The sequence below is a fragment of the Streptomyces sp. B15 genome, from assembly GCF_018070605.1.
GTDB classification, from domain to species: Bacteria; Actinomycetota; Actinomycetes; order Streptomycetales; family Streptomycetaceae; genus Streptomyces; species Streptomyces smyrnaeus.
Genome location: NZ_JAGPXJ010000018.1, coordinates 1 through 101,103, shown reverse-complemented (window position 1 = coordinate 101,103; position 101,103 = coordinate 1). Strand labels below are relative to the sequence as shown.

The window sequence follows — 101,103 nt, the reverse complement described above, 5'->3', positions numbered from 1 at the left end:
GGGCCGTACTGTTCGACCAGCCCGTGTGCGGCCAGGCCCAGCAGGTGCTTGAGCACGGTGCGCTCCTGGTAACCCACCTCGGCGGCCAACTCCTCGACCGCGGTCCCGGCCGCGCCCGCCGCTCGCACCCGCTCCCAGGTACGGCCCGCGCTCTGTCCGAGCCCTCCGTCGCGGGCGGGTGTCCGGAAGAGCTCACTCACCGCCTCCGGGGTGGACACTGCGGCCGGTGCGCTCTCCGGCGCCGCGGTTGACGCCCCAGTTGGCGGCGCGGTCTCGGTCTCGGTCTTGGGCGCGGGCGCGGGCGCGGGTGCCGGTCGAGGTGCGGGCGCGGTCTCGGGCGCGGGCGCCTCGGCGCGGGCAGCCGGTGCTCCGCCGGCTGCCGCGGGGTCCGTCGCCGTCGGGCCGGTTGCCGTCAGGCCGGACGCCGCGGGGCTGGTCACCGTCGCCCGGGTGGCCGTCGCCCGGGTGGCCCTCGCCGGTGCGGCGGAACCGACCGGGCGAGGGGTGCGGTTGACCGTGCGGTGCTTGCGTCCCTTCTGCCGCTTGCTCATCGCGCGCCCGCCTCTCCGTGGTGCTGCGGTGTCGCCAGGAACGGAAGGGGGTGTCGTTGTGCAGTGATCATGTGGGGGTTAACGAACGACCCGGCTCCGCGTCGATCCGCCGATCGGGGTCAGCCGGGACCGGCAGGCCGTCGGTGTCGGAGTTGGCGCCGCCGTCCGGGTTGTCGTCCGGGCCGCCGTCCGGGTCACGGCAGCAGGCCGTGCCGCCGGGCTGCCGCCACCGCGTGGTGGCGGCTGTGGACGCCCAGCTTGCGGGTGGCGCTGCGCAGATACGCCTTGACCGTCTCCGGCTCCAGGCCCAGGTACTGGGCGGCCTCCGCGTTGGTGCACCCGAGCGCGACGTACGAGAGGACGTCGAGCTCGCGCGGGGAGAGGCGCGGGCGGTCCTCGGTCCGGTCGGCGTGCGGGCCGGCGCCGGAGTCGCCCCCCTGCGGGCCGGTGTCGCCTCCGTCGCCCTCGATCCCGGCGCGCAGGAACCGGTCGCAGGCGTGCCGCAGCCTGTCCCGCAGCTTTGTGTCCTCGATCTGCTGGGCGATGCCGCGCAGTTCGGCGTGCAGGTCCCGCAGCGCGTCGAGGCCGGGCGCCGGGGGTTGGGCGGGCGGCGCCTCGACGGCGGTCTCCAGCAGCCGGACGCGCCGGTCGACCTCCTGGCGGACGGCGATCTCACCGGCCAGCCGCCGCGCGGCGTCCATCAGCGCGGCGGTGGCGCGGTCCCCCAGCGGCGTGGTGTCGCGGGTGGCGGCGTAGAGCACGCCCCGCACCCCGCCCTGCACGGTGACCGGTGCGGCCACGATCGCGCGTATGCCCTCCCGCCGCACGGGGCTGTCGTAGTCGTGGGTGATCGTCGTGGCCGGTACGTAGTCGTTGACCGCGTAGGGGCGCTGATGTGCGAGGACGTAGCCGCCCAGCCCTCGGCCGGGCACCACGCGCAGACCGCGCATGGAGTCGGTGAGGGTGCCGGTGAACTCCGTCAGCCGCAGGGCACCGTCGGCCACCTCGCCGCCGAAGACCGTACGCACACCTGTGCGTTGCCGCGCCAGTCGCAGGGCGTGGCGGAACGCGTCGGCATCGTCGGGCCGCAGCGGGGACCGGGGGAAGGGCACCGGGCCGCCCGGGGAGTGGGAACGGGTACGGGAACGGTCGGGTGAAGGCAACCTCGACTCCTCCGCTGCACAACAGTGGTCAGTTCGACGGGGTGGCCGGGCGCGGGCCGGGCCCGGAACCGGGCGCGGCCCGATCGGCCACGGACTCGGTCCTGGTCCCGGTTCCGGGGTCGGACGCGGCTCCGGTGGGTGTCGTCAGGCCCAGCAGTTCGATCGACTTCTCACGGATCTCGACCTTGCGCACCTTGCCGGTGACGGTCATCGGGAACGCGTCGACCGTGTGCACATAGCGCGGGATCTTGTAATGGGCGAGCTTGCCCCTGCAGAACTCGCGCACGCCGTCCGCCGTGAGTGGTGCCGCACCCTCCCGCATCCGTATCCACGCCATCAGTTCCTCACCGTAGCGCTCGTCGGGCACCCCGACGACCTGCGCGTCGAGGATGTGGGGGTGGGTGTACAGGAACTCCTCGATCTCCCTCGGATAGATGTTCTCCCCGCCCCGGATGACCACATCCTTGATCCGGCCGGTGACCTTGACGTACCCGTCGTCGTCCATCACCGCCAGGTCCCCCGTGTGCATCCAGCGCGCCGCGTCGATGGCCTGGGCGGTGGCCTCGGGCTGTTCCCAGTAGCCGAGCATCACCGAGTAGCCGCGGGTGCACAGCTCGCCGGGCTCCCCGCGCGGCAGGCACCGGCCGGTGGCCGGGTCGACGACCTTGACCTCCAGGTGCGGCCCGACCCGGCCCACGGTCGAGACCCGCCGCTCGATCGTGTCGTCGGCGCGGGTCTGGGTGGAGACGGGCGAGGTCTCCGTCATGCCGTAGCAGATCGACACCTCGGCCATCCCCATCCGCTCGATGACCTGCTTCATCACCTCGACCGGGCACGGGGATCCGGCCATGATGCCGGTCCGCAGGCTGGTGAGGTCGTAGGAGTCGAAGTCGGGTTCGGCCAGCTCGGCGATGAACATCGTCGGCACCCCGTACAGCGAGGTGCAGCGCTCCTCCTGCACCGCGCGCAGCGCCGCCTGCGGCTCGAAGGCGGGGGAGGGGATGACCATGCAGGCGCCGTGGCTGGTGGCCGCCAGGTTGCCCATTACCATGCCGAAGCAGTGGTAGAAGGGCACCGGCAGGCAGATGCGGTCCGCCTCCGTGTAGCGGCACAGCTCACCGACGAAGAAGCCGTTGTTGAGGATGTTGTGGTGCGAGAGGGTGGCGCCTTTGGGGAAACCCGTGGTGCCGGACGTGTACTGCAGGTTGACGGGGTCGTCGGCGGAGAGCGTGGCGGCGATACCGTCCAGCACGGCGCGGGCCCGCGCGGGGTCCTGCGCCCGGCCCGACTCCAGCAGCCTGTCCCACTCCTCCTCCGGCCCCCGCGGGGAGGTCTCCCCGGTTCCCCCCGCGCCGATCAGCACCACCTCGGACAGCGCCGGGCACTCGCCGCGCATCTGCCGGATCATCGCCGCGTAGTCGGAGCCCTTGTGGCTGCGGGCGGCCACCAGCATGCGGACGCCCGCCTGGCCGAGGACGTACGCCAGTTCGTGTGCCCGGTAGGCGGGGTTGATGTTGACCAGGATCGCGCCCAGCTTCGCGGTCGCGTACTGGACCAGCGTCCACTCGGGGCAGTTGGGAGCCCAGATGCCCACCCGGTCGCCTTTGCGGATGCCCCGCGCGTGCAGACCCACGGCGACGGCTTCGACGTCGGCGGCGAACTCCCGGTAGCTCCAGCGTCGCCCGGCCTCCACGTCGACCAGGGCGTCCCGGTCACCGTGGACGGCGACGGTCCGGTCCAGGTTCTCCCCGATGGTGTCGCCCAGCAGCGGGGTCGTCGAAACCCCTGAGGCGTAGCTGCGCTCGGCGGTGTGCGCACCGCGCGGTGCGGATGCGGACATGAGCGACCTCCACAGGCTCCGTCGGGTGTCGTGCGTCACACATACCTGCCGTACGGACCGGCCCGCTACCCCTTGTCGGGGGTAGCGGTCACCCGCCGGGAGCGTGCCGGGCGCCGGCAGGGTCCGCCGCCGTGACGCCGGGCGGCGCGCAACAGTTGGCACAGCCATGAAGATCGTGGTGACCACCCCCACCGGCCATGTCGGCTCACGCGTCGTCCACCTGCTGCTCCAGGCCGGAGTGCGCCCCACCCTGCTGGCTCGCGATCCGGCCCGGCTGGCGGCGGAGGTGCGCGAGCGTGCCGATGTCGTCCGCTGCGACCAGGGCGACGGGGACGCGGTCGTACGGGCCACTCGGGGCGCCGAGGCGCTGTTCTGGGTCGACCCGCCGACCGCCGACGACGATCCGGTGGCGGGGTACGCCAGGATGGGTGCGAACGCGGCGCGGGCCGTGCGCGAGAACGGCATCGGGCGCACCGTCTTCCTCAGCAGTACCGGCGCCGAGCTGCGGTCGGGGGCGGGGGAGATCGACGGGCTCGGCCGTACGGAGGAGTTGCTGGAGGCGACCGGAGCGGCGGTGCTCCATCTGCGCTGCGGCTTCTTCTACAGCAACCTGTGGAGCGAGGTGGACGCGCTGCGCCACGAGGGCTTGCTGCGTACGACCCTGCCGCTGGACCATCCGATGCCCTGGGTCGATCCGCGCGACATCGGCGATGTGGCCGCCGCCCGGCTGCTGTCGGACGCCTGGACGGGGCAGCGGGTGCAGGCCGTGCACGGTCCCGAGGATCTGACCTACGCGCAGGCGGCCGCGATTCTCACTGATGCGCTCGGCCGCCCGGTGCGGGCCGAGCGCATCAGCGACGACGAACTGCGCGCGACGCTGCGGGCGGCGGGGCTGTCGGACAAGCAGGTGGAGGGCTTCGTGGGGATGTCGGTGTGGATGCGGGACGGCTTCCGGCCCGCGGACGCCCGGACGCTGCTGACCACCACGCCCACCACGCTGGGCTCCTGGGCCTGGGAGCGGCTGCGCCCCCTGCTGTGACCGGGGCGGCTCGCACGCCGATCGGGTGAATCCCGGCCCCCGCCCCTGGCAGTCCGGGGACCGGGAGCGCCGCTGCTGTCCTTTGCCGCCATCCCGTCCGGTCGCATCGTGCGGAAATATCGGCAAATGGGAGAATCACCACGACAGGGCGTCGGCTCTGGGTAGGCGTCGGACGGATACGGACGAGGAGAGCTGGGTGGGCGGCCCCGCGGATGGACTGGGCAGAGTGCCGTACGTGGCGCCGCCACTGCTGCTGCTCTCGGGTGTGGCTGCGGGCGTGTTCTCCCCGAAGCCGTACTACGGGCTGCCGTTGCTGGCCTGTACCTCGATGGTGGCGGGCATGAGCTACTCCTTCCGGTCCACCGCGCTGTTCGCCTTCGTGGCGAGCGTGGCGGCGGGCGCGGCCGGGTACGCGGGGCGCGAGGGGGCGGCGCTGCTGATCGATGTCATCGCGGTGCTGGTCGTCAGCCTGGTGGGGCTGTGGATCAAATGGCTCGTCGACCGGCAGGGCCGCAATCTGGCCGTCGCGCTGACCGTCGCGGAGGCGGCGCAGCGTGCCGTCCTGCCCGCGCCGCCCACCGACATCGGGCCGCTGAAGGTCGCGGACCGCTATGTGGCGGCGCAGATCGGAGCCGCGATCGGCGGCGATCTGTACGCGCTCCAGGAGTCGCCGTTCGGCATCCGCGCGATGATCGGCGATGTGCGCGGCAAGGGGCTGCCCGCCGTCTCGGCCGTCTCGGTCGCCGTCGGTGCCTTCCGGGAGGCGGCCGAACACGCGCCGTCCCTGCACGACCTGGCCGACCGGCTCGATCGCGCGCTCGACCGGGAGGGTGAGCGGCGCAGGGACACGGCGGACGACATCGAGGGGTTCGTCACCGCGCTGCTCGTCCAGATCCCGGTCGCCGGCGACACGGTCACCGTGCTCAACCGGGGCCATCCGCCGCCCTATCTCCTGCACGAGGGCAACGTCGTCTGCCTGGAGCCGACCCACCCCGAACTGCCGCTGTCGACCGGGCTCGGCTCCCCGAACGGAGAGCCGGTCGAGGAGATCTTCCCGTTCGCGCCGGACGACTCGCTGGTCCTGGTCACCGACGGGGTCACCGAGGCCCGCAACGCCGAGGGCACCTTCTTCGACGTGGAGCGCGGGCTCGGCGGGTTGGCGTGCGGCCCGGGTGCGCTGGCGGACGCGCTGGTGGAGGCCGTCACCGAGTGGACGGGGGGCCAGCGGCAGGACGACATGGCGGTGCTCGTGCTCACCCGGGGCCGCTGAGCGGTTCCGCGGTGGGCCGTCCGCCGGGTGAGGGCCGGTCAGCCGTCGATGATGTCCGATGTCTTGACCGTGGACAGACAGTGGTTAAAGTCTAGACCAATCGGATGACCCCCCACCGGGACCGGCCCCGGCGTGCGCTCCGGCGTGCCGGTCCTGCCGCCGAAGGAGTTGACATGCACAAAAAGAGGAAGCTGGCCGCGCTCATCGGTGCCGGACTCTCCCCCTTGCTCGTCCTCGGCCTGTCGGTGACCCCCGCCAGTGCCCACGGCTACATCAGCGACCCGGCCAGCCGGCAGGCCCAGTGCGCCGCCGGAGTCGTCGAATGCGGTTCGATCAAGTACGAGCCGCAGAGCGTCGAAGGCCCCAAGGGCCTCCAGGACTGCGCCGGCGGCCACGACGAGTGGGCCGAGCTGCGCGACGACAACCACGGCTGGAACGTGGCGAACGTCGGCAAGTCGGCGACCTTCAACTGGACGCTGACGGCCGCACACCGCACCACCACCTGGCAGTACTACATCGACGGCCAGAAGATCGCCGAGTTCGACCAGGGCGGGCAGCAGCCGCCGTCGCAGCTGTCGCACGACGTCGACTTCGGCGACTTCTCCGGACGGCAGACCGTGCTGGCGGTGTGGAACGTCGCGGACACCGCCAACGCGTTCTACGCGTGCGTCGATGTGAACATCGGCTGACCCCGCCCTGCACAGGCCACCCCCTCACCGCCGCACGGCGGTGAGGGGGTGGCCTGTGCCGAGCGGCCGCCGCGGGCGTGGCACCGCCGCGCGCGTACATCGGCCCTAGAGCCCGTACAGCCGCCTGGCCGTGCCGCCCGCGATCATCTCTGTCACCCTGTCCGCGTCGCCGCGGGACCACTCGCCCCGCTCCACCCACTGCCGCGTCAGGCCGGTGATCGCCTCGCGGAAGAGGCGGGCACCGACCAGATAGAGCTCCGGGACGCCGTAGGCGTCGGTGGAGAAGAGGAGTTTGCCGAACGGGGTGAGTTCCAGCAGTTCCGCCAGCACTAGGCCGGCACGGGCCCCGGTGTGGGTCAGGGTGAGGCCGAAGTCGGCGTACACATGGGGGAAGACGGCGGCCAGATAGCCCGCGCCGCGGTGGTAGGGATAGCAGTGCAGCAGGATCAGCGGAGCTCCGTAGGGGGCCGTCGCGCGGATGAAGTCGGTCAGCAGCAGCGGGTCGCAGCGATCCAGGCGCAGGTCCGGGTCGCCGAAGCCGGTGTGCAGCTGCAGCGGCAGCCCCGTGCGTACGGCCGACCACAGCAGATGCCGCTCCAGTACCGGGTCGGAGAGCTTGCCGCCCTGCACCCGGGAGGCCAGCCAGCGGTCGGCCGCCGCGTAGATCGCCGAGGTGCCGGGCGGTACGGGGTCCAGGTCCAGGCCGCAGCGGTAGGCGACCACCGACTTGAAACCGCGCGCTGTACGGGCCGCTTCGCGTACGGCGTCGGAGAGCTCGGCCAGGAAGGTGTGGGTGTCCCGTGCGGTGTCGGCCGCCCGTTCGGCCAGCCGTTCGAGGCGGACGATCTCGTGCGCTTCGGCGGCTGCCGTCTCGGCCAGTTCGCCGGGGGTGAGCAGCGGGCCGGGCAGCCCGGTGTCCACGAGGAAGGCGGAGATGCCCGCGGAGCGCAGCAGCCTGCCCGTCACCTCGGCGGTGCCCAGCTGGGCGCGCCGCTCCAGATAGTCGCCCGGCGCACAGTGCGGCTCCAGGCCGAGCACGGGGGCACACCATCGCCGTACGGCGAACCCCAGCTGGGTGTCGAAGTAGCTGAACGCGGGGCCGGTGTCCCCGGGAGCGGAGCCCGGCGAGGGAGCGGGGCGCTGCGGCACATGGGCCTCGGTCAGATACCCCTCGAACGCGACCGGGTCGGGTCCGGCCCTGAGCACTCCATGGCAGTGCTGGTCGACCAGTGGCGGGAATGTCGGTGTGGATGCGGGCATTCAGTACCTCCCCCGGGTCGCGGCAGCGATCTCCCGATCGCTCGCCCCCTCGAACAGCTCGATCTCACCCGCCCGCACCGCGCGGATCGCATCGAACAGCGGTTCGCCCAGGGCCGCGCGCAGCACCGGGGAAGCCTCGAACCGTGCCAGCGCGTGGGCGAGCGAGCCGGGCAGCGGATCGGGCCCGGGGTCGCTGTGCGCCGGATCGCCCGCGACGGGCGCGGGCAACCGGGCACCGGCCCCCTCGGTGCCGGCCGGCTCACCGAGGCCGGCCAGCCCCGCCGCGATGACGCCACCCACCAGCAGATACGGATTGGCCGCCGAGTCCACACACTTGACCTCGGCGTTCGCGCCGTCGGCGGTGGCGCCGCGGCCCGCCGCGATGAAGCGGAGCGCCGCCTCCCGGTTCTCCAGCCCCCAGCAGTGGAAGGCACCTGCCCAACGGGAGGGCCGCAGCCGCAGATAGCTGGCGGGGGAGGGGGCGCCCAGCGCGAGCAGCGCGGGCAGTTCCCGCAGCACCCCGGCCAGGAACGCCTCGCACTCCGGCGTCATACCGAACGGCCCCTCGCCGCCCGCGCACAGGTTGCGTCCCTCCCGCCACAGGCTCAGATGCAGATGCCCTCCGCTGCCCACCCCGCCCGGGTCGACCACCGGCGCGAACGAGGCCGTCAGCCCATGCCGCAGCGAGACCGCGCGCACGGTCTCCCGTACCAGTACCGCCAGGTCGGCCGCGCCCACCGGGTCGGACGGCGCGACCGACACCTCGAACTGCCCGGCCGCGTACTCGGGGTGGATCTGCAGCACCTCGACGCCCTGCGCGGTCAGCGCCGCGAGGATGTCGCGCAGATAGTCCGAGGTCTCCACCAGCCGGGTCATGCCGTACGCCGGACCGGACGTCGGGTACTCCGGCGCGTCGGTGTCCCCGACGGCCGACAGCGGGCCGCGTGCGGCCACCCATTCGGTCTCGAACCCCATCCGCAGCTCGACACCGTGCTCGGCCCGCGCCCGCTCGACCATCCGCCGTGCGAAACCGCGCTGGCAGGCGGCGTACGCGGTGCCGTCCTGCTCGTAGCGGTCCACCGGTGCCCACGCCCAGCCGGGCTGTGCCGCCAGCGCCGTCAGCCGGTCCAGGTCCGGCACCAGCCGCAGATCCCCGTCCGGGCCGCCGATGTACTCACCGGCGGTCATCGAGTCGTCGACGAGATAGACGTCGAAGCACGGGGACATACCGACCCCCGAGCCGACGGCCTGCGGCAGCCGGTCGACCGGTACGGCCTTTACACGGGTGAGCCCCGCGTTGTCCACCCAGGTGAGCGCGGTACCGTGCACCCCGGCGTGGGCCAGTCGCGCCGCCGCCGCACGGGCCCGCTCCTGGTCGGGTCCGGGTTCCCGCTCCGGCCGGTGCCCGTGGTGCTCCGTCGTCTGCGCTGTCGTCCGCGTCGCGGGGCCCGCCCCGGATGCCGGCGTCCGCCGTGTGGTTCCCATGCACGAGGCGTTTACTCCCCCTTCGCGATCAGGGCAAGGCGGCGTGCGACGGGGTGACCGATCCGGTACGGAAACCGTCCCGGTCCGCCGCCGGGACCGCCCCGATCGGCCCCGTGGTGCGCCGCGGGATGTGCCAACGGCAAGAAGCCTGGGTACGACGTGCCTGACTGCGGGGCTAGTTGGGCAGGTACCCCAATGAGGCCACATCGGAGCGGGGAGGGAAACTTGGAAGGTGGCGAGACCAATGCGGCTACGGTACGGGAGCAGCGGTATGCGCATCACTGACGTCACTGGCGGTGAACCGGCCGCCAGAGACGCTGTGCAGAACGGTTCGATGGATGGAGGTGGTGCGTCTCCGGCCGTGCCCCGGATGGTGCTGGGGATCCGGCTGCGGAGGCTGCGCGAGGCGCAGTACATATCCCGCCGGGAGGCCGCGGAGGCCATCCGGGTCACCCATCAGCGGATCCGGGACCTGGAGCAGGGCCGCACCGGCTGCGCCCTGCGGGACGTCGCGGACCTGCTCACCATCTACGGCGTCACGGACGAGAGCGAACGCGCGGTACTGACCGCGCTGGCCGAGCAGGCCAACACGCCCGGCTGGTGGCAGTCCTTCCAAGGCGCCGTCCCCCGCTGGCTGCACACCTATCTGGGCCTGGAGCAGGCGGCCAGCGTCATCCGCACCTACGAGGTGCAGTTCGTCCCCGGCCTCCTGCAGACCGGGGAGTACGCGCGCGCCGTGATCGAACTGCTCCACGACGAGGAGCCCGAGGCGGGCATCCAGCGGCGGGTGGACCTGCGGATGCGGCGCCAGCAGATCCTCTACGGGCCGCGCGCCCCGCACGTATGGGCCGTCATCGACGAGGCCGCGCTGCGCCGCCCCGTCGGCGGGGCGGCCACCATGCGGGCCCAGCTGCGGCATCTGAGCGCGATGAGTGAACTGCCGCATGTGACGGTGCAGATCATGCCCTTCAGCGCGGGCGGGCACGCGGCAGCGGGCGGCCCCGTCACGCTGCTGCGGCTGCCGGAGAGCGAGCTGCCCGACATCGTGTATCTGGAGCAGCTGCACAGCGCCACCTACCTCGAGGACGACGCCGACATCGAGGCGTACCGCCGCGTCACCGACCGGTTGGTGACCCGTTCGATGCCGCCGTCCCAGACCCGGGAGATGCTCCGGCAGATCGCCGACGAGCTGCCCGACGCCGAGGCCGCCGAGCCCGCCGAGGCCGCTGAGCCCGCCGAGCCGCTGGCGGGGCGCTTCTCCCGCTCCTAGCCGCCCGGGTTCCCGGCCCGCACGTGCAAGGCCCGGATTCCGCGGCCCGGCTTCCGGCAGGAGGCCCGCCCCGCCCTGCGGATCAGCCCGCGTCGGGTACGCGTTCGAAGACGGCAGCCAGCCCCTGGCCGCCGCCGATGCACATCGTCTCCAGGCCGAAGCGGGCGCCACCGCGCCGCATCTCGTGGGCCAGCGTGGCCAGGATGCGCGCGCCCGTCGCGCCCACCGGGTGGCCCAGCGAGATGCCGGAGCCGTTGACGTTGATCCGCTGCTCGTGGTCCCGCTCGGTCAGGCCGAGGGCCCGGGTGCAGGCGAGGACCTGCGCGGCGAACGCCTCGTTCAGCTCGATGAGGTCCAGGTCCGCCAGTTCGAGCCCGGCCTTGGCGAGGGCGTCCCGGGTCGCCTGCACCGGGCCGAGGCCCATCGTCCGTGCGGGTACGCCCGCCCGGGCGAAGGAGACCAGCCGCACCAGCGGTCGCAGCCCCAGCCGCTCGGCGGTCGCTGCGCTGGTGACCAGGCAGCCGGCGGCCGCGTCGTTCTGGCCGCTGGCGTTGCCGGCGGTCACGGTGGCCTCCGGGTCCTCCTTGAGCCGGACGGGGCGCAGCCCGGCGAGCTGTTCGGCGGTGGTCTCCGGACGGGGGTGCTCGTCCGTGTCGACCCGCGTGTCGCCCTTGCGGCTCCGTACGGTCACCGCGACCGTCTCCGCCTCGAACCTGCCCTCGGCCAGCGCCCGTGCGGCCCGCTGCTGGGAGCGGAGCGCCAGCGCGTCCTGGTCCGCGCGGCTGACGGAGAACTCCCGGCGCAGGTTCTCGGCGGTCTCGATCATCCCGCCGGGTACCGGATGGTTCTCGCCGCCCGCGGTGACTCGGCCGCGGGCCAGGGAGTCGTGCAGCGTCAGGCCGGGTCCCTTGATGCCCCAGCGGCCCTCGTGGGTGTAGTACGGAGCAGCGCTCATCACCTCGGCGCCGCCCGCGATGACGACCTCGCTGAACCCGGCCCGTATCTGCATCGCGGCATCCAGCACCGCCTGCAGGCCGGAACCGCAGCGCCGGTCGATCTGGGTGCCCGTCACCGACTCGGGCAATCCCGCGTCCAGGGCGGCCACCCGTCCCAGGGCGGGCGCCTCCGAGGTGGGGTAGGCGTGGCCGAGGATCACCTCGTCCACCCGTGCCGGGTCGATGCCCGTACGTGACACGATCTCGGAGATCACCAGCGCGGCCAGCGCCTGCGGGCGCTGCCCGGCCAGCGCGCCGCCGAACCGGCCGATAGGAGTGCGCACGGGTGCGCAGATGACGATGTCGGCGCTGCCGGGGCTGTCGGACATGGGAAGCCTTCCTGGTTCTCCGGGACGGGACGGGCTGCCGGTCACTCGGTCCCCCCTCGGGGGTCCGGCGCCGGGGGTGAGGGGGCGGGCAGCACCTCCCGCGCCACGTCCAGCACGCTGCGCAGCGCGGCCGACGGGTTGTCCGCGCGCCATGCGAGTGCCGAACGCAGCACCACGGGCGGCCCGGCCAACGGGCGGTAGACCAGGCCCGTCTGCTGGATGTGGGTGCAGGAGGTGAGCGTGAGGGTGACGCCGACACCCATCGCCACCAGCGCCAGGATGGTGTACGAGTCCGGTGCCTCCTGTACGACACGGGGGATGTGCCCGGCGCGCTCGCAGGTCCTGAAGGTCACATCGCGCAGGCTGGAGCCGGCGTCGGCGGGGAAGCTGACGAACGGCTCGCCCGCCAGGTCCGCGACGTCCACCCGCTCCTGGCGGGCCAGCGGATGATCGGAGGCGAGCGCGCAGATCAGCTCCTCCTCGGCGATCACGCGGGTCTCCACTCCCGGCCGGGTCACCGGCAGCCGTACGAAGCCGAGATCGAGGGAGCCCTCGGCGACCCGGGCGAGGGCCCGGTTGGCGTAGTTCTGGCCCTGCATCACCAGCTCGATGCCGGGGTGTGCGGTGCGGACCGCACGCGTCAGCAGGGGCAGTGAGGTGTGGCTGGAGGCCCCCGCGAAGCCCACGCTGACCCGCCCGAACTCGCCCCGCCCCGCGGCCTTGGCGACCCGGGTGGCGGCGTCCAGGTCGGCCAGCACCTTGCGGACCGGGGCCAGGAAGGACTCGCCCGCGCCGGTGAGCCGCACCGAACGGGTGCTGCGCTCGAACAGCTGCACCCCCAGCTCCTTCTCCAGTTGGCGGATCTGCTGGCTGAGCGGCGGCTGGGCCATGTGCAGCCGCTTGGCGGCCCGGCCGAAGTGCAGTTCCTCCGCCACGGCGACGAACGCGGCGAGGTAGCGCAGCTCCACGGTGGGCTCACTTCCGAGAGGGGCGGCCCGAGAAGGCCACTGATCTGTTGCTCGTCTCAAAAAGACTCTAATTTGGTATTGGACGCAGATCAATGGTCGCTGACAGCGTGGAACCGCGCGGACTTGAGGAGAGGGAGCCCTACATGCGGATCAGGGTGGTCGGAGCCGGCACCATGGGCCGTGGCATCGCTCAGTGGGCCGTCACGGCCGGGCACACGGTGGAACTCGCCGACGCACGGCCCGAGGCGGTGGCCGAAGCGGTCTCCTTCGTACGCGCCATGCTGGAGCGGGCGGTGGAGAAGGGCAGGACGAGCCGCGCCGAGGCCGACCGCGCGACGGCCGCCCTGCTGGCACTCGACTCGCCGTACGCCACCGCCGGGGACGGGGCGGCCCCCGAGTTGGTGATCGAGGCGGTGCTGGAGGACCTGGAGGTCAAGGCCGAGCTGTTCACCGGCCTGGAGCGGGTGCTGCCCGCCTCGACCGCCTTCGCGACCAACACCTCCTCGCTGTCCGTCACCCGGATCGGCGCCCGGCTCGCCGATCCCGGACGGCTGGCCGGGCTGCACTTCTTCAACCCCGTCCCCCTGATGCGGCTCGTCGAGGTGGTGCCCGGCGCCGCCACCCGCGAGAGTCTGGTCGAACTGCTGGTCGCCCTGGTGGCGGACTCGGGACACCGCCCGGTCACGGTGGCCGACACCCCCGGCTTCCTCGTCAACCACGCCGGGCGCGGACTGGTGACCGAGGCGTTCGCCCTGCTGGAGGAGTCCGTCGCGGGGCACCCGGCGATCGACCGCATCGCCCGCGACGTGCTCGGGCTCCGGATGGGCCCGTTCGAACTGATGGACCTGACGGGGCTCGATGTGACGGCCTCCGTGATGGACACCGTCTGGGACGGCTTCCGGCACGCGGACCGGCTGCGCCCCTCCTATCTGCCGGCCAACCGGGTCGCGGCCGGGCTGTACGGACGCAAGTCCCGACGGGGTTTCTACGCGTACGGCGACGGCGAGGCGGGGCCCTCGCTGCCCGAACCCCGCATCGAGGGCGGGGACGCCGAGCGGGCCGTCCGGGTCACCGGCAGCGAACTGGCCGGCCTCGCCACATCCGGTGCCACGCCGGACGACGCCCTGGTCCTGGTACCGACCTGGGGCACCTCGGTCGCCGCCGCGGTGGCCGACGAAGGGCTGCCCGCTGAGCGCACCCTGGGGGTAGACCCGCTGTCGTTGGGCACCCCGCGCCGGGTGCTGGCGGTGACCCCGGCCACGCGTGACGACGCCGTACGCGACGCCGTCGCCGTTCTCGCCCGGGACGGCCACCCGGTCACCGTCGTCCGGGACACCGCCGGCTCGGTCGCGCAGCGGCTGCTGGCCTCCGTGGTGAACGTCGCCACCGGGATCGCCGAGCGCGGTATCGCCGCGCCCGACGACATCGACACCGCCGTCACCCTGGGCCTGGGCTATCCGCGAGGCCCGCTGGCCTGGGCGGACACCGTGGGCTCCGCCCGGATCCTCGCCCTGCTGCGGGCCCTCGCCCAGGAGACCGGCGACTCCCGCTACCGCCCCACCCCCTGGCTCACCCATCGAGCCGGTCTGGGCCTCCCGCTGAGCACGCCCATGGCGAGCCTGCCGGAATGAGACCCGGCCCCCCTTTCTTCCGCCCCCTCAGGAGAGTTGGAGCCACATGGATCACCGGGACTTCGGGCTGAGCGAGACGCAGCGGGACATGCGCGGCATGGCGCGCGACTTCGTGGAGCGGGAGGTGATACCGCACGCCAGGGAGTGGGACCGCGAGGAGGCGGTGGACCCCGCGATCCCCAGGCGGCTGGGGGAACTGGGCTTCCTCGGCCTGACCCTGCCGGAGGAGTACGGCGGGGTACCGGTCGACATGCTGTCCTACGCGGTGGTCACCGAAGAGCTCGGCCGTGGCGACTCGTCGGTGCGCGGCATCGTCTCCGTCTCACTCGGCCTCGTGGCCAAGACGATCGCCGCGCACGGCACCGGGGAACAGAAGCAGCAATGGCTGCCACGGCTCGCCGCCGGTACGGCCCTCGGCTGCTTCGGGCTGACCGAGCCGGAGACCGGCTCCGACGCGGGCTCGCTGCGCACCCGCGCCCGCCGGGACGGCGGGGCGGAGTCCGGGGACTGGATCATCGACGGCGCCAAGATGTTCATCACCAACGGCACCGTCGCCGACGTGGCCCTCACCTTCGCCCGCACCGGCGAGGACGGCATCACCGCCTTCCTCGTACCGACCGACACACCGGGCTTCACCGCGACGGAGATCCACGGCAAGCTCGGCCTGCGCGGTCAGGCCACCGCCGAACTCACCTACGACGGCGTGCGGGTGCCCGACTCCGCACGCCTCGGTGAGGTCGGCAAGGGGCTCGGCATCGCGCTGGGTGCGCTCTCCCGGGGCCGGATCTCGGTGGCGGCCGGTTCGGTGGGGCTCGCGCAGGGCGCGCTGGACGCGGCCGTGCGCCACGCCACCGAGCGCGAGCAGTTCGGCAAGCCCGTCGCCTCCTTCCAACTGGTGCAGGAGCTGCTGGCCGAGTCGGAGGTGGACATCCGCGCCGCCCGGCTGCTCACCTACCAGGTCGCGCGGATGGCGGACGCGGGCGCCACGCCGAGGCAGTACGCCACCGAGGCCTCGATCGCCAAGTACCACGCCAGTGAGACGGCCGTGAAGGTCAGCAACAACTGCCTGCAGACCTTCGGCGGCTACGGCTTCATCGACGAGTACCCGGCGGGCAAGTACCTGCGCGACGCCCGTGTGCTCACGCTCTACGAGGGCACGAGCCAGGTGCAGAAGCTGATCATCGGCAGGGCGCTGACCGGGGTCGACGCCCTGACGTGACCGCAGGGGGCGGGCCGTTCACCGGTTGGGCGGCGACTCGTCGGCGAAGATACGGGTGACGAGCTCGCCGTCCCGGGTGAGATGGCCGGTCAGCATGCCCTCGCTGCTGTGCGGTGCGTCGAAGGTGCCGTCGCGGTCCAGCGCGATGACGCCGCCGTCGCCGCCCAGCTTCGGCAGCCGCCGGATCAGCACCTCGTACGCGGCCGAAGCGACGTCCTTGCGCTCGAACTCCATCAGGGCGGAGATCGTCGCGGTGGCGGCCCCGCGGATGAACACCTCCCCCTGCCCGGTGGCGCTGGCGGCGACCGTGCTGTTCTTCGCGTACGTCCCGGCCCCGATCACGGGCGAGTCACCGACGCGCCCCGCCATCTTGTCGGTGAGCCCGCCGGTGGAGGTGGCGGCGGCCAGGTTCCGCTTCTTGTCCCTGGCCACCGCGCCCACCGTGCCCTTGGTGACGTCCTTCACGGACTTGTCGCCCTTGGCCTCCATCAGCTGGTCCCAGCGCCGCTGGGTCCAGAAGTAGTCCTGCGTCACCGGCTTGAGGCCCTGCTGGGCGGCGAAGTCGTCGGCGCCCTGCCCCGCGAGCAGCACATGCCGGGTCTCCTTCATGACCAGCCGGGCCGCGGTGACCGGGTTGCGTACGTGCTTCACGCCGGCGACCGCACCGGCCTTCATGTCCGAGCCGCGCATGATCGAGGCGTCCAACTCGTGGCCGGCGTCGGCGGTGAAGACCGCGCCCTTGCCCGCGTTGAACAGCGGGTCGTCCTCCAGGACGCGTACCGCCTTCTCCACGGCCTCGGTGCTGCTGCCACCCGCGTCCAGCACCCGGCCTCCGGCGCGCAGCGCGCGCCGGAGGCCGTCCCGGTACGCCTTCTCCTTCTGCGGACTCGTCTCCTCCCGCTTCAGCGCGGTCCCGGCGCCACCGTGCACGGCGAGCACCACGTCGCGCGCGTCCGGCTTCGCCCTCCCGGCGGGCGCGGGCGCGGCGGCTGCCGCGGGGGAGCCGGCGGAGGCGTCACCAGGGCCACTCGGCGATCCGCCACCGTCCCGGGGCACGGCGACGAGTACCGCCGCGAGCGTGGTCGCCCCCACCAGCGCCGCGAACACCCGTGCTCCGCGGCGAGGGAGTGGACCCGAGCGCGGACGTGGACTTGAGCGTGTACGTGAACCTGAGCGTGGACGTAGCCGTATCCGAGCACGCATGCCCATCCCTTCCTCGGTCCGTGACCTGGGAACGCGCGCACCCTACTGCTCGGCACCCCGTTCGCTGTAGAGGGCCTCGATCTCGTCCGCGTACGCCTCGGCCACGGCCTGGCGCTTCACCTTCAGCGAGGGGGTCAGCAGCCCGTTGTCCTCGGTGAACTCACCGTCGACGATGCGGAACCGGCGGATGGACTCGGCACTGGAGACGGCTTCGTTCGCATGGTCGACGGCCCGCTGCACACAGGCGACCATCCCGGGGTCCTCGCGCAGCTCGGCGAGCGGGGTGCCGAGGGGCCGCTTGCGCACCTGGAGCCAGTGCGCCACCGCCTCCGGATCCAGGGTGATGAGAGCCGCCACGTAGCGGCGGCCGTCGCCGACGACCATGCACTGCGCGACCGGTGGACGGCTGCGCAGCCGGTCCTCCAGCGGCGCCGGGGAGACGTTCTTGCCGCCGCTGGTGATGAGGATGTCCTTCTTGCGGCCGACGATGGTCAGATACCCGTCCTCGTCCAGCGTCCCGAGGTCTCCGGTGGCGAACCAGCCGTCGGTCAGCACCTCGGCACTCTCCTGAGGCCGGTTCCAGTACGAGCCGAAGACGATGCCGCCCTTGATCAGGACCTCGCCGTCGTCCGCGATGCGCACGGCCGTGCCGGGTATCGGGCGGCCGACGGTGCCGGGGCGCGGGTCGAGCGGTGGGGTGACCGTGGCGGCGGCCGATGTCTCGGTGAGCCCGTAGCCCTCGTAGATGACCACGCCGGCCGCGTGGAAGAACAGGCTGAGGCGGCGGTCGAGCGGTGAGCCGCCGCTGATGGCGTAGCGCAGCCTGCCGCCCAGCTCCTTGCGGACGCGGCGGTAGACCAGCAGGTCGTACAGGCCCCAGGCCAGATACAGGCCCGGCGAGGGGCCCTTGCCGGTGCCGAGGAACTTGTGCAGATACGCCTCACCGAAGCGCACCGCGATCCGGTCGGCGCGGTCGAAGGAGGAGCCGCGCCCCAGCTTCTCCGCCGTCTCCCGGCCGGTGTCGTGGATCTTCTCGAAGAGATAGGGCACACCGACGACGAACGTCGGCCGGTAGGAGCGCAGTTCGGGCCGCAGCTCGGCCGGTTTGATGCTGGGGCAGTGCCCGAACTCGATCCGGGCGAACAGACAGGCGATCTGGATGGTGCGGCCGAGGATGTGCGCGAGAGGCAGGAAGAGCAGGGTGGACGCCGTCTGACCGGTGACCTCTTTGAAGACCGGGTGCAGCAACTCCACGGTGTTGGCGGCCTCGGCGTGCAGATTGCCGTGGCTGAGCACACAGCCCTTGGGCTTTCCGGTGGTGCCGGAGGTGTAGCAGAGGGTGGCGACGGTGTCGGGGCCGAGGGCCGAACGGCGCTCGGTGATCTCCTCGTTGGATATCCGCCGCCCCTCCTCGGCGAGTTGGTCCAGCGCGGGACGACTGCCGGTGGACGGGTCGATCTGCCACAGCCGTGGCCGCCTCGGCTGCGCCGCCAGCGCGGGCTCGGCCGTGGCGGCGTGCTCGGCCGTCTCCACGAACAGGAAGGCGGCCTGCGAGTCGCGCAGGATCCACTCGACCTGTTCGGTGGAGGAGGTGGCATAGATGGGCACCGTCTGGCCGCCGGCCGCCCAGACGGCGAAGTCCAGCACGCACCACTCGTAGCGCGTACGACACATCAGCCCGACCCTGGCCCCGGGCTCCAGCCCGGCCGCGACCAGCCCCTTCGCGGTTTGGCCGACCTCCCGGGCGAAGCCGGCGGCGGACACCGGAATCCACTCGTTGCCGACCTTGCGGCGCACGACGATCGCCTCGGGTGCTTCGGTGGCGTTGGTGAAGGGAAGATCGGCGAGGCTTCCGGAGGTGGCGGGCGGGACCAGCGGGTCGGCACGGGCCTCGCGTACCGTGCCGCCCTCCTTGACCACCTTCACCGGGCCGCGGCTCGCCGACTCGCCACGGCGTTTCGCTGTCCTGAGGTCCTTCCAGACGCCCATCTTTCGGCTCCTGTTCGCGGGTGCGGGTGTGGTGCCTGGGGTGGTGCGCTTGGTGACGGGAGAGTCAACTTACTCACGCGTAAGGAGAAATCAATGCCCCCGACGCAAACCGCCCCGCGAACCGCCGCCGACGACGCGGACCGGCGCGGGACGACAGTGGCGGTGCGGCCGCCGCTGGTTGACGCGTGCGGACGCGGACCGATGCGGGCCGACAGGGCGGATGTGTGCCGGTCGGGGCCGCGGCGCCAGCCGACGCGGCGGATGTGTACGGACACGGCCGAGGCGTGCCGACGCCGACGGATGTGCCGACGCAAGCCGAGCGGGACGGCGCGAGCGGTGCGGTCGCCACCGTTGGTGCGGGGCGACGCGGCCGTACGGCCGCCGCGGCTGCTCAGCGGTCGATGAAGAACTCCCTCGCATTGCGCGGGCACAGACAAGAATTGCCGTCCATTTCGGCGGCTGCGAAGAAATCAAGAAATGGCTGTTGCAAGACCGGTTACCCGCCCGTAGCGTTCGTTTTCACCGGGGCGCCGCCATTCCGTCGGCGTCATGGCTCGCGAGTCATATCCCTGGCCGCTTTCCGCGGCCCAGACCCCGTGGCCCGGCCCGTGTCGGCCACGGGGTCCGCTCATGCGCGTAAGTGCGTTCCTCGACATTCAGGAGTTGATATGAGACGCACGCTGTCCGCATCCCCGCGCTCCAAAGCCGCGCGCCGCGCCGGTGTGGCCGTCGCCGCCGCGCTCGGCTGTGTGGCCCCCGCCCTGGCCGCCGGTACCGCGCACGCGGAATCCGGTGCCGCCGCACCCGTCCAGCTCGACTACCCGCTCAGCGGCACCACCCACCTCTCCGGCACCGACAGCGATCTGACGCTGGGCCCCGGGACCCTGAAGACCTCGACCGACATGACCACCGGCGCTCTGACCGCGCGTACCCAACTCCCGGACGCACCGGGCTCGTTCAGGGCGCTCGGCATCCCCGTCACGGTCACCACGGAGTTCATCGAGGAGGAGCCGACCACCGGGACCCTCGACGTGCGAACCGGCGCCGTCAGCACCACCTCGCATCTGACGCTGCGGCTGAAGAATCTCAAGATCGGCGGTATCCCCACCCCGGTCGGGCCGTACTGCAAGACGAAGACTCCGGCCGTCATCGACCTCGACTCCGAGCCCGGCTTCAACGTCTTCAAGGGCGGCAAGCTGAGCGGGACCTACACCATCCCGAAGTTCGAGCACTGTCTGCTGGCCACCCCGGTCATCAACAGCATGGTGCCGGGGGAGGGCAACACCCTCACCCTCACGCTCGGCCAGGCGGCCCCGCCCGCGGAGCCGGCCGACTCCTGAGGCGGACGGCCGATCCCGGCGGCCCGTCAGTCCCCCTCGTGCCCCCTGGGCAGCTCAGGCTCCCGGCCCTTCGTATGCGCGCCGGCCGGGGGCCGCACGCCCGCCCGGCCCCGCAGATGCAGTGCCCGCAGTGCCAGCTCGGTGGCGAACCGCTGGTCGGGATCGCCGAGTTGGGCACCCAGTACGCGCTTGAGCGCCCGCATCCGGTAGCGCACCGTCTGCGGGTGCAGATGCAGCACCTGTGCCATCTGGGCCGCCGTCCCCCGGGTCGTCAGCCAGGTACGTAACGTGTCGACCAGCCGCTCCCGCTGCCCCGGTGTCAGTCCGGACAGCGGGGCCAGCTGCCGTACGGCCAGCCGCTCGGCCAGCGCGGGATCACCCGTCAGCCATAAGGTGACCAGGTGCTCCTCGCAGCGGGTGAGCGGCGCTTCGGGAAGGACGCCCGACTCCACGAGGGAGAGCGTCTGCCGGGCCCAGCGCAGCGAGTCGGCGGCGCTGCCCAGCCCGACCGTCACGCCGAGCACCGCGCGGCGGCCGTCCAGCGCGGACTCCAGCCGGGCGGCCCGCGGCTCGTCCACCTCGCCCGGTACCAGCAGGTGCGGCCGCTGGTCGCCCAGGTCGGTCAGGATGTCCTCGTCGAGCCGGCCCGGTAGCCGTAACCCGTTCCGGCCGGCGTCCGGGGCCAGCGCCACCAGGGTCACCTGCTCCGGAATCCGCCAGCCGACGCGCCCGGCCAACTCGGTGAGCGGCGAAGGGGGCGAGGGCTCGGGACCCGGCGATGTGCCGGCCCGGTTCGCCGCGCCCCGGACGCGGTCCGCGGTGACCACGTCGCTCACTCCGGCCAGGATCAGCCGCAGCAGCCGGCCCCGCTGCGACTCCCATGCGTCGTCACCGCCGCCCCTGGCCGCCACATAGCCCTCGCGGCACAGCGACTCGATCACGTCCGTGTAGGCGAACACCGCGTCCGCGAAGGCGACGATCAAGGAGGCGGGCAGGTTGTAGCGGGTGCCGACGGTGGTCGCGCGGCGCAGCCCCACCCGGGCGCCGACGCGCAGCGCCGACTGGAGGCAGTGCAGCCCCCGGCCCTCGTGGGCCTCGAACTGGCCGAGCCTGCGGCACAGTTGGTCGCGCTCTGCCGTGGGAGCGGCGGGGTCGGCGACCAGCTCGACGAAGCTGGTGAGGTTCTGGCGCACACAGTGCAGCAGAACCGTCCGGTAGGAGCCTTCGAGCAGCGGCCGGTACTCGGGTACCGCGTGTCCGATCTCGTGCACCATCTCCTCTGCCACTGCGGGGAGTTCGGGCCACATCACGGCCGCCAGTTCCTGGGGGAGCGGCCCCGGCGGCTGGGTTCTGGCCCGGGAAGCTGCTGCTGTCTGCACCATGGACGTACCTTCCGCTGTCGGCCTCGGAGCAGGGCGAAAGCCAACCGGCCAAGGTGGGGGACGAGTCCGGTGTGCGCGCGGCCGGTGCGGCCGGGCGGGCTCCGACGGAACGCGTACTGCCTTCCTCAGCCGCGCGGGGCGTCACCCGGGCCGGCGGGGGGTACGGCATCGGCGCTCGCGCACCGCAGACCATAGACCAGCCGACGCGTGGGCGCAGCCCCTGCGGAACGCGGAAGGTTGGGGGGTGCACGCGGGAGTCACCACGCTGCCACCGTGCTGTGCGCACGTCATCCCGTGCGGTAGGGGACGCGCACCCGGTGATGAACCAGGCCCCCGCAACAGCGCTCCGATGCTCTCTTGTTGACAAGAAAAGCACCCGAGCGGAAACGCCGAACCGCATCTTGAACCGGGGTATTGCACCGCCGCGTTACCAGTGCGTAACGTCCGTTCTGCCAGCTGCTCGACAAGGGCATACGGAAATGGCGGGCGCAGCGTCACGTGCGATGAGCAACGGCTGTGCCGAGAATGTCGCCCCGGTGCGGAGTACAGCTCTTCAGGATCCCAAATCCAACGGAGGGAATGTCACGTGCGCAAATTCACCAGACGAGCCGCGGTTGCGGCCGTCGCCGCAACCGCCGCTCTCGGCTTCTCGGCCGCGTCCGCCACCGCCACGTCCGCCGCGACGTGGACGGTGACCCCCGGCGGGTCGTTCTCGGCGAACGCCGCCAACCCCACCCTGTCCGTGCCCAACGCCGACCTCTTCTGCGACTCGTCCGACGCCTCGGGCACCCTGAAGACAGGCTCCGGCAACGCGGGCGCCGGACTCGGCACCATCAACACCCTGACGTTCTCGGGCTGCTCCCTCGCGGGTATCAGCTTCGACGTCACCGTCTCCAGCCCGCTGAGCATCAACGCCGAATCCGTCGACCCCGCCAACCCCGACCGGGTCGTCGGCTCCATCTCCGGCATCACCGCAACCATCTCCGACCCCGACGGACTGTGCACGGCTTCCTTCGCCGGGCCCGGCGGTGGCGACGCCACGGTGACCGGCTACTTCGACAACACGACGCACCAGCTGGTGATCAACGGCGGCAACCTCGAAGCCACCGAGGCCAACTGTCTCGGCCTGATCAACACGGGCGACGCCGCGACCTTCAACGCCGCCTACGACACCGACCCGGCCCAGACCATCACCGCCGACTGACGACACCGGCCGCTCGCCGCACCCGTCCCGCCGACGCGTTCCCCCCCGGCGGGCGGGTGCGGCCCCCCTCTGAGGAGCACAGTGAAACCCAGCGCGACAACCCGCCGGCGCACCGCGCGGGGCTCCGCCGTGGGCGTGCTCGCACTGGTGGCCGGAGTACTGCCCGGTGCCGGGTCCCAGGCGCAGGAACAGCAGGCCCGGCTCGCCGTCGCCTACGACTGCGCGTCCCCCTCCGGCACACGGTCGGGAACGTGGCGGCTGGAGGCCGAGGTGTCCGGCAGGTTCCCCAGGGCCGCCGCCTCGGGCGAGCCCGTCAGGATCGGCCGGGTCTCCGCCGAGGTCGACATCCCGCACCAGCAGCTGGCCGAACTGCTCCCCGAGCGCACCGAGTCCGTCACCTCCGAGGCCGCGCTCACGGTGCGGGTCGCGCAGGCGAACAGCCGGGCCGACGCACGCTGGGACGGGTTGGAGTCTCCCGCCACACCGGTGCCCGGGAGCGGAGACCTCTCCCTCTCCCATCGCGGCGAGGTACCGCCCGTCACGGTCGCCGACGACGGGGAGCTCACCTTCACGGCCGGCCCGCTCGCGCTCGACCTCACCCCCGAGGTCCCGCCCGCCGAGGAGCCCGCCACGCTGCCCGCTCCGGCCCCCGTCGCCGTCGAGTGCCGGCCCGCCGACGGGCAGGATCTGCGACTGGCCACGGTGCGGATCAGTGGCGCGGACGACGGACCCGGTGCCTCGGAGTCGGCGACACCCTCCCAGTCGCCCGGCCCGGCGAAGTCCGGTGAGCGGTCCGACGAGGAGGAGGGGGCCGCCCGGCGGGACGCGGACATCGACGTCGGTGCCGCCGAGCTGCCGCCCGCGAAGCCGTGCAACAAGGAGCGGCCCACGAGCGAGCTGGACCGCTCGAAGCTGCCGGAGCCGCCACCCGGCATTCCCGTGCGGGTGAGTCCGATCGGAGGAATCCATTGGTGTGCCGTACCGGTGGCTGTCTCCAATGTGCTCAAGCTCAAGGGCGGCATGGTCATCAACGACCCACGGGACGGCGCCACCACGGCGAATCTGCTCATCCAGAAGGAGTGGGCGGTGGGCCCCGGCTACAACCAGCTGCGCCATCTGGGCGAGCTGGATCTGCCGGACGCCACCGCGACCTTCCTCGATTTCGACTTCATGCCGGTCACCGCCAAGGTCGAGTTCATCAGTTCACCGATGACCATCGTCACCGTGCAGCGCGGATCCTCCGCGCCGAACTACGCGACCATCTATATGGACCAGACCCTGCGGATGCACGAGGTGACGGTCAACGGCGTACCGCTGGACGTCGGTCCCGACTGCCGCACCTCCCGGCCCATCGAGCTCGTGTTCAAGGGCGTGCAGCCGGAGTACGAGGTGCTCAAGGGCGGCATCCTGCGGGCGAAGTACGCCATCCCGCCCTTCACCGGCTGCGGAACCGGCGGCGAGGACCTCGACCCGCTCTTCACCGCGAGCATCTCCGGCGGCGGCAACTACCTCAAGCTCGTCCAGGGAGCGCCTTGCTTGATGCGGCCCAACAACCTGGGGTGCATCGCCCCGCCCAAGGTTCCGGAGCTGCCGAAGTGACGCCGCGGACAACAGGGCACCGGGAGGAGGGGGCACCCGCATGGGTATCGAAGTAGCGGTCAGCGGGCTCACCAAGTCCTTCGGCAGCAAGAACATCTGGCAGGACATCACGCTCACGCTGCCCGCCGGTGAGGTCAGCGTCATGCTGGGCCCTTCCGGCACCGGCAAGACCGTCTTCCTCAAGTCGCTGATCGGGCTGGTCAAACCCGAGCGGGGCAGCGTGCTGGTGGACGGCGTCGACATGGTGCGCAGCCGCGAGCGCGACATCTACGAGGCGCGTAAGACCTTCGGGCTGATGTTCCAGGACGGTGCGCTGTTCGGCTCCATGAACCTCTTCGACAACATCGCCTTCCCGCTGCGCGAGCACACCAGGAAGAAGGAATCCGAGATCCGCCGGATCGTCATGGAGCGACTGGAGATGGTGGGGCTGGTCGGCGACGAGGAGAAGCTGCCCGGCGAGATATCCGGCGGCATGCGCAAGCGTGCCGGACTCGCCAGGGCCCTGGTGCTCGACCCGCAGATCATCCTGTGCGACGAGCCGGACTCCGGCCTCGACCCGGTCCGTACCGCCTACACCTCGCAGCTGCTGATCGACCTGAACGCGCAGATCGACGCGACGATGCTGATCGTCACCCACAATCTCGACATCGCCGCGACCGTCCCCGACAACATGGGGATGCTCTTCCGCCGCCACCTGGTCACCTTCGGGCCCCGGGAGGTGCTGCTCACCAGCGAGGAACCCGTCGTCGCCCAGTTCCTCAGCGGTAGCCGCACCGGACCGATCGGGATGTCCGAGGAGAAGGACGCCGCCACCCTCGCCCGGGAGGCCGACTCGGCGGCGCTCGGCCCGCTCAACGCCGTGACCCGCCGGCTGGTCCCGCAGCTCGAACCCACCCCCGGACTGCCCGAGCGCCAGGCCGTCCGGCGCCGTAGGGAGCGGGTCGTGAACATGCTCGACGAGCTGCCGCCCGCGGCGCGCCGCGCCATCGAGGCCAATCTCCCGCAGAACCTCGCACCCCTGCCCCAGCGCACCAGCACCGCTCGGCAGCGCACCCAGGAGCGGCCATGACAGCGACCGAGCACACTCCGCCACCCGCGGACGGCAGACCCGAGGAGCCGGCTCAGCCGGCTGAGCCCACCCCCAGGACGCCCCTGCCGGGCCTGGGCCTTCTGCGGGAGCCCGGCAAGCTGTTCATCCTGGCGCTCACCGTGCTGCGCGCCACCTTCCGGCGGCCGTTCCAGTTCCGGGAGTTCGTCGAGCAGTTCTGGTTCATCGCCAGCGTCACCATTCTGCCCGCCGCGCTGGTCTCCATCCCGTTCGGTGCCGTCATCGCCCTCCAGGTCGGCTCACTGGCCAGCCAGATCAGCGCCCAGTCCTTCACCGGCGCCGCCAGTGTGCTCGTCAACATCCAGCAGGCCAGCCCGCTGATCGTCGCCCTGCTGATCTCCGGCGCCGCAGGCTCCGCGATCTGCGCGGACCTGGGGTCGCGCACCATCCGCGAAGAGCTGGACGCCATGGAGGTCATGGGGGTCTCACCCATCCAGCGGCTGGTGGTGCCCCGGGTACTGGCAACCGTGTGTGTGGCCGTCCTCCTCAACGGCATGGTCTCGGTCGTCGGCACCCTGGGCGGCTATTTCTTCAACGTCGTCCTCCAGGACGGCACTCCGGGCGCCTACCTCGCCAGCTTCTCCGCGCTCGCGCAACTGCCCGACCTCTACATCAGTGAGATCAAGGCGCTCATCTTCGGCTTCATCGCCGGGATCGTCGCCTCCTACCGGGGGCTCAACCCGCGCGGCGGCCCCAAGGGCGTCGGGGACGCCGTCAACCAGTCCGTGGTCATCACCTTCCTCCTGCTGTTCTTCGTCAACATGGTCCTCACCGGCATCTACCTCCAGCTCGTACCGCCGAAGGGGGCCTGAGCCATGGCCCGCCTCCCCGCCGCCGACCGCCTCCTGGGCTGGCTCGACAAACCCGGCGACCAACTGCTCTTCTACGTCCGCGCGCTGCTGTGGACGCCCAAGACCCTGCTGCGGTATCTGCGCGAGGTCCAGCGGCTGCTCGCCCAGGTGGCGTTCGGCAGCGGCGGGCTGGGTGTCATCGGCGGCACCGTCGGCGTCATGACCGCGATGACCCTCTTCACCGGCACCGTCGTCGGCCTCCAGGGGTACGCCGCGCTCAACCAGATCGGCACCGAGGCCTTCACCGGCTTCATCTCCGCCTACTTCAACACCCGCGAGATCGCTCCGCTGGTCGCGGGCCTCGCGCTGTCCGCCACCCTGGGGGCCGGTTTCACCGCGCAGCTGGGCGCCATGCGCATCAACGAGGAGATCGACGCGCTCGACAGCATGGGCATCCGCTCCATGCCCTACCTCGTCACCACCCGGATCATCGCCGGTGTCATCGGCATCATCCCCCTCTACGGCATCGGACTGCTCAGCTCGTACCTGTCCTCCCGGTTCATCACCGTCTTCTACAACGACCAGTCGGCAGGCACCTACGACCACTACTTCGCGCTGTTCCTGTCACCCACCGACGTCCTGCTGTCCTTCCTCAAGGTCTTCGTCTTCAGCGTCATGGTGATCCTCACCCACTGCTACTACGGCTACCGCGCCACCGGCGGGCCCGCGGGCGTCGGCATCGCCGTGGGCCGCTCGGTACGGAACGCGATCGTGCTCATCAGCGTCACCGACTTCTTCCTCAGCCTCGCCCTGTGGGGTGCCACCACCACCGTGAAGGTGGCCGGATGAGCGCCGCGATGCGCCGCAGACCGGCAGGGGTCGTCCTGCTGCTCGTACCGGCGCTGCTGATCTGGCTGTCGGTCGCCGTCTACGACAAGCAGTTCACCGACGCGGCCGAGATCACCGTGCGGACCTCCCAGGCCGGCCACGAGATGCACGTCAACACCGATGTGAAGCTGCGCGGCGTCGTCGTCGGCCAGGTACGCGAGATCACCTCGGACGGCAAGGGCGCCCGGCTGCGGGTCGCGCTCCAGCCCGACAAGCTCGCACACATCCCCGCCGACGTACGTGCCCAGATGCTGCCCACCACCGTCTTCGGGCAGCGCTATGTCGCTCTGGTCCCGCCCAAGAACCCCGCAGCACGGCCGATCCGGGCCGGTGCCACCATCCCGCAGGACCGCAGCCGCAACGCCATCGAACTGGAGCAGGTACTGGACCACCTGCTGCCCACCCTCACCGCCGTACAGCCGCAGAAGCTCTCGGCCACCCTCACCGCCGTCGCCCAGGCCCTGGAGGGCCGCGGGGCGAAGCTCGGTGACAACCTCGCCGCACTCGACGCCTATCTGGCCAAGCTCAACCCCCGGTTGCCGGCCCTCAACCGGGACATCAAGGAACTGGTGAAGGTCAGCCACCTGTACGCCGACACCGCGCCCGATGTGCTGACCGCGCTCTCCGACTTCGCCACCACCAGCAGCACCCTCGCCGAGAAGGCCGACGATCTTGCCACCGCCTACGACACGGCCACCGGCACGGCCCGCGAGGTGACCGGGTTCCTGCGGCAGAACCGCCAGAACATCATCCGGCTGGCCGGCGCCGCCCGGCCCACCCTGCGCGTGATGGCCGCCCAGTCCCCGTCCTTCCCCTGCACCCTGCGCACCCTGGCCACCTTCGTCCCCGTCATGGACAAGGCGCTCGGCAAGGGCACCGACCAGCCGGGACTCCATGTCGATCTGAAGGTCACCCGCTCCCGCGGCGCCTATCTGCCGGGCAAGGACACCCCCGCCTACGGCGGCGGGCCCAGGGGTCCGCGCTGCTACTCCGTCCCCTATCTCGGCCCCGCCGGTGGCACGGCGGCCGAGAAGGGCGCCAAGGGGGTCGCAGCCGAGGGCGCCACCATCGCCGATGCCCGGGGCGGCACCGGGATGCCCAACTCGCCGCAGGAGAACCAGCTGATCAACGAATTGCTCGCACCGACGACGAAGCGGTCCGAGAAGCTGCCCGACTGGAGCAGCGTCCTGGTCGGGCCGACCCTGCGCGGCACGGAGGTGAGACTCAAGTGAAACGCGCCTCCCTCGCCGGGCCGCTCGTCAAGTCGCTGATCTTCATCGTGGCGACCTCCCTGGCCACCGCAGTGCTCGCGTTGAGCATCTCCAACACCGGGGTCGGCGGGACCGACGGCTACCGGGCCCGGTTCACCGATGTGACGGGCCTGGTGGAGGGCGACAGCGTACGGATCGCCGGAGTGCGGGTCGGCAAGGTCGAGGAGATCGATGTCGTCGACCGGCGCGTCGCCGAGGTGCGGTTCTCCGTCGAGAAGGGCCGCGCCCTGCCCGCGTCCACCCACGCCTCGGTGAAGTACCTCAACATGGTCGGCCAGCGATATGTGGAACTCAGACGCGGCAGCGGGCCCGTCGGGCGCCCCCTGTCCGTCGGCGGCACCATCCCGCTCGGCCGCACCACCCCGGCGCTCGATCTCACCCAGCTCTTCAACGGCTTCAAGCCGCTCTTCCAGGGCCTCTCGCCCAAGGACACCAACCAGCTCGCCGGGGAGATCATCAGCGTCCTGCAGGGCGAGGGCGGCACCGTCACCTCGCTGGTGGGCCACATCAGCTCCCTGACCAGCACCCTCGCCGGCAAGGACAAGGTCATCGGCTCGCTGATCAAGAACCTCAACTCCGTGCTGGAGACGGTCAACGCCAGGGAGGAGGGCTTCAACGAGCTCATCACCAGCCTGCGCGACCTGGTCTCCGGTTTCGCCGACGACCGCAAACCACTGGGCGAGGCCGTCACCGCCATGGGCGGGCTGGCCACCACCACCGCGGGGTTGCTGGAGGACGGCCGGGCACCGCTCAAGAAGGACATCCACGAGCTGGGCAGGCTCTCCCGCCAACTCGACAAGGGCACGCCCCAGTTCGAGAAGTTCCTGCGTACCTCGCCGGAGAAGATGCGGACGCTGGGCCGGCTCGCCTCCTACGGCTCCTGGTTCAACACCTATCTGTGCGAGGCCAGGACGAGCGGGCTGACCATGTCGGACGGCAGCGAACCGCCCACCGGTATCGCCATCACCCAGCCGAGGTGCCGGTCATGAGCGGGCGCACAGGACTCCGGTTGCCGCGCCCGAAGCCGATGGCGGAGCGCAACCCGATCGCCGTCTGCCTGGTCGGGGTGGTGCTCCTCGCGCTGTTGGGCACGGCCGTCTACCGCGCCGACGACCTGCCGCTCATCGGTGGCGGCACCACCTACACCGCCGAGTTCACCGAGGCGGCCGGGCTGCGCGAGGGCAACGAGGTGCGGGTCGCGGGCGTCAAGGTCGGCGAGGTGTCCGAGGTGGCGCTCGACGGCGCCAAGGTCGAGGTGGCCTTCAAGGTCAAGGACACCTGGGTCGGCAACGCCAGCCGTGCCGCCATCAGCATCCGCACCCTGCTCGGCGAGAAGTTCCTCGCCCTCGATCCGCTCGGCACCGGCCCCCAGAACCCCGACCGTCATATCCCCACCAGCCGCACCACCTCCCCGTACGACGTGACCCAGGCGTTCACCGGGCTGGGCCGCACCTTCGAGGAGATCGACTCCGAGAAGCTGGCCAAGAGTTTCCAGGCCGTCTCCGACACCTTCCGCAACACCCCCGCCGATGTGCGCGGCGCTGCCAAGGGGCTCTCCGCGCTCTCCCGCACGATCTCCTCCCGCGACACCGAACTGGCCCGACTGCTGCGCGGCAGCAAGAAGCTCACCCGCACCCTCAAGGAACGGCGCACGGACATCACCGCGCTGCTGCGCGAGGGCAATCTGCTGCTCGCCGAGGTCCGCGCCCGCCGCGGCGCCATCCACCGGCTGTTCACCGGCACCCGCGATCTGGGCAGGGAACTGACCGGTCTGGTGGACGACAACAACGAGCAGCTCGGCCCCACTTTGCACGCCCTGGACCGGGTCACCGACGTGCTGCTGAAGAACCGTGCACGGCTCGACGCCGCGCTGCAGGTCGCGGGCCCCTACTACCGGCTCATCGGCAACACCCTCGGCAACGGCCGCTGGTTCGACAGCTATCTGTGCGGTCTGGTGCCCAAGCGGTATCTGCCGCCCGGCACCCCGCCCGAGGACGACTGCCGACCGCCGGAACCGGGAGGGAAGAGCCGATGAAAGCAGCCACCACCGGCGCCCGCGCCCCCTTCCGCGGACGCCCTCCCTTCCGCCGGCGCACCCTCGTCCTGGGCATGGTGCTCACGCTGCTGATCGGAGCCGGCGCCGGGGGAGCGGCCGTACTCGACGGCTCGGACGGCACCCGCGTCACCGCCTGGTTCGACCGGGCCGTCGGCGTCTACGAGGGTTCCGATCTGCGGGTGCTGGGCGTGCGCGTCGGCCGGGTCGAGGCCGTCGAGCCGCACGGGAAGAAGGTGGAGGTCACCCTCCTCGTCGACGCGGGCGTCAAGGTTCCGGCCGACGCCCGCGCCGTCGTCATCGCCCCCAGCCTCGTCTCCGACCGCTATGTCCAGCTCACCCCCGCCTATACCAAGGGTCCCCGGCTCGCCGACTCCGCCGTCCTGCCCTCCGGCCGCAACTCCGTACCGATGGAGGTCGACCAGCTGTACGCGAGCATCACCGAACTCAGCGACGCGCTCGGCCCCGAGGGCGCCAACTCCCAAGGGGCGCTCTCCGACCTCCTGGACGTCGGGGCGGCCAACCTGGACGGCAACGGCAAGGCGCTCGGCAAGTCCGTCGAGGAGTTCGGCAAGGCGGCCAAGACCCTCGACGGCAACAGCGGCGACCTCTTCACGACCGTCGGTCAGCTGCGCTCCTTCACCGCCATGCTCAAACGCAACGACAAACGGGTCCGCACGGCGGAACGGCAGCTGAGCGACGTCACCACCTTCCTCGCCGAGGACAAGGAGAACCTCGCCAAGGCGCTCTCCCAACTGGGCACCGCACTCGGCAAGGTGAAGAAGTTCATCGAGGACAACCGCGGCGCCCTCAAGAAGAACGTCAAGAAACTCGCCCCGATCACCCGGACCCTCGTCGACCAGCGCGCCTCCCTCGCCGAGGCCCTGGACACCGCACCGCTGGCCGCCGACAACTTCCTGCGGGCCTACAACCCGGGCCAGGGCACCCTGGACAACCGCGGCAACATCAACGAGCTCAGCATGGGCGGCCCCCTCACCCCCGCACCGGGCGCCGCCTCCGCGGGCACGGCCGGACTGGTGCCCGTCACACCCCGGGAGCGCAAGGCGCTGCCCGCCGTGCCGCTACCGCCGGTCGGCACCGTCTACGGCACCCCCGAGGGCACCGGCGGCGGGCGGCCGGACGCCCCCGGGAAGGAGGCGGACCGATGAGCCCGCTGGGCAGGCCCCGCTCCCGGGCCGCGCGGATCGGCACCGGCGTCACGGCGGCAGGCGTCACCGTCGCGCTCGGCCTCGCCCTGCTGGGCGGCGGCGTCGACCTGCCGCGGTTCACCGGTCTCCAGGACCTGCCGCTGCCCGGCGGCGCCGACCTGGGAGAGAATCCCTACGAGGTGACCGCCGAGTTCGGCGACGTGCTGAGCCTCGTCCCGCAGTCCGCCGTGAAGGTCAACGACGTCACCGTCGGCAAGATCACCAAGATCTCCCTCACCAGGAAGGGCTGGACGGCCAAGGTCACCATGCGGGTCAACGGCGAGGTGCGGCTCCCCGAGCGGCCCTACGCCCGGATCGAGCAGTCCAGCCTGCTGGGCGAGAAGTATGTGCAGATCCTCGCCCCACCGAAGGGCAAGGCCACCGGGCGGGTACGGCAGGCAGCGCACCGGCCGGGGCGCGACACCCACATCCCGCTCTCCCGCACCAACCGCAACCCGGAGGTCGAAGAAGTCCTCGGCGCGCTGTCGATGCTGCTCAACGGCGGCGGTGTCAGCCAGCTCAAGACCATCACCACCGAGCTGAACAAGGCCCTCGACGGGAACGAGGAGGAGGTCAGGTCGGTGCTCGGCCGAGTCGAGAAGCTGGTCGGCAGCCTCGACCGGCACAAGGGCGACATCACCCGGGCGCTCGACGGCGTCAACCGGCTCTCGGCGACCCTCGCAGCCCGCAAGAAGAGCATCAGCACCGTCCTCACCGACGTGAGCCCGGGACTCACCACGCTGGAGGACCAGCGGGGCCGGCTGATGACGATGCTCCGCGCCCTCGACACGCTCTCCGGGGTGGCGGTCGACACCGTCGACCGCAGCAAGGAGGACATCGTGGCCGACCTCAAGGCCCTCGCCCCCACGCTGCGGGCCCTCGCCGACTCCGGCCAGGACCTGCCCGACTCGATCCAGGTGCTGTTCACCTACCCGTTCACCGACGAGGTACTGCGCGGCGTCAAGGGCGACTACCTCAACCTCTATCTGGACGTGGCGGCCCCGCCCGGCACCACACTCACCCCGCCGCTGCGGGAGGAGCCGATCCCCGAGGACCCCGGCGCCTCCGGCACCGGCGGCACCGCGGCCCTTCCGCTGCCCGCGGTCACCTCCACGCCCGGCGCCGGGGGTGAGCGCTGATGCTGACCCGCGCGGTCGTCCTCAAGAACATCGCCTTCCTGGCCCTCGCCGCCGTCGTCCTCGGTGTCATCGGAGTGCGGTACGCCGACGTCGGCCGCTATGTCGGCATCCGCGACTACTACACCGTCCGCGTCGAACTCGCCCGCACCGGCGGCCTGTACGAGCACGCCAACGTCACCTACCGAGGAGTGTCCGTCGGCCGTGTCGGCGCCCTGGACCTGACCGACAGCGGGGTGTCCGCCGAGCTGAAGATCAAGAAATCGGCGCCGCGCATCCCCAGCGACCTCAAGGCCCATGTCGCCAACCTCTCCGCCGTCGGGGAGCAGTACATCGACCTGCGGCCCGACACCGGCCGGGGCCCCTTCCTCCACCAGGGCTCCGTCATCCGGCAGTTGGACACCGATCTGCCCGCGCCGCCCACCGAGGTGCTGGCCAGCGTGGACAACCTGGTCGCCAGTCTGCCGCGCGGCTCCCTGCGCACCGTCGTCGACGAACTGGGCGCCACCTTCGAAGGGCGCGGCGACGATCTGGAGGTGCTGCTCGACACCGGCAGCGAGTTCCTGGACGCCGCCGACGCCGCGGCGCCCGAGACCACCGGGCTCATCGTCGACGCGCAGACCGTACTGCGCACCCAGCGCGAGGAGGGCCAGGCGCTGCGGGACTTCGCCAAGGGCACCAAGGAACTGCTGGGGCAGCTCAAGAAGTCCGACCCCGACCTGCGCCGCCTCATCGCCAACACGCCCGGCGCCGCCACCCAGGTCACCGGGCTGCTGCGCGACCTCGACCCCGGCCTCAGCGTGCTGCTCGCCAACCTCACCACCACCTCCGAGCTGGCCGTCACCCGGGTACGCGGCGTCGAGGAACTTCTCGTCAAGCTGCCCCGCGTGGCCGCCGCCGGCTCCACGGCCATCACCCGCAAGGGCGCCACCCTCGGTATGGCACTCACCTTCTTCGACCCGCTGCCCTGCACGGACGGATACGGCGCAACCCGCTACCGCGGCGGACTGGAGACCGGAGAGCCACCGTCCTTCAACGACCGCGCACGCTGCGCGTCGCCGCCCTCCAGCGGCAAGAACGTCCGCGGCTCCGCCAACGCACCCGGTGGCGGACCGCTGCCGCCGCCCGCCCGCCCCGGAGCGTTCGGCACCGGCGCGACCGCGGCCTCCGCACCACCCGGCGGACCGGACGAGGCGGGTCCGCACAGCATGGCCGGACTGCTCGGGCTCAAGGAGGGCCGATGACCACCGAGGTCGACGGACAGGAGACCGCCGCGCCCGCACACAGCGAGACGGACGCCGACGAGGAAGCGGCCCGCCCGGCCGCGCCCACCGCCGGCGGCAGGGTCTGGCTCGCCGCGCTGCTGGCGGCGGCGCTGCTGTTCTGCGGGTTCTCCGGCTGGCTGTACTGGACGGCGTACTCCGACGACGACCTGGCCTACTCCCGTGCCCGCGACGAGGCTCTGGCGGCGGGCCGTGCACACCTGGCCACCCTCAACTCCATCGACGCCGCACACATCCCCGCCGGGCTGCGCGAGTGGCGTGCGACCGCCACCGGACCGCTGAGCGACGAACTGCGCCGTACGGAGAAGAAGAGCGCGAAGACCCTGCGCGAGCGGGGCAGCAGCGCCCGCGCGAAAGTCACCGACGCGGCACTCACCAGCCTGGACGACACAGCGGGCACCGCCACTCTGATCGCCACCTTGCGGATCGAGACCACCACCCGCGCCGGCGCCCCGGCCACGGACCGCAAACGCATGGAGGCCGGGCTGGAGCGGACGGACGACGGCTGGAAGCTCACCTCGCTCGCGCCGGTACCGGTGGGGAAGGAGGGCTGAGATGCGAGGGCCACGCGCAATGCTGGAGCGGCGACGCGCGGGACGGAGACCGCCCTTGCCGTCCGTCGCCGCGCGGCTGTCGGCCGCGCTGGAGGGGCGGCGCGCCCGCTGGTGCGCGGTGACGGTCCTGGTGCTGGCACTCGCGGCCGGAAGCGGATTCCTGGTGCGCGCCGGGCAGTTGACCGGCAGTTCGGCGGCCGGGAACGCGGCCCTCACCGACCGGGCGGCGACCAGCAGGGTCTCCGGTGAGGTGCAGGACGCGCTCGCCCGGATCTTCTCGTACACACCCGAGGGGCTCGCCGGGACCGAACAGGCCGCCGACGAACTGCTGGCGGGCAAGGCGGAACGGCAGTACGAGGCGCTCTTCGGGCAGGTCGAAGAGCGGGCGCGGAAGCAGAAACTGACGCTCGCCACCCGCGTGGTCGGCGTGGGGGTGACCCGGCTGCACGAAGACCGCGCCCACCTGCTGGCCTTCCTCGACCAGACCACCTACCGGGCGGGCCGCGAACCGGCGAGCGCCGCCGCCCAGCTCTCCGTCACCGCCCGACGGCAGAACGGCGACTGGCGGATCGTCGCCCTCACCGCACGGTGAGACGGCGCGGAGCGGCGCGGCAGCGGAAGAGCGAAGAAGAAGACGGGAGAGGCGAGACGTGGGAGAGGCGACACGGACGAAGAGCCGGCGGACGCGGTGGTCCCCGGCGGGTGGCCCGGTACGGGCGGTGGCCGTGGCCCTGGCGGTGGTGGCGCTGTGCTGCGCGGCCTGGGCCGGCTTCTCCTGGTACGGCGCCGCACACGACGACACGCTCGGCTACGCCGCGACCCGGGACGAGGTACGTGCGGCGGGGGAGCAGGCGGTGCAGAACCTCAACACCCTCGACCACCGCGAGCTGGACAGTGGACTGGACTCCTGGGAGGAGTCGACGACCGGCGACCTGCGCGGCCAACTGCGGAAGGGCAGGGCGCAGTTCGAGAAGCAGATCCGCCGGGCCAGGACCGTCACCTCGGCCCGCATCCTCTCCAGCGCCGTGGCGGAGCTGGACGAACGCGCCGGCCGGGCCGGAATGCTGATCGCCGTGCGGACCACGGTGAAGGCCCCGAAGGAGAAGCCGGCGACCAAGCAGACCCGGATGCGCGGTGAACTCACCCGCACCGGCGAGGGGTGGAAGCTCAGCGCCCTCGAACAGGTGCCGGTGGGCTACACCGCCACCGAGCCGGACGAGCGCGACTGACCGGAGAGCCGGAGGAACCCATGTCGACCACCCGCCACCTCGTCAACCGCCGACGCCGCCTCGCCGCTCGACCCGCTCCCGGAACGGCGCGCTCCACTGCCGCGACCCCCGTACGGACCGGCACCATCGCGACCGGGCCCGACCGCAAGGCGGCCCCGAAGCCCGACCGCAAGGCCGCTCCGAAGCCCGGCTCGAAGCCCGGCTCGAAGCCCGGCTCGAAGCCCGACCGGAAGTCTCCCTCCAGGGCCGTCGGGCGACTCGGCCGGCTCGGCCGGCTGATCCGGCTGCCGCGTCGGCTGCCGGCCCTCTGCGCCGTCCTCACCCTCGCCTGCGGCGGCTTCACCGGCTGGGCGGCGACCGAGGCCCAGTCGCTGCGGGACACCGCGTCGGCGCGCAACACCGCGCTCGCCGACGCGGCCCGCACCAGCGAGGTCAAGGGCGAGGTCACCAGTGCGGTCAACGCGCTGTTCTCCTACGACCACGCCGATCCGGAGAAGAACGAACGCGCGGCGCGCCGGCTGCTGACCGGGCGCGCTGTCGAACAGCACCGCGCGCTCCTCGCCCGAGTACGCGCGCAGGACAGCGAAAAGAAACTCGTACTGACGACGACGGTCACCGACAGCGCGGTCACAACGCTGGAGGGCGACCGGGCCCGGGTGCTCCTCTTCGCCGACCAGCACAGCGCCCGCACCGCGGCGAACGCCAAGGGCGGGGACGGCGCCAAGGACAAGAGCGGAACCAAGGACAAGAGCGGCGCCAAGGACAAGGGCGGCGGGGGCGAGCAGGCCAAGGACGACAACGCCACTTACGCGGGCGCCATGCTCGCCGTCAACGCCGTGCGCAAGGACGGCGCCTGGCGGATCGCCGCCATCGACACCCTCAGCTGAGACGACCCGCGCTCGGGCCCACAGCCGTCCGCCGTCCGCCGTGGGCCGGGTACGACCGGGAGGAGAAGCAGATGACGCAGCAGGAAGGGACAGGCGCCCGCCGACGCGGCGGCCACACCGCTGCCGGTGCCCGGCGCGGCCCCGCGCGCCCCGCCGGCACCATGCGGGTCCGGCTGCGCCGGCGCGCCGCGGGCACCGCGCTCGCCGCGCTGGCCGTCGCCGCGCTGACCGCCTCCCAGGCTCCCGGCGCGGTCGGCCCCAAGGACGCCCGCAAGCCGTGGAATCCGGCCCGCACCGGTCCTCCGTACCCGGCCGGTGCCGACGACGGCTCGTACCACGTCGAACTCCCGCCCCTCGACGGCGTCGACGGCACCGGGCCCGCCCGTGCCGCGAGCGCCCGGGCCAAGGCCCAGTCCGGCATCCCCGCCACCGTGCTGCGCGCCTACCGGAACGCCGAGCGGGCGGTGCGGGCCACCGACCCCGGCTGCGGGCTGCGCTGGGAACTGCTGGCCGCGCTGGGCAAGGTGGAGTCGGGGCAGGCGCGCGGCGGCGACGTACGGGCGGACGGCACCACGCGCCGCCCGATCCTGGGCCCGGTCCTGGACGGCAACGGATTCGCCCGTATCGAGGACTCCGACGGCGGCGCCTGGGACGGGGACAGCGAGTTCGACCGGGCGGTCGGCCCCATGCAGTTCATCCCCACGACCTGGCGCGGCTGGGGTGCCGACGGCAACGGCGACGGCCGCGAGGACCCGCACAACATCCACGACGCCGCGCTCGCCGCCGGCCGCTATCTGTGCGCCGGGGACCGGGATCTGACCAGCGCCGCCCAGCTGCGCGCGGCGATCCTCAGCTACAACCGCTCGACCGCCTATGTGCGCACCGTCCTGGCGTGGTTCGCCTTCTACCGCGAGGGCACCCACGCCGTTCCGGACGGTGAGGGAGTGCTGCCCAGCAGCGCGGGCGCCGCCAGCAAGGGGAACAAGGGCAACGAGGCGAACAACGGGAACAAGGCGAACAAGGAGGGGAAGGGCGGCAAGGACGACAGGGCCGGGGACGGTCGGGGCGGGCCCGGCCCCGGCTCCCCGGGCACGGGCAACAGCGGTGGCACATCGGGCCCGGAACGGCCGAGTCCCCGCCCCACCGGCCCCGGCTCCCCGGACGAGGACGGCTCCGGTGGTCCGGGCGGCCCCAGCGCTCCCCCCGACTGCCCGGACGACACCGGCTCGCCGTCCCCCGGTCCGACCGGCGCCGAGTCGCCGACGCCCACGCCGAGCCCCACCGGAAGCGACGGCCCGTGCGAGCGGGACACGGACCTGAGGTGAGGGCACCCGGGCTCTCGTCGCCGCTGCCGGGAGCGGACACGGGAGCCGGGCCGCTGATGCCGCCCGCGGACCCCCCACAGGCCGCGGGCGGCTGCCCAGCGGTGGCGCAGGCCCGGACGCCTGACGGGGAGACGCCCGGGGACTGCCTTCAGAGTGCCCCACCCCGGCCCCGCCCAGCAGGGCCGAACGGCCCCTCTGCCCGCTTCCGGTGCGGCAAGGCGTCGGCGGTGGCGTCAGTGCTCGTGCGGTCCGTCGTGGTGCACCGGGCCGTGCGAGGTACGGCAGTGGCCCGCCGAGACGCTGGTGAGCGCGTGGGCACCGGCCGGCATGGGCGGCAACCGGTCCGCGTGGTCGATCTGGAGGGTGGTGTGGGTCAGGCCGTGCCGCTCGGCCAGCATGCGGTCCAGATCGCGCCGCACCCGGTGGCAGTCGCCGCCCGGCTCCACCAGTACGTGAGCCGACAGTGCGGGCTCGCCCGAGGTGATCGTCCAGATGTGCAGATCGTGGACCTCGGTCACGGACTCGGCGGCGGCCAGCTCGTCGCCCACCTCGTCCGGGTCGAGCCCGACCGGCGCCGCCTCCAGGAAGATGCGGCCCGAGTCGCGCAGCAGGCCGTATCCCGCCTTCAGCATCAGGCCCACGACGACCAGTGTGGCGATGGCGTCGGCCCGGGCGTAGCCGGTGACCAGGACGACGAAGCCGGCCACCGCGGTCCCGATGAAGGCGAAGAGATCGTTGAGGATGTGCTGGTAGGCGCCCTCCACATTGAGCGAGGAGCGGTTCGCCCGCGACAGGCACCAGGTGGCCAGGAGGTTCACCACGATGCCCACCAGGGCCGTGGCCACCACCATCCAGCCGGTGACCTCGGGTGGGTCGAGCAGTCTGCGTACGGCCTCGTAGCCGAGCCAGCCGGCGGCCAGGATCAGGGTGAGTCCGTTCGCGTGCGCCGAGAGGATCTCGGCGCGCTTGAGGCCGAAGGTGTAGCCGCCGCGTGCGGGCCGCGCCGACAGCCGCATCGCGACCAGCGCCAGGACGATCGAGATGGCGTCGGTGAGCATGTGCGCCGCGTCGGACAGCAGCGCGAGGGAGCCCGCCAGCACCGCGATGGCCGTTTCGACGACGATGAACACGCTGATCAGCGCGAGTGCCATCGACAGCCAGCGGCGGTCGGCTCCGGCCGAGACCCCGTGCGTGTGTCCGGCGTGGCCGTGTCCGTGTGCGTCTGACGCGCTCATCCGGTCCTCCCCATCGGTGACCCTCGGCGACCGGCGGCCGCCGCCCCCTCGGTGTCGGGCTGAGTGCAGTGAAACCCACCGCACCCCGGGGGTGCAAAGGCTGCATCGGTGACCGTTGTCAAAACCGATAACACCGCGCTGACCTGCGGGTTCTTCATGATTTCCGTTGTCGGTCCGGTAGGCGGTGCCCAACTTCGCGCGCCGGGCGGCCGCGGCTGTGCGGCGCTCCTGCATCGTGACGACTTCGTCCGCTTTCCCAGGGTGGTGGTGCGCCGGATCTGAGAAGCTGGCCGCAACCAGTGATCGACATGAGCGATATGAGCGGTGAGAGTCGGATATGGACCGTAGCTCCCAGGAAGCCGCCGTCGAGGCCGCGCTCGCCGAGCTGGACCTCCCGGCGAAGGCGGCGCTGCTCGGGGGCACGGACATGTGGTCGGTCGGCCCCGAGGGCGCCCGCTCGGCGGCCGGTTTCGGCAGGCTCGTCCTCTCGGACGGCCCGGCCGGGGTGCGCGGCGAGAACTGGTCGCCCGAGGACCCCAGTCTCGCGCTGCCGTCCCCCACCGCGATCGGCGCCACCTGGGATGTGACGGCGGCCCGCACCGCCGGACTGCTGCTCGCCCAGGAGGCCCGCCGCAAGGGTGCGCACGCCGTGCTGGCCCCCACCGTCAACCTGCACCGCACCCCCTACAGCGGGCGGCACTTCGAGGCGTACTCCGAGGACCCGCAGCTGACCGGGGTCCTGGGCGCCGCCCTGGTCGCGGCCCTCCAGCAGGGCGGCGTGGCCGCGACCCCCAAGCACTATGTGGCCAACGACGCGGAGACCGATCGCTACACCGTGGACGTACGCGCCGACGGCCGCACCTTGCGCGAGCTGTACCTCGAACCCTTCGAACGCATCGTGCGCACCGCGGGCCCCTGGCTGCTGATGGCCGCCTACAACAGCGTGAACGGTGTGACGATGAGCGAGCACGACGTGCTCAACAACGGAGTGCTGCGCGGCGAATGGGGGTTCGACGGAGCGCTGGTCTCCGACTGGACGGGCGCCCGCTCCACCCTCGGCTGCGTACGCGGCGGCCTCGATCTGGCCATGCCGGGACCGGACACCGTCTACGGAGAGCACCTGGTCGCGGCCGTCCGCGAGGGCCGGGTGGCCGCGGAGACGGTGGATGTGCAGGCCCGCCGGGTACTGCTGCTCGCCGCCCGCGTCGGCGTCCTGGACGGTGCGCCGCCCACCGTGCCCGCCGGCGCGCTTCCCGCCCCGCTCGACGGGGCCGCCGCCGTACGCGACCTGGCCACCCGCTCCTTCGTCCTGCTGCGCAACGAGTACGCGGGCAGCCCCGTGCTCCCGCTCGACGTCGGGGGCGGCGCGGAGCCCTCCGGCGACGCCGTACGCCGGATCGCCGTCAGCGGACTGCACGCCTGCGCACCGCGGTTCGGCGGCGGAGGCAGCTCGCAGGTCTTCCCCGAACGGGTCGGCACCCCGCTGGACGCTCTGCGGGCCGCGCTTCCGCCCGGCACCGAGGTGTCCTACGAGCCGGGTCCCGACCCACGCTCCCGGCTGGCGCCCGCCGCGGAAGCCGCCGGCTTCCGGCTGACCGCCGTCCTGCACGGCCTGGACGACGCCGAGCTCGCCCGTGCCGAGCAGCGGGACGGCAGCGTGCGGTGGATGGGCACGCTGCCCGGCGGCGTCTCCTTCGCCGATCTGGGCCGCGTCGAGCTGGTCGGCGAGTTCACCCCGGGCGAGAGCGGCACCCACCGGCTCGCGGTCCGCGGAGTGGGGCACTTCCGGCTGGAGGCGGGCGACCGGGTGCTGTACGACGCGGAACTGCAGGCCGACAGCGACGACCCGGCCGTCGCGTTCCTCAACCCGCCCCAGCGCACCTTCCTGCTCGACGCGGAGGCGGACGAGCCGCTCCCCGTCCGGCTGCTGCACTCCGTCCCCGCCCACGGCGTCGGTGGCCTGTTCGGGCTGGTCTCCTTCGAACTCGGCCACGGCGCGCCTGCCGTGGCCGAACAGGAGCTGACCGAGCGGGCGGTGCGCGCGGCTGCCGAGGCGGACTGCGCGGTGGTGTTCGTCGGGACCACCGACGAGTCCGAGAGCGAAGGCGTCGACCGGGAGAGCCTGGCCCTGCCGGGAAGCCAGGACGAACTGGTGGCACGCGTCGCCCGGGCCAATCCCCGCACCGTGGTCGTGGTCAACGCGGGCGCGCCCGTGCTGATGCCCTGGCACCAGGAGGTGGCCGCCGTCCTGCTGTGCTGGTTCCCGGGCGAGGCCGGTGGCGAAGCCCTCGCCGATGTGCTGCTGGGCGCCGCCGAGCCGGGCGGGCGGCTGCCGACGACCTGGCCGTCCGCCGAGGACGACCTGCCGGTGCGCCAGGTCGTCCCCGACGGTGACGGCCGGCTCCCGTACGTCGAAGGCCCCTACATCGGCTACCGCGCCTGGCGGCGGGCGGCGGGCCCCGAGCCCGCCTACTGGTTCGGGCACGGACTCGGCTACACCCGGTGGGAGTACGAGTCCTTGAGCATCACCGCGCTGGACGGCGCCGGCGGCGACGACCCGTACGGGCCGGTCGCCCAGGTCACCGTCCGCGTCCGCAACAGCGGTCCCCGCGCCGGCCGCGAGGTCGTCCAGCTCTACCTCGGCCCCGAGGGACCGGACTGCCGGCTGGCGGCCTTCGCCGTGGTGCGGGCCGCGGCCGGGGACCTGGCCGAAGCCAGCCTCGAAGTCCCGCTGCGCGCCGTCCAGACCTGGGACGACACCCATCTGGTCTGGCGCCGCTGCCCGGGCCCGCACCGGTTCGCCGTGGGGCGCAGCGCCGCCGACATCCGGCTGACCGCCGAGCTGCCGCTGTGGGAGTGACCGGAGGCGCCCCGCTTCAGCCGCGGACGGAGGCGCGGAACGCACCCGGCGTGGTGCCCGACCGCTGATGGAAGAACTTGGCGAAGTTGGTGGCGTCGGCGAAGCCGAGCGCCGTGGCGATCCGGGCCGCGGAGCGGTCGGTGTGCGCCAGCAGCCGCTTGGCCTCCAGAACGACGCGGCGGTCCACGAACTCCTTGGCGCCCAGCCCGACCGCCGCGCGGGTGGCCCGGGAGAGGGTGCGGGGCGAGTAGCCGAGGGCGTGGGCGTAGTCGGCGACGCGGCGGGTGCGCGTGAAGTCCTTCTCCACGGCGGCGCGGAACCGGCGGAAGGTGTCCGAGCCGGTGGCCGCCTCCGCGTCCTGACCGTCCGCCCCCGTCAGCCGTACGAGCCGTAGCAGCAGGACCGCCAGCAGATGCCGCAGCACTTCCGTGTGCGCGCCCGGCGCCTGGTCGCGGCGGTCGGCGGCGAACTCGAAGCGCAGATGGTCCAGGGCGATCCGGACGGCGCGGGCGTTCTCGTCGTACGGGTGGCGGGTCACCGCGCCGGACGCCTCGTCCAGGCCGACGGCCGCGGCCGTCGCCGGGTCGGGGAAGGTGGGCTGGAAGAGGACCAGCGTGCCCTCGGTGTCGCCGAGGTCGTCGTACTGCTGCACCTGACCGGGCCGCACCCACAGCCATCCGCCGGGCGGGGTGGTGTGCGCGGTGAAGTCGACGGACTGGCGCAGCCGTCCCGACTCGACGGCGAACAGCTGGTGGAAGCCGGGCCGCTGCGGGTCCGCGAGCCGCTGGCCGCTGCGGGCCGCGCGGTCGCGCAACTCGGACAGCGTCATCACCTCCAGCCCCGTGGTCGCGACGCCCGGCGGCGGGGCGTACGGCAGTTCCGGGATGGCGGCGGACGCGGATGCGGCAGAGTGTCCGGTTCTCACCATGGCTGGTCGTGACCTTACCTCGCGGGGCGGTCGCTGCCCGGTTACGTTCGAGGTGTCGTCCTTCCGGCAGGAGGAACCGGCGGGATCCGTGGCCGAAGTTGCCACCCGTTCGGCGTCCATCTCCCACCCTCGTCCGCACCACGCAACAGGAGTACCACCATGGCGAACATCGCCGTTTTCGGGGCCAACGGCAACATCGGCAGCAGGATCGTCCGCGAGGCGCTGGACCGCGGCCATCAGGTGGTCGCGGTGGTGCGGGACACCGGCAGGTTCGTGGCCTCGCGCGAGGCCGTCACGGTCACCACCGGCGACGTGCTCTCCCCGGAGTCCGTCGCGGCCGTCGCCGGGAACGCGGGCGTCGTCGTCAGCGCGGTCGGGGCCAAGGACGGCCCTGGGCATCTGGCCACCATCAAGCCCGCCGCCGAGTCGCTGGTCACCGGGTTGCGGGCGCTCGGGGCCGGAGCGCCGTCCCTGGTCTTCGTGGGCGGTGCCGGGTCGCTGCGCAGGCCGGACGGCTCCCGGGTGTGGGACACCGAGGGGCTGCCCGACGCGATCCTGCAGATCATGCACGCGCACGGTCAGGCCCTCGACCACCTGCGCGGTGTCGAGGACGTGCGCTGGACCAACATCAGCCCCGCGGCCACGATCGAGCCCGGTGAGCGTACGGGGACGTACCGGGTGGGCAAGGACGACCTCGTGGTGGCGGAGAACGGCGAGAGCCACATCTCCATGGAGGACTACGCCGTAGCCGTGCTGGACGAGATCGAGAATCCACGGCACGTCCGGGAGCGGTTCACCGTGGGCTACTGAGCCCGCAGGGTGGGTGCCGACGCCTCGGGTGCCCCTTGCGCGCCGGGACCTGCGCCCCGTCAGGGGCGTGGGGAACTGCTCCCCTGGGGGTACCTCCCGGCCGGAGGCCGGGGGACTCCGGCCGGGAGGTGCCCCCACCAGCCACAAGGACCCGCAGCCGCCGACTCCCGCTCAAGGGGCACTCACGTCCGGCTCACGGCAACCGCCGGTCCATCGCGGCCCGGCCTTCCGCTGCCAGGCGTTCGCGGGCCCACTGCAGATTCTCCTCCGACAGATCGCGGCCGGAGGCGAGGACCAGGTCCTCGGGGGTGGGCTCGCTCGCCGGGGCGGAGTGCAGGATCTCGTCCGGCGACGTCCCCTCGTAGCGTTGGCGGAACTTGGCGATCTGGCCTTCGGAGTCCACGACTCGGGCCTTTCCGGTGTAGAACGGGTGACTCTCGGAGGAGATCTCCACATCGACGACCGGATATGTCCGTCCGTCGTCCCATTCGATCGTGGTGTCGCTGGTGGCCGTCGAACGCGTCAGAAACGCGTAACCGGCCGCCCGGTCACGGAAGACCACCTCGCGGTAGTCGGGGTGAGTATCAGACTTCACAAGTCGCTCCTTCCCCCGCGTACAGGGCGCCCCATCCAGGCTACGTCCGCACTCCCGGCACGGCATCCCGCCCGGTGGCCGCCCTGCCCGCGGGCCACCGGGCGGGGGCTTCGGCCCCGGCAGCGGCTCCGACGTGCGGGGCCCGGGGTTGGGCGAGATGCTGGAGGGTGCGGTCGTCGTCCCCTTCCGGAACGAGGTACGGATGCGCACCAACGACCTGACCAACGAGGTCCTCGCCAATCTGCGGAAGCCGCGCCCCTACCCGGCGGTCACCTTGGTGCTGCCCACCCACCGCACCAAGCCGGACAAGCTGCAGGACCCGGTGCGGCTGCGCAATCTGATCGCCGAGACCGGGCGGCGGCTCGCCGAGGACCCGCAGGTCCCGGCAGCGGTACGGGCCGATGTGATCGAGCAGCTGGAGCAGGCCGAGAACGAGCTGGACCTGATGTACGCGCTGGACACCCTGGTCGTCTTCGCCGCCCGGGGCGAGCGCCAGTCCTGGCAGCTGACCCGGCGCGTGGACACCGAACGCATCGTCATCGACGACACCTTCCTCACCCGCAACCTGGTCGCCGCGCGGGCCCAGAACCGCCCTTACTGGGTGCTGACCTTCGACGAGGAGAAGGCCAGACTGTGGAGCGGCGCGGGGGAGCAGCTCGTCGAAGAGCACCGCTACGGTTTCCCGATCGAACACGAACCCAATGTCTCCGAGCGTGAGCGCGCCTCCCGTACCGGCGTCTACGACACCGGCTACCGGGACGAGGCGGAGCTGCAGCATCTGCGGGATGTGGACGCCGGCCTGTCCAAGGTGCTGGAGGCGGAGCCCCGTCCGCTGCTCGTCGCGGGGCTCAAGCACGGGCTGACCGCGCTGGCCGACGTGGGGACGCGCGCGGCCCGCAACGCGCTGGCCACCGTACCCAAGGGCGGGCTGGCCAACGCGCGGCCCTCCGTCGTCCTCGAGGCCGTCGCACCGGCGCGCGCCGAGCTGTTGCGGGGCCGGGCCGAGGAAGCGCTCCGCCGGCTCGGCGAGGCGATCGGCCGCACGGAGTTCGTCGCGGGGATCGACGAGGTGTGGCGGGCCGCCCAGGAAGGCAGGCTGGCGCTGCTGGTCGTCGAGGAGCCGTACCGGCAGAAGGTGCGGCTGACCGGCGGTCACCTGGCGCCCGCCGGCGACGAGGCGGTGAGCGACGAGTCGGGCGAGGTGCGCGACGACATCGTGGACGAGACGGTGGAGGCGGCGCTGGCCACCGATGCGGAGGTGGTCTTCGTGGCCGACGGCGCGCTGGCCGAGCACGGCAGGATCGCGGGCGTGGTCCGCTACACGTGGGCGGGGTAGGGGCCCGTGGGCGGTGGGGGAGTGCGTGTCCGGGGGCGCGGCCGTGAGACCGCACGGCGCTGAGCACGGCAGCGAGGCCCGGCGTGGTGGCCTGCTGTGGTACGCGGCGGCGGCCTTCGTCTTCGCCGTCGGTATGGCGGGCACCACGCTGCCGACCCCGCTCTACGGCCTCTACCGGCAGGAACTGGGCTTCGGCGAGCTGATGGTGACGGTCGTCTTCGCCGTCTACGCGGTCGGCGGTGATTGTCGCCTTGCTGGTGGCCGGGGACTTCTCCGACAAGCTGGGGCGGCGGCCGGAGCTGTTCGCCGCCCTCGCCCTCTCGGCGGCCAGCGCCGGGTGCTTTCTGCTGGAGGGCGGGCTGCCGCTGCTGTTCTCCGGGCGGCTGCTGTCCGGATTCGCGGCCGGACTCTTCAGCGGGGCGGCGACCGCGGTCGTGCTGGAGCTGGCGCCCCGCGGCAGCCGGGGCTTCGCCGCGACGGCCGCGAACATGGGCGGGCTCGGCTGCGGACCGCTGCTGGCGGGCCTGCTCGCGCAGTACGCGCCCCGTCCGCTGATCCTGCCCTTCGCCGCCCATCTGGTGCTGCTGGCCGTCGCGTTCGCCCTGACCCTCGCCATGCCGGAGACGGTACGCCCGCCCCGGCCACGCCCCGCACTGCGGCCGCGCGGGATGGAGGTGCCGCGCGAGGTGCGGCCGGTGTTCGTCCCCGCCGGGCTGGCGTGCTTCACCGGCTTCGCCGTCTTCGGCCTGTTCACCGCGGTCTCGCCCGGCTTCGTGGCCGGAACCCTGCACATCGGCAATCTGGCGGTCTCGGGTGCGATCGTCTTCTCGGTCTTCTGCGCCTCGCTGGTCGGACAGTCGCTGACGGGCCGGTTCGGTGCACCGGTGGCACTGCCCCTGGGATGCCTGGGGTTGGTCGTCGGTATGGCGCAGGTGGGGCTGTCACTGCTGCTGAGCTCGCTGGTGATGTTGGTGACGGGTGCGGTCACCGGCGGCATCGGGCAGGGGCTCGCGTTCCGCTCGGCACTGACGGCGGTCAGCGCGCGGGCGCCCGAGGAGCGCCGGGGCGGCACCATCTCGGCGCTGTTCGTCGTGGCCTATCTGGGTATCTCGCTGCCGGTCGTCGGGGTGGGCGCGCTCAGCACCGGGCTCGGGCTGCGCAACGCGGGGCTGGTCTTCTCCGGCTGCGTGGTGGTGCTCGCTTCCGCGGTGGGCGCCCAGCTGTGGCGCACCCGGAAGGCCGAGGCGGCGGCGCTCGCCACAGCGGGCTGAGGGCGCCCGCGCGGACCCGGGGAGCGGCCGGGCCCGACCCCTTGTCCCCCTCCGCAGGGCGCGTGTAGCGTCCCGCCACGATAGGACATCCCATGTCCTACCTCTGATCTTTTCCGGTGGCCGAGGGGGGCTCCGCGATGGCGAGACTGACGAGACGCGACGGCAAGACGCTCTTCGCCGCCTGGCTCGGATATCTGATGGACGGCTTCGACTTCGTCCTGATCACCCTGGTGCTGACCGAAGTCGCCGACACCTTCGACCTGTCGACCGTCACGGCGGCCACACTGGTGTCCGCCGCCTTCATCTCCCGCTGGTTCGGCGGCCTGGCCATCGGCGCGGTAGGGGACCGGTACGGCCGCAAACCCGCGATGATCCTCAGCATCGTCCTGTACTCCGTCGGCTCGCTGGCCTGCGGCCTCTCCTGGGGCTACTGGTCGATGTTCGCCGCACGGCTGGTGCTCGGCCTCGGTATGGCGGGGGAGTACTCGGCCAGCGCCACCTATGTGATCGAGAGCTGGCCCGCCGCGGCCCGCAACCGTGCCAGCGCGCTGCTCATCTCCGGGTACGCGGTAGGCGCCGTCATCGCCGGGCAGCTCTACCGCTTCGTGGTGCCGGCCTGGGGCTGGCGGGCGATGTTCTTCCTCGGCGTCGTCCCCATCGCACTGGCCCTGTGGATGCGGCGCGGACTGAAGGAGTCCCACGACTGGGAACGGGCCCGGGCGACCGCGAGCGAAGCGGCCGACGGGCACGGAGCGCAGCGGGACTTCGTCACCGTCCTCTACCGCGGCCGCCACGCCCCGCTGAACTACGCCGTCACCGCCGCCGTGTCACTGAGCCTGTTCTTGCTGTTCACCGAGCGCGCCGGGGGTTTCACCTGGCCGCTCGCCCTGCTCGCCGCCGCCGGATTCGTACTGTTCGCCGCGCAGTTCGCCGGCGGGCGTACGCCGATGATGGTGACGCTGATGGTCACCGTCTTCTGCGCGTTCCTCTACTCCTGGCCCATCCAGGCCCTGTTGCCCACCTATCTCAAGACGGACCTGGACTTCTCGCCCGGGACCGTCAGCGACATGCTGTTCTTCGCCGGGTTCGGCAACGTGGCCGGCTGTGTGCTGGTCGGCTTCCTCGGCGACCGGTGGGGCACTCAGCGCACCTATGTGGCCTCGCTGTGCGTGTCGATGCTCTTCGTGCTGCCGGTCTTCGCCATGGACAGCGGCCAGACGGTGTGGCTCGCGCTGCTGCTGTTCTTCCAGCAGATGTTCGCGCAGGGCATCTCCGGCCTGCTGCCGAAGCTGATCGGCGGCTACTTCCGCACCCCGGAACGCGCGGCCGGCCTCGGCTTCACCTACAACGTCGGCTCCCTCGGCGGCGCGGTGGCGCCCGTGCTGGGCGCCTCACTGGCGGGCGGACACAGCCTCGGCTCCTCCCTCGCCTGGCTGACGTTCTCCCTCACACTGGTGGTGATCGTGCTGATCGCCGTCAACGCGCCGCTGCGTGTCCAGCGGCTGCTCGGCGCCCGAGGGGCCGCGCCCGAGGTCGATCTGACCGAGGACCTCGCCGCCGACCCGTCCCAGCCCCTGCCCCGTACCGCGCCCCGGCACCACTAGGAGACACTGACGCGATGACCGGCCATCCGACATCCGGATCCGCCCTCCCGGACCGTACGGCACCGGGTGGGGTGATCCCGCCGCTGTGCACACCGCTGACCGAGGACCGCGAGCTGGACACCGCCTCCCTGGAGCGGCTGTGCGGCTTCCTGCTCGACGCCGGGGTCGACGGCCTCTTCGTCAACGGGTCGACCGGCGAACTCGCCTACCACACCGACGAGGTGCGGCTGGCGGCGCTGCGCGTCGTCAGCCGGGTGGCCGGCGGGTCCGTTCCCGTCCTCGCGGGCGCTGTCGACCTGACCACCAACCGGGTCGTCGCGCAGGCGCGTGCGGCGCGGGAGGCGGGCGCCGACGCCGTGGTGGCCACCGTGCCCTTCTACTCGCCCACCCACCCGGGGGAGATGGCCGACCACTTCCGCGCGGTGCGGGAAGCGGTCGATGTGCCGCTGTGGGCCTACGACATCCCCGGCAACGTACAGCGCAAGCTCCCCGCCCAGGTCGCTGCCGAACTCGCCGCCGACGGGGTGCTCGCCGGTCTCAAGGACAGCAGCGGCGACCTCGACGAGATGCGCACCCTCCTCTCGCTCACCGAGGCCAACGGCGCACGCGGCCGCGGCTTCACGGTGCTCACCGGCTCCGAGACGATGGCCGACACCGCACTCGTACTGGGCGCCGACGGCATCGTGCCCGGTCTCGGCAACATCGACCCGCACGGCTATCTGGCCCTCCACCGGGCAGTGCGGCGCGGTGACACCAAGGAGGCCGCCGCCGAACAGCTGCGGCTGCGGCGGCTGTTCGCTCTCACCCGGGTGGGCGACCCCGCCCGGCTGGGCACCTACTCGGCGGCCATCGGCGCCTTCAAGGAGGCCCTGCGCCACCGCGGCCTCATCGACTCGGCCACCACGCCGCTGCCGATGCGCCCCCTTGACGACGCGGAGCGCGCCGAGGTGGCCCGCCACCTCGCGCAGGCGGGTCTGGGTCCGGTGTGAGAACCGGCGGGTGGGCTACTGGGCCGCGTAGCCGCCGTCCACCAGGTGGTAGCTGCCCTGCACGAAGGAGGCGCGGTCCGAGAGGAGGAACGCCGTGACCTCCGCGACCTCGTCGGCGGTGCCCAGCCGGCCTTGCGGATGCAGTGAGACGAGCCGTTCGCGCATCGGGCTGTCCGTCTCGCGCAGCAGCGGGGTGTCGATGAAGCCGGGGCCGACGGCGTTGATCCGTACGCCTTTGTCGGCGTATTCGAGCGCCGCCGTCTTGGTCAGCCCGACGATGCCGTGTTTGGCGGCCACATAGGCGGGGCTGCCCGCGAAGCCGTTGGTGCCCAGGATGGAGGCCATGTTGACGATCGCGCCCCGGCCCGCCGCCGACATGACGGGAAGCTGGTACCGAAGCCCGTAGAAGACGCCGCTGAGGTTGGTGGCGATGATCCGGTCCCAGGCGGTGACCTCGTACTCGCCGGTGGGCATCGACGGCCCGTTCACCCCCGCGTTGTTCACCGCCAGGTCCAACGAGCCGAAGGTCTCGGTGGTGAACCGCACGGCTTCCCGTGCCGAGTCCGGCTCGGTCACATCGACGACCAGCGCCTCGGCACGCGCCCCCGCGGTCTCCAGTTCGCCTGCCGCGAGCTGGGCGCCGTCCTCGTCCCAGTCCGCGACGACCACACTGGCGCCCGCCCGGGCGAGCCGGCGGGCCACGGCCAGTCCGATACCGGAGGCGGCACCGGTGACCAGTGCGGCCCTGCCGTCGAACTCGCCGCTCATCCGTTGGACCTTCCGCTCGGTGTCCGCTCCCGGCCACTCTTCCCCCCGGCGCGGCGGGCCGCACCGCCACCGGTGTCATCCGGGTGAGTGCCGCGGCCGGGCTGCGGCCGTGCGCCGTACGGAGGGTTCCGGGTTGCGGGACGCCCGTGGTACGCGTGACATGGCGGTGACGGCACTGTCGCCGCCTCCCGACCGTCCGCCCGCCCGCCGCATCCGAGGACCCCGTATGACACCTCTGCAACTGCTCTCCCGACCGATGATCGGCGCCTTCTTCGTCAACGCGGGGGTGGGCACGCTGAGCAACCCCGAGCCCCCGGCCGGGATGGCGGCGCCGTTCCTGGACAAGCTGCGCGAGAAGGTCCCGCTGCCGGGCGACGATGTGACCCTCGTACGCGTGAACGCCGCGGTGCAGGTGGTGGCCGGAGCGCTGCTCACCACCGGGCGGGCCCCGCGGACCGCCGCGCTGGCGCTGGCCGCCTCGCTGCTGCCCACCACCTTGGCCGGGCACCCGTTCTGGGAGCAGGAGGACCCCGGCCAGCGCGCCGCCCAGCGCATTCAGTTCGGTAAGAACGCCGCCATCATGGGCGGGCTGCTGGCAGTCGTCAGCGACGCCAACCACCAGACGCGGGCCCATATGCTGCGGTCCCGCGCCAAGCGCCGCAAGGGCGGTCACTGCCCACTGCCCGTCCGGCATGCCGCCGGCGGCCGCAAGAAGGCCGACGCCCTGCGCGGGGCCTTCCCCAAGTAGCGCGCGCTCGGTGCTGCCGGCCCCCGGCCCCGGCCCGCTGCTGTGCCGGGGAGGAGGTCACGCCCTCGGCTGCCCGGCCGCCTCCAGCAGGCGCCGGGCGGCGTGGACCGAGTCGACCAGCGGGTGGAGGGCCAGCGCGCGCAGCGCCGCCTCGCGGGAGTGTTCGGCAGCGGCCTCGATGGTGCTGCGCTCGACGGCCTTGAGCTGCAGCATCAGGCCCAGCTGGTCCGGGGCGACCGGACCGGTCGCCAGCGGGCGGGCACCGCCCGCGTCGACCAGGCACGGCACCTCCACCACGGCGTCGGCGTCGATGCCGGGTACGGCTTGCCGGTTGCGGACGTTGAGGATCAGTGTGGTGCGCTCGTTGCGTGCGATGGCCCGCATCAGGGCCAGCGCCACCCGGTCGTAGCCGCCGCCGTCCAGGTCGCAGCTGTCGCGCTGCCAGCCGCCGGACGCCTCGCGGCTCTCGGCCATGTAGGTCTCCTCGCGCTCGCGGCGGGTGGCGTCCCACGCCTGGAAGGCGCTGCCCGTGCCCGCGCCGTCCGCCAGCTTGGCGTAGAAGCCCTCCTGCTGCCTGGCGAGGAACTCCCCGCGGGTGGCGTCCGCCTCGCGGATCGCGCTGAGCGCCTCGCGGTGGTGGTAGTAGTAGTGCAGATATTCGTTGGGCAGGGCGCCCAGGGCCCGCAGCCACTCGGCGCCGAAGAGCTTGCCCTCCTCGAACGACTCCAGCGCCGCCGCGTCGTCCAGCAGCGCGGGCATTCGGTCGGTGCCGTCCACCACGATGCGGCGCAGCCAGCCGAGATGGTTGAGGCCCACGTAGTCGTAGTCGGCGCGGTCGGGGTCGGCGCCGACGGCCCGCGCGGCGCGGCGGCACAGCCCGACGGGGGAGTCGCAGATGCCGATGACGCGGTCGCCCAGCACGCGGCTCATGGCCTCGGTGACCATGCCGGCCGGGTTGGTGAAGTTGATGACCCACGCCTGCGGGGCGAGCGCGGCGACCCGCTCGGCGATATGGGTGGCCACCGGCACGGTGCGCAGCCCGTAGAGCACCCCGCCGGCGCCGACGGTCTCCTGGCCGAGCAGCCCCTCGGCCAGCGGGAGTTGCTCGTCCCGCACCCGTCCCGCCAGGCCGCCGACGCGGATGGCGCTGAAGACGAAGTCGGTACCGGCCAGCGCCTCGTCCAGGTCGGTGGTGGTGCGTACGGCGGGGGCCGGGCCGGGGCGCCGGGCCGCCTGCTCGGCGAGCACGGCGCTGATGGCGGCCAGCCGGCCGGGGTCGGTGTCGTGGAGGACGAGTTCGGTGCGGCGCCCGGTGGAGCCGGGGTCCTGGGCGTCGTCCAGCAGCGCACGGTGGACCAGGGGGACGCGGAAGCCGCCACCGCCGAGCACGGTGAGCCGCATGCCGTCGGCGCCGGTCGTACCGGTGGCGCCCGTCATTCCCGTCATAGCTGTACTACCTCCACATCGGCCTCGCGGAACGTGGCGAGGGTGGCCGGGTCGGACTCCTGGCCGGTGATCAGCATGTCGATGTCGGTGGCCTGGCAGACGCGGGCGCTGCCGGTGCCGGGGAACTTGCGCGCGGTGGCCAGCAGCACCGCCTGGCGGGCCGAGTTCAGCATGGCGCGTTTGACCGGCACCTCCACCTCGGTGGTGTCCAGCACCCGACCGTCGGCCAGCACTCCGCTGGTGCCCAGGAAGACCCGGTCGGCGTAGATCTCGGCCAGCGCCGCCCGGGTCAGCTGGCCGACCAGAGAGCGGTAGTTGCGCCGTACTTCGCCGCCGAGCAGTACGAGCGTCACCTCGGAGTCGGCGCGCAGCTCCTCGTAGACGGCGAGGTTGGAGGTGACAACGGTGATCTTGCGGCCGTGCAGCAGCCGCGCCAGCTGCAGGGTGGTGGTGCCGATGTCCAGCAGCACCGTCTCGCCGTTCCGGATCAGCTCGGCGGCACCGGCGGCGACGGCCTCCTTGGCCGGAAGGTCGTCCACCTCCTCCTCCGCGAAGGGGCGTTCGACCGGCTCGCGTGCGATGGCGCCGCCGTAGACCCTGCGCAGCCGTCCGGCCCCGGAGAGGTCGGACACGTCGCGCCGTGCGGTGGCCTCGCTGACCTGGAGCCGCCGGGCGATCTCGACGACCGGCAGCACTCCCTCCTCGCCGAGGATCCGCAGCAGCTTCTCGTGCCGGGTTTCACGCAACATGACCGGCAGCCTAGCGCGCTTGAGCGTCTTTGCGCGACTGTGACCGACCTCTTGCAATCCTGCCCGAGGAGGGTGCAAGGTATCGCTCAAATCAGTCACCGAATAGCTAAGTTCTGGCCATAGCTGAGAGGGGCGACGGCCTTGAGTACCACTGGGAGCGCCCTCCCCCAGGTCCCCGACTCCGCTCGCACAGGTGGGACCCCCACCGCGTCGAGAGGACACTGGATGGACCCGCTGGCCGCCCGCCGCTCGGACGGCGGCCCCGAGACCGATGTGTTCCTCACCGGGACCGTCTTCCTCGACATCGTCTTCACCGGCCTCGACCACGCCCCCGTGCGGGGCACCGAGACCTGGGCCCGCGGCATGGGGTCCAGCCCCGGCGGAGTGGCCAACATGGCGACCGCGTTGCGCAGGCTCGGGCTGCGCACCTCGCTCGCCGCCGCCTTCGGCGACGACATGTACGGCGACTACTGCTGGGAGGCGCTCTCCGGCAGCGAGGGCATCGACCTGGCACCCTCGCACCGGGCGAAGGGCTGGCACTCACCGGTCACCGTCTCCATGGCGTACGACGGCGAGCGCACCATGGTCAGCCACGGCCACGAGGCCCCCAAACCGTGCGTCAGCGTCGCCTCCCGGCCGCGCTCCCGGGCCTGCGTCACCTCGCTGTCCCCCGGCCGGGTGGGGGAGTGGGTACGGCAGGCGCACTCCGAAGGCAGCCTGATCTTCGCGGACACCGGCTGGGACGAGACCGGCGCCTGGGACCCGGAGACCCTGGCCGATCTCTCGCTGTGCCACGCCTTCCTGCCGAACGCCACCGAGGCCCTGCACTACACCCGTACCGACACCCCGGAGGCCGCCGTGCGGGCGCTGGCCGAACTGGTGCCCGTCGCGGTCGTGACCAAGGGGCCCGGCGGAGCGGTCGCCGTAGACGCCACCACCGGCGAGCACGCCGACGTGCCCGCGCTGGAGGTCGACGCGCTCGACCCCACCGGCGCCGGGGACGTGTTCATGGCCGGTTTCACCACCGGGACACTGGCCGGCTGGCCGCTCGCCGACCGGCTGGCCTTCGCCAACCTGACCGCGGCCCTGTCCGTACAGCACTTCGGCGGCTCCCTGTCGGCACCGGGGTGGAGCGAGGTGGCCGCCTGGTGGCAGTACGCGCGGCGGATCGGCGGTCAGAGCCGGGAAGTGATGCGCCGCTACGGCTTTCTGGACGATCTGCTTCCCGGTGCCGCCGGCGACTGGCCACTGCTGCGTGCCACCCCCACCATCGGTTTCCGCTCGTGAGGGCGCGTGCGCCCCGCAGGGGCGCGGGGCTGTGCTCGTTCATGCGGCTCCGCCGCGTGGGCGCGCCGAGCAGAAACGGACCCGCAGCCTGCGACGTGCAGCCAGGGGCAGCCCCTTCCCAGCATCAAGGAGGCGTACGACCATGAAAGCGCACCGGCACCACAAGAGAGGGCGCTCGTGCATCGTGCTGGGCGCTCTGCTGCTGGCGGCAGCCTGCGTACCCGGGACGGACGGTTCGGGCGCCGCGGGCGCGGGCGGCGCCGCGGTGACCGGGGTACCGGACCCCGGCAAGGCCGGCAAGGTCACCCTCACGGTGTGGGACCAGCAGACCCGCGGTGGCGCCAACGCCCAGGTCGAGCGCCTCAACAAGGAGTTCGAGAAGAAGTACCCGAACGTCACCGTCAAGCGCGTGGCGCGCAGCTTCAACGACCTGAAGAAGACCCTCAAACTGGCCCTGAGCGGCGACAACCCGCCGGATGTCGTCCAGGCCAACCAGGGCTACTCCGACATGGTGGCCTTCGCCCGCGCCGGGATGCTCACCCCGCTGGACAGCTATGCGGGCCTGTACGAGTGGAACACCCGCTTCCCGCAGACCCTGCTCAACCTCAACCGGGTCTCCGCCGACGGCAAGCGGTTCGGCACCGGCCGGCTCTACGGGATCTCGCAGGAAGGGGAGTACATCGGCGTCTACTACAACAAGAAGGTCCTGCGGAAGGCCGGTGTCGAGCCCCCGAAGACCTGGCAGGACCTGACCGGCGCACTGCCCAAGCTGAAGAAGGCCGGACAGCTGCCCGTGCAGTTCGGCAATCTCGACAAGTACCCCGCCATCCATACCTTCGGTGTGCTCCAGGGCCAGGCGGCGGGCAGCGCCGAGCCGGTCCGCGAGACGGTCTTCGGCCGCGGCAAGGGCTTCGACACCGACGCCACCCGCGAGGCGGCCCGCACCCTCGCCGACTGGGCGAAGAAGGGCTACTTCCCCAAGGGTGCCAACGGCAAGGGCTACGACGACGCCGCCAAGCAGTTCGCCGACGGCAAGGGGGCCTTCCTGATCACCGGCACCTGGCAACTCGCCGACCTGCGCAAGCCGATGGGAGACGACCTCGGCTTCATGCCACCACCCCCGGCAGCCGGGCAGCAGCCCGTCACCACCGGCGGCGAGGGGCTGCCCTGGTCCATCACCTCGAAGTCCGACCACCCCGAAGTCGCCGCCGCCTACCTGGACTTCCTCACCGACGCACACGCCTCGAAGGTGATGACCGAGGAGGGGGTGCTGCCCGTCGTGCCCGGGGAGGCCGCCCGCGAGCTCGACCCGGACACCGCAGGCGGCCAGATGTTCGCCGGCTGGCAGAAGCTCAACGCCGCCGACGGACTGGTGCCCTACCTCGACTACACCACCCCGACCTTCTACGACACGCTCTCCGCCGACCTCCAGGGCGTCCTCAGCGGCGACCTGGACCCCGACGGCCTCGCCGAGCGGATGCAGAAGGAGTACGCGAAGTTCCGCGCCCAGCAGCGTGCCGAGAACGAGGACGCGAAATGAGCACGGGTGCGGCCACCGGAACGGACCCGGGTGCGACCGCGGAGGCGGAGGCGAGCGCCCGGCGCGGACCCACCGCACTGCGCCGGTTCACCGCCCGCTACCGGCGGCAGGCGCCCGGCGAGCCCCGCGCCGTGGGCTATCTGTACGTCCTGCCCGCACTGGCCGTCTTCGGGGTGTTCCTGCTGTGGCCGCTGGGCCAGACGGCCTGGCTGTCGCTGCTGCACTGGGACGGGCTGACCCGTGCCACCTGGGCCGGCACCGACAACTACCGGGACCTGCTCACCGACCCCGAGCTGCGCGCCCCCTTCGCACACGCCGCGGTGCTGCTGCTCTTCTACGCCGTACTGCCGGTGGCCATCGGGCTGCTGCTCACCGCGGCGCTGACCCGCTTCCGCATCCGCGGCATGACCTTCTTCCGCACCGTGCTGTTCCTGCCGCAGGTGCTGGCCATGGTCGTCGTGGGCGTCGCCTGGCGTGCGGTGCTCGCCCCCGACGGGCTGCTGAACGACACCCTGCGCACCCTGGGGATGGGCGGGCTGACCCGGTCCTGGCTGGGCGACCACACCTGGGCGCTGCCCGCCGTGGGCTCCATCGGCACCTGGGTCGAGACGGGCCTGTGCCTGGTGCTCTTCCTGGCCGGCGCGCAGCGCATCCCACGGGAGTTGTACGAGGCGGCCCGCATCGACGGAGCGGGCCCGGTACGGGAGTTCTTCACCGTCACCCTTCCGGGACTGCGTGCCGAGATCGCCGTCGCGCTCACGCTCACCCTGGTGGCCGCGCTGCGCAACTTCGACCTGATCTACATCACCACCAGCGGCGGCCCGGGCAACGCCACCTCCGTACCCGCCTACGAGGTCTACCGCCGCGCCTTCGAGACCGGTGAGGTCGGCTCGGCCTCGGCCATGGGCATCACCCTCACCGCCGTCATCTTCGCGCTGACCATGGTGGTCACCAGGCTCGTGGAGGGCCGGAGACGATGAACACAACCCGCACCGAACGCGGCGTCACCTACGGCATCCTCTGCCTGTTCGCACTGATCGCCCTGACCCCCGTCGCCGGAATCCTGTCCACCGCGCTGGCCGACCAGGACTCGCTGGACACCGGGTTCGCCCTGCCCAAGAGCCTCAACTGGGGCAACTTCGCCGACGCCTGGACCCGCGGCCACTTCGGTACCTATCTGGTCAGCTCCGTGCTGGTGGCCGTCGCCGTGGTGGCCGCCACCACGGTGCTGGCCACACTGGCCGCCTACGCCTTCGGCACCATGCGCTTCCCCGGCTCCAACTGGCTGTTCTATCTGTTCGTCCTGGGGCTCACCCTGCCGCAGGAAGCGGTGATCGTCCCCCTCTACTTCGACCTGCGGCACTGGGGCCTCACCAACACCTACTGGGGGCTGATCCTCCCGCAGACCGCGCAATCCCTCGCCTTCGGCGTCTTCTGGATGCGGACGTACTTCCGCAACACCCCGCGCTCCCTGCTGGAGGCCGCCCGTATCGACGGCGCCACCCACTTCTCGACGCTCACCCGCATCCTGCTGCCCATGGGGCGGCCCGCCTTCTCCACCCTGACCGTCATCGTGTTCATGTGGACGTGGAACGAGTTCCTGATGGCGCTGGTGATGGTGAGCGACGAGGCACACCGTACGGTGCCGCTCGGCCTCGCCTTCTTCCAAGGACAGCACTCCTCGGACACCGCGCTGCTGGCCGCGGCCGCGACACTGATCGCGCTGCCCGTCGTCCTCGTCTATCTGCTGCTGCAACGCCGCTTCATCCAGGGCATGCTGACGGGCTCCGCGAAGGAGTGAACCGGTGAGGGGGTGCCCCTGTCGGTAGTTCGCGGGCTGCTGCGCCGCTGTGGCTGGTCGCGCAGCTCCCCGCGCCCCTGAAGGGGCACCCTCTTGCGCTCGGCGCGGGGTACGGAAGCGGTCCCGGACGAGGCTAGTCCGCCTGGGGTTCGAGGACGAGACGGTGCGCGGTCTCCTGCTCCACACGGGAGCGGGAGTAGACGAGAGGGAAGGCGCCGTCGGCGGCCCACGCCTCGTAGAGGTCGGCGTAGTGCGGGGAGCGGGGGTCGCCGGACTGGCCGGGGGAGTTCATCGCGAGGGAGTTGTCCCAGGCGCCGACGTCCACCACCATCCGGAAGCTCGCCCCGGCGTTCTGCCGGAAGTCCGGCAGATAAGCGGCGGCCCCCACGGTGTCGCCGCTGCCGCCGCGTGGCAGCGGTGCGAGGGCACACCAGTCGGGCGCCTCCGACACGCCCTGGTGGGCCAGGAGCGGGGCCACCGGGTGGCGCGGGTCGGCCCGGTGCAGGGCACCCCAGGACCAGGAGTCCGGGTCCGCGCCGAGCAGTTCCTCGACCGCGGCCACCGCCGCACCGAGGCTCCTCAGCAGCAACCCACGGCGCTCGCCGTCCCGATCGGGGGCGGACAGCAGCCGCAACTCCACCCGCGGGTCGCCCGAGTCGCTCTCCATGGGCAGCACCCGTGCCAGTGCCTCCTCCAGCCGCGCCGCCGGCACCGGCCCGCGCAGCGCCCGCCGCAGCAGTGCGGGGCGCAGGTGCCGCCGGAACCACACCTCGAACAGGGCGGCCGCGGCCGAGTCGGCGCGCAGGGTGCCGTCCCAGCCGCGCAGCAGCCCGAGCCCGGTACGTTCGCGGGGGTCGGTGCTCTCCAGCTCTGCGAGGAGCGGCAGGACCTGTCGCGCGGGCAGGCTGACGTAGTCGGTCTGCAGCCGGACACAGTCCTGGGCGCTCCAGTCGTCCCGGGCCGCGAGGGCCTGGGCACACCGGCGGTGGCGGAAGGGCGCGTACCAGTCGTGGGTGACGGGCCGCTCGGCGTGCGGGTAGTCCGGCGGCAGATTGAGCTGGTTGGCGGTGGCGAACCAGCCCTCCGCCGGGTCGCGTACGCTCGGCAGCTCGTCGGCCGTCAGGAAGCCGTCCCACTCGTAGCGTCCGTCGCCGGGCACCGGAAGGGTGCCGTCCCAGCCGCGCCGCCGTGGTACGCGCCCGGCCGGAAGCCAGCCGATGGTGCCGTCGGGCGCCGCGTAGACCTGGTTCTCACCCGGCGCGCCCCAGCGGCGCATCGCCGCGGTGAACGCGTCCGGGCTCTCGGCGCCCATATAGCTCGCGCTGCCCAGATACGGTGCCATCCCGGGCCCCAGCCAGGCGGCACGCACCGCGAACGCGGCCTGCTTGTCCGGGCATTCGCGGATCACGGGCCCGTGCCGGGTGTACCGCAGCCGGGTCCGTACCGGCTCGGCGTCCTTGACCGGGATCTCCTCGGTCACGCACGTCATCGGCTCCCAGCCGTCCCGGTAGGCGTAGCGGTGCGGGTCCCGGGGGCAGGTGCGGTAGACGTACAGGTCCTCCTGGTCGATCGGGAAAATGGTCAGCCCGAAGGCGATACGGCCGTTGTGCCCGATGGAGATGCCCGGCAGCGCCGGTTCACCGGCGCCGATCACATCCAGTCCCGGAGCGGACAGGTGGGCGAGATAGCGCAGCGCGGGCAGGGTGATGGCCCGGTGCGGGTCGTTGGCCAGCAACGGCCGGCCGGTGGCGGTGCGGGAGGGCGCCAGCACCCAGTTGTTGCTGCCGTCCAGCCCCTGCCGGGGCGGGGCCTGGAGCGCCCAGGGCGCAGTGGTGGCCAGGTCGTAGACGCGGAGCACATCGTCCGGGATGACGTCCAGGTCCAGGCCCTCCGGGACGCGGAGTTCGTGGCCCTCCGGCCCGCGGGCCTTCCGCAGCTCCTCGACCTCGGGGCCGAAGTCGCGGAGCGTGCGGGCGCGGGCCACCTCGTCGCGGAGGTTGTAGAAGAGGCCGTGGGTGCGGATGCGGGCCAGATCGCTGTGGTGCCAGTAGGCGGGCGCATGGCCGAGGGCCGTGAACTCGGGCGGGAGAAGGCCCGCCCCGCTCCCGGCGTCGTCGCGCGCCAGCGCCACATAGGCGTTGATCCCCGCGACGAAGGAGCGCGCCATCTCCTCCGTTCCCGGACCGTAGGCCGCCCACTCCTCGGCCATGTCGCCCCGGTAGAGGAACAGCCGGGCCGCCCGGTCGTGCTCGACGTACCGCTCGCCGAACACCTCCGACAGCAGCCCCAGCCCCCGCCGCCGCCACAGATCGAGCTGGAAGAGCCGCTCACGGGCCGCGTTGAAGCCCTGGGCGAGGAAGAGGTCGGTGCGGGAGGCGGCGTACAGGTGGGGCACGCCCCAGCGGTCCACCAGGATCTCCACGGGCTCCGCCAGCCCGGGGACCTCGAAACGGGTCATGGTCACACCGACTCCTCCTCGGGGTTTCACACGGGTTCCTGCTGGTGGCTCACACCGATTCCCCCGCCGGGGACGGACTCCGCCGCGCGGCTGCCGGTGCCGGGCCGGGGGCGGGCGGCCGGGCGTAGGTGACGGCGGCGGCCACCAGCAGATTGGCCGCCAGCCCCAGGAGTCCGCCGTTGACCCCGTGCCACGGGTCGTTGTCCGTCCACCACAGCAGCAGTACCACCCCGAGCCCCACCAGCATGCCGGCGACTCCCGCCGCGGCGGTCAGCCGGCGCCAGAACAGCGAGAGCAGGGCGAGCGGCACGAGCTGCGCCAGTCCCTCGTAGGAGAGGACGGACAGCTGCACCAGGGTGTTGGGGTAGAAGAGGCTGCCCAGCAGCGCGACGAGCCCGGCCAGGAAGCACACCAGTTGGGAGAGCCGCTTGATGCGCACGTCCGCGGTACTCCCCGGCTCGCCTTCGGGCTCGCCGGCCGCGCGGGCCCGGTGGAGGCGGCTGCGCGGGTCGGAGCCGTTGCCGCCGCCGAGCAGGGTACGGCCGCACAGTGTGCCGATCGCCAGCATGAACACGCTCATCGGCACGATGGCCGACAGCGCGCCCGCCACACCGATCACCGCGACGAGAGGCGCCGGCAGCGAGTCGGTCACCAGCCGGAACAGCGCCAGATCCGGGTTGCCCAGCGTGGGCAGCGCGAACAGCGCGACCGCGCCGACCATCATCGGGATGAACAGCAGCAGTTGGTACCAGGGCAGCAGCAGGGCGTTGCGGCGCAGCGCGTTCGGGCTCTTGGCGCTGAGGTAACCGGCGACGGTGGTGGGGAAGATGGAGATGGTCACGGCGTTGAGCAGCAGTGTGGAGACGAACCAGGTGCCGTTCAGCCCGCCCGACTCATGGCCCGGGAAGGTCAGCCACTCCGGCTTCTCCTGCACCATCCGCGTCATGAAGTCCCCGTACCCGTCGAGGTAGTGCAGCGGCACCCACACCGCGAGGAAGACCACCGCCACGATGACCAGCACGTCCTTGAGCACGCTCACCCATGCCGAGCCGCGCAGCCCGGAGACGAGGATGAACGCCTCCGCGACGACGAAGGAGATCACGGCGGCGACATGCAGATCGACGTTGCCGTACGTCATCGCGTTCACCACCACCCCCATGCCCTGGATCTGCACCTGCACGTAGGGAACGATGAAAACGGTCGCCGTGACCGCCACCAATATGCCCACCGGGCGGGAGCGGAAGCGGTGTTCGGCCATATCGGCTATGGACAGCAACCGGTGGCGGCTCGCATACGTCCACAGCGCGGGGCCGACCACGTAGGCCACCGCGAAGCCGGTCGTCAGATAGGCGACGAGGTAGAGGATCGGCACGCCGTAGGAGTACGACCAGCCGGCCGTTCCGAGGAACGAGAAGCTGGTGTAGGTCTCACCCGCCATCAGCAGCCAGATGAACAGCACGCCCAGGCCCCGGCTGGAGACCGACCACTCGGCCATGCCCTTGTCCCGCCCGCGGGCGCTGAGCACGCCGATGAGCAGGGTCGCCACCATCGCGAGACCGAAGATCGTCGTGGCGATCGCCGCCGATCCACTCATCGCGGGCCTCCAGTGGTGGGCTCGTCGACCGGCAGCGGCTCCACGGCTCCGTCCCGGAAGGCCGGGTCGAGCCTGGAGACCAGCCAGATCACCAGCGGGCTGACGACGGTCGCTGCGACGATCCAGAACAGCAGGAAGGGCAGGCCGAGAACGCGGGGTTCGATACGGTTGGCGACCAGCGGGGCCGCACAGTAGAGGACGGCGGGGACGAGGAGGAGCCACAGCGCCGGGCGCTTGGCTCGCACGCGGGGGAGCCCGTCGAGGGGGCCCTCTCCCTGTTGGTGCTGCGGGGACATCGTGGGGTGCTCCTTGGGGTGGGGGAGAGGCGGTTAACACGCGGGGGTCACACGGCCGGGTCGTAGCGCCCGTCGACGGCTGTCCAGCCGCCGTCGACGGTCAGCACGCTGCCGGTCACGAAGGTGGAGGCGTCGGAGAGCAGATAGACGACGGCACCCGCGATCTCGTCGGCACGGGCCCACCGCCGCAGCGCGGACGCCTGCGCGTAGGCGTCGTACCACTCCGCGTCCGCGGCGATCTGGTCGGTCAGCGGTGTACGCACCACGCCGGGCGCCACGGCGTTGAACCGCACCCCCTGCGGCCCCCACTCGGCGGCGGCGGTCCGCAGCAGCTGGACGAGGCCCGCCTTGGAGGCGGCGTAGACGCCCTGGCCCGGCTCCACCTGGAAGGCGCGCATGGAGGCGAGGGAGACGACCGAGCCCCGCCCGCGTTCGGCCATGGCCCCGGCGCAGGCCCGGATCAGCGAGAAGTGCGCCCGCAGGTTGAGTGCCACCACCCGCTCGAACTCCGCCACGGTGTAGTCCGCGATCCGCTTGCGTACGTTGACGCCGACCGTCACCGCGAGCCCGTCCAGCGGGCCCCACTCGGCGGCGGCGCGGGTCACCGCCTCCTCGTCCAGCACGTCGAGCGGGTACGGGCGGGCGCCGGGGCCCGCCAGCCGTGCGGTCTCCCGGGCGCCGGCCTCGTCCCGGTCGGCCACCATGACCTGTGCGCCGTGCGCCACCAGTGCGCGTACCGCCTCCCGGCCGATGCCGCTCGCGCCGCCGACCACGGCCACCCGTCGCCCGTCGAGCCGGAAGAGCCGGCCGTAGTCCATCTCGCCGCCGCCTCCGGGTTGCTCGCTCACGGCTTGATCACCGCCATCTTCGTCACCGTCAACTCCTCGATCGCGAACCGCGGGCCCTCCCGGCCGATGCCGGAGTCCTTGACGCCGCCGTAGGGGGCGATGTCGCAGCGGTAGCCGGGCACTTCGTTGATCACCACGCCGCCGACCTCCAACTCCTCCAGCGCGCGGAACGCGACGTCGAGGCGGTGGGTGAAGACCGCCGCGTGCAGCCCGTAGCGGCTCGCGTTCACCGCGGCGAAGGCGGCGTCCAGATCGGGCACCGACCGCAGACACACGACGGGCCCGAAGACTTCCTCGTCCCAGGCGGGCTGACCGTCCGGCACCTCGGCCAGCAGCGCCGGTGTCAGACAGCGGCCCACCCGTTCGCCGCCCGCGACCAGCCGGGCGCCCGCCGCGCGGGCCCGCGTGAGCCATTCCAGCACCCGCTCGGTGGCCGCCTCGTCGATGAGCGCCGCCACACGGGTGCTCTCCACCCGCGGGTCGCCCACCGGCACCGACGCCAGCCGGGCGGCGATCCGCCGCTCCAGTTCGGCGGCGACCGGCTGCTCGGCGACGACCCGCTGGACGGCGATGCACGCCTGCCCCGAGGCGTAGTAGCCGCCGCGCACCACCGCGTCGGCTGCGGCGTCGAGATCGGCGTCGGCCGCGACGACCAGCGCGGCGTTGGAACCCAGCTCCAGCACCACCTTGCGGGGCGCCGCGTCCTTGGCGATGCGGTGGCCGACAGCGGCCGAGCCGGTGAACGAGACCGCGGCGACCGCCTCGTGCGTGGTGAGCGTACGGCCCACCTCCACATCGCCGGTCACCAGCTGGACCGCGCCCGCCGGGGCACCCCGGGCGACGAGCTGTTCGCGCACCAGAGCGACCAGCCACAGCGTCGCCAGCGGGGTCGCGGGCGCCGGTTTGACGATGACCGGGCAGCCGGCCGCGAGGGCGGGTGCGATCTTGTGGGTGGCCAGCATCATCGGATAGTTGAATCCGGCGATCCCGACGACCACCCCGACCGGCCGCCGCGTCCAGAAGCCGGTCATGCCGTCGCCGGACGGCAGCCCGTCCAGCGGGACCGTCTCACCGTGGATGTGCGCCACCTCGTCGGCCGCGGCCCGCCAGGTGGCGACCGCGCGCACCACCTCCGTACGGCAGTCGACGCGCGGCTTTCCCGTCTCCAGGACGAGCAGTTCCTCCATCCGGGCCGCCACGCTCTCCAGCGCGTCGGCCACGCCGGCCAGTACGGCGCGCCGGGTACGGGTGGGCAGCGCCCCGACCGTGCGGCGCAGTGCCGCGGCGTGCTCGACGGCCCGCCGGGCGAGCTCCGGGTCACCGACCGGAGCCCGTGCCACGGGACTTCCGTCGTACGGGAAGGTCACGAGCTGGTGCTCCGGTGCCGCCGGCCAGCTCTCGCCGACCGGAAGCCCCTCGGGGAACTCCTCGCTCCGCCACAGGTTCACGCCGCCCCGCCTTTCCGGCCCGCGGTGAGGAAGTGGTGGGCTGCCGCCGCGTACACGCGTGCGTACTCGCCGATCTCGCGCACCTCCACGTACTCGTCCTTCTGGTGTGCGATCCACTTGCCGCCCGGGCCGTAGACGACGGTGGGCAGTCCGGCGTCCCGGGTGAGGATCGTGCCGTCCGTGGTGCCGGGCACCGCGCCGAACGCGGGTGCGCTGCCGTGCACCTGGGTGTGCGCGGCGACCAGCCCCCGCACGACCGGGTGGTCCTCGGGCATCTCGATGGCGGGCCGGTCGTCGACCACGGTGAGGTCCACGGTCACGCCGAAGGCGTCCGCGGCCCGCTCGGCCGTCGTCCGCACCCGCTCGGTCAGCTCGGCGTGGTCGGTACCGGGGATCGTCCGTACGTCGATACCGACGACTCCGTGCGCGGGGATGACATTGAGCTGGTCGGGGTCGCCGCCCAGCAGCACGGTCGGGGTGACCGTCACCGAACCGGCATGCGGATGGCTGCCGAACCGCGCGGTGGCCCACTCCTGCACCTCGTCCAGGGCCTCCACGATCCTGGCTCCCGCCGCGATCGGGCTGCGCCCCTCCTGGGGCATCGCCCCGTGCGCCATCACCCCCGTCAGATCGAGGCGCAGCCGGATGCCGCCGCGCGCCGAGGTGCACACCTCGTACCCCTCCGGCTCGCAGACGATGACACCGTCCACCTCCCCCGCCAGCGGGGAGGCCGCGAACGCCTTGGCGCCCAGCATCATGCCTTCCTCGTCGGCCATGACGCCGAGCACCACCCGGCCCGGGAAGGGGCCCGCCTGCTGGAGCGCCCGCACCCCGTGGATCATCGCCGCCACGCCGGACTTCATGTCGGCGGTGCCGCGGCCCCACATCCTGCCGTCGCGGATCTCGGCGCCGTACGGGTCCACGCTCCAGTCCGCGGGATCGCCTTCGGTCACCACGTCGGTATGGCCCTCGAACATCAGCGTGGGCCCCGGGCCCCCACCGCCCTCGACGACCGCGACCACGTTCGGGCGGCCCGGGGCCACTTCCGTGACGGTGTGCTCCCAGCCGAAGCGGATGAACAGGTCCGAGACCAGCTCGGCGGCCGGCCTCTCCACCGCTTCGGCGCCCTCGGAGTTGACGGTGCGCAGCCGCACCAGTTGCTGGGTGAAGGCGATGGCCGCCTCGGTGTCGAGCAGGGAATCCCACGGCTGTGCGCCGGGACCGGAATGCATGGAACCTCCAAGTCCCTGTCCCAGCCGCCGGGCGATCGGTTCGGGCCAGGCGACTGGTCAGACCAGTTGATCGTCCGTACTCTGCTGGGGGGCTGCCGCCCCGGTCAAGGGGTCAGCACAGGATCACCACACCAGAAAGGGTGCCGATGTCGGCCGAGTCTGCTGGTCAGATCGGATTCCAGCCGGTACGCCCGGTGCGCGCCTACCAGCGTGTCGCCGAGCAGATCGAGGAGCGCATCCTGGGCGGCCAGTTGCCGCCCGGCTCCCGGCTGCCCGCCGAGCGGGAACTGGTGCGCCAGTTCGACGTGGGCCGCTCGACCATCCGCGAGGCCCTGCGGGTCCTGCAGTCCTCCGGACTCATCCGCTCCCGGCCCGGCGACCCGCTGGGCGCCGAGGTGCTGGGTGTCTCGCCCGACACCCTCAGCCACGCACTCGGCCGCCTCGCCCGCTCCCATCTGTCCTCGCTGTCCGAACTGATCCAGTTCCGGATGGTCCTGGACGCGGAGAGCTACCGGCTGGCCGCCCGGCTGCACACCGAGGAGGACCTGCGTCGGCTGACGGAGCTGGCCGACCGGATGGAGGAGTACCTCCCGCACGACCCGCACGCCTTCAGCGAGGCGGACGCCCAGTTCCACCGCGTCGTCGCCGAGGCCAGCGGCAACGCGCTGCTCGCACTGTGCGCGCGGGCGGTCCATGACGCGGTCGTGGACGCCATCGAGGGCAAGCTGGTCCGCGCGAAGCGGGCCGGTGACGCGAGTGACTGGATGCGGCGCTCGGTCACCCACCACCGCGACGTCCTCGCCGCTCTGCGGGATGCGGACGGTGCTCGTGCGGCGCGGCTGGGGCGGGAGGCACTGTTCGAGCACTACGCCCCGCACGTCCCGGCGCCGGACCGGGAGCGGCTCCGGGCGGCGCTGGACTGATCCGCGACCGCCTCCGGGGAGGGGCTGCCCCTTGCTGTGCGTTGCAGGCTGCGGGTGTGTTGTGGTTGTGGGGGCACCTCCCGGACGGAGTCTGGGGGAGCGGTTCCCCGCGCCCCTGACGGGGCACGTCTCCTGCTGCGCTTGCCCGTTGTTACGCGGTGAGCTCGCGGAGGTCCTCCAGCGTGCCCGCGCTCGCGTCGGCCAGCCAGGGGGCCGGGGTCGGCCCTCCCGTGTAGCCGAGCACCGGCATGTGCGCGGCGCGGGCGGCCCGGACGCCTGCCGGACTGTCCTCGATCACCAGACACTCCCCGGGCGGCACACCGCAGGCGGCGGCCGCGTGCAGGAACAGATCGGGCGCCGGCTTGCCCCGGTGCACATCGTCCGCGCTGAAGACGCGGCCCGCGAAGCGCTCCCACAGGCCGGTGGCGGTCAGCGAGTGGCGGATGCGCGGATGGCTGCCGCTGCTGGCGACGCAGTACGGGAGGGAGCGGGCGTCCAGCGCGTCCAGCAGTTCGACGACGCCCGGCATGGTGCGCGGGGCCGCGTCGAACGCGGCGGCGACCCGGGAGCGGTACTCCACGAGCCAGCTGTCGGGCACCGGCGCCGTGGCGTGTGCCCGCACCTGTGCCAGCAGATACGGTTCGGAGGTGCCCAGGAACTTCTCCAGCACCTCGGCCGGGGTCAGCGGCCACCCCGCCTCGGTCGCCATCTCGGCGACGACCTTCGGCCCGATCCGCTCCGTGTCGACCAGCACCCCGTCGCAGTCGAAGACGACCAGCCGCGCTGCCGCGAGAGCCCGGGCGGCGGGGGAGAGGTGGGGCGCAGTGTCCATACGCCCCACCCCATCACGCCCTTGCGGCCGGGCTCAGCCCGGGTCGGCGAGCCGGTCGGTGACCCAGGTGTGGAAGTCCCCGATGTGGTGCTCGCTGGGCACCAGGACCCCGCCCTCCCGGTAGGCGCGGGAGGCCATGGCCGGCTGGGTGCGTTCGCAGGCGTCGAAGTCCTGCACGTTGACCCGGTGGAAGAGCTCCACCGAGTGCGAGACATCCGCACCCGCCGCGATCACCTCCGGCGCGTACAGCCAGTCGCACTCGACCACCGTGCGGTCGGCGGCCAGGGGGAACATCCGGTGCACGATCACATGGTCCGGCACCAGGTTCACGAACACCTGCGGCCGGATGGTGATGGCGTAGTAGCGGCGGTCGTGGGTGTCAGGGACGCCCGGCAGTCGGTCGAAGCCCGCGCTGCCGTCCACCGTGAACCCCTCGGCCTCGGCGGCGAACTGCGGCCCGTGCCCCACGTAGTACTGGGCGGCGAACCCGTCCGCGAACTCCGGGAGCACCTCGGTCAGTTCGGGGTGGATGGTGGCGCAGTGGTAGCACTCCATGAAGTTCTCGATGATGAGCTTCCAGTTGGCCGCCACGTCGTAGGTGTGCCGTCGGCCCAGCGCCAGCGACTCGATCGCGTAGTGCCCGATCACGTCGTTGCCACCCAGCCGTTCGGCGACGTCCCCCATCACCGACTCCTCGAACGAGGGCGGTTCGGCGGACAGGCACACCCACGCGTAGCCCAGCCACTCGCGCAGCCGCACCGTGTGGAGCCCGTACGCGGCGCGGTCCACGTCCGGCATCCGGGTCAGATTGGGGGCGGCCGTCAGCTTGCCGTCCAGGTCGTAGGTCCACGCGTGGTACGGGCACTGCAGGCTGCGCCGCACCTCGCCCGCCTGCTCGGTGCACAGCCGGGCGCCCCGGTGCCGGCACACGTTGAGGAAGGCCCGCAGCTCGCCGCGCCGGTTGCGGGTGACCAGCACGCTCTCCCGGCCCACTTGAACGGTGCGGTAGGCACCGGGCTTGTCGAGGTCGGCCGAGCGGACCGCGCAGAACCACTCGGCCTCGAAGATGCGCTCCTGCTCGCGCCGGAAGTTCTCCGGATCGGTGTAGCGGTCTCCTGGCAGGGTCGCCAGCAGACTGCCGACAGCGGTCGTCATGTCGTGATGTCTCCCTCGAAAGTGGCGAACTGGCTGTGTGGGGCCTTACATACAGGTGACGGCCCTGCGGGGGTGTGACATTGCGGGCCTCCTGCGTGGCCCCTGCCCCCGCCCACCCGCCCCCTGGGACGGGGAGCGGGCGGGCAGGAGGGGACGATGGCCGGAGGGGTTCGGGACGTGCGCCCCCAGGGCCAGGGAAAGGGGGTGGGGGATCAGCGGCGGATCCGGGCCATCTCCGGGTCGAACAGGGGCTCCGCCGCGACCGTCGCCGCGATCTTCTCACCGAAGTACTCGACGGCGACCGAGGTACCCGGCGTGGCGGCTCCGGCCGGCACCCATGCGTAGGCGACGCACCGCCCCACGCTGTAGCCGTACGAAGCGCTGGTCACATAGCCGGCGACGACCCCGTCGACGTGGACGGGCTCGCTGCCCATGACGACCGCCGCGGGATCGTCGAGGGTCAGGCACACCAGCTTCCGCGTGGGAGCGGCGCGCGCGGCCAGCGCGTCCCGCCCGACGAAGTCGCCCTTGGCGGGGCGGACGGCGAAGCCGACACCGGCCTCCTCGGGGGTGTGCTCGGTCGTCATGTCGGCGCCCCAGGCGCGGTACCCCTTCTCCAGCCGGAGGCTGTTGAAGGCGCTGCGGCCCGCGGCGATGACGCCGAGCCGCTGCCCGGCCTCCCAGAGGGTGTCCCACAGCCGCAGCCCGACGTCGGCGTCGGTGTACAGCTCCCAGCCCAGCTCGCCGACGTAGCTGACCCGCAGCGCGGTGACCGGCACATGGCCCACGTACGTCTCGCGTGCCTTGAAGTAGCCGAACGCCTCGTGCGAGAAGTCGGCGGGGGTGAGCGGCTGCACCAGCTCCCGGGCCAGCGGGCCCCACACCCCGATGCAGCAGGTGCCGGAGGTGATGTCCCGCACCTGGACGCCCTCGGGCGCGTGCCGGGCGAGCCAGTCCAGGTCGGCGGGGGAGTTAGCGCCCAGCTGCCAGCGGTCGGGGCCCAGCCGGGCCGCGGTCAGGTCGCTGCGGATGCCGCCGTCCTCGTTCAGCAGCAGCGTGTAGGTGACCGACCCCGTCCTCTTCTTGAGGTTGTTGCTCGTCATCCGCTGGAGGAAGTCGAGCGAGCCGGGACCGGTGACCTCCAGCCGCCGCAGCGGCGTCATGTCGTACAGCGCGACCTTCTCGCGCGTCAGCTTCGCCTCCGCGGCGGCGATCGGCGACCAGTACCGGGCCGACCAGCTGTCGCGCTCGGGCAGCTGAAGGCCGAGCCGTTCCACGAGCGGCGCGTTCGCCTCGTACCAGTGGGGCCGCTCCCAGCCGCCCGACTCCAGGAAGCAGGCGCCCAGCTCCTGCTGCCGGGGGTGGAACGGGCTGGTGCGCAGGGGGCGGCCGGTGCCGGGCGGCTGGAGCGGGTGGATCACGTCGTACACCTCGACGAAGCTGCGTTCGCCCCGCTCGTGGACGTACGCGGGGGAGCGCTGGGACTTCTCGAAGCGGTGCGGATCGCACTCGTGGACGTCGACCGTGGTGCGGCCGTCGGTCATCAGCTCGGCCACGGCCCGGGCGGCACCCGCCGAGTGCGTGACCCAGACGGCCTCGGCGAGCCAGAAGCCGCGCACCCGGTCCGACTCCCCCAGCAGCGGCATCCCGTCGGGGGTGAAGGAGAAGACACCGTTGAAGCCCTCCTCGACACGGGAGTCGGCCAGAGCGGGCAGCAGCCGCCCGGTCTCCGCCCAGCTGGGCGCGAAGTCGTCCTCGGTGAAGGGCAGCGAGGAGGGCATCTCGGGGGCCTGGTCGTAGGGCAGGACCGCGTACGGGTCGACGGGCAGCGGGCGGTGTGCGTAGGTGCCGATACCGATCCTCCCCCAGCCTTCGGCCGGGAGGTGCCCCCGGGGGCCGTCCGCCGGGTCGAGGTGTTCGCGGTAGTACAGGTCGTGGTCCTGGTGGCGGAGGAGCGGACGTACGGCCTCGGCACCGGGGTCCCCGGACCCCTCGCCGGCCAGTCGCGGCAGCGGGGCCGTCCGGGCGTACTGGTGGGCGAGCGGCAGCAGCGGAACGTCCACCCCGGCCATGGCGCCGACGACCGGCCCCCAGAACCCGGCGGCGGAGACCACGTGGTCGGCCGGGAAGGTGCCCCGGTCGGTGACGACACCGGTGACCCTGCCGCCCGCACGTTCGATGCCGGTGACCGTGTGCCGGTCCAAGAAGCGCGCCCCGCGCCGCGAGGCACGCTCGATCTGCGCCTGACAGGCGTCGACGGCCCGGGCCAGCCCGTCACCGGGGGTGTGGAATCCGCCGAGCACGGCGTCCGGGTCGAGCATCGGGAAGAGCTCGGCACACCGCGTGGGGCCGACGAGTTCGCCCTCGACGCCCCAGGCGGCCGCGAGCCCGGCCTTGCGGTGCAGATCCAGCCACCGCGCCTCGGTCGTGGCCACCTCCAGCCCGCCCACCGGCAGGAAGCACGGGCGTCCGGCCCAGCGCAGCGAGCTGAACTTCTCGACGGTGTAGCGCGCGTACTCGGTCAGCGTCCTGGAGGGGCTGGTACGGAAGACGAGGCCGGGCGCGTGCGAGGTGGAGCCGCCGGGGGATGCCAGCGGCCCCTGTTCGAGGACGGTGACGTCGCGCCAGCCGCGCGCTGTCAGTTCGTCGGCCAGCGAGCAGCCGACGATCCCGGCACCGACGATGACGACGCGCTCGCTCCGCGACTCGGCCGGCGCGGGAGGGGGAGCGTCCACCGTGTCGTTTGGTTCGCTTCTCCGTTCGCGCGGCTGTGGTGCGGGTTGGTTGTTGGTCTGCGGCCCGGCTGCCGCGCGCACGTCGCTCACAGGACCACCACCGATCGCAGCACCTTGCCGCGCTGCATCCGCTCGAAGGCGGCCTCGACCTCGTCCAGCGCTATCGTCTCGGTGACGAAGGCGCCCAGGTCGAGCTTGCCGCTGAGATAGAGGTCGATCAGCACGGGGAAGTCCCTGCTGGGCAGGCAGTCCCCGTACCAGGACGACTTGAGGGCGCCGCCCCGGGAGAAGAGCTCCTGGAACGGGAGCTCGATGGTCACATCCGGTGCCGGGACCCCGGCCTGGACGAGCACGCCCGCCAGGTCCCGCATGGCGAAGCCCTGAAGATAGGTCTCCGGACGGCCGACGGCCTCGATGACGACGTCCGCGCCGTGGCCGTCGGTCAGTCGGCGCACGGCCTCGACCGGGTCGGTGCCGCGCGAGTTGACGCTGTGGGTGGCACCGAACTGGGTGGCCACGTCCAGCTTGTTGTCGTCGATGTCGACGGCGACGACCCGGCGGGCCCCGGCCAGCGAGGCCGCCGCGATGGCCGCGTTGCCGACACCGCCGCAGCCGATGACGGCGACGGTGTCCCCGTAGGAGACCCCTCCGGTGTGCACGGCCGCACCCCAGCCGGCCATCACGCCGCAGCCGATGAGTCCGGCCGCCTCGGGACGCGCGGCCGGGTCGACCTTGACGGCCTGGCCCGCGTCCACCAGCGTCTTGTCGGCGAAGGCGCCGATGCCGAGGGCTGGGGTCAGCGGGGTTCCGTCCAGCAGCGTCATCGGCTGCCGGGCGTTGCGCGAGTCGAAGCAGTACCAGGGCCGCCCCTTATGGCAGGAGCGGCAGCTTCCGCACGGTGCGCGCCAGGCGAGTACGACGAAGTCGCCGGGGCGCAGATCGGTGACGCCGGGGCCCGTCTGTTCGACGATGCCCGCGGCCTCGTGGCCCAGCAGGAAGGGGAAGCCGTCGACGCTGCCGCTGACGGCGCCTTCCCGGTAGTGCAGATCGGTGTGGCAGACACCGCATGCCTGGATGGAGACGAGGACCTCGCCCGGCCCGGGGTCCGGTACCAGGATCGTCTGCACCTCGGCCGGGGCATCCTTCTTCATCGCGATGACAGCGCGGACCTCGTGTGGCATTCCCAGACCTCACAGTTGTTGCGTAGTGCACGACTGGTTGCGCTATGGGAGACATAGTGAGAACGCCGAACCTTGCCCGTCAAGAGATGTGGATCAGTGGTTCATGACGGGACGTCAGAACAACGCGCTGCGGGCCCGGCCGGTGCCGGACCCGCAGTTATGGGAGGTCGGGGCGCTGCCAGTGCTGACGCCCCATCAGAAATTTGTACTTCTCGACGGTCCGCGTGCCGATGTCCCGGACGGTCAGTAGGCGTAGCCCATCCGGCGCGAGAGGTCCTGTGCGGCAGCCATCGTGCGCTTGGCCACCTCCTGGAGCCGCTCGTCCTCCAGCCGGTAGGACGGCCCGGAGACGCTGATCGCGCCGATGACCTTGCCGTCGTGGGCGCGCACCGGGGCCGCCACCGCGTGCAGACCGAGCTCCAGTTCGTCCCGTGCCACCGCGAAACCGGTCTTGACCACCGACTTCAGCTCCGTCCGCAGCTCCGCCGGGGAGATCACCGTCGACTCCGTCAGTCGCGGCAGCTTCCGCGACAAAACGCTCTCCTGCACGGATTTGGGCTGGTGCGCCAGCAGCGCCTTGCCGCTGGAGGTGGCGTGCAGCGGGGTGCGCCTGCCCAGCCAGTTCTGCGCGGTGACCGAGGACGAGCCGCGCGCCTGCATGATGTTGACGGCGGCGTCGTCGTCCAGCACCGCGATGTTCGCCGTCTCCCCGGCGTCCTCGGCCAGCTCGCGGCAGACGGGCGCGCCCTCCTGCGAGATGTCCAGCCGGGAGGCCGCGGCTCCGGCCAGCCTCAGTACGCCCGGACCCAGGTAGTACTTGCCGCGGCCCTGCTCCTGGGACACCAGTCCCCTGGCTTCCAGGACGCCCAGCAGCCGGAACGCTGTCGACTTGTGGACGCCCAGTTCTTCGGCGATCTCCGTGACTCCCGCATCTCCGTGCCGGGCCAGGATCTCCAGCACGCTCACCGCGCGATCGACCGACTGGACCGAAGCAGCCGCGCCTCTGGACTGCCTGCCCGTCCCTGTGTCCTCCGATTTTTCACTCATCTGCTCAACGTCACCGCCTGCTGGCCTGGTTGTGGTTCCTGGTTGCTGGTGCGCGGCCGCGCGCCGTTCTCCCCGGAGGTCGTCGGCGAGTGCTTGACGTGAAGCCTCCCCGCTTGGATTCTGTTGCGCATCACGCTCCATCGTGCGCGATACGGAACTCGGATAGTAGCGAAGTGTCTCCCCGCACCTTCCCGGTCAGCCGGCACCAGGGCCGGCCGGCCGTGCTCACCCGAATGTGCTCGCGAGGTGAATCACAGTGATACCTGTCTGCCGCATTGAGGACCTGCCCGCCGGTGAGTCCGTCCGTCTCGACCTCGAACCTCCCATCGCCGTCTTCAACGCCGACGGCGAGCTCTACGCAATCGACGACACCTGCACCCACCAGGACGCGTCCCTGTCGGAAGGCTGGCTCGAGGGCTGTCTGGTCGAATGCCCGCTGCACGCCGCTTCATTCGACCTGCGCACCGGCCGTCCCACCTGCCTCCCGGCCCGCAAGGCCGTGCGTACCCATCCAGTGAGCGTGCTGGACGGCACCGTGTGGGTACACATCGAGTCCGCCCAGCCCGCACAGACACCGCACACCGCCGCAGCCGGACAAGGGAGCGCCGCATGAAAACCATCACCGTGATCGGCGCCTCCCTGGCCGGGCTGCACGCCGCGCTGGCGCTCCGCTCGGAGGGCTACGACGGCAGGCTGGTGATGATAGGGGAGGAGCACCATCGCCCCTACGACCGCCCGCCCCTCTCCAAGGAATTCCTCACCGGCGCGCTGACCGCCGAACGGCTCTCCCTCGCCGACGCGGAGGAGATCGCCGAACTGGACGCGGACTGGCTGCTGGGCACCCGCGCCGAAGGCCTCGATCCACCCTCCCGCACCGTCACGCTCACGGACGGCCGCAGGCTGTCCACCGACGGCGTCGTCCTGGCCACCGGAGCGGTGCCCCGCACCCTGCCCGGCGAGCCGCTGGCGGGGGTGCACACGCTCCGCACCCTGGACGACGCCGCCGCGCTCCGCGAGGAGCTGAGCCGGGGGCAGGTGCGGGTGGTGGTGATCGGCGCCGGCTTCATCGGGGCCGAGGTCGCCTCCTCCTGCGCCACGCTCGGCCACAGCGTCACCGTCGTCGAGGCCGCCGCGCAGCCGCTGCTGCCCCAACTCGGCGCCCGTATGGCCGCCTTCTGCGCCGACCTGCACACCGACCACGGTGTCACCCTGCTCACCGGCACCGGCGTGCGGGCACTGCACCCGGACGGCCGCCGGTCGGCCCGGGGGGACGGCGCCGGCGGCGAGCAGCAGCGGGTCGGCTGGGTGGAACTGGCCGACGGCCGCTCTCTCCCCGCCGACGTGGTCGTCGTCGGTATCGGCGTACGGCCCGCGACCGACTGGCTGGAGGGCTCCGGCATCCCGCTGGACGACGGGGTGGTCTGCGACGCGGGCGGTGTCACCCCGGTGCCGGGCGTGGTGGCGGTCGGCGATGTCGCCCGCGCTGCCGGGCACCGGGCCGAGCACTGGACCAGCGCCATGGAGGCCCCGACCGTCGCGGTGCGCAATCTGCTGGCCGGGACGACGGTCGAGACGTACACGGCGCTGCCGTACTTCTGGTCCGACCAGTACGGCATCCGGCTCCAGCTCGCGGGAAGCCGGGCCGGGGCCGACACCGTACGGCTGGTGGAGGGCTCGCCCGAGGACCGCAGCTTCCTCGCCGTCTACGAACGCGACGACGGCACCCCGACCGCGGTCCTCGCCGCCAACCGCCCCCGCCCCTTCATGCGGGCCCGGCGCGAGCTGGCCCGTGCCGGGATGGCGGCGGTCTGACCGCTGCGGGGCTCCCCCTCCCCCTCCCCCTCCCCCTCCTTCTCCGGGGAGGGGGAGCCCCTTGTCGCGCGGCCCTCCGCGGGGTGGGCACGGAGGAGGGGGTCAATTGCCGGCGGTGGCGGCCTGCTTCTCGCTGGGCCGGACGATGACGAAGCCGTCCCCGTCCAGTCTGAGCTGCACCGCCTCGCCGGAACCGCCCCGGATCATCGAGCCGAAGCTCTGCGAGCGGTGCAGCGAGGTGTGCAGCTGGGCACTCCAGCCCACCACCGCGTCGGTGTCCACGAACACCGGTGCCTGCTGCGACACCGGAATGACGATCGGCGTGCCCTCACAGATGACCGCGAGCCTGCCCTGGCCCGAGAAGACGCTGTTGAACAGCCCGCCGCCGGCCATCCCCGCGCCCTTGACGATGCCGATCTCGTAGTGCAGCCCGGCGTCGAAGCACAGGACGTTGCGGCCGTTGACGGTGAGCGAGTCGCCGGGAGCTATGTCGATGATGAAGCAGTTCTCCGCCTCGTGCGCGAACCACGCCTCGCCCTGACCGCTGACCGACATCAGCGCCAGCCCCTCGCCGGTGACCTGCCGCTTGAGGAAGTTGCCGACCCCCTGCCCCTTCTTCTCGAACTGAAGGTTCCCCCGGAAGGCGACCATCGACCCCTGCCGCGCGTAGCACTCCCCGTTCACGGTGTACTTCACGCACTTTTCGTTCTGCAGCTCCATCCCCGGCGTGGGGCTGGGCTGCGCCATGTTCTTCGTAGCGAAGAGCTCACTCTGCATGGCGCCTATGTTCCCCCAGAATGCGCCGCTCCAGCCAGACGCCTTTCCTCCGGCCGCCACGATCTGCCCGTGTGCTGCGACGCTATTTGAGGGTTTCCCTGCCCCGCACCGTCGTGCACCGGCTCTGTTCCGCTCACAAGTCCCCAAAAGGAGTTCAATGAAACGATGGAAGGTGCCAGGGGGCGCAGGGCCTCCGGGGCAGCTGCCCCATGGCATGGGAAGAGGGAGAAACGAGACATGAAGTTCGTGCTCGAGGTCGACACCAGCGACATGCGCGGCGAAGGGGAAGCCGCGGCAGAGCTGGGACGCGTCCTGCGGTACTGGGGCGGCAATCTGCGCCACTATGCGCTGGAGCCCGGCGACGGCTCGGTCATCTACGACTCGCAGTACCGTGAGGTCGGCAACTGGCGCATCACCGCGTCGTCGTGACCGGCGCGGGCGGCCCGGCGGCCGGGGAGCGGAGAGGAGAAGCGATGGCGACCACGGGCGCCGACCCGCAGCGGATCGGCCGGGAACTCGACGGTGCCGTCGTCACCGTCGACCCCACGCTGCCATCGGCGGTGCGCGAGGAGGTCGAGGAGATCACCGGCCGCCCGATGGGCGCCGGCACCGGGCCCCGGGTGCATGTGGGGCCCGGGTTGCCCCGACTCGCCGCCGGTGAGCGGCTGTTGTGGATGCACAGCACCAACGCCGGAGTCGACGCACTGCTCCGGGCCCACTCGCCGTGGCCGCCCGAGGCCCTGCTGACCCGCACGGTCGGACGGATGGGGGAGCGGATCGGCCAGTACGTCCTGGCCTGGGCGCTGGCCGAACTGCAGGAGATCCCCGGCTTCCTGCGCCAGCAGGAGGCGCGCACCTGGAACCGGCTGCCCACCGAACTGGCCGACGGCACCCTGGCCGTCGTCTTCGGCACCGGCAGCATCGGTGCGGGGATCGGCGCCGCCCTGCGGCGCTGCGGCATCCGCACGGTGGGAGTGGCCCGTACCCCGCGCCCCGCACCCGGTTTCGACTCGGTGCTCGCGCTCGGCGACCCGGCCGGTCCCCACGGCCCTTCCGCCGAGCTGAGCGCCGCCCTGGGCGCGGCACGCTGGGTCGTCGACGCGCTGCCGCTCACTCCCGGTACGGCCGACCTCTTCGGCCCCGAGCTGTTCGGGGCGATGGCCGGGGCGACGTTCTTCAACGTCGGCCGCGGCGCGACCGTCCGCACCGAGGCGCTTGCCGAGGCCCTGGAGCGAGGCCGGCTGGCGCACGCGGTCCTGGACGTGCTGCCGAAGGAGCCCGCCCCGCCCACCTCCCCGGCCTGGGACCTGCCCCGCACCACCTTGACCTCCCACTCCGCCGGCCCGACGACCGTCGCCGACATCACCGCCGACTTCCGCACCGCTTGGCAAGCCCTCCGCGCGGGCCGGCTCCCCGCCCTCACCGTCCACACCGCGGCGGGCTACTGATCCGTGCCCGCCCGCGGCCTGCCGGCCCGCGGCCCGTCACGGCTGTAAACCCGCCCCGACCTCCGCAGGCCCCGCCGCCCCTCGTCAGGCTCCCGCACCCAGCCGCTGGATGCGGCGGGAGAGCCGGGCATGGGCGGTGAGCATGTCCGTGGTGCCGGCCAGGGCGAGGGCGCCGTCCTCCACCACGGGGCGGCCCTGGACGAGGGTGTGGCGGGGGCGTACGGGCCCGCAGCGCAGCCACGCCTCGACCAGGTCGGTATGGGCGCCGGCGAAGGCGAACCGGTCCAGCTCCCATACGACGACATCGGCCGGGGCTCCCGGGCGCAGCCGGCCCAGCTCGTCGCCCCGGCCCAGACAGGCGGCGGCGTCCACGGTGGCGGCCCGGAGGATGTCGCGGGCGGTCGCCGCCGCCGCGCCGCCGCGCTCCCTGGCGGCGGCGAGGGCGGTGCGCGCCTCCAGCCACAGCGAGGCGTGGTCGGTGGAGGCCGAGCCGTCGCAGCCCAGCCCGACGGTGACGCCGGCGGCGCGGAGGCCGGGGAGGCTCGCTGCCCCGGCGCCCAGCATCATGGTGGAGCCGGGGCAGTGGGCGACGCCCGTGCCCCAGCGCGCCAGCCGGGCCCGCTCGTCCTCCCGGGAGAAGACCAGATGGGCCACCCACGCCCGCTCGCTGCCCCAGCCGACGTGCTCGAACTGGTCCACAGGGCGCCGTCCGAACGTCTCCAGGCAGTACTGCTCCTCGCCCCGGTCCTCGGCCAGATGGGTGTGCAGCCGCACATCCAGGCGCTCGGCCAGCCGCGCGGTCTCCACCATGAGCCGCTCGGTGACGGCGGCCTGGGTGGCGGGCGCGAGAGCGATACGCAGCATCGAGCCGGGCGCCGGGTCGTGGTAGGCGGCGACGAGGCGTTCGCTGTCGCCGAGGATCTCCTCGGCGCTCTCCACCAGCGCGTCCGGCGCCGGCCCGCCGTCCCGTTCGGACAGGTCGAGGGCCCCGCGTGCCGGGTGGAAGCGCAACCCCACCTGGCGTGCGGCGCGGATCTGGGCGTCGATCAGGCGGGGCCGCGGGTGGGCGTGGAGCATGTCCGCCGTGGTGGTGCAGCCGCCCAGTGCCAACTCGGCGAGCCCCACCCAGGTGGACACCTCCACCGCCTCCTCGTCCAACGCCGTCCACAGCGGACAGAGGGTGCGCAGCCAGTCGAACAGCTCGTAGCGGGTGGCCGGGGCGTAGGCCCGGGTGAGGTTCTGGAAGATGTGGTGGTGGGTGTTGATCAGCCCGGGCGTGACCAGGGCGTCGCGTGCGGGCGGCCGCCGGCTCGTCCCCGGCCCGGCCGACCCCCGTCACGGTGCCGTCCGCGAGGGCGACCCAGCCGCCCGGGATCTCCTCCCCGTCCATGGTGACGACCAGTTCGGCGTCACGTATCAGCGTGTCGTTCACCGGCAACTCCTCACGGTCCGGGCCGGGAGCCCTCCCGGCCCCCGCCCGGGTGGGCCGAACGGACAGAGTCATGCGTACGGCGGCGGATGGAGGGGAACTCGCGCACAGTCCGCCCTTACGGCACGAGAGAGGGGGCGTCATGCACTGCTACGACTGCAACCGGGAGGGCACCGAGACTCCCGCGGTCGCGGTCTGTGTCGATTGCGGTGCCGCAGTGTGCCCGCGCCATCTGCACAGCGAGTCCGAGCCCGTGCGTGAGTCGATGAGCACCGGACGGGTCTGGTCGTCCGGCGAGGGGCGCCGGATGGTCTGTCTCGTCTGCCACGGCTCGACCCGGATGGGGGACGGGCACGGCGGCTGACGCCCCGTCGCCCGCCGTGCCTTCGGCCCTGTCGCGCGTCCCTCCTCGGGGCCCCCGTCGCCTCAGGAGAGGGCCCGGCGTACCGCGGTGGCGGCCACGGCGGTCGCCGCCGCGGTGCCCAGCGCGGCGAGCAGTCCGTGGTGGTGCGAGGCCCACAGCTGGTAGCTGCGCGAGGACGCCTCGTCGTCGAACTCGCCGTGTGCGCCGTAGTCGCGGTGTGCGTCCGCGGGCTTCCACAGGTTGTCCGGCTGGGTGGGGGAGCGTTCGTGGTCGGTCTGCTGACCCTGGATGCCGGTCCTGGCCAGATAGCGGTCGAGCAGACCGGGCGCGAACTTGTCGCCCAGCAGGGTGGCGACCGTCGAGCCGCCGACCCAGTGCTCCCTGCGCTCCGGGTGGTCGGCCGCGTACAGGATGCCCCGCGCGGCCACTTCGGGCTGGTAGACCGGTGCGACCGGGCGGGGGTTGCGCGGCAGCCGGGACTTGACCCAGGTGAACTGCGGGGTGTTCAGCCCCGGCAGCTGCACCATCGTGACCCGCACACCGCTCTTGTCGTGCAGCAGCTCGCAGCGCAGCGACTCGTGGAAGCCCTGGATGGCGTGTTTGGCCGCGCAGTACGCCGCCTGGAGCGGCACACCGCGGTAGGCGAGCGCCGAGCCGACCTGCACGATGGTCCCCGCGTCGCGCGGTTCCATATGGCGCAGCGCTGCCAGCGTCCCGTGGACGAAGCCGAGGTAGGTCACCTCGGTCGCCCTGCGGAACTCCTCGGCCTTCACCTCGGTGACGGGTGCGAAGACGGTGGAGAACGCGGTGTTCACCCAGACCGAGACGGGGCCCAGTTCCCGCTCGACGCGGTCCGCGGCCGCGTCCACCGCCGCGTGGTCGCTGACGTCGACATCGAGTGGCAGTGCCGTACCGCCCGCGTCCCGGACCTCGTCCGCGGCGCGGGCCAACCCTTCCTCCCCGCGCGCGAGCAGTGCCACCGCGGCACCGCGTGCCCCGAAGGCGCGGGCCGTGGCACGGCCCACCCCGCCGCTGGCGCCGGTGACCACGACGACCTGGCCGTCCGCTCCCGCGCGCCCGGGCTGCTGCTGGCTCATCCCACACCTCCGCTGTCTGTGTGTCTGCTCCGGGTACGGCGCCGGGGTGCGCCGTCGGATGCGTGCGAACGGGCCGGGTACCCGGTGCCGGGCCCGGTCACCTCCGGCCGCGGCGATTTCCCCGTACGGCGTCAGGGGCCACGCAGGCGGAACAGACCGCCGTCCGGGTCGCGGACCGTGGCGACCCGGCCGTGCGCGGAGTGCTCGACGGGCGAGACGACCGTGCCGCCCGTCTTCTCCACGGCGGCGAGTGCCGCGTCGATGTCGGCCGCGCGGAAATGCACGTCCCAGCGGGTGCGTACCTGGGGGTCGGGCGCGGCCTCGACACCGCCTCCGCGCAGTCCCGCCACGGTCTCACCGTCCACGAGGATGTGCACCTCGTCGTTCTGCTCCTCGTAGCTGACCCCGTGGCTCGGGTTCTTCGTCCAGTCGAGCACCGCGCCGTAGAACAGCGCCGCCGCGAAGGCGTCGCCGGTGCGCAGCTCCAGCCAGGCGGGCGCGTGCCCCGCGCCGACCGCCCAGCCCCGCGGCAGCTCTCCCTGCCACATGCCGAACGCCGCGCCGGAGGGGTCGGCGGCCATGGCGGCACGGCCGTCGCCCACGCGCAGCGGGCCGACGGCGACGGTGGCGCCGCGCTCGCGGACGCGTTCACACGCGAGGTCGGCGTTGTCGACGGCGAAGAACACGGTCCAGCGGACGGGCAGCTGCCAGGAGACGGCGGCCTCGTTGAAACCCGCCACCGGTTCGCCTTCCCTGGTGGCCGTGCGGAATCCGGTGCCGAGCGAGCTGTCGGTGAAGGACCAGCCCAGCACGGCGCTGTAGAACTCCTCGGTGGCCCGCCGGTCGCGGACGGTGAGACTGACCCAGCATGGCACCCCGGGTACGGAATCCATCACGTCACATCAAGCCTCCTGCGTTTTCCTTTCGCGCTTGATCGTTCGATTCTTTTCCGTCCCTGCGCGCCGGGGTGCCCACCGCCTGCGAAGACGAAACGAGAGTGAACGAGCAGGGAAGATGTGCAGTTTTGTGAGTTTTGTGACTTCTGGGGAGGGTACTGGGTGGAATGCGCCGATCCCGGGCCGAGGCCGGGGTCCCTTCGGCGCGTTCCCGCACCGTCGAGCGCCGCCGCGCGCCACCGAGGAGTCGTCATGATGGCCCACCCCGACACCCTGCGAGAGCTGCTCAACCGCTACGAGGCACTCCGTGCCCGGCCCGGCCACCGGCAGGAGTTGGACGACGTCTCGTACACGCTCTGCGTCTCCACGGGTACGCGGGACGTGCGGGACGCGGTACGCGTGGCCCGGGCCCATATAGCGGGGGTCTACGCGGCCTGAGCTCCGGCACCCTCGGCGCCGCCTCCCGCCGGCCGGCCGGGCCACCGGAGGCCCGCGCGGGCTTCGTGCGGCCCCGGCTGCGAACGGGACCGGTTGCGGACCGGGCGCCAGGTGCTCACCAGGGCCGCCGCGAGCAGCAACTCGGCGAAGTCACCGCCGTAGTACATCAACTCGGCCCCGCCCCTCACCTCGGTGACCGGGGCGGGGATGTCGATGAGGAAGCCCCCGTACATCAGCTGCGAGAGCACCGCGTGCCCGGCGATGGCGAACCCCAGCAGCACCAGCCGGGCCGGTACACCCGGCCGGGCCGGGGCAGGATCGGGCCCGGCCACCACCCATGCGAACAAGCAGCCGGACGCCAGGAAGTGGACGTGCAGCAGCCAGTGCCCGGCGGGGTGCGCCATGGCCGCCCCGTACAAGGGCGTGCAGTAGAGCGCCGCGAGCGAGCCGGTGTTCAGCAGCAGCGCCGCCACCGGGTGGGTCACCCCGCGCACCAACGGCGAGTGCAGCAGCGCCGTGAGCCGCCGTGCGCGGGCCGCGGGCAGCGCCCGCAGCAGTAGGGTGACGGGCGCCCCCAGCACCAGCGCGGGGGGCGCGTACATGCCCACCAGCAGGTGCTGTGCCATATGGCCGCGGAAATCGTGGTGCGCCCACGGGGCGAGCGGTGGCGACAGCGCGAGAACCAGCACTCCGCATCCGGCGACGAAGCTCGCCGTCCGCCGGGTGCTCCAGCCTCGCTGCGGACTGCGGCGCCGCACATGGCGCACCAGCAGCAGATAGCCGACCGCGGGCAGCACGGCGACCAGCCCCGGCAGCGCGACGGCCACCGCCGACGGGTGCGCGTCGGCGCCGGTCACAGCGACCGCCCCGACATCCGGGCACCCCGCGGTGCCTCCGGATCGAGGGTGCGGCCACTGCGCTGGAGGAGGTGTCCGCCCGCCAGCAGCAGGGCACCGAGGACGAGGAAGCCGATGTCCCACCACAGCTGGTACGGGCCGCCGTGCACATGGTGGATGCCCAGGATCTGGTGGTCGAGCAGGCCCTCCACCAGATTGAAGAGCCCCCAGCCCGCCAGGACCCAGCCCCACAGCACCCGGGAGGCCCACACCCGGCGGCGGCCGTGGGTGACCCGCGCGTAGAGGATCGCCAGCCCGAGCAGGACGGCCAGCCAGCACACGGTGTGGAAGATGCCGTCCCACACGGTGTTCATCTCCAGCCCGGAGACCGTGTGCGGCGAGTAGTACTTCACCCCGATCCGGTCGTCGTTGGTGCTGCTCAGCATGTGGTGCCACTGCAGGAGCTGGTGCAGCAGGATGCCGTCGACGAAGCCGCCCAGCCCCACCCCCAGCACGATCCCCGGCAGCCGCAGGCTCTCGGGAGCCGGTCGGGCCGCGCCGCCCGTCAACGCCATCGCTCGCTCCGTCCCTCGTTCGACCCGCTGACCGTCCGTGCACGGTGTGCGCACCATGGCTCCGGTTTCCCGTGGCGGGTCGGGTCACGCAGGCTTTCCGCCGACCGGCCCAGCGTTTTCCCCGGGGGTGGCTGGGAACCCCGGAGTCCGAGCGATCACAGGCGGCAGACGGCCGCCTGGTCGCGGACGAGCGACCGACTGTCGCGGACGCGACCGACGCGATCGACGTGGAACCGCGAACGACGCGAACACGCCGGACCGAACGACGTGAACGACGTGAACGACGTGAACGACGTGAACGACGTGAACGAGGTGAGCGCAGTGCCGGAGCCCGGCAGCAAGAGCTACGACAAGCACCGCGCGCGGCGCCGCAAGGATCTGGAGAAGAGCGGCGCGGCAGATGCGCAGGAGGCGAACGAAGAGGCCAAGCGCGAGATGGAGCGCGACCCGAACTGGCGTCCCTCCGGGCCGCGCACGGAGCGCGGCCGGGGTCCCAAGGGAGAGCGCCCCGAGTCCGAGTCCGGGGGCTGAGGGCCAAGGCCGCAGCCGCCTGCTGCTCCCTTACGCCCCCTCCTGCCCCCTCTGCCTCTTTCCCCCTCCCCCCGAGGAACCGGGCCGACTCCTCGGCGGAGTCGGCCTTCGGTCCGCCAGGTGCCCGGCACTTTGCGAGAGTGTTCTCCATGGGTGAGAACAAGCAGCGCATGCTGGCGGGGGAGTGGTACCTCCCCGACGACGACGAACTGCTCGCGGACACCGAGCGGCGGGCGGCGCTGTGCGCGGCCTACAACGCCGCCGAGACCGCGCCGGGCGACGAACGGCGCAAGATCCTGGAGCAGTTGATCGGGGAACTGGGCGAGGACGTCCGTATCCGCCCGCCGTTCCGCTGCGACTACGGCAGCTACATAACGATCGGTGCCGGGACGTTCATCAACTTCGGTGCCGTCTTCCTGGACGCCGCACCCATCACCATCGGCCGGTATGCGCAGATCGGCCCCAACGTGCAGCTGCTGACCCCGGCGCACGAGTTGGACGCCGAACGGCGGCGCGCGGGCTGGGAGAAGGGCCTGCCCATCACCATCGGCGACAACGTGTGGCTCGGCGGCGGAGTGATCGTCTGCCCGGGCGTCACCATCGGCTCCGACACGGTCGTCGGCGCCGGAGCCGTTGTCACCAAGGATCTGCCCGCGGGCGTGCTCGCCGTGGGCAACCCCGCGCGCGTGGTGCGGGAACTCGGGTCCGGGGCCCCGGCCTGGGACGCCCGGACAGAAGTCGGCTAGCCCCGGCGCCAGGAGTCGTCGGGCAGGTGCGAGCCTGCCTGCGGCCCCATCCGCAGCATGCCGCCGTCCACCGCCCAGGAGGCGCCGGTGACGTACGTGGAATCGTCGCCGGCCAGGAAGGCGATGACGGAGGCGACCTCCCTGGCGTCCCCGGGCCGCCGCAGCGGCACGCCGGGCCGGGACGCGGCACGTACGTCCTCGTCCTCCTGGCCCGTCATGGGGGTGGCGATCTCGCCCGGTGCGACGGCGTTGACGCGGATGCCGTGCTCGGCCAGTTCCAGCGCCATGACCTGGGTGAGCAGCCCGAGGCCGCCCTTGGCGGCGCAGTACGGACCGGCACCGACCCGCGGCTGATGCTCGTGCACGCTGGTGACGTTCACGACGGTCCCGCCGTCCCCCTGCTCGGCCATCCGGCGCGCGGCGCGCTGGGAGCACAGGAACGGCCCCAGCAGATCGATGTCGAGCACGTCCCGGACGGTGGGGTAGTCCAGTTCGAGGAAGGGGGTGCGGGTGCCGGTGCCGGCGTTGTTGACGAGCACGTCGACACGTCCCAACTCGTCGGCGAGCTCGTCCACCACGTCCGCGGCCTCCGGCAGCCGCGTCAGATCAAGGTGCCGGACCGCCGCCCGCCGCCCGGTCTCCTGTACCAGCGCAGCGGTCTGCTGCGCCCCTTCCCGGTCGGTGTGCCAGGTGATGCCGATGTCCAGACCGTCCTGGGCCAGCCGTACCGCCGTCGCCCGTCCGATGCCCGAGTCCGAGCCGGTGATGACCGCGACCCGGTGTCCGCCGCTCTGCGTGGACACGCCGACCTCCTCCACCGTTGAGGACCGCCCTGCGTTGCTGACGACCGTCCAGCCGGGTCACCTCGGGGACGGGTGAGTAAACAGGGAACCGAGGGGTACGCCGGGCCATCGGGCAGCCCCGTCGGCAACCGTGGCGCGTCCGGATGTGCGACCCGCACCGGCGGCGCGCATGCTGGAAGGGGCCCTGTGTTGGCACTGCTCACGTGAGGAGAAGCACCATGCAGCACGACGAGTTCATCGGTCAGGTACAGGCGCGGGCCCACCTCGACAGCCGGGGCGCGGCCGAGGCGGGGACGCGCGCCACGCTGGAGACACTGGCCGAACGCATCCCGGCTTCGCTCGCCGACAACCTGGCCGCGCAACTGCCGACCGAGCTGGGAGAGCATCTGCGCCGCGTCGAGTACGCCCCGGACGTGCCGCAGACCGGAGTGCGGATGACGCGCCAGGAGTTCTTCGGCCGCGTGGCGCAGCGCGCCGGAGCCGACCCCCCGAAGGCCGTCCACGAGGCCCGCACCGTGGTCGAGCTCCTGGAGGAGGCCACCCAGGGTTCGGTGACCGAGCACATCCGGCAGTCCCTGGACGAGGAGCTCGCCTCCATTCTCTTCTCCGGCAGCACCGGTACGGCCGGCTCCCACTGAACCGGCCGACCGGCTCGCGCAAGGCAGCGATCGGAGCGAAAGGCAGCGATCGGACATGGCCCACACCAACGTCGAAGAAGTCCTGGCCGCGCTCGACGACGTCGACTTCCCGGCGGACAAGGACGAGTTGCTCGAGGCGGCGTCGTCCTCCGGAGCGTCCGCCGAAGTCCGTACGGCGCTGCGTGGCATCCCGCCGGACGAGTACGCCAACCGTCAGGAAGTGGCCCGCTCGGTACGCGTCGACCCCGACTCCGACCTCGACCACAGCGCGGCCCAGCACGCCGAGCAGGCGCGGCAGGGCGGCAGGCCCGGGCAGTCGCAGTATCTGCGCGAGGCGCCCAAGCCACCCGTGGAGGAGGAACTGCACCGCCGGGACGAGCGGTAACCGTTCGCCCCACGCGGCAACCGTTCGCCATACACACGCACCCAAGGAGGTCCGACATGGTGCGCAAGAAGGTTGAAGGCGACGAGGACGAGCGGCGCTCGGAAGCGCACAAGGCACACCGCGTCGACGAGCCCGCCAGCGCCCGCTACGCGACCACCGGGGCGTCCAAGCAGCGTACCCACCGTGCGGGCGGGTCCGCGGAGAAGGACACCGAGACCCCAGCCCAGCGCCAGGGCAAGGTGGGGCACACGGCCACCCAGGCCGAGCGCGGGCCGCAAGGGGTCGGTCCGGCCGAATCCCGCAGCCCTTACGAGGGCCGTGGCCGCCCCGACTACTCGGCCGAGCACGAGCAGGTCTTCCGCGCCCTGGTCACCGCTGAGCAGCAGCACGGCGGCGAGCCCGTGAGCCTCGACGAGGTCTCCCGGGAGGCCCATATGCCGCAGGAGAAGACCCAGCCCCTGATGCACGACCTGGTGACCGTCCATCACCTGGCGACCGAGCTCCAGGGCGCCGAGGCCCCGGACCTGTCGCACTACGAGACCAAGCCGCGGCACTGAGCCTCCGGACGGTTCCGGAAGGCCCCCCGGGCGGCTTCTGTCCCAACCGTTGACAGCCCCGGGCCCCCTCCTTACTGTTCCGCCGAATCGCTTCGACGCAGCCAGTCGAAACGATTCGACAGTCTCGCGGAAACAGCTTCGAGGAGGGGGCGTTGGTCAAGATCACGGACGTGGCCCGGCGTGCCGGTGTGTCTCCCAGCACCGTCTCCTACGTACTGAGCGGCAAGCGCTCCATCTCGGCCGCGACCCAGCGCCGCGTCGAGGCGAGCATCCGCGAGCTCGGCTACCGCCCGCACGCCGGAGCCCGCGCACTGGCCAGCAGCCGCTCCAACGTGCTGGCCCTGGTGATGCCGCTGCGCAGCGGAATCCATGTGCCCGTGCAGATGCAGTTCGCCGGCGCGGTGGTGACCACGGCGCGCGGCCACGACCACGACGTTCTGCTCCTCACCCAGGAGGAGGGGGAGGACGGACTGCGGCGGGTGGCCGACAGCGCGCTGGTGGACGCGCTGATCGTGATGGACGTCCAACTGCGCGACGCACGCGTCCCACTGCTGCGCACGCTGCCGCTGCCCTCGGTCCTCATCGGCTTTCCCGCCGAGGCCGACGGACTGACCTGCATCGACCTCGACTTCACCGCCACCGGTGAGAGCTGCGTCGGCCATCTCGCCCAGCTCGGACACCGGTGCGTGGCGCTGCTCGGCTCCCCGCCCGAGGTGTACGCGCGCGGCACCGGCTTCGCGCAGCGCACGGCCGCGGGCTTCACAGCCGCCGCCCGGCGCGGCGGGATGACCTCGACGGTGCTCCCGTGCGAGCCCACCAGAGCCGCCGCGCGCGAGACCGTCGAGCGGCTGCTGCACGACCATCCCGATCTGACCGGCGTCGTCGTCCACAACGAGCCCGCGCTGCCGCTGCTGATGGAGGCGTTCCAGCAGGCCGGAATGCGCATTCCGCAGGACCTTTCGATGGTCGCGGTGTGCCCGGACGAGTTGGCGGAGAACACCGCGGTACCGGTCACCTCGGTCGCCATCCCCGCCGCCGAGGTGGGGGAGCGGGCCGTGGGCCTGCTGATGGACAAGTTGAACGGCAGGTCCGTCCCGGACGCCACGCTGCTGCCTCCTCGGCTGACCCCGCGCGCCAGTACCGCACCCCGGGGCTCGGGCTGATGACGGCCGGCCCCGCAGCACCTTCCTGACCCCGCCCACCACTACCCCGACCGCGCCGCGCCCCTCCCTTACACCGCCCGTCGAAGCGTTTCGACTCGAAGGAGAGTCCCGTGCAGGAACAGGGCACCCCCAGACGTCATCTCCTCGCCCTCGGCATCGCCGTCCCGCTGGCGGCGGCCGGCACGGGAACGGCGGGCGCCGTGCCCGCCACCTCGCGGACCCGCAGGGCCGGCCGCGCCGGCGCCCGCGCCGGGCACCCCTTCCAAGACCCCGGAATTCCCTTCGCCGAGCGTGTCGAGGACCTGCTCGGCCGGCTGACCCGCGGCGAGAAGATCTCCCTGCTGCATCAGCACCAGCCCGCCGTCCCCCGGCTGGGCATCCGCTCCTTCCGTACCGGCACCGAGGCCCTGCACGGCCTCGCCTGGCTCGGCAAGGCCACCGTCTTCCCGCAGGCACTCGGCCTGGCCAGTACCTGGAACCCCGCGCTGATCGAACGTGTCGGCGCGGCCGTCGGGGACGAGGCCCGCGGCTTCCAGCACGAACGGCCCAAGGGCTGGGGTCTCAACCTGTGGGCCCCGGTGGTGAACCTGCTGCGCGATCCACGCTGGGGCCGCAACGAGGAGGGCTACTCCGAGGACCCGTATCTGACCGGCGCCGTCTCCGTCGCCTACGGCACCGGCCTCCAGGGCGACGACCCCCGCTATCTGAAGACGGCTCCCACCATCAAGCACTACCTCGCCAACAACACCGAGCGGAACCGCTCCACCTCCGACTCGATCCTGCCGGCGAGGGTCCGACAGGAGTACTACGAGGCGGCGTTCGAGCCGGCGCTGCGCGGCGACGCCGTCACCGGCGTGATGACGTCCTACAACCTGGTCAACGGCCGCCCGGCGACGGTGAACCCGGGGCTGAACGACACCGTACGCAAGTGGGCGAAGCGGGAGCTGTTCCACGTCACCGACGCGGACGCCCCCAACAACCTGGTCAACGGCCAGAGCTACTACCCCACCCTCGCGGAGGCGGACGCGGCGGCCCTCACAGCGGGCATCGACAGCTTCACCTCCGACAGCGAGGACTCCAGCAAGACGGTCAAGGCCCTCACCACGGCCCTGGACAAGGGGTTGATCAGCGAGTCCGACCTGGACACCGCGGTCGGGCACCTCCTCGCGATCCGCTTCCGGCTCGGCGAGTTCGACCCGGACGGCGGACCCTACGCGAAGATCACCAAGTCGGTCGTCGACAGCCCCGAGCACCGCGCCCTCGCCCGCGAGACGGCGCGGGAGGCGATCGTGCTGCTGAAGAACGCCCCGCAGCGCAAGGGCGGCGCGCTGCTGCCGCTGGACGCCCGGCGGCTGGAGGAGGTCGCCGTCGTCGGCCCGCTCGCCGACACCCTCTACACCGACTGGTACTCGGGCTCCCTGCCGTACGCGGTCACCCCGCGCGAGGGCGTCGCCGAGCGGCTCGGCTCCGGCGGGAAGGTCACCGGGGGCGAGAGCGTGGACCGGATCGCGTTGCGGAACGCCGCCACGGGCGCGTACCTCACCGCGGGCAGCGGCGCGGACGGCGCGGTCCTCACCGAGCGCGCCACCAGCGCGGGCGCCACCGAGCAGTTCGACGTCTTCGACTGGGGCCAGGGCATCGTCACGCTGCGCAGCGCGGCCAACGCCAAGTACCTCGGCTACGACGGCAAGGTCTTCCGCAACGACCAGGAGCAGCCCGGCGGCTGGTTCGTCCAGCAGCAGTTCACGCTGGTCGAGCAGGATGACGGCACCCGGCTGGTCCGCTACGCCGGATACGACGCCAGCACCGACTGGTTCGGCGACAAGGAGTACTTCAAGGCGGGCGAGGACGGCACCGTCACGCTGGTCGACGAGAAGGACGCCACCCGCTACCAGGCCGAGACCGTACGCGACGGCGTGGCCGAGGCGGTCGCGGCTGCCCGGGATGCCGATGTCGCCGTCGTCGTGGTCGGCACCATGCCCGCCATCAACGGCCGCGAGGACCACGACCGCACGGACATGGCGTTGGCCGAAGGGCAGGCCGCGCTGGTCAAGGCCGTCCACCGGGCCAACCCGCGTACGGTCGTCGTCCTGGAGAGCAGCTACCCGCAGACCGTCAACTGGGAGCAGGCCCACATACCCGCGCTCGTGTGGACCACCCACGCGGGACAGGAGACCGGAAACGCCCTCGCCGACGTACTGTTCGGCGACCACAACCCGGCCGGGCGGCTCACCCAGACCTGGTACCGCTCCCAGGACGATCTGCCGGACCTGCTCGAATACGACATCATCAAGGCGGACCGCACCTACCTCTACTTCCGCGGCGAGGCCCTCTACCCCTTCGGGCACGGCCTGTCCTACACCACCTTCCGGTACGGCGAACCGCGGCTGTCCGCGCGCACGGTGGAGCCGGACGGCACCGTGACCGTCTCGGTGAAGGTCACCAACACCGGACGCCGGGACGGGGACGAGGTCGTCCAGCTCTACACCCGCAGACGCGGCTCGCGGGACAAACAGCCGTTGCGGCAGCTGCGCGGCTTCGAACGCGTCCGGCTGAAGGCCGGCCGCTCCACCACCGTGCGGCTGCGGCTGCGCGCCGCCGATCTCGCCCACTGGGACGTCACCCGCGGGCGAAAGGTGGTCGAGAGCGGGGTCGTCGAGGTACGGGTGGGCGCGTCCTGCACGGACATCCGCGGACGTACGACGCTGCGGGTACGCGGCGAGAAGATCCCGCCGCGCGATCTGACCGGCACCACCAGGGCCGCCGACTTCGACGACTACCGAGGCGTGCGGCTGGTCGACGAGAGCAAGGCGCGGGGAGACGCGGTCGGCGCGGACGAGGACCGCGCCTGGATCGTGTTCCGGGACGCCGATCTGGGGCGCGGTGCCGAGAAGCTGACCGCGCGGCTCGCTCGGGAGGGGCGGGGCAGCGGCACCCTCACCGTGCGGCTCGGCTCGCCGCGGGGGCGGGTGGTGGGCTCCGCGCAGGTGCCGAGCACGGGTGGCCGGTACGACTACCGGACCGTCACCGCGCGGCTGCGCGGGGCGCGTGGACGGCACGACGTCTATCTCGTCTTCTCGGACCCGATGCGGCTGAGCACCTTCTCACTGCGCTGAAGCTCGCCCCTTCGAGGGCACCCCCGCCCGGCGCGCCCGCTGCGGGACGCCCCGATGGACCGCCCCCAATTGGAGATGTCTTCCTATGCAATTGCGTCCCGCACTCCCGGTGCTCGCCGCTGTGACGGCCGGGGCGACGGTCGCGTTCGGGCTCACGGGGTGCGCCGCCACACCCGACCCCGGCACCGTCACCGTGCTCAACTCCGCCACGGACACCGCCGAACACACCAAGAACCAGAAGTTCTTCGACCGCTGCGCCGAGAAGTTCGGGCTGCGGGTGGAGCAGAACAGCGTCCCCGCGGACCAGGTCTCCTCCAAGGCCCTGCGGATGGCCTCCTCGCACTCGCTGCCCGACATCCTCGAACTCGACGGCTCCGAACTGCCGCAGTTCGCCGAGACCGGGGGGCTGCGCAGCCTGGCGGATCTGGGGGTGCGCACCTCGGGGCTGTCCGCGAGCGGCGTCTCCCTCGGCTCCTTCGAGGGCACCCGCTACGGCATCGCCCGCTCGGTCAACTCCCTGGCGCTCTACTACAACCCGGACATGCTGAAGAAGGCGGGCGTCGAACCGCCCACGACATGGGACGAGCTGCGAAGGACGGCGAAGAAGCTCTCCGGTGACGGCACCTACGGGCTCGCCTTCAGCGCGAGTCCGAACGCGGACGGTGTCTACCAGTTCCTGCCGTTCTTCTGGTCGGCCGGGGGCGACGAGGCGCGGCTGGACAGCGGCAAGGGTGAGGCCGCGCTGCGGCTGTGGAAGGACATGGTGGCGGACAGATCCGTCTCCAAGGCCGTCGTCAACTGGAACCAGCAGGACGTCAACGACCAGTTCATCGCGGGTCGCACCGCCATGATGATCAACGGGCCGTGGCAGGTGCCGGTGCTGGAGGCGCAGGACAAGGTGGACTGGGCCGTCGCCAAACTGCCCGTGCCCGAGGCGGGGGGCAAGGCGGTACCGCCGGTCGGCGGCACCGTGATGACCGTCCCCAAGAGCGACGACAGCGCACGCGAGAAGAACGCCGCCAAGATCCTCAACTGCCTCAACACCCCTGAGAACCAGCTCGACTGGGGCGAGGCCGTCAACAACGTGCCCACCCGCGCCGCCGCGGCGCGGACCTACGCGAAGCAGAACCCGAAGCTCGCCCCGTTCGCCGACCTGGTCACCACGGCGCGTTCCCGCACCGCCAAGGTCGGCACCCGCTGGCCGACCGTGAGCGACGCGCTCGCCGGGGCCTTCCAGTCCGTACTCACCGGCGGCAGCAGCCCGGAGGCGGCCCTGCGCCGCGCCCAGCGGCAGGCGACGGCGGGGGAGTGAGGAGCCCATCATGAGTACCGCCACAGCCCCGTCCGTGACCACGCCGCCCGCGCACGCCTCCCGGGCCCCGGCCCCGGGCCGGTCCTCAAGACGGCGCACGGCGCTGCTGCGCTGGCTGTTCATCGCGCCCGCGCTGCTCTACATGGCCGCGTTCTTCGGATACCCGCTGGTGCGCAACGTGCTGATGAGCTTCCAGCACTACACGCCCACCACCTACTTCACCGGCGAGGCCCCCTTCAACGGGCTCGACAACTGGCGGGCGGTCTTCTCCGATCCGCTGTTCACCGACGCGCTGTGGCACACCGCGCTGTTCACAGTGGGTTCGCTGCTGGGTCAGTTCACCCTGGGACTGGCACTGGCCGTCTTCTTCTCCCGCCGCTTCCACCTCTCCCGCTTCGTCCGGGCCGTACTGCTGCTCCCGTGGCTGGTGCCGATGGTGGTGGCCGCCGTGGTGTGGCGGCGCATCCTCGACCAGGAGCACGGCGTCCTCAACGCCGCACTGCAGACGCTGGGCCTGACCGACGGCGGCGTGCCCTGGCTGAGCAGCCCCGATGTGGCGCTGCTGTCGGCCGTGCTGGTCAACATCTGGATCGGCATCCCGTTCAACATGGTCATCCTCTACGGCGGCCTCCAGGAGATCCCCCGGGATCTGTACGAGGCGGCCTCGCTGGACGGCGCCGGGCCCTGGCGGGTGTTCCGCTCCGTCACGCTGCCGATGCTGCGGCCCGTGATCACCGTCGTCCTCGTCCTCGGCTTCATGTCGACGGTCAAGATCCTCGACCTGATCCTCGCCCTCACCTCGGGCGGCCCCGCCGACGCCACCCAGACCCTGGGCACCGTCACCTACCAGATGTCGTTCCTGCGCCTGGACTTCGGCCAGGGCGCCGTGGTCGGCAATGTCCTCATCCTGATCAGCGCGGTCTTCGCGGTGCTCTACCTGCGCGCCAACCGCGCCGACTTCGGCAACGGGAAGTGAACACGATGCCCCCGACAACCGCCCCCGCCGCACCGCGCGGATCCGGAACGCACCCCACCACGGCCCCGACGACCGCCCGCCGGGTGCGTGGCGCCTGGAACACCGCCGCCGCGCTGCTGATCCTGGCCGTACTGCTCTTCCCCGTCTACTGGATGCTGGTCACGGCGCTGCAGCCGTCCTCCGGTCTCGACGTGGACTGGTTCCCCACCTCGCCGGGGCTCGACAGCTTCCGTGCGGCGCTGGACAGCCAGGGCCGCTCCCTGGTCACCAGCCTCGCCGTCGCGCTGGGGGCGGTCGCGGTGTGCCTCGCGCTGGCGGCGCCCGCCGCCTACGGGCTGGCGCAGTTCTCGCTGCGCGGTGGCCGCACCATCGTCTTCACCACCCTCATCACCCAGATGGTGCCGGGCATCGTCATCGCCAACGCGCTCTACAGCGCCTACGCGGAGCTGCGGCTGGTCAACTCCTACCTCGGACTGATCCTCGCCGACGCCTCGCTGGGGCTGCCGTTCTCCATCGTGCTGCTGCGCGCGTTCATGGTCTCCATCCCCACCGAGGTGGTGGAGGCCGCCTTGGTGGACGGTGCGAACAGATTCACCGCGTTCGTCCGCGTCGTCCTGCCGATGAGCCGCAACGCCCTCATCACCGCCGGGCTGTTCACCTTCCTGTTCGCCTGGTCGGACTTCATGTTCGCCCTCACCCTCAACACCACCGACGACGTCAAGCCGGTGACGCTCGGCATCTACCAGTTCGTGGGCGCCCATGTCAGCGACTGGGGAGCCGTCATGGCCACCGCCGTGCTGTCCGCCGTACCGGCGGCCGTGCTGCTGGTCGTCGCACAGAAGTACATCGCCGCCGGAATCACCGGCGGGTCCGTCAAGTAGCCGATGGGCCCGGTGGCCGCATCGGAGCGCCGCCGCACACACGCCGTCGAGCTTCCCGCCGTCGCGGCGGGAAGAGGTCCCCTCCAGCGGGAAGAAGTCTCCCGCGGTAAGAGCAAGTGAGGCTGTTCACCGATGAGTTCTCCTTCCCCGGGCAACCCTGTGCCCGTTCCGCACCTCCCCGCACTCCCCGCCGCATTCGTCTTCGGGGCCGCCACCGCCGCCTACCAGATCGAGGGTGCCCACGACGAGGACGGGCGCGGACCCTCCATCTGGGACACCTACTGCCGTGAACCCGGCCGTATCGAGGGCTCCGCCACCGGGGACGTCGCCTGCGACCACTACCACCGCTACCCCGAGGACATCGCGCTGCTGCGGGAGCTGGGGGTGGACAGCTACCGCTTCTCCGTCTCCTGGCCGCGTGTCCGGCCCACCGGGACCGGCCCCGCGAACGGGCGTGGCCTCGACTTCTACGACCGGCTCACCGACGAACTGCTCGCCGCGGGCATCAGCCCGGCCGCCACCCTCTACCACTGGGACCTGCCGCAGGCGCTGGAGGACCGGGGCGGCTGGCGGCTGCGGGAGACGGCGGAGCGGTTCGCCGAGTACACGGCGCTGGTCGCCGCCCGGCTCGGGGACCGGATACCCCGCTGGATCACCCTCAACGAGCCGTTCTGCAGCGCCTTCCTCGGCTATGCCACCGGCCGGCACGCACCGGGCGCACAGGAGGGGCGCGGCGCCCTGGCCGCCGCGCACCATCTGCTGCTGGGGCACGGACTGGCCGTGCGCGCTCTGCGCGCGGCAGGCGTCGAGCAGGTCGGCATCACCCTCAACCCCGACCGGCTGCTGCCGGCCGACGACACCCCGGCCGACGCGGCAGCCGTGCGGCGCGCCGAGACCCTGCACAACGAGACGTGGTTCGATCCGCTGTTCGCCGGACGCTATCCGCGCGGCGAGGCGGAGACCTGGGGCCCTCAGGCCGACGGCTCCTGGCGCCGGGAGGGCGACCTGGAGCTGATCGGCGCCCCGCTGGACTTCCTCGGCATCAACTACTACCGCCCGATCACCGTCACCGAGGCGCCCTACCGCGACCCCGACCCGGTGACCCGTACGGCCACCGACATCCGTGTCGCCGAGTGCGCCCGCGACGACGTACGGCACACCACCATGGGCTGGCCCGTCGATCCGCGGACCTTCACCGATCTGCTGACGGATCTGACCGCGCGCTATCCGTCGCTGCCACCGCTGCTGATCACCGAGAACGGCTCCGCCGAGGCCGACACCGTCACTCCCGACGGGCGGGTGCACGACAGCGACCGGATCGCGTATCTGCGCGACCACCTGGCCGCCGTGGCGGACGCGGTGCGCGCCGGTGTCGACGTATGCGGCTACTACGTGTGGTCGCTGCTGGACAACTTCGAATGGGCGCGTGGCTACGGCCAGCGTTTCGGCATCGTCCGGGTCGACTACGCCACACAGCGGCGGATCCCCAAGGACAGCTACCACTGGTACCGCGATCTGATCGCGGCCCACCGGCGGTACCACGCACAGCACCCCGCACCCACCGCACCGCACACCGGAGAGCAGGCCGCCCGATGAAGTTCACCGACGGCTACTGGCTGATGCGCGACGGCGTCCAGGCGTCGTACGCCACCGAGATCGCCGACACCCGCGTCAACGACGACCGCTTCACCCTCTACGCCCCCGTACGGCACATCCGGCGCCGGGGCGACACCCTCAACGGGCCCCTGCTGACCGTCGAGTGCTTCTCGCCCGCAGAAGGGGTGATCGGCGTCCGCGCCACCCACCACGCCGGCACCGTCGACCGCGGCCCGCACTTCGCCCTGGGCTCCGCCCCGGGCGACACGGCGGCGGGGAAGGTCACCCGGGACGGCAGCCTGCTCGAACTGACCAGCGGCGGTCTGTCGCTGCGGATCGACACCTCGGGGCCGTACCGGCTGGAGTTCACCGCCGACGGCCGCACCCTCACCTCCGTCGAGGCACGCGGCACCGGCTACGCCACGACCCCCGACGGCGCCCACCACTCCCTCGCCCAGCTCTCCCTGGGTGTCGGCGAACTCGTCTACGGGCTCGGCGAGCGCTTCACCCCGTTCGTGCGCAACGGACAGAGCGTCGACATCTGGCAGGCGGACGGCGGCACCGCCAGCGAGCAGGCCTACAAGAACGTCCCCTTCCACCTCACCAACCGCGGCTACGGCGTCTTCGTCAACCACCCCGGCAAGGTGTCCTACGAGGTCGGCTCCGAGGCCGTGGGCCAGGTGCAGTTCAGCGTCGAGGACCAGACGCTGGAGTACTACATCGTCCACGGCCCCACGCCCAAGGAGATACTCGCCCGCTACACGGCGCTCACCGGCCGCCCGCCGCTGCCCCCTGCCTGGTCGTTCGGGCTGTGGCTGTCCACGTCGTTCACCACCGCCTACGACGAGGAGACCGTCAGCAGCTTCGTGCGCGGCATGGCCGAGCGCGACATCCCGCTGGGCGTCTTCCACTTCGACTGCTTCTGGATGCGCGCCTACCAGTGGTGCGACTTCACCTGGGACCCGGACGTCTTCCCCGATCCGGAGGGGATGCTGCGGCGGCTCAAGGCGAGCAACGGGGAAGGGGACCTGAGGATCTGCGTGTGGATCAACCCCTACATCGCGCAGAAGTCCCCGCTGTTCGACGAGGCGGCCCGGCTCGGCCACCTCGTCCGGCGGCCGGACGGCAGCGTATGGCAGTGGGACATGTGGCAGGCGGGCATGGGCCTGGTCGACTTCACCGCCCCCCGGGCGCGGGCCTGGTACGCCGACAAGCTGCGCGGTCTGCTCGGCCAGGGCGTCGACTGCTTCAAGACCGACTTCGGCGAGCGCGTGCCCACCGACGTCGTCTGGCACGACGGCTCCGACCCGGAGAGGATGCACAACTACTACACGCAGCTGTTCAACCGGACCGTCTTCGAGACCCTCACCGAGGAACGCGGCGAGGGCGAGGCCGTGGTCTTCGCCCGCTCCGCCACCGCGGGCGGCCAGCAGTACCCGGTCCACTGGGGCGGCGACTGCGAGTCCACGTTCGGCGCGATGGCCGAATCGCTGCGCGGCGGCCTCTCCCTGGGCCTGTCCGGGTTCGGCTTCTGGAGCCACGACATCGGCGGCTTCGAAGGCGACCCCGACCCCGCCCTGTTCACACGCTGGGTCCAGTTCGGGCTGCTCTCCTCGCACAGCCGGCTGCACGGCAGCACCTCCTACCGGGTGCCGTGGGCCTTCGACGACGGAGACGAAGAGGCCCAGGACGAGGGCGGAGCCGTCGCCGTCACCCGGACCTTCACCCGGCTCAAGCACCGGCTGATGCCCTACCTGTACCGCGCGGCGCGGCAGGCCACCGAAAGCGGCACCCCGGTGATGCGCGCCATGCTGCTGGAGTTCCCCGACGACCCGGCCTGCCACACCCTCGACCGCCAGTACATGCTCGGCGACGACCTGCTGGTGGCCCCCGTCTTCACCGCCGACGGCACCGTCGAGTACTACGTACCGGACGGCGAGTGGACCCATCTGCTGTCCGGCGAGCGGGTGACCGGGCCGGGCTGGCGGCGCGAGCGGTACGGCTTCGAGAGCCTGCCGCTGCTGGTCCGCCCCGGAGCGGTGCTCCCGTACGGCGAGCGCGACGAGCGCGCCGACTACGACTGGGCGCACGGGGTCACGCTGCGCGCCCACGCTCTGCGCGACGGCGCCACGGTGACCACCCGGGTACCGCGCCTTCCCGGGGGCACCTCCCGGCCGGAGGCCGAAGGAGACGCCCCCGACGCCGTCTTCCGCACCCGCCGGCACGGGCGGCGCGTCACCGTCGAGGCCACCGGCGCGCCCGGCGTCTGGCACCTCCTGCTGGTAGGTGTCCACGCCGACGCGGTGGACGGAGCCGGTGTGACGGCCGAACACACCGCCCGCGGCACCCTGCTGACGGCCGGGCCGGGTACGGCGGAGCTGACCGCGCTGCTCACCCAGGAGGAGGACGGGGACTAGCCGGGCCGGGTCACCGCGCCGCCTTCACCCCGCTGCCCGCCACCTCGGCCCCCTCGGTGGCGGGCTGACGGGTGGCGGACCGCGGCACCGCCACTCGCGGGGACTCCTCCGGTACGGGGCGGGCCGCACCGGGCAGCTGGGCGCCCCGCCGTGCCACCACATGACGGCACACCCCCTCCACCAGGTGGGGCGCGGTGAAGGTGGCGCCGTGCACGAAGCGCATCGCCGGGCCGAACGACGGCGCCGTCAACAGCCCCGCGAAGAACAGCCCCGGGTGGGAGGACTCGAAGTCCTGCGTCAGCCAGGGCGCACCGCTGTCACCGACCCGGCGCAGCGTCTCCCGCAGCGTGGAGTCCAGCAGCCCGAGCCGGAACAGGTCGGGGACGAAGCCGGTCGCGGCCACCACATGGTCGGTCTCCAGCGTCCGCGCCGTACCGTCCGCCGCCCGCAGCCACAGCCGCACCCGCTCGGCGGGCCCGCCGCCGACCGGGCGGACACCGCCTGCGGTGCGGTCCGCCGCCGTGATGGTGTGCCCCAGCAGCGTCGGCACGGTCGGCTCGAACCGCTCCCGCAGCCACCAGGCGCCCGCGGGGCCGAGGGCGTGCCGGGCGATGTGCAGCCGTACCGGAGCGGGCAGTCGCCGCACCGCGCCCGGCTGCCGCGACCACATCCAGCTCGGCCATCCGGTGCCCAGCGCGCTGTGCGGGTCGAGCAGCGAGCTGAGCCTGCCGCGGTGGAGCGGCTTGGGCGGCGTGTTCCAGCGCAGGCGGGGGGCTCGGGCCACCACCCGGGGCTCCGCGCCCTCCTCCGCCAGCAGCGCCGCGGTCTCCAGCGCCGCCTGCCCGGCGCCGACGACGGTGACGTCCTTGCCCCGGAACCGGCTCAGGTCGCGGTGGTGCGTGCTGTGGGAGGCCAGCTCGCGGGGCAACCCACGCAGCGTCGCCGGCCGGTGTGCGAATGGCAGCAACCCGATCGCCAGCGCGACGGCCCGCGTCGTCAGCTGCTCGCCCTGCGCGGTGTGGACACGGAAGCCGGAGGGGTGCGGCGCCACGCGGGTGACGGTCAGCTCCTCGGCCGCCGGCGTGGCGTGTCTGCCGAACCAGGTGCCGTACTCGGTGAAGGTGTCCAGCGGCAGCGGCCGGCCGTGTCCCACCTCGATGCCGCGGTCGGCACAGTAGGCGGCCAGCGTGTGGGCGCCCTCCGGGTCGGACAGAGCGGAGGCGCTCGGCTCGGACTTGAGGAACATGCCGCGCGGCATGTGGTCCCGCCAGGAGGCCATCGGACTGCCGAGCACGCGCAGGCGCAGTCCCGCGGCGGCGGCGTGCGAGGCGATGGACAGTCCGTAGGGGCCGGCGCCCACCACTACGAGGTCGTACATGGGTTCCTTCTCTCTGTGTGCGGTGTGGGCTGTGGGTTCGGTGCGGGCTGTACGGGTGCCGGGCTCTCCGCTCCGGGTGCGGGGGACGGCAGGGAAGCGGGAGACGCGGTGCGGGCGGCGCCCGCGGCGGTGGGGCGCGGCGGGGCGACCGCACGTCCGCGTACGGCCTTCGCGGCGCGGGCACGCAGTCGCTCGCCCGGACAGCTGGGACGAACTCCCTTTACCAGGCAGCGCGTCAGCCAGCCCGCCGCCATCGCGAAGCCGGGCAGCGGGTCGTCGGCGGCGAACCAGGCGCGCTCCACCGGTCCGCGCGCCACCGGTCCGCGCTCCGGGCCCGTACCGCTCGCGCCCCCACCCTCACCCGCGGAGCCGGACGGATGCGGGCCCAGCAGCGCGGAGAGCAGCGCGTAGTTCTCCACGACGTAGACCCGGCCCGTACCGTCGTGCGGCCTTCCGGGGCCGCGGCCGGGCGGCGCCCCCGGCACGGCACGCCCGGTCAGATGCAGATGCTGGGCCCGTACCACGTCCAGCCCCGCGCCGTCGGTGAAGAGCCGGAACTGCGCGCCGGGGCGCGGGTTGAAGTCCACCAGGTGGGGGACGCCCGTCGCGGGGTCGAACCGGAAGTCGAGATCGAGGATGCCGCGGTAGTCCAGGGCTGCCGCCAGGCGGGCGGCAGCCTGTTCGACGGGTGGGTTGGGCAGCCGGCTGCCGACCGCTGTCAGACCCGTGTGCGGCGGCCAGGAGCGGTCCTTGCGCCCGGCGCCGCCGGTCAGGAACCGGCCGCCGTCGGCCGCGTACCCGTGGAAGAACCAGTCGGCCCCCGCCGAGTCCGGCAGCCGTCGCTGCAACAGCAGGGCGCTGCCCGCCTCCCGGGTCCGGGCGAACAGGCGCGCCGCCTCCGTCTCCGTACGGACCAGCGCGGTGCTGCGCAGGCCGGGCGGCAGCAGCCAGGGGCGGCTCCACTTGGCCACCGCCGGCAGGCCCAGTGCCGCCGCCGCGCGGCCCGCCTCGCGCGCGCTGCAGGGCAGCACGGCGGAGGGGTGCGCGACTCCGGCGC

88 protein-coding genes and 2 pseudogenes are annotated in these 101,103 nt (G+C 72.4%); 54 read left to right on the top strand and 36 right to left on the bottom strand.

Annotated elements, in window-relative coordinates:
* The 3 genes from KBY19_RS11535 to KBY19_RS11525 form a co-directional block, all read right to left on the bottom strand.
* Window positions 1–551, bottom strand: a 551-nt coding sequence (locus KBY19_RS11535) for a hypothetical protein (RefSeq protein WP_210965702.1), incomplete at its 3' end; no start/stop codon positions are given.
* A 194-nt stretch (window positions 552–745) separates the two neighbouring features.
* Window positions 746–1,714, bottom strand: a complete 969-nt coding sequence (locus tag KBY19_RS11530; RefSeq protein WP_247690870.1) for a LuxR C-terminal-related transcriptional regulator — start codon at window positions 1,712–1,714, stop codon at window positions 746–748.
* A gap of 28 nt (window positions 1,715–1,742) precedes the next feature.
* On the bottom strand, window positions 1,743–3,554 hold the full coding sequence (locus tag KBY19_RS11525) for an AMP-binding protein (RefSeq protein WP_210955091.1): 1,812 nt from the start codon (window positions 3,552–3,554) through the stop codon (window positions 1,743–1,745).
* 166 nt (window positions 3,555–3,720) lie between these two features.
* Between KBY19_RS11525 and KBY19_RS11520 the strand changes: the two genes are divergently transcribed.
* From KBY19_RS11520 to KBY19_RS11510, 3 genes are all read left to right on the top strand, one after another.
* The gene (locus KBY19_RS11520; RefSeq protein WP_210955090.1) at window positions 3,721–4,593 is read left to right on the top strand and encodes an NAD(P)H-binding protein; all 873 of its coding nucleotides are present in this window, start codon (window positions 3,721–3,723) and stop codon (window positions 4,591–4,593) included.
* Window positions 4,594–4,789: 196 nt separating this feature from the next.
* A complete protein-coding gene (locus tag KBY19_RS11515) occupies window positions 4,790–5,863 on the top strand; it encodes a PP2C family protein-serine/threonine phosphatase (protein WP_099885397.1) in 1,074 nt (357 codons plus the stop codon).
* A gap of 173 nt (window positions 5,864–6,036) precedes the next feature.
* Window positions 6,037–6,552: a lytic polysaccharide monooxygenase auxiliary activity family 9 protein gene (locus tag KBY19_RS11510; protein ID WP_099885398.1), complete on the top strand. Its 516-nt coding sequence runs from the start codon at window positions 6,037–6,039 to the stop codon at window positions 6,550–6,552.
* Window positions 6,553–6,657: 105 nt separating this feature from the next.
* Here the strand turns inward: KBY19_RS11510 and KBY19_RS11505 are convergent, their stop codons facing one another.
* Window positions 6,658–7,812 (bottom strand): amidohydrolase family protein, encoded by a 1,155-nt coding sequence (locus tag KBY19_RS11505; protein ID WP_185018611.1) that lies wholly within the window; start codon window positions 7,810–7,812, stop codon window positions 6,658–6,660.
* Complete coding sequence (locus tag KBY19_RS11500; protein ID WP_307842276.1) at window positions 7,813–9,141, bottom strand: glutamine synthetase family protein; 1,329 nt, start codon at window positions 9,139–9,141, stop codon at window positions 7,813–7,815.
* A gap of 490 nt (window positions 9,142–9,631) precedes the next feature.
* On the opposite strand from KBY19_RS11500, the gene KBY19_RS11495 reads away from it, so the two are divergent.
* Complete coding sequence (locus KBY19_RS11495) at window positions 9,632–10,567, top strand: helix-turn-helix transcriptional regulator (RefSeq protein ID WP_247690869.1); 936 nt, start codon at window positions 9,632–9,634, stop codon at window positions 10,565–10,567.
* A gap of 82 nt (window positions 10,568–10,649) precedes the next feature.
* Here the strand turns inward: KBY19_RS11495 and KBY19_RS11490 are convergent, their stop codons facing one another.
* Together KBY19_RS11490 and KBY19_RS11485 are read right to left on the bottom strand one after the other, a co-directional pair.
* On the bottom strand, window positions 10,650–11,891 hold the full coding sequence (locus tag KBY19_RS11490) for an acetyl-CoA C-acetyltransferase (RefSeq protein WP_099885401.1): 1,242 nt from the start codon (window positions 11,889–11,891) through the stop codon (window positions 10,650–10,652).
* A 41-nt stretch (window positions 11,892–11,932) separates the two neighbouring features.
* Window positions 11,933–12,859 carry a LysR family transcriptional regulator gene (locus KBY19_RS11485; RefSeq protein ID WP_099885402.1) on the bottom strand — a complete coding sequence of 309 codons (927 nt, stop codon included), beginning with the start codon at window positions 12,857–12,859 and terminating at the stop codon, window positions 11,933–11,935.
* A 143-nt stretch (window positions 12,860–13,002) separates the two neighbouring features.
* Here KBY19_RS11485 and KBY19_RS11480 point away from each other — a divergent pair, with 143 nt between their 5' ends.
* Together KBY19_RS11480 and KBY19_RS11475 are read left to right on the top strand one after the other, a co-directional pair.
* Window positions 13,003–14,490, top strand: coding sequence for a 3-hydroxyacyl-CoA dehydrogenase (locus KBY19_RS11480; RefSeq protein ID WP_210965701.1), 1,488 nt, complete (start codon window positions 13,003–13,005; stop codon window positions 14,488–14,490).
* Between the two features lie 46 nt (window positions 14,491–14,536).
* The gene (locus KBY19_RS11475) at window positions 14,537–15,709 is read left to right on the top strand and encodes an acyl-CoA dehydrogenase family protein (RefSeq protein ID WP_210955086.1); all 1,173 of its coding nucleotides are present in this window, start codon (window positions 14,537–14,539) and stop codon (window positions 15,707–15,709) included.
* A gap of 18 nt (window positions 15,710–15,727) precedes the next feature.
* On the opposite strand, the gene KBY19_RS11470 is transcribed toward KBY19_RS11475, so the two are convergent.
* Window positions 15,728–16,816, bottom strand: a complete 1,089-nt coding sequence (locus KBY19_RS11470) for an isoaspartyl peptidase/L-asparaginase (protein ID WP_307843491.1) — start codon at window positions 16,814–16,816, stop codon at window positions 15,728–15,730.
* A 138-nt stretch (window positions 16,817–16,954) separates the two neighbouring features.
* Complete coding sequence (locus KBY19_RS11465; protein ID WP_210965699.1) at window positions 16,955–18,901, bottom strand: long-chain fatty acid--CoA ligase; 1,947 nt, start codon at window positions 18,899–18,901, stop codon at window positions 16,955–16,957.
* 668 nt (window positions 18,902–19,569) lie between these two features.
* Between KBY19_RS11465 and KBY19_RS11460 the strand changes: the two genes are divergently transcribed.
* Entirely contained in the window at window positions 19,570–20,241 is a 672-nt protein-coding gene (locus KBY19_RS11460) for a hypothetical protein (RefSeq protein ID WP_185018618.1), read from the top strand.
* Between the two features lie 26 nt (window positions 20,242–20,267).
* Here the strand turns inward: KBY19_RS11460 and KBY19_RS11455 are convergent, their stop codons facing one another.
* Window positions 20,268–21,623, bottom strand: a complete 1,356-nt coding sequence (locus KBY19_RS11455) for a CdaR family transcriptional regulator (protein WP_185018619.1) — start codon at window positions 21,621–21,623, stop codon at window positions 20,268–20,270.
* 586 nt (window positions 21,624–22,209) lie between these two features.
* On the opposite strand from KBY19_RS11455, the gene KBY19_RS11450 reads away from it, so the two are divergent.
* The 16 genes from KBY19_RS11450 (at window position 22,210) to KBY19_RS11375 (ending at window position 38,159) form a co-directional block, all read left to right on the top strand.
* A complete protein-coding gene (locus KBY19_RS11450; RefSeq protein WP_099885407.1) occupies window positions 22,210–22,827 on the top strand; it encodes a hypothetical protein in 618 nt (205 codons plus the stop codon).
* Between the two features lie 81 nt (window positions 22,828–22,908).
* Entirely contained in the window at window positions 22,909–24,426 is a 1,518-nt protein-coding gene (locus KBY19_RS11445) for a DUF6801 domain-containing protein (protein ID WP_210965698.1), read from the top strand.
* A gap of 40 nt (window positions 24,427–24,466) precedes the next feature.
* The gene (locus KBY19_RS11440) at window positions 24,467–25,495 is read left to right on the top strand and encodes an ABC transporter ATP-binding protein (protein ID WP_247690868.1); all 1,029 of its coding nucleotides are present in this window, start codon (window positions 24,467–24,469) and stop codon (window positions 25,493–25,495) included.
* Complete coding sequence (locus tag KBY19_RS11435; RefSeq protein WP_099885409.1) at window positions 25,492–26,346, top strand: ABC transporter permease; 855 nt, start codon at window positions 25,492–25,494, stop codon at window positions 26,344–26,346. Before KBY19_RS11440 ends, KBY19_RS11435 begins: the two co-directional genes overlap by 4 nt.
* 3 nt (window positions 26,347–26,349) lie before the next feature.
* The gene (locus tag KBY19_RS11430) at window positions 26,350–27,174 is read left to right on the top strand and encodes an ABC transporter permease (protein WP_099885410.1); all 825 of its coding nucleotides are present in this window, start codon (window positions 26,350–26,352) and stop codon (window positions 27,172–27,174) included.
* Window positions 27,171–28,445: an MCE family protein gene (locus KBY19_RS11425; protein WP_099885411.1), complete on the top strand. Its 1,275-nt coding sequence runs from the start codon at window positions 27,171–27,173 to the stop codon at window positions 28,443–28,445. Before KBY19_RS11430 ends, KBY19_RS11425 begins: the two co-directional genes overlap by 4 nt.
* Window positions 28,442–29,473: an MCE family protein gene (locus KBY19_RS11420; protein ID WP_210965697.1), complete on the top strand. Its 1,032-nt coding sequence runs from the start codon at window positions 28,442–28,444 to the stop codon at window positions 29,471–29,473. The genes KBY19_RS11425 and KBY19_RS11420 overlap by 4 nt, the downstream gene beginning before the upstream one ends.
* The gene (locus tag KBY19_RS11415; protein WP_210965696.1) at window positions 29,470–30,519 is read left to right on the top strand and encodes an MCE family protein; all 1,050 of its coding nucleotides are present in this window, start codon (window positions 29,470–29,472) and stop codon (window positions 30,517–30,519) included. Before KBY19_RS11420 ends, KBY19_RS11415 begins: the two co-directional genes overlap by 4 nt.
* Window positions 30,516–31,706 carry an MCE family protein gene (locus tag KBY19_RS11410; RefSeq protein ID WP_185018622.1) on the top strand — a complete coding sequence of 397 codons (1,191 nt, stop codon included), beginning with the start codon at window positions 30,516–30,518 and terminating at the stop codon, window positions 31,704–31,706. Before KBY19_RS11415 ends, KBY19_RS11410 begins: the two co-directional genes overlap by 4 nt.
* A complete protein-coding gene (locus KBY19_RS11405) occupies window positions 31,703–32,884 on the top strand; it encodes an MCE family protein (protein ID WP_210965695.1) in 1,182 nt (393 codons plus the stop codon). The genes KBY19_RS11410 and KBY19_RS11405 overlap by 4 nt, the downstream gene beginning before the upstream one ends.
* On the top strand, window positions 32,884–34,125 hold the full coding sequence (locus KBY19_RS11400; RefSeq protein ID WP_185018624.1) for an MlaD family protein: 1,242 nt from the start codon (window positions 32,884–32,886) through the stop codon (window positions 34,123–34,125). The genes KBY19_RS11405 and KBY19_RS11400 overlap by 1 nt, the downstream gene beginning before the upstream one ends.
* Window positions 34,122–34,718 carry a hypothetical protein gene (locus tag KBY19_RS11395; RefSeq protein WP_247690867.1) on the top strand — a complete coding sequence of 199 codons (597 nt, stop codon included), beginning with the start codon at window positions 34,122–34,124 and terminating at the stop codon, window positions 34,716–34,718. The genes KBY19_RS11400 and KBY19_RS11395 overlap by 4 nt, the downstream gene beginning before the upstream one ends.
* A 55-nt stretch (window positions 34,719–34,773) precedes the next feature.
* Window positions 34,774–35,310, top strand: coding sequence for a hypothetical protein (locus KBY19_RS11390; RefSeq protein ID WP_247690866.1), 537 nt, complete (start codon window positions 34,774–34,776; stop codon window positions 35,308–35,310).
* A gap of 58 nt (window positions 35,311–35,368) precedes the next feature.
* Entirely contained in the window at window positions 35,369–35,947 is a 579-nt protein-coding gene (locus KBY19_RS11385; RefSeq protein WP_210965694.1) for a nuclear transport factor 2 family protein, read from the top strand.
* 20 nt (window positions 35,948–35,967) lie between these two features.
* A complete protein-coding gene (locus tag KBY19_RS11380) occupies window positions 35,968–36,834 on the top strand; it encodes a hypothetical protein (RefSeq protein ID WP_210965693.1) in 867 nt (288 codons plus the stop codon).
* A gap of 71 nt (window positions 36,835–36,905) precedes the next feature.
* Complete coding sequence (locus tag KBY19_RS11375; protein WP_099885416.1) at window positions 36,906–38,159, top strand: lytic transglycosylase domain-containing protein; 1,254 nt, start codon at window positions 36,906–36,908, stop codon at window positions 38,157–38,159.
* Window positions 38,160–38,392: 233 nt separating this feature from the next.
* Here the strand turns inward: KBY19_RS11375 and KBY19_RS11370 are convergent, their stop codons facing one another.
* Entirely contained in the window at window positions 38,393–39,394 is a 1,002-nt protein-coding gene (locus KBY19_RS11370) for a cation diffusion facilitator family transporter (protein ID WP_099885417.1), read from the bottom strand.
* 108 nt (window positions 39,395–39,502) lie between these two features.
* On the opposite strand from KBY19_RS11370, the gene KBY19_RS11365 reads away from it, so the two are divergent.
* Window positions 39,503–39,676 carry a hypothetical protein gene (locus tag KBY19_RS11365; protein WP_180289813.1) on the top strand — a complete coding sequence of 58 codons (174 nt, stop codon included), beginning with the start codon at window positions 39,503–39,505 and terminating at the stop codon, window positions 39,674–39,676.
* A 55-nt stretch (window positions 39,677–39,731) separates the two neighbouring features.
* Window positions 39,732–42,254 (top strand): glycoside hydrolase family 3 protein, encoded by a 2,523-nt coding sequence (locus tag KBY19_RS11360; protein ID WP_210965692.1) that lies wholly within the window; start codon window positions 39,732–39,734, stop codon window positions 42,252–42,254.
* 16 nt (window positions 42,255–42,270) lie between these two features.
* Here the strand turns inward: KBY19_RS11360 and KBY19_RS11355 are convergent, their stop codons facing one another.
* Entirely contained in the window at window positions 42,271–43,182 is a 912-nt protein-coding gene (locus KBY19_RS11355) for an AraC family transcriptional regulator (RefSeq protein ID WP_099885419.1), read from the bottom strand.
* Between the two features lie 159 nt (window positions 43,183–43,341).
* Between KBY19_RS11355 and KBY19_RS11350 the strand changes: the two genes are divergently transcribed.
* Complete coding sequence (locus KBY19_RS11350) at window positions 43,342–43,992, top strand: NAD(P)-dependent oxidoreductase (protein ID WP_210965691.1); 651 nt, start codon at window positions 43,342–43,344, stop codon at window positions 43,990–43,992.
* A 361-nt stretch (window positions 43,993–44,353) separates the two neighbouring features.
* On the opposite strand, the pseudogene KBY19_RS36425 reads toward KBY19_RS11350, so the two are convergent.
* Window positions 44,354–44,587: pseudogene (locus KBY19_RS36425) on the bottom strand (type B 50S ribosomal protein L31); the annotation flags it as partial.
* Between the two features lie 157 nt (window positions 44,588–44,744).
* Here KBY19_RS36425 and KBY19_RS11340 point away from each other — a divergent pair.
* From KBY19_RS11340 to KBY19_RS11325, 4 genes and pseudogenes are all read left to right on the top strand, one after another.
* Window positions 44,745–45,923, top strand: coding sequence for a hypothetical protein (locus KBY19_RS11340; protein WP_247690865.1), 1,179 nt, complete (start codon window positions 44,745–44,747; stop codon window positions 45,921–45,923).
* 133 nt (window positions 45,924–46,056) lie between these two features.
* A pseudogene (locus KBY19_RS11335) lies at window positions 46,057–47,194 on the top strand (MFS transporter).
* A 137-nt stretch (window positions 47,195–47,331) separates the two neighbouring features.
* Window positions 47,332–48,798 carry an MFS transporter gene (locus KBY19_RS11330; RefSeq protein ID WP_210965690.1) on the top strand — a complete coding sequence of 489 codons (1,467 nt, stop codon included), beginning with the start codon at window positions 47,332–47,334 and terminating at the stop codon, window positions 48,796–48,798.
* Window positions 48,799–48,812: 14 nt separating this feature from the next.
* Window positions 48,813–49,787, top strand: a complete 975-nt coding sequence (locus tag KBY19_RS11325) for a dihydrodipicolinate synthase family protein (protein ID WP_099885423.1) — start codon at window positions 48,813–48,815, stop codon at window positions 49,785–49,787.
* A gap of 15 nt (window positions 49,788–49,802) precedes the next feature.
* On the opposite strand, the gene KBY19_RS11320 is transcribed toward KBY19_RS11325, so the two are convergent.
* Window positions 49,803–50,555 carry an SDR family NAD(P)-dependent oxidoreductase gene (locus tag KBY19_RS11320; RefSeq protein ID WP_099885424.1) on the bottom strand — a complete coding sequence of 251 codons (753 nt, stop codon included), beginning with the start codon at window positions 50,553–50,555 and terminating at the stop codon, window positions 49,803–49,805.
* A gap of 226 nt (window positions 50,556–50,781) precedes the next feature.
* On the opposite strand from KBY19_RS11320, the gene KBY19_RS11315 reads away from it, so the two are divergent.
* Window positions 50,782–51,303 (top strand): DoxX family protein, encoded by a 522-nt coding sequence (locus KBY19_RS11315; protein WP_099885425.1) that lies wholly within the window; start codon window positions 50,782–50,784, stop codon window positions 51,301–51,303.
* 57 nt (window positions 51,304–51,360) lie between these two features.
* Here the strand turns inward: KBY19_RS11315 and KBY19_RS11310 are convergent, their stop codons facing one another.
* The gene (locus KBY19_RS11310; RefSeq protein ID WP_180289971.1) at window positions 51,361–52,704 is read right to left on the bottom strand and encodes a 6-phospho-beta-glucosidase; all 1,344 of its coding nucleotides are present in this window, start codon (window positions 52,702–52,704) and stop codon (window positions 51,361–51,363) included.
* Window positions 52,705–52,745: 41 nt separating this feature from the next.
* The gene (locus tag KBY19_RS11305) at window positions 52,746–53,498 is read right to left on the bottom strand and encodes a DeoR/GlpR family DNA-binding transcription regulator (protein ID WP_210965689.1); all 753 of its coding nucleotides are present in this window, start codon (window positions 53,496–53,498) and stop codon (window positions 52,746–52,748) included.
* Between the two features lie 225 nt (window positions 53,499–53,723).
* Here KBY19_RS11305 and KBY19_RS11300 point away from each other — a divergent pair, with 225 nt between their 5' ends.
* The 4 genes from KBY19_RS11300 to KBY19_RS11285 all read left to right on the top strand — a co-directional run bounded on the left by KBY19_RS11300 (window position 53,724) and on the right by KBY19_RS11285 (window position 58,126).
* Window positions 53,724–54,785 (top strand): PfkB family carbohydrate kinase, encoded by a 1,062-nt coding sequence (locus tag KBY19_RS11300; protein ID WP_099885427.1) that lies wholly within the window; start codon window positions 53,724–53,726, stop codon window positions 54,783–54,785.
* A 142-nt stretch (window positions 54,786–54,927) separates the two neighbouring features.
* On the top strand, window positions 54,928–56,325 hold the full coding sequence (locus KBY19_RS11295; RefSeq protein WP_099885428.1) for an extracellular solute-binding protein: 1,398 nt from the start codon (window positions 54,928–54,930) through the stop codon (window positions 56,323–56,325).
* Between the two features lie 77 nt (window positions 56,326–56,402).
* Window positions 56,403–57,305, top strand: coding sequence for a carbohydrate ABC transporter permease (locus KBY19_RS11290; protein ID WP_210955223.1), 903 nt, complete (start codon window positions 56,403–56,405; stop codon window positions 57,303–57,305).
* Window positions 57,302–58,126 carry a carbohydrate ABC transporter permease gene (locus KBY19_RS11285; RefSeq protein WP_099885429.1) on the top strand — a complete coding sequence of 275 codons (825 nt, stop codon included), beginning with the start codon at window positions 57,302–57,304 and terminating at the stop codon, window positions 58,124–58,126. Before KBY19_RS11290 ends, KBY19_RS11285 begins: the two co-directional genes overlap by 4 nt.
* Window positions 58,127–58,259: 133 nt before the next feature.
* Here the strand turns inward: KBY19_RS11285 and KBY19_RS11280 are convergent, their stop codons facing one another.
* From KBY19_RS11280 to KBY19_RS11255, 6 genes are read right to left on the bottom strand one after another with little or no spacing between them, the layout of a single operon-like run.
* Window positions 58,260–60,584: a penicillin acylase family protein gene (locus KBY19_RS11280; RefSeq protein WP_210965704.1), complete on the bottom strand. Its 2,325-nt coding sequence runs from the start codon at window positions 60,582–60,584 to the stop codon at window positions 58,260–58,262.
* 49 nt (window positions 60,585–60,633) lie between these two features.
* Window positions 60,634–62,178 carry a sodium:solute symporter gene (locus KBY19_RS11275; RefSeq protein ID WP_099885431.1) on the bottom strand — a complete coding sequence of 515 codons (1,545 nt, stop codon included), beginning with the start codon at window positions 62,176–62,178 and terminating at the stop codon, window positions 60,634–60,636.
* Window positions 62,175–62,474, bottom strand: coding sequence for a DUF3311 domain-containing protein (locus KBY19_RS11270; RefSeq protein WP_099885432.1), 300 nt, complete (start codon window positions 62,472–62,474; stop codon window positions 62,175–62,177). Before KBY19_RS11270 ends, KBY19_RS11275 begins: the two co-directional genes overlap by 4 nt.
* Before the next feature lie 47 nt (window positions 62,475–62,521).
* Complete coding sequence (locus KBY19_RS11265; RefSeq protein ID WP_099886932.1) at window positions 62,522–63,292, bottom strand: SDR family oxidoreductase; 771 nt, start codon at window positions 63,290–63,292, stop codon at window positions 62,522–62,524.
* Between the two features lie 26 nt (window positions 63,293–63,318).
* Window positions 63,319–64,770, bottom strand: a complete 1,452-nt coding sequence (locus KBY19_RS11260; protein WP_210955074.1) for an aldehyde dehydrogenase family protein — start codon at window positions 64,768–64,770, stop codon at window positions 63,319–63,321.
* Entirely contained in the window at window positions 64,767–66,002 is a 1,236-nt protein-coding gene (locus KBY19_RS11255; RefSeq protein WP_210965688.1) for a M20 family metallopeptidase, read from the bottom strand. Before KBY19_RS11255 ends, KBY19_RS11260 begins: the two co-directional genes overlap by 4 nt.
* A 146-nt stretch (window positions 66,003–66,148) precedes the next feature.
* Here KBY19_RS11255 and KBY19_RS11250 point away from each other — a divergent pair, with 146 nt between their 5' ends.
* Window positions 66,149–66,925, top strand: coding sequence for a FadR/GntR family transcriptional regulator (locus KBY19_RS11250; RefSeq protein WP_218967843.1), 777 nt, complete (start codon window positions 66,149–66,151; stop codon window positions 66,923–66,925).
* Window positions 66,926–67,076: 151 nt separating this feature from the next.
* Here KBY19_RS11250 and KBY19_RS11245 read toward each other — a convergent pair whose 3' ends face one another.
* The 5 genes from KBY19_RS11245 to KBY19_RS11225 all read right to left on the bottom strand — a co-directional run bounded on the left by KBY19_RS11245 (window position 67,077) and on the right by KBY19_RS11225 (window position 73,875).
* Window positions 67,077–67,757 carry an HAD family phosphatase gene (locus tag KBY19_RS11245; protein ID WP_099885435.1) on the bottom strand — a complete coding sequence of 227 codons (681 nt, stop codon included), beginning with the start codon at window positions 67,755–67,757 and terminating at the stop codon, window positions 67,077–67,079.
* A gap of 33 nt (window positions 67,758–67,790) precedes the next feature.
* A complete protein-coding gene (locus KBY19_RS11240) occupies window positions 67,791–68,912 on the bottom strand; it encodes an aromatic ring-hydroxylating dioxygenase subunit alpha (RefSeq protein ID WP_210955073.1) in 1,122 nt (373 codons plus the stop codon).
* A 212-nt stretch (window positions 68,913–69,124) separates the two neighbouring features.
* On the bottom strand, window positions 69,125–71,647 hold the full coding sequence (locus KBY19_RS11235; protein WP_210965703.1) for an FAD-dependent oxidoreductase: 2,523 nt from the start codon (window positions 71,645–71,647) through the stop codon (window positions 69,125–69,127).
* Window positions 71,648–71,733: 86 nt separating this feature from the next.
* A complete protein-coding gene (locus KBY19_RS11230) occupies window positions 71,734–72,828 on the bottom strand; it encodes an S-(hydroxymethyl)mycothiol dehydrogenase (RefSeq protein WP_210965687.1) in 1,095 nt (364 codons plus the stop codon).
* A 243-nt stretch (window positions 72,829–73,071) separates the two neighbouring features.
* Window positions 73,072–73,875, bottom strand: a complete 804-nt coding sequence (locus KBY19_RS11225; protein ID WP_099885439.1) for an IclR family transcriptional regulator — start codon at window positions 73,873–73,875, stop codon at window positions 73,072–73,074.
* A gap of 256 nt (window positions 73,876–74,131) precedes the next feature.
* Here KBY19_RS11225 and KBY19_RS11220 point away from each other — a divergent pair, with 256 nt between their 5' ends.
* Together KBY19_RS11220 and KBY19_RS11215 are read left to right on the top strand one after the other, a co-directional pair.
* Window positions 74,132–74,488: a bifunctional 3-phenylpropionate/cinnamic acid dioxygenase ferredoxin subunit gene (locus tag KBY19_RS11220; protein WP_185018636.1), complete on the top strand. Its 357-nt coding sequence runs from the start codon at window positions 74,132–74,134 to the stop codon at window positions 74,486–74,488.
* A complete protein-coding gene (locus KBY19_RS11215) occupies window positions 74,485–75,687 on the top strand; it encodes an NAD(P)/FAD-dependent oxidoreductase (RefSeq protein ID WP_099885441.1) in 1,203 nt (400 codons plus the stop codon). Before KBY19_RS11220 ends, KBY19_RS11215 begins: the two co-directional genes overlap by 4 nt.
* A gap of 102 nt (window positions 75,688–75,789) precedes the next feature.
* Here the strand turns inward: KBY19_RS11215 and KBY19_RS11210 are convergent, their stop codons facing one another.
* On the bottom strand, window positions 75,790–76,464 hold the full coding sequence (locus tag KBY19_RS11210; RefSeq protein ID WP_099885442.1) for an AIM24 family protein: 675 nt from the start codon (window positions 76,462–76,464) through the stop codon (window positions 75,790–75,792).
* Window positions 76,465–76,701: 237 nt separating this feature from the next.
* On the opposite strand from KBY19_RS11210, the gene KBY19_RS11205 reads away from it, so the two are divergent.
* Both KBY19_RS11205 and KBY19_RS11200 read left to right on the top strand, forming a co-directional pair.
* Complete coding sequence (locus tag KBY19_RS11205) at window positions 76,702–76,893, top strand: hypothetical protein (RefSeq protein WP_099885443.1); 192 nt, start codon at window positions 76,702–76,704, stop codon at window positions 76,891–76,893.
* Window positions 76,894–76,937: 44 nt separating this feature from the next.
* Entirely contained in the window at window positions 76,938–77,912 is a 975-nt protein-coding gene (locus KBY19_RS11200) for an NAD(P)-dependent oxidoreductase (protein WP_185018637.1), read from the top strand.
* Between the two features lie 84 nt (window positions 77,913–77,996).
* On the opposite strand, the gene KBY19_RS11195 is transcribed toward KBY19_RS11200, so the two are convergent.
* Complete coding sequence (locus tag KBY19_RS11195; RefSeq protein WP_307843492.1) at window positions 77,997–79,160, bottom strand: amidohydrolase family protein; 1,164 nt, start codon at window positions 79,158–79,160, stop codon at window positions 77,997–77,999.
* A gap of 323 nt (window positions 79,161–79,483) precedes the next feature.
* On the opposite strand from KBY19_RS11195, the gene KBY19_RS11190 reads away from it, so the two are divergent.
* A complete protein-coding gene (locus KBY19_RS11190; protein WP_099885446.1) occupies window positions 79,484–79,705 on the top strand; it encodes a DUF2180 family protein in 222 nt (73 codons plus the stop codon).
* 62 nt (window positions 79,706–79,767) lie between these two features.
* On the opposite strand, the gene KBY19_RS11185 is transcribed toward KBY19_RS11190, so the two are convergent.
* Window positions 79,768–80,802, bottom strand: a complete 1,035-nt coding sequence (locus tag KBY19_RS11185) for an SDR family oxidoreductase (protein WP_210965686.1) — start codon at window positions 80,800–80,802, stop codon at window positions 79,768–79,770.
* A 131-nt stretch (window positions 80,803–80,933) separates the two neighbouring features.
* On the bottom strand, window positions 80,934–81,695 hold the full coding sequence (locus KBY19_RS11180) for a VOC family protein (RefSeq protein ID WP_099885448.1): 762 nt from the start codon (window positions 81,693–81,695) through the stop codon (window positions 80,934–80,936).
* Window positions 81,696–81,950: 255 nt separating this feature from the next.
* Here KBY19_RS11180 and KBY19_RS11175 point away from each other — a divergent pair, with 255 nt between their 5' ends.
* Window positions 81,951–82,136 carry a DUF5133 domain-containing protein gene (locus KBY19_RS11175; RefSeq protein ID WP_099885449.1) on the top strand — a complete coding sequence of 62 codons (186 nt, stop codon included), beginning with the start codon at window positions 81,951–81,953 and terminating at the stop codon, window positions 82,134–82,136.
* Here KBY19_RS11175 and KBY19_RS11170 read toward each other — a convergent pair.
* Together KBY19_RS11170 and KBY19_RS11165 are read right to left on the bottom strand one after the other, a co-directional pair.
* On the bottom strand, window positions 82,124–82,993 hold the full coding sequence (locus KBY19_RS11170; RefSeq protein WP_099885450.1) for a cytochrome c oxidase assembly protein: 870 nt from the start codon (window positions 82,991–82,993) through the stop codon (window positions 82,124–82,126). The two genes, KBY19_RS11175 and KBY19_RS11170, sit on opposite strands and share 13 nt — an antisense overlap.
* Window positions 82,990–83,547 (bottom strand): DUF2243 domain-containing protein, encoded by a 558-nt coding sequence (locus tag KBY19_RS11165; RefSeq protein WP_099885451.1) that lies wholly within the window; start codon window positions 83,545–83,547, stop codon window positions 82,990–82,992. Before KBY19_RS11165 ends, KBY19_RS11170 begins: the two co-directional genes overlap by 4 nt.
* Before the next feature lie 267 nt (window positions 83,548–83,814).
* On the opposite strand from KBY19_RS11165, the gene KBY19_RS11160 reads away from it, so the two are divergent.
* Entirely contained in the window at window positions 83,815–84,078 is a 264-nt protein-coding gene (locus KBY19_RS11160) for a hypothetical protein (protein WP_247690864.1), read from the top strand.
* A 149-nt stretch (window positions 84,079–84,227) separates the two neighbouring features.
* On the top strand, window positions 84,228–84,824 hold the full coding sequence (locus KBY19_RS11155) for a sugar O-acetyltransferase (RefSeq protein ID WP_099886935.1): 597 nt from the start codon (window positions 84,228–84,230) through the stop codon (window positions 84,822–84,824).
* On the opposite strand, the gene KBY19_RS11150 is transcribed toward KBY19_RS11155, so the two are convergent.
* Entirely contained in the window at window positions 84,821–85,627 is an 807-nt protein-coding gene (locus KBY19_RS11150; protein ID WP_099886936.1) for an SDR family oxidoreductase, read from the bottom strand. The genes KBY19_RS11155 and KBY19_RS11150 overlap by 4 nt on opposite strands.
* Before the next feature lie 218 nt (window positions 85,628–85,845).
* Here KBY19_RS11150 and KBY19_RS11145 point away from each other — a divergent pair, with 218 nt between their 5' ends.
* The 10 genes from KBY19_RS11145 to yicI all read left to right on the top strand — a co-directional run bounded on the left by KBY19_RS11145 (window position 85,846) and on the right by yicI (window position 98,668).
* Window positions 85,846–86,265, top strand: coding sequence for a DUF2267 domain-containing protein (locus tag KBY19_RS11145; RefSeq protein WP_099885452.1), 420 nt, complete (start codon window positions 85,846–85,848; stop codon window positions 86,263–86,265).
* 55 nt (window positions 86,266–86,320) lie between these two features.
* Window positions 86,321–86,650 (top strand): DUF2795 domain-containing protein, encoded by a 330-nt coding sequence (locus KBY19_RS11140; RefSeq protein ID WP_099885453.1) that lies wholly within the window; start codon window positions 86,321–86,323, stop codon window positions 86,648–86,650.
* Between the two features lie 56 nt (window positions 86,651–86,706).
* Window positions 86,707–87,207, top strand: coding sequence for a hypothetical protein (locus KBY19_RS11135; protein WP_099885454.1), 501 nt, complete (start codon window positions 86,707–86,709; stop codon window positions 87,205–87,207).
* Window positions 87,208–87,359: 152 nt separating this feature from the next.
* On the top strand, window positions 87,360–88,370 hold the full coding sequence (locus tag KBY19_RS11130; RefSeq protein ID WP_210955065.1) for a LacI family DNA-binding transcriptional regulator: 1,011 nt from the start codon (window positions 87,360–87,362) through the stop codon (window positions 88,368–88,370).
* A 110-nt stretch (window positions 88,371–88,480) separates the two neighbouring features.
* Entirely contained in the window at window positions 88,481–91,486 is a 3,006-nt protein-coding gene (locus KBY19_RS11125) for a glycoside hydrolase family 3 protein (RefSeq protein ID WP_210965685.1), read from the top strand.
* 85 nt (window positions 91,487–91,571) lie between these two features.
* Complete coding sequence (locus KBY19_RS11120) at window positions 91,572–92,798, top strand: sugar ABC transporter substrate-binding protein (RefSeq protein WP_099885456.1); 1,227 nt, start codon at window positions 91,572–91,574, stop codon at window positions 92,796–92,798.
* A 10-nt stretch (window positions 92,799–92,808) separates the two neighbouring features.
* Window positions 92,809–93,774: a carbohydrate ABC transporter permease gene (locus KBY19_RS11115; protein ID WP_210965684.1), complete on the top strand. Its 966-nt coding sequence runs from the start codon at window positions 92,809–92,811 to the stop codon at window positions 93,772–93,774.
* 5 nt (window positions 93,775–93,779) lie between these two features.
* A complete protein-coding gene (locus KBY19_RS11110) occupies window positions 93,780–94,655 on the top strand; it encodes a carbohydrate ABC transporter permease (protein WP_099886937.1) in 876 nt (291 codons plus the stop codon).
* 132 nt (window positions 94,656–94,787) lie between these two features.
* Window positions 94,788–96,251, top strand: a complete 1,464-nt coding sequence (locus KBY19_RS11105; RefSeq protein WP_210965683.1) for a GH1 family beta-glucosidase — start codon at window positions 94,788–94,790, stop codon at window positions 96,249–96,251.
* Window positions 96,248–98,668 (top strand): alpha-xylosidase, encoded by a 2,421-nt coding sequence (gene yicI, locus KBY19_RS11100; protein ID WP_210965682.1) that lies wholly within the window; start codon window positions 96,248–96,250, stop codon window positions 98,666–98,668. The genes KBY19_RS11105 and yicI overlap by 4 nt, the downstream gene beginning before the upstream one ends.
* A gap of 10 nt (window positions 98,669–98,678) precedes the next feature.
* Here the strand turns inward: yicI and KBY19_RS11095 are convergent, their stop codons facing one another.
* Both KBY19_RS11095 and KBY19_RS11090 read right to left on the bottom strand, forming a co-directional pair.
* Window positions 98,679–100,046 (bottom strand): NAD(P)-binding domain-containing protein, encoded by a 1,368-nt coding sequence (locus KBY19_RS11095; RefSeq protein ID WP_099885460.1) that lies wholly within the window; start codon window positions 100,044–100,046, stop codon window positions 98,679–98,681.
* The coding region (locus tag KBY19_RS11090) for an ATP-grasp domain-containing protein (RefSeq protein ID WP_210965681.1) at window positions 100,031–101,103 on the bottom strand (1,073 nt) is incomplete at its 5' end. The genes KBY19_RS11090 and KBY19_RS11095, both read right to left, overlap by 16 nt.

Bases quoted from the DNA above. Each gene is read 5' to 3' on its own strand.
- KBY19_RS11115 (WP_210965684.1), top strand. From the start codon at position 92,809: ATGAGTACCGCCACAGCCCCGTCCGTGACCACGCCGCCCGCGCACGCC.
- KBY19_RS11190 (WP_099885446.1), top strand. From the start codon at position 79,484: ATGCACTGCTACGACTGCAACCGGGAGGGCACCGAGACTCCCGCGGTC.
- KBY19_RS11405 (WP_210965695.1), top strand. From the start codon at position 31,703: ATGAGCCCGCTGGGCAGGCCCCGCTCCCGGGCCGCGCGGATCGGCACC.
- KBY19_RS11185 (WP_210965686.1), bottom strand. From the start codon at position 80,802: ATGAGCCAGCAGCAGCCCGGGCGCGCGGGAGCGGACGGCCAGGTCGTC.
- KBY19_RS11455 (WP_185018619.1), bottom strand. From the start codon at position 21,623: ATGGTGCAGACAGCAGCAGCTTCCCGGGCCAGAACCCAGCCGCCGGGG.
- KBY19_RS11200 (WP_185018637.1), top strand. From the start codon at position 76,938: ATGGCGACCACGGGCGCCGACCCGCAGCGGATCGGCCGGGAACTCGAC.
- KBY19_RS11225 (WP_099885439.1), bottom strand. From the start codon at position 73,875: ATGAGTGAAAAATCGGAGGACACAGGGACGGGCAGGCAGTCCAGAGGC.
- KBY19_RS11350 (WP_210965691.1), top strand. From the start codon at position 43,342: ATGGCGAACATCGCCGTTTTCGGGGCCAACGGCAACATCGGCAGCAGG.
- KBY19_RS11295 (WP_099885428.1), top strand. From the start codon at position 54,928: ATGAAAGCGCACCGGCACCACAAGAGAGGGCGCTCGTGCATCGTGCTG.
- KBY19_RS11230 (WP_210965687.1), bottom strand. From the start codon at position 72,828: ATGCCACACGAGGTCCGCGCTGTCATCGCGATGAAGAAGGATGCCCCG.
- KBY19_RS11490 (WP_099885401.1), bottom strand. From the start codon at position 11,891: ATGTCCGACAGCCCCGGCAGCGCCGACATCGTCATCTGCGCACCCGTG.
- KBY19_RS11465 (WP_210965699.1), bottom strand. From the start codon at position 18,901: ATGGGCGTCTGGAAGGACCTCAGGACAGCGAAACGCCGTGGCGAGTCG.
- KBY19_RS11095 (WP_099885460.1), bottom strand. From the start codon at position 100,046: ATGTACGACCTCGTAGTGGTGGGCGCCGGCCCCTACGGACTGTCCATC.
- KBY19_RS11380 (WP_210965693.1), top strand. From the start codon at position 35,968: ATGTCGACCACCCGCCACCTCGTCAACCGCCGACGCCGCCTCGCCGCT.
- KBY19_RS11175 (WP_099885449.1), top strand. From the start codon at position 81,951: ATGATGGCCCACCCCGACACCCTGCGAGAGCTGCTCAACCGCTACGAG.
- KBY19_RS11495 (WP_247690869.1), top strand. From the start codon at position 9,632: ATGGATGGAGGTGGTGCGTCTCCGGCCGTGCCCCGGATGGTGCTGGGG.
- KBY19_RS11475 (WP_210955086.1), top strand. From the start codon at position 14,537: ATGGATCACCGGGACTTCGGGCTGAGCGAGACGCAGCGGGACATGCGC.
- KBY19_RS11310 (WP_180289971.1), bottom strand. From the start codon at position 52,704: ATGCGGCTCACCGTGCTCGGCGGTGGCGGCTTCCGCGTCCCCCTGGTC.
- KBY19_RS11395 (WP_247690867.1), top strand. From the start codon at position 34,122: ATGACCACCGAGGTCGACGGACAGGAGACCGCCGCGCCCGCACACAGC.
- KBY19_RS11275 (WP_099885431.1), bottom strand. From the start codon at position 62,178: ATGAGTGGATCGGCGGCGATCGCCACGACGATCTTCGGTCTCGCGATG.
- KBY19_RS11250 (WP_218967843.1), top strand. From the start codon at position 66,149: ATGTCGGCCGAGTCTGCTGGTCAGATCGGATTCCAGCCGGTACGCCCG.
- KBY19_RS11435 (WP_099885409.1), top strand. From the start codon at position 25,492: ATGACAGCGACCGAGCACACTCCGCCACCCGCGGACGGCAGACCCGAG.
- KBY19_RS11140 (WP_099885453.1), top strand. From the start codon at position 86,321: ATGGCCCACACCAACGTCGAAGAAGTCCTGGCCGCGCTCGACGACGTC.
- KBY19_RS11425 (WP_099885411.1), top strand. From the start codon at position 27,171: ATGAGCGCCGCGATGCGCCGCAGACCGGCAGGGGTCGTCCTGCTGCTC.
- KBY19_RS11440 (WP_247690868.1), top strand. From the start codon at position 24,467: ATGGGTATCGAAGTAGCGGTCAGCGGGCTCACCAAGTCCTTCGGCAGC.
- KBY19_RS11510 (WP_099885398.1), top strand. From the start codon at position 6,037: ATGCACAAAAAGAGGAAGCTGGCCGCGCTCATCGGTGCCGGACTCTCC.
- KBY19_RS11320 (WP_099885424.1), bottom strand. From the start codon at position 50,555: ATGAGCGGCGAGTTCGACGGCAGGGCCGCACTGGTCACCGGTGCCGCC.
- KBY19_RS11325 (WP_099885423.1), top strand. From the start codon at position 48,813: ATGACCGGCCATCCGACATCCGGATCCGCCCTCCCGGACCGTACGGCA.
- KBY19_RS11145 (WP_099885452.1), top strand. From the start codon at position 85,846: ATGCAGCACGACGAGTTCATCGGTCAGGTACAGGCGCGGGCCCACCTC.
- KBY19_RS11430 (WP_099885410.1), top strand. From the start codon at position 26,350: ATGGCCCGCCTCCCCGCCGCCGACCGCCTCCTGGGCTGGCTCGACAAA.
- KBY19_RS11480 (WP_210965701.1), top strand. From the start codon at position 13,003: ATGCGGATCAGGGTGGTCGGAGCCGGCACCATGGGCCGTGGCATCGCT.
- KBY19_RS11505 (WP_185018611.1), bottom strand. From the start codon at position 7,812: ATGCCCGCATCCACACCGACATTCCCGCCACTGGTCGACCAGCACTGC.
- KBY19_RS11375 (WP_099885416.1), top strand. From the start codon at position 36,906: ATGACGCAGCAGGAAGGGACAGGCGCCCGCCGACGCGGCGGCCACACC.
- KBY19_RS11270 (WP_099885432.1), bottom strand. From the start codon at position 62,474: ATGTCCCCGCAGCACCAACAGGGAGAGGGCCCCCTCGACGGGCTCCCC.
- KBY19_RS11330 (WP_210965690.1), top strand. From the start codon at position 47,332: ATGGCGAGACTGACGAGACGCGACGGCAAGACGCTCTTCGCCGCCTGG.
- KBY19_RS11400 (WP_185018624.1), top strand. From the start codon at position 32,884: ATGCTGACCCGCGCGGTCGTCCTCAAGAACATCGCCTTCCTGGCCCTC.
- KBY19_RS11300 (WP_099885427.1), top strand. From the start codon at position 53,724: ATGGACCCGCTGGCCGCCCGCCGCTCGGACGGCGGCCCCGAGACCGAT.
- KBY19_RS11215 (WP_099885441.1), top strand. From the start codon at position 74,485: ATGAAAACCATCACCGTGATCGGCGCCTCCCTGGCCGGGCTGCACGCC.
- KBY19_RS11520 (WP_210955090.1), top strand. From the start codon at position 3,721: ATGAAGATCGTGGTGACCACCCCCACCGGCCATGTCGGCTCACGCGTC.
- KBY19_RS11370 (WP_099885417.1), bottom strand. From the start codon at position 39,394: ATGAGCGCGTCAGACGCACACGGACACGGCCACGCCGGACACACGCAC.
- KBY19_RS11105 (WP_210965683.1), top strand. From the start codon at position 94,788: ATGAGTTCTCCTTCCCCGGGCAACCCTGTGCCCGTTCCGCACCTCCCC.
- KBY19_RS11265 (WP_099886932.1), bottom strand. From the start codon at position 63,292: ATGGACTACGGCCGGCTCTTCCGGCTCGACGGGCGACGGGTGGCCGTG.
- KBY19_RS11525 (WP_210955091.1), bottom strand. From the start codon at position 3,554: ATGTCCGCATCCGCACCGCGCGGTGCGCACACCGCCGAGCGCAGCTAC.
- KBY19_RS11110 (WP_099886937.1), top strand. From the start codon at position 93,780: ATGCCCCCGACAACCGCCCCCGCCGCACCGCGCGGATCCGGAACGCAC.
- yicI (WP_210965682.1), top strand. From the start codon at position 96,248: ATGAAGTTCACCGACGGCTACTGGCTGATGCGCGACGGCGTCCAGGCG.
- KBY19_RS11315 (WP_099885425.1), top strand. From the start codon at position 50,782: ATGACACCTCTGCAACTGCTCTCCCGACCGATGATCGGCGCCTTCTTC.
- KBY19_RS11120 (WP_099885456.1), top strand. From the start codon at position 91,572: ATGCAATTGCGTCCCGCACTCCCGGTGCTCGCCGCTGTGACGGCCGGG.
- KBY19_RS11155 (WP_099886935.1), top strand. From the start codon at position 84,228: ATGGGTGAGAACAAGCAGCGCATGCTGGCGGGGGAGTGGTACCTCCCC.
- KBY19_RS11280 (WP_210965704.1), bottom strand. From the start codon at position 60,584: ATGACCCGTTTCGAGGTCCCCGGGCTGGCGGAGCCCGTGGAGATCCTG.
- KBY19_RS11255 (WP_210965688.1), bottom strand. From the start codon at position 66,002: ATGCATTCCGGTCCCGGCGCACAGCCGTGGGATTCCCTGCTCGACACC.
- KBY19_RS11410 (WP_185018622.1), top strand. From the start codon at position 30,516: ATGAAAGCAGCCACCACCGGCGCCCGCGCCCCCTTCCGCGGACGCCCT.
- KBY19_RS11180 (WP_099885448.1), bottom strand. From the start codon at position 81,695: ATGGATTCCGTACCCGGGGTGCCATGCTGGGTCAGTCTCACCGTCCGC.
- KBY19_RS11305 (WP_210965689.1), bottom strand. From the start codon at position 53,498: ATGTTGCGTGAAACCCGGCACGAGAAGCTGCTGCGGATCCTCGGCGAG.
- KBY19_RS11240 (WP_210955073.1), bottom strand. From the start codon at position 68,912: ATGACGACCGCTGTCGGCAGTCTGCTGGCGACCCTGCCAGGAGACCGC.
- KBY19_RS11355 (WP_099885419.1), bottom strand. From the start codon at position 43,182: ATGGTGAGAACCGGACACTCTGCCGCATCCGCGTCCGCCGCCATCCCG.
- KBY19_RS11340 (WP_247690865.1), top strand. From the start codon at position 44,745: ATGCTGGAGGGTGCGGTCGTCGTCCCCTTCCGGAACGAGGTACGGATG.
- KBY19_RS11205 (WP_099885443.1), top strand. From the start codon at position 76,702: ATGAAGTTCGTGCTCGAGGTCGACACCAGCGACATGCGCGGCGAAGGG.
- KBY19_RS11210 (WP_099885442.1), bottom strand. From the start codon at position 76,464: ATGCAGAGTGAGCTCTTCGCTACGAAGAACATGGCGCAGCCCAGCCCC.
- KBY19_RS11285 (WP_099885429.1), top strand. From the start codon at position 57,302: ATGAACACAACCCGCACCGAACGCGGCGTCACCTACGGCATCCTCTGC.
- KBY19_RS11415 (WP_210965696.1), top strand. From the start codon at position 29,470: ATGAGCGGGCGCACAGGACTCCGGTTGCCGCGCCCGAAGCCGATGGCG.
- KBY19_RS11245 (WP_099885435.1), bottom strand. From the start codon at position 67,757: ATGGACACTGCGCCCCACCTCTCCCCCGCCGCCCGGGCTCTCGCGGCA.
- KBY19_RS11360 (WP_210965692.1), top strand. From the start codon at position 39,732: ATGGACCGTAGCTCCCAGGAAGCCGCCGTCGAGGCCGCGCTCGCCGAG.
- KBY19_RS11135 (WP_099885454.1), top strand. From the start codon at position 86,707: ATGGTGCGCAAGAAGGTTGAAGGCGACGAGGACGAGCGGCGCTCGGAA.
- KBY19_RS11165 (WP_099885451.1), bottom strand. From the start codon at position 83,547: ATGGCGTTGACGGGCGGCGCGGCCCGACCGGCTCCCGAGAGCCTGCGG.
- KBY19_RS11460 (WP_185018618.1), top strand. From the start codon at position 19,570: ATGAGACGCACGCTGTCCGCATCCCCGCGCTCCAAAGCCGCGCGCCGC.